At 33.0% G+C, this 115,343-nt stretch carries 101 protein-coding genes and 8 tRNA genes (1 of these 109 only partly in view); 88 read left to right on the top strand and 21 right to left on the bottom strand.

The window, feature by feature from the left end; genetic code table 11:
* The 8 genes from OH806_RS09015 to OH806_RS08980 all read left to right on the top strand — a co-directional run.
* Window positions 1-2,078 carry the 3' portion of a TonB-dependent receptor gene (locus OH806_RS09015; RefSeq protein ID WP_264743340.1) on the top strand. Its footprint begins 1,021 nt before the window's first position, so the window shows 2,078 of its 3,099 coding nt (coding positions 1,022-3,099); its start codon lies beyond the left edge, outside the window; its stop codon occupies window positions 2,076-2,078.
* A gap of 41 nt (window positions 2,079-2,119) precedes the next feature.
* Window positions 2,120-2,866, top strand: coding sequence for a glycerophosphodiester phosphodiesterase family protein (locus OH806_RS09010; RefSeq protein ID WP_264743339.1), 747 nt, complete (start codon window positions 2,120-2,122; stop codon window positions 2,864-2,866).
* Window positions 2,867-3,130: 264 nt separating this feature from the next.
* Entirely contained in the window at window positions 3,131-6,103 is a 2,973-nt protein-coding gene (locus OH806_RS09005; RefSeq protein WP_264743338.1) for a SusC/RagA family TonB-linked outer membrane protein, read from the top strand.
* A gap of 11 nt (window positions 6,104-6,114) precedes the next feature.
* Window positions 6,115-7,566, top strand: coding sequence for a SusD/RagB family nutrient-binding outer membrane lipoprotein (locus tag OH806_RS09000; RefSeq protein WP_264743337.1), 1,452 nt, complete (start codon window positions 6,115-6,117; stop codon window positions 7,564-7,566).
* A gap of 29 nt (window positions 7,567-7,595) precedes the next feature.
* Entirely contained in the window at window positions 7,596-9,179 is a 1,584-nt protein-coding gene (locus OH806_RS08995) for a calcineurin-like phosphoesterase family protein (protein ID WP_264743336.1), read from the top strand.
* Window positions 9,180-9,350: 171 nt separating this feature from the next.
* Window positions 9,351-10,064, top strand: coding sequence for a 3-ketoacyl-ACP reductase (locus OH806_RS08990; RefSeq protein ID WP_264743335.1), 714 nt, complete (start codon window positions 9,351-9,353; stop codon window positions 10,062-10,064).
* Between the two features lie 171 nt (window positions 10,065-10,235).
* Complete coding sequence (gene prmA / locus OH806_RS08985; protein WP_264743334.1) at window positions 10,236-11,063, top strand: 50S ribosomal protein L11 methyltransferase; 828 nt, start codon at window positions 10,236-10,238, stop codon at window positions 11,061-11,063.
* 17 nt (window positions 11,064-11,080) lie between these two features.
* Window positions 11,081-11,926 (top strand): SH3 domain-containing protein, encoded by an 846-nt coding sequence (locus OH806_RS08980; RefSeq protein ID WP_264743333.1) that lies wholly within the window; start codon window positions 11,081-11,083, stop codon window positions 11,924-11,926.
* A gap of 195 nt (window positions 11,927-12,121) precedes the next feature.
* On the opposite strand, the gene OH806_RS08975 is transcribed toward OH806_RS08980, so the two are convergent.
* A tRNA-Arg gene (locus OH806_RS08975) sits at window positions 12,122-12,195 on the bottom strand.
* A gap of 8 nt (window positions 12,196-12,203) precedes the next feature.
* Window positions 12,204-12,278 (bottom strand) — tRNA-Pro (locus OH806_RS08970).
* Window positions 12,279-12,431: 153 nt separating this feature from the next.
* Between OH806_RS08970 and OH806_RS08965 the strand changes: the two genes are divergently transcribed.
* The 18 genes from OH806_RS08965 to OH806_RS08875 all read left to right on the top strand — a co-directional run bounded on the left by OH806_RS08965 (window position 12,432) and on the right by OH806_RS08875 (window position 34,031).
* Window positions 12,432-12,800 (top strand): hypothetical protein, encoded by a 369-nt coding sequence (locus OH806_RS08965; protein WP_264743332.1) that lies wholly within the window; start codon window positions 12,432-12,434, stop codon window positions 12,798-12,800.
* 415 nt (window positions 12,801-13,215) lie between these two features.
* On the top strand, window positions 13,216-14,604 hold the full coding sequence (locus tag OH806_RS08960) for a T9SS type A sorting domain-containing protein (RefSeq protein WP_264743331.1): 1,389 nt from the start codon (window positions 13,216-13,218) through the stop codon (window positions 14,602-14,604).
* A 9-nt stretch (window positions 14,605-14,613) separates the two neighbouring features.
* Window positions 14,614-24,894, top strand: coding sequence for a SpvB/TcaC N-terminal domain-containing protein (locus OH806_RS08955; protein ID WP_264743330.1), 10,281 nt, complete (start codon window positions 14,614-14,616; stop codon window positions 24,892-24,894).
* A gap of 9 nt (window positions 24,895-24,903) precedes the next feature.
* The gene (locus tag OH806_RS08950; protein ID WP_264743329.1) at window positions 24,904-25,410 is read left to right on the top strand and encodes a hypothetical protein; all 507 of its coding nucleotides are present in this window, start codon (window positions 24,904-24,906) and stop codon (window positions 25,408-25,410) included.
* Between the two features lie 118 nt (window positions 25,411-25,528).
* Window positions 25,529-26,044 carry a hypothetical protein gene (locus OH806_RS08945; RefSeq protein ID WP_264743325.1) on the top strand — a complete coding sequence of 172 codons (516 nt, stop codon included), beginning with the start codon at window positions 25,529-25,531 and terminating at the stop codon, window positions 26,042-26,044.
* A 281-nt stretch (window positions 26,045-26,325) separates the two neighbouring features.
* A complete protein-coding gene (locus tag OH806_RS08940) occupies window positions 26,326-27,258 on the top strand; it encodes an RHS repeat-associated core domain-containing protein (RefSeq protein ID WP_264743328.1) in 933 nt (310 codons plus the stop codon).
* Between the two features lie 2 nt (window positions 27,259-27,260).
* A complete protein-coding gene (locus OH806_RS08935) occupies window positions 27,261-27,722 on the top strand; it encodes a hypothetical protein (protein WP_264743327.1) in 462 nt (153 codons plus the stop codon).
* A 43-nt stretch (window positions 27,723-27,765) separates the two neighbouring features.
* On the top strand, window positions 27,766-28,311 hold the full coding sequence (locus OH806_RS08930; RefSeq protein WP_264743326.1) for a hypothetical protein: 546 nt from the start codon (window positions 27,766-27,768) through the stop codon (window positions 28,309-28,311).
* A gap of 2 nt (window positions 28,312-28,313) precedes the next feature.
* On the top strand, window positions 28,314-28,829 hold the full coding sequence (locus OH806_RS08925; protein ID WP_264743325.1) for a hypothetical protein: 516 nt from the start codon (window positions 28,314-28,316) through the stop codon (window positions 28,827-28,829).
* A 282-nt stretch (window positions 28,830-29,111) separates the two neighbouring features.
* Window positions 29,112-29,366, top strand: a complete 255-nt coding sequence (locus tag OH806_RS08920; protein ID WP_264743324.1) for an RHS repeat domain-containing protein — start codon at window positions 29,112-29,114, stop codon at window positions 29,364-29,366.
* Window positions 29,356-29,715: a hypothetical protein gene (locus OH806_RS08915; protein WP_264743323.1), complete on the top strand. Its 360-nt coding sequence runs from the start codon at window positions 29,356-29,358 to the stop codon at window positions 29,713-29,715. The genes OH806_RS08920 and OH806_RS08915 overlap by 11 nt, the downstream gene beginning before the upstream one ends.
* Window positions 29,681-30,058 (top strand): hypothetical protein, encoded by a 378-nt coding sequence (locus OH806_RS08910; RefSeq protein ID WP_264743322.1) that lies wholly within the window; start codon window positions 29,681-29,683, stop codon window positions 30,056-30,058. Before OH806_RS08915 ends, OH806_RS08910 begins: the two co-directional genes overlap by 35 nt.
* 1 nt (window position 30,059) lies before the next feature.
* Window positions 30,060-30,563 carry a hypothetical protein gene (locus OH806_RS08905; RefSeq protein WP_264743321.1) on the top strand — a complete coding sequence of 168 codons (504 nt, stop codon included), beginning with the start codon at window positions 30,060-30,062 and terminating at the stop codon, window positions 30,561-30,563.
* A 195-nt stretch (window positions 30,564-30,758) separates the two neighbouring features.
* Entirely contained in the window at window positions 30,759-31,634 is an 876-nt protein-coding gene (locus OH806_RS16560; protein ID WP_406567609.1) for an RHS repeat-associated core domain-containing protein, read from the top strand.
* Window positions 31,606-32,103, top strand: a complete 498-nt coding sequence (locus OH806_RS08890; RefSeq protein ID WP_264743320.1) for a hypothetical protein — start codon at window positions 31,606-31,608, stop codon at window positions 32,101-32,103. Before OH806_RS16560 ends, OH806_RS08890 begins: the two co-directional genes overlap by 29 nt.
* A 283-nt stretch (window positions 32,104-32,386) precedes the next feature.
* On the top strand, window positions 32,387-33,211 hold the full coding sequence (locus OH806_RS08885; RefSeq protein WP_264743319.1) for an RHS repeat domain-containing protein: 825 nt from the start codon (window positions 32,387-32,389) through the stop codon (window positions 33,209-33,211).
* A gap of 2 nt (window positions 33,212-33,213) precedes the next feature.
* Entirely contained in the window at window positions 33,214-33,657 is a 444-nt protein-coding gene (locus OH806_RS08880; RefSeq protein ID WP_264743318.1) for a hypothetical protein, read from the top strand.
* Window positions 33,658-33,671: 14 nt separating this feature from the next.
* The gene (locus tag OH806_RS08875; RefSeq protein WP_264743317.1) at window positions 33,672-34,031 is read left to right on the top strand and encodes an RHS repeat-associated core domain-containing protein; all 360 of its coding nucleotides are present in this window, start codon (window positions 33,672-33,674) and stop codon (window positions 34,029-34,031) included.
* Between the two features lie 127 nt (window positions 34,032-34,158).
* On the opposite strand, the gene OH806_RS08870 is transcribed toward OH806_RS08875, so the two are convergent.
* The 3 genes from OH806_RS08870 to OH806_RS08860 all read right to left on the bottom strand — a co-directional run bounded on the left by OH806_RS08870 (window position 34,159) and on the right by OH806_RS08860 (window position 34,456).
* Window positions 34,159-34,232, bottom strand: a tRNA-Arg gene (locus tag OH806_RS08870).
* Between the two features lie 48 nt (window positions 34,233-34,280).
* Window positions 34,281-34,355: transfer RNA gene (locus OH806_RS08865), tRNA-Pro, on the bottom strand.
* Between the two features lie 16 nt (window positions 34,356-34,371).
* Window positions 34,372-34,456 (bottom strand) — tRNA-Ser (locus tag OH806_RS08860).
* Between the two features lie 136 nt (window positions 34,457-34,592).
* On the opposite strand from OH806_RS08860, the gene OH806_RS08855 reads away from it, so the two are divergent.
* From OH806_RS08855 to OH806_RS08835, 5 genes are all read left to right on the top strand, one after another.
* Entirely contained in the window at window positions 34,593-35,621 is a 1,029-nt protein-coding gene (locus tag OH806_RS08855; RefSeq protein WP_264743316.1) for an N-acetylmuramoyl-L-alanine amidase, read from the top strand.
* Window positions 35,622-35,695: 74 nt separating this feature from the next.
* Window positions 35,696-37,096 carry an aspartate ammonia-lyase gene (gene aspA / locus OH806_RS08850; protein WP_264743315.1) on the top strand — a complete coding sequence of 467 codons (1,401 nt, stop codon included), beginning with the start codon at window positions 35,696-35,698 and terminating at the stop codon, window positions 37,094-37,096.
* Between the two features lie 6 nt (window positions 37,097-37,102).
* The gene (locus tag OH806_RS08845; protein WP_264743314.1) at window positions 37,103-37,897 is read left to right on the top strand and encodes a class I SAM-dependent methyltransferase; all 795 of its coding nucleotides are present in this window, start codon (window positions 37,103-37,105) and stop codon (window positions 37,895-37,897) included.
* The gene (locus OH806_RS08840) at window positions 37,894-38,748 is read left to right on the top strand and encodes a glycosyltransferase family 2 protein (protein WP_264743313.1); all 855 of its coding nucleotides are present in this window, start codon (window positions 37,894-37,896) and stop codon (window positions 38,746-38,748) included. The genes OH806_RS08845 and OH806_RS08840 overlap by 4 nt, the downstream gene beginning before the upstream one ends.
* A gap of 12 nt (window positions 38,749-38,760) precedes the next feature.
* The gene (locus OH806_RS08835; RefSeq protein WP_264743312.1) at window positions 38,761-39,828 is read left to right on the top strand and encodes a glycosyltransferase family protein; all 1,068 of its coding nucleotides are present in this window, start codon (window positions 38,761-38,763) and stop codon (window positions 39,826-39,828) included.
* Here the strand turns inward: OH806_RS08835 and OH806_RS08830 are convergent.
* The 3 genes from OH806_RS08830 to OH806_RS08820 all read right to left on the bottom strand — a co-directional run bounded on the left by OH806_RS08830 (window position 39,821) and on the right by OH806_RS08820 (window position 42,911).
* Window positions 39,821-41,299, bottom strand: coding sequence for a lipopolysaccharide biosynthesis protein (locus OH806_RS08830; RefSeq protein WP_264743311.1), 1,479 nt, complete (start codon window positions 41,297-41,299; stop codon window positions 39,821-39,823). The two genes, OH806_RS08835 and OH806_RS08830, sit on opposite strands and share 8 nt — an antisense overlap.
* 12 nt (window positions 41,300-41,311) lie before the next feature.
* The gene (locus OH806_RS08825) at window positions 41,312-42,103 is read right to left on the bottom strand and encodes an FkbM family methyltransferase (protein ID WP_264743310.1); all 792 of its coding nucleotides are present in this window, start codon (window positions 42,101-42,103) and stop codon (window positions 41,312-41,314) included.
* A 142-nt stretch (window positions 42,104-42,245) separates the two neighbouring features.
* The gene (locus OH806_RS08820; protein ID WP_264743309.1) at window positions 42,246-42,911 is read right to left on the bottom strand and encodes a DUF2461 domain-containing protein; all 666 of its coding nucleotides are present in this window, start codon (window positions 42,909-42,911) and stop codon (window positions 42,246-42,248) included.
* Window positions 42,912-43,178: 267 nt separating this feature from the next.
* Between OH806_RS08820 and OH806_RS08815 the strand changes: the two genes are divergently transcribed.
* From OH806_RS08815 to OH806_RS08785, 7 genes are all read left to right on the top strand, one after another.
* Window positions 43,179-44,855 (top strand): DEAD/DEAH box helicase, encoded by a 1,677-nt coding sequence (locus OH806_RS08815; RefSeq protein WP_264743308.1) that lies wholly within the window; start codon window positions 43,179-43,181, stop codon window positions 44,853-44,855.
* 149 nt (window positions 44,856-45,004) lie between these two features.
* Entirely contained in the window at window positions 45,005-45,643 is a 639-nt protein-coding gene (locus tag OH806_RS08810; protein ID WP_264743307.1) for a DUF47 domain-containing protein, read from the top strand.
* 16 nt (window positions 45,644-45,659) lie between these two features.
* Complete coding sequence (locus OH806_RS08805; protein ID WP_264743306.1) at window positions 45,660-46,802, top strand: inorganic phosphate transporter; 1,143 nt, start codon at window positions 45,660-45,662, stop codon at window positions 46,800-46,802.
* A 101-nt stretch (window positions 46,803-46,903) separates the two neighbouring features.
* Window positions 46,904-47,875, top strand: coding sequence for a polyprenyl synthetase family protein (locus tag OH806_RS08800; protein ID WP_264743305.1), 972 nt, complete (start codon window positions 46,904-46,906; stop codon window positions 47,873-47,875).
* A 72-nt stretch (window positions 47,876-47,947) separates the two neighbouring features.
* On the top strand, window positions 47,948-48,907 hold the full coding sequence (locus tag OH806_RS08795) for a GSCFA domain-containing protein (RefSeq protein WP_264743304.1): 960 nt from the start codon (window positions 47,948-47,950) through the stop codon (window positions 48,905-48,907).
* A 57-nt stretch (window positions 48,908-48,964) separates the two neighbouring features.
* The gene (locus OH806_RS08790) at window positions 48,965-49,483 is read left to right on the top strand and encodes a ClbS/DfsB family four-helix bundle protein (protein WP_264743303.1); all 519 of its coding nucleotides are present in this window, start codon (window positions 48,965-48,967) and stop codon (window positions 49,481-49,483) included.
* A gap of 51 nt (window positions 49,484-49,534) precedes the next feature.
* Window positions 49,535-50,302, top strand: a complete 768-nt coding sequence (locus OH806_RS08785; protein ID WP_264743302.1) for a TatD family hydrolase — start codon at window positions 49,535-49,537, stop codon at window positions 50,300-50,302.
* A 37-nt stretch (window positions 50,303-50,339) separates the two neighbouring features.
* Here OH806_RS08785 and OH806_RS08780 read toward each other — a convergent pair whose 3' ends face one another.
* The 5 genes from OH806_RS08780 to OH806_RS08760 form a co-directional block, all read right to left on the bottom strand.
* A complete protein-coding gene (locus OH806_RS08780) occupies window positions 50,340-51,644 on the bottom strand; it encodes a DEAD/DEAH box helicase (RefSeq protein WP_264743301.1) in 1,305 nt (434 codons plus the stop codon).
* A 120-nt stretch (window positions 51,645-51,764) separates the two neighbouring features.
* A complete protein-coding gene (locus tag OH806_RS08775; protein WP_264743300.1) occupies window positions 51,765-52,400 on the bottom strand; it encodes a porin family protein in 636 nt (211 codons plus the stop codon).
* A 74-nt stretch (window positions 52,401-52,474) separates the two neighbouring features.
* Window positions 52,475-53,458, bottom strand: coding sequence for a GTPase ObgE (obgE, locus tag OH806_RS08770; RefSeq protein WP_264743299.1), 984 nt, complete (start codon window positions 53,456-53,458; stop codon window positions 52,475-52,477).
* Window positions 53,459-53,531: 73 nt separating this feature from the next.
* On the bottom strand, window positions 53,532-54,110 hold the full coding sequence (locus OH806_RS08765) for an adenylate kinase (protein ID WP_264743298.1): 579 nt from the start codon (window positions 54,108-54,110) through the stop codon (window positions 53,532-53,534).
* Between the two features lie 132 nt (window positions 54,111-54,242).
* Window positions 54,243-54,797: a phosphoribosyltransferase gene (locus OH806_RS08760; protein ID WP_264743297.1), complete on the bottom strand. Its 555-nt coding sequence runs from the start codon at window positions 54,795-54,797 to the stop codon at window positions 54,243-54,245.
* A 508-nt stretch (window positions 54,798-55,305) separates the two neighbouring features.
* Between OH806_RS08760 and OH806_RS08755 the strand changes: the two genes are divergently transcribed.
* Window positions 55,306-56,898 (top strand): ABC-F family ATP-binding cassette domain-containing protein, encoded by a 1,593-nt coding sequence (locus OH806_RS08755; RefSeq protein ID WP_264743296.1) that lies wholly within the window; start codon window positions 55,306-55,308, stop codon window positions 56,896-56,898.
* An 11-nt stretch (window positions 56,899-56,909) separates the two neighbouring features.
* Here the strand turns inward: OH806_RS08755 and OH806_RS08750 are convergent, their stop codons facing one another.
* Together OH806_RS08750 and OH806_RS08745 are read right to left on the bottom strand one after the other, a co-directional pair.
* Window positions 56,910-57,389 carry a hypothetical protein gene (locus tag OH806_RS08750; protein WP_264743295.1) on the bottom strand — a complete coding sequence of 160 codons (480 nt, stop codon included), beginning with the start codon at window positions 57,387-57,389 and terminating at the stop codon, window positions 56,910-56,912.
* A gap of 182 nt (window positions 57,390-57,571) precedes the next feature.
* Entirely contained in the window at window positions 57,572-59,563 is a 1,992-nt protein-coding gene (locus tag OH806_RS08745) for a DEAD/DEAH box helicase (protein ID WP_264743294.1), read from the bottom strand.
* Window positions 59,564-59,737: 174 nt separating this feature from the next.
* Here OH806_RS08745 and OH806_RS08740 point away from each other — a divergent pair, with 174 nt between their 5' ends.
* The 30 genes from OH806_RS08740 to OH806_RS08595 all read left to right on the top strand — a co-directional run bounded on the left by OH806_RS08740 (window position 59,738) and on the right by OH806_RS08595 (window position 93,913).
* Complete coding sequence (locus OH806_RS08740) at window positions 59,738-61,024, top strand: adenylosuccinate synthase (protein WP_264743293.1); 1,287 nt, start codon at window positions 59,738-59,740, stop codon at window positions 61,022-61,024.
* Window positions 61,025-61,547: 523 nt separating this feature from the next.
* Window positions 61,548-62,387 (top strand): energy transducer TonB, encoded by an 840-nt coding sequence (locus OH806_RS08735; protein WP_264743292.1) that lies wholly within the window; start codon window positions 61,548-61,550, stop codon window positions 62,385-62,387.
* Window positions 62,388-62,550: 163 nt separating this feature from the next.
* Entirely contained in the window at window positions 62,551-63,324 is a 774-nt protein-coding gene (locus tag OH806_RS08730) for a ParA family protein (protein WP_264743291.1), read from the top strand.
* 33 nt (window positions 63,325-63,357) lie between these two features.
* Window positions 63,358-64,248 (top strand): ParB/RepB/Spo0J family partition protein, encoded by an 891-nt coding sequence (locus tag OH806_RS08725; RefSeq protein ID WP_264743290.1) that lies wholly within the window; start codon window positions 63,358-63,360, stop codon window positions 64,246-64,248.
* Window positions 64,249-64,896, top strand: coding sequence for a DUF5683 domain-containing protein (locus tag OH806_RS08720; protein ID WP_264743289.1), 648 nt, complete (start codon window positions 64,249-64,251; stop codon window positions 64,894-64,896).
* 15 nt (window positions 64,897-64,911) lie between these two features.
* On the top strand, window positions 64,912-65,613 hold the full coding sequence (gene dapB, locus OH806_RS08715; RefSeq protein ID WP_264743288.1) for a 4-hydroxy-tetrahydrodipicolinate reductase: 702 nt from the start codon (window positions 64,912-64,914) through the stop codon (window positions 65,611-65,613).
* A 78-nt stretch (window positions 65,614-65,691) separates the two neighbouring features.
* A complete protein-coding gene (lepB, locus tag OH806_RS08710; RefSeq protein WP_264743287.1) occupies window positions 65,692-67,416 on the top strand; it encodes a signal peptidase I in 1,725 nt (574 codons plus the stop codon).
* Window positions 67,417-67,423: 7 nt separating this feature from the next.
* The gene (gene lepB, locus OH806_RS08705) at window positions 67,424-68,101 is read left to right on the top strand and encodes a signal peptidase I (RefSeq protein ID WP_264743286.1); all 678 of its coding nucleotides are present in this window, start codon (window positions 67,424-67,426) and stop codon (window positions 68,099-68,101) included.
* 7 nt (window positions 68,102-68,108) lie between these two features.
* Window positions 68,109-68,717 carry a WbqC family protein gene (locus OH806_RS08700; protein WP_264743285.1) on the top strand — a complete coding sequence of 203 codons (609 nt, stop codon included), beginning with the start codon at window positions 68,109-68,111 and terminating at the stop codon, window positions 68,715-68,717.
* 10 nt (window positions 68,718-68,727) lie between these two features.
* Window positions 68,728-70,410, top strand: a complete 1,683-nt coding sequence (locus OH806_RS08695; protein WP_264743284.1) for a S8 family serine peptidase — start codon at window positions 68,728-68,730, stop codon at window positions 70,408-70,410.
* Between the two features lie 128 nt (window positions 70,411-70,538).
* Entirely contained in the window at window positions 70,539-71,027 is a 489-nt protein-coding gene (locus tag OH806_RS08690) for a lipocalin family protein (RefSeq protein WP_264743283.1), read from the top strand.
* Between the two features lie 21 nt (window positions 71,028-71,048).
* Window positions 71,049-71,738: an OmpA family protein gene (locus tag OH806_RS08685; protein WP_264743282.1), complete on the top strand. Its 690-nt coding sequence runs from the start codon at window positions 71,049-71,051 to the stop codon at window positions 71,736-71,738.
* Between the two features lie 104 nt (window positions 71,739-71,842).
* Window positions 71,843-72,730, top strand: coding sequence for a decaprenyl-phosphate phosphoribosyltransferase (locus tag OH806_RS08680; RefSeq protein ID WP_264743281.1), 888 nt, complete (start codon window positions 71,843-71,845; stop codon window positions 72,728-72,730).
* A complete protein-coding gene (locus OH806_RS08675) occupies window positions 72,727-74,052 on the top strand; it encodes an FAD-binding oxidoreductase (RefSeq protein ID WP_264743280.1) in 1,326 nt (441 codons plus the stop codon). The genes OH806_RS08680 and OH806_RS08675 overlap by 4 nt, the downstream gene beginning before the upstream one ends.
* Entirely contained in the window at window positions 74,049-74,774 is a 726-nt protein-coding gene (locus tag OH806_RS08670; RefSeq protein WP_264743279.1) for an SDR family NAD(P)-dependent oxidoreductase, read from the top strand. Before OH806_RS08675 ends, OH806_RS08670 begins: the two co-directional genes overlap by 4 nt.
* 11 nt (window positions 74,775-74,785) lie before the next feature.
* Window positions 74,786-75,373 (top strand): HAD-IB family hydrolase, encoded by a 588-nt coding sequence (locus tag OH806_RS08665; RefSeq protein WP_264743278.1) that lies wholly within the window; start codon window positions 74,786-74,788, stop codon window positions 75,371-75,373.
* Window positions 75,374-75,396: 23 nt separating this feature from the next.
* Complete coding sequence (locus OH806_RS08660; protein ID WP_264743277.1) at window positions 75,397-75,873, top strand: hypothetical protein; 477 nt, start codon at window positions 75,397-75,399, stop codon at window positions 75,871-75,873.
* A 2-nt stretch (window positions 75,874-75,875) separates the two neighbouring features.
* Window positions 75,876-77,048 carry a cysteine desulfurase family protein gene (locus OH806_RS08655; protein ID WP_264743276.1) on the top strand — a complete coding sequence of 391 codons (1,173 nt, stop codon included), beginning with the start codon at window positions 75,876-75,878 and terminating at the stop codon, window positions 77,046-77,048.
* Between the two features lie 85 nt (window positions 77,049-77,133).
* Entirely contained in the window at window positions 77,134-77,451 is a 318-nt protein-coding gene (trxA, locus tag OH806_RS08650; protein WP_039364868.1) for a thioredoxin, read from the top strand.
* A 147-nt stretch (window positions 77,452-77,598) separates the two neighbouring features.
* Window positions 77,599-77,675 (top strand) — tRNA-Asp (locus OH806_RS08645).
* Window positions 77,676-77,917: 242 nt separating this feature from the next.
* Window positions 77,918-79,144 carry a site-specific integrase gene (locus OH806_RS08640; protein WP_264743275.1) on the top strand — a complete coding sequence of 409 codons (1,227 nt, stop codon included), beginning with the start codon at window positions 77,918-77,920 and terminating at the stop codon, window positions 79,142-79,144.
* A 228-nt stretch (window positions 79,145-79,372) separates the two neighbouring features.
* Complete coding sequence (locus OH806_RS08635) at window positions 79,373-81,868, top strand: hypothetical protein (protein WP_264743274.1); 2,496 nt, start codon at window positions 79,373-79,375, stop codon at window positions 81,866-81,868.
* Window positions 81,861-82,808, top strand: a complete 948-nt coding sequence (locus tag OH806_RS08630) for an HNH endonuclease (protein WP_264743273.1) — start codon at window positions 81,861-81,863, stop codon at window positions 82,806-82,808. The genes OH806_RS08635 and OH806_RS08630 overlap by 8 nt, the downstream gene beginning before the upstream one ends.
* 305 nt (window positions 82,809-83,113) lie before the next feature.
* On the top strand, window positions 83,114-83,731 hold the full coding sequence (locus OH806_RS08625; protein ID WP_264743272.1) for a hypothetical protein: 618 nt from the start codon (window positions 83,114-83,116) through the stop codon (window positions 83,729-83,731).
* A 151-nt stretch (window positions 83,732-83,882) separates the two neighbouring features.
* A complete protein-coding gene (locus tag OH806_RS08620; RefSeq protein ID WP_264743271.1) occupies window positions 83,883-85,469 on the top strand; it encodes a hypothetical protein in 1,587 nt (528 codons plus the stop codon).
* Window positions 85,470-85,484: 15 nt separating this feature from the next.
* The gene (locus tag OH806_RS08615; protein ID WP_264743270.1) at window positions 85,485-87,479 is read left to right on the top strand and encodes a hypothetical protein; all 1,995 of its coding nucleotides are present in this window, start codon (window positions 85,485-85,487) and stop codon (window positions 87,477-87,479) included.
* Window positions 87,480-87,668: 189 nt separating this feature from the next.
* Complete coding sequence (locus OH806_RS08610; protein ID WP_264743269.1) at window positions 87,669-88,229, top strand: hypothetical protein; 561 nt, start codon at window positions 87,669-87,671, stop codon at window positions 88,227-88,229.
* Window positions 88,230-88,439: 210 nt separating this feature from the next.
* Window positions 88,440-91,397 (top strand): hypothetical protein, encoded by a 2,958-nt coding sequence (locus tag OH806_RS08605; RefSeq protein WP_264743268.1) that lies wholly within the window; start codon window positions 88,440-88,442, stop codon window positions 91,395-91,397.
* A 399-nt stretch (window positions 91,398-91,796) separates the two neighbouring features.
* A complete protein-coding gene (locus OH806_RS08600; protein ID WP_264743267.1) occupies window positions 91,797-92,339 on the top strand; it encodes a hypothetical protein in 543 nt (180 codons plus the stop codon).
* A 128-nt stretch (window positions 92,340-92,467) separates the two neighbouring features.
* Window positions 92,468-93,913 (top strand): tetratricopeptide repeat protein, encoded by a 1,446-nt coding sequence (locus OH806_RS08595; protein WP_264743266.1) that lies wholly within the window; start codon window positions 92,468-92,470, stop codon window positions 93,911-93,913.
* Between the two features lie 41 nt (window positions 93,914-93,954).
* Here the strand turns inward: OH806_RS08595 and OH806_RS08590 are convergent, their stop codons facing one another.
* Window positions 93,955-94,878, bottom strand: coding sequence for a helix-turn-helix domain-containing protein (locus tag OH806_RS08590; RefSeq protein WP_264743265.1), 924 nt, complete (start codon window positions 94,876-94,878; stop codon window positions 93,955-93,957).
* Window positions 94,879-95,152: 274 nt separating this feature from the next.
* Here OH806_RS08590 and OH806_RS08585 point away from each other — a divergent pair, with 274 nt between their 5' ends.
* The 8 genes from OH806_RS08585 to OH806_RS08550 all read left to right on the top strand — a co-directional run bounded on the left by OH806_RS08585 (window position 95,153) and on the right by OH806_RS08550 (window position 101,925).
* Window positions 95,153-96,598, top strand: coding sequence for a hypothetical protein (locus OH806_RS08585; protein WP_264743264.1), 1,446 nt, complete (start codon window positions 95,153-95,155; stop codon window positions 96,596-96,598).
* A 188-nt stretch (window positions 96,599-96,786) separates the two neighbouring features.
* Complete coding sequence (locus OH806_RS08580; RefSeq protein ID WP_264743263.1) at window positions 96,787-98,277, top strand: tetratricopeptide repeat protein; 1,491 nt, start codon at window positions 96,787-96,789, stop codon at window positions 98,275-98,277.
* 159 nt (window positions 98,278-98,436) lie between these two features.
* A complete protein-coding gene (locus OH806_RS08575) occupies window positions 98,437-98,862 on the top strand; it encodes a transposase (protein WP_264743262.1) in 426 nt (141 codons plus the stop codon).
* Between the two features lie 16 nt (window positions 98,863-98,878).
* Window positions 98,879-99,187, top strand: a complete 309-nt coding sequence (locus tag OH806_RS08570; protein ID WP_264743261.1) for a helix-turn-helix domain-containing protein — start codon at window positions 98,879-98,881, stop codon at window positions 99,185-99,187.
* A gap of 42 nt (window positions 99,188-99,229) precedes the next feature.
* Window positions 99,230-100,075, top strand: coding sequence for an RteC domain-containing protein (locus tag OH806_RS08565; protein ID WP_264743260.1), 846 nt, complete (start codon window positions 99,230-99,232; stop codon window positions 100,073-100,075).
* A 113-nt stretch (window positions 100,076-100,188) separates the two neighbouring features.
* A complete protein-coding gene (locus tag OH806_RS08560; RefSeq protein WP_264743259.1) occupies window positions 100,189-100,446 on the top strand; it encodes a helix-turn-helix domain-containing protein in 258 nt (85 codons plus the stop codon).
* A 6-nt stretch (window positions 100,447-100,452) separates the two neighbouring features.
* On the top strand, window positions 100,453-101,268 hold the full coding sequence (locus tag OH806_RS08555; protein ID WP_264743258.1) for a transcriptional regulator: 816 nt from the start codon (window positions 100,453-100,455) through the stop codon (window positions 101,266-101,268).
* A gap of 15 nt (window positions 101,269-101,283) precedes the next feature.
* The gene (locus OH806_RS08550) at window positions 101,284-101,925 is read left to right on the top strand and encodes a P-loop NTPase family protein (protein WP_264743257.1); all 642 of its coding nucleotides are present in this window, start codon (window positions 101,284-101,286) and stop codon (window positions 101,923-101,925) included.
* Window positions 101,926-102,071: 146 nt separating this feature from the next.
* Here OH806_RS08550 and OH806_RS08545 read toward each other — a convergent pair whose 3' ends face one another.
* A complete protein-coding gene (locus tag OH806_RS08545; protein WP_264743256.1) occupies window positions 102,072-104,624 on the bottom strand; it encodes a KAP family P-loop NTPase fold protein in 2,553 nt (850 codons plus the stop codon).
* A gap of 458 nt (window positions 104,625-105,082) precedes the next feature.
* On the opposite strand from OH806_RS08545, the gene OH806_RS08540 reads away from it, so the two are divergent.
* The 6 genes from OH806_RS08540 to OH806_RS08515 all read left to right on the top strand — a co-directional run bounded on the left by OH806_RS08540 (window position 105,083) and on the right by OH806_RS08515 (window position 110,937).
* Window positions 105,083-106,246, top strand: coding sequence for an AAA family ATPase (locus tag OH806_RS08540; RefSeq protein WP_264743255.1), 1,164 nt, complete (start codon window positions 105,083-105,085; stop codon window positions 106,244-106,246).
* A gap of 1 nt (window position 106,247) precedes the next feature.
* The gene (locus tag OH806_RS08535; RefSeq protein ID WP_264743254.1) at window positions 106,248-108,737 is read left to right on the top strand and encodes a S8 family peptidase; all 2,490 of its coding nucleotides are present in this window, start codon (window positions 106,248-106,250) and stop codon (window positions 108,735-108,737) included.
* 236 nt (window positions 108,738-108,973) lie between these two features.
* Complete coding sequence (locus tag OH806_RS08530) at window positions 108,974-109,153, top strand: hypothetical protein (RefSeq protein WP_264743253.1); 180 nt, start codon at window positions 108,974-108,976, stop codon at window positions 109,151-109,153.
* 12 nt (window positions 109,154-109,165) lie between these two features.
* Entirely contained in the window at window positions 109,166-109,456 is a 291-nt protein-coding gene (locus OH806_RS08525) for a multiubiquitin domain-containing protein (protein ID WP_264743252.1), read from the top strand.
* Window positions 109,431-110,609, top strand: coding sequence for a ThiF family adenylyltransferase (locus tag OH806_RS08520; RefSeq protein ID WP_264743251.1), 1,179 nt, complete (start codon window positions 109,431-109,433; stop codon window positions 110,607-110,609). The genes OH806_RS08525 and OH806_RS08520 overlap by 26 nt, the downstream gene beginning before the upstream one ends.
* The gene (locus OH806_RS08515; RefSeq protein ID WP_264743250.1) at window positions 110,587-110,937 is read left to right on the top strand and encodes a DUF6527 family protein; all 351 of its coding nucleotides are present in this window, start codon (window positions 110,587-110,589) and stop codon (window positions 110,935-110,937) included. Before OH806_RS08520 ends, OH806_RS08515 begins: the two co-directional genes overlap by 23 nt.
* A 924-nt stretch (window positions 110,938-111,861) precedes the next feature.
* Here the strand turns inward: OH806_RS08515 and OH806_RS08510 are convergent.
* Window positions 111,862-112,245, bottom strand: a complete 384-nt coding sequence (locus tag OH806_RS08510; RefSeq protein ID WP_264743249.1) for a hypothetical protein — start codon at window positions 112,243-112,245, stop codon at window positions 111,862-111,864.
* Between OH806_RS08510 and OH806_RS16605 the strand changes: the two genes are divergently transcribed.
* Window positions 112,130-112,492 (top strand): DUF6943 family protein, encoded by a 363-nt coding sequence (locus OH806_RS16605; RefSeq protein ID WP_406567618.1) that lies wholly within the window; start codon window positions 112,130-112,132, stop codon window positions 112,490-112,492. The genes OH806_RS08510 and OH806_RS16605 overlap by 116 nt on opposite strands.
* Before the next feature lie 120 nt (window positions 112,493-112,612).
* Window positions 112,613-112,747 carry a hypothetical protein gene (locus OH806_RS08505; RefSeq protein ID WP_264743248.1) on the top strand — a complete coding sequence of 45 codons (135 nt, stop codon included), beginning with the start codon at window positions 112,613-112,615 and terminating at the stop codon, window positions 112,745-112,747.
* A 301-nt stretch (window positions 112,748-113,048) separates the two neighbouring features.
* Here OH806_RS08505 and OH806_RS08500 read toward each other — a convergent pair whose 3' ends face one another.
* The 3 genes from OH806_RS08500 to OH806_RS08490 are packed head-to-tail and all read right to left on the bottom strand — an operon-like array spanning window position 113,049 to window position 114,428.
* Window positions 113,049-113,261, bottom strand: coding sequence for a hypothetical protein (locus tag OH806_RS08500; protein ID WP_264743247.1), 213 nt, complete (start codon window positions 113,259-113,261; stop codon window positions 113,049-113,051).
* Entirely contained in the window at window positions 113,245-113,661 is a 417-nt protein-coding gene (locus tag OH806_RS08495) for a DUF5675 family protein (RefSeq protein ID WP_264743246.1), read from the bottom strand. Before OH806_RS08495 ends, OH806_RS08500 begins: the two co-directional genes overlap by 17 nt.
* An 11-nt stretch (window positions 113,662-113,672) precedes the next feature.
* Window positions 113,673-114,428: a hypothetical protein gene (locus OH806_RS08490; protein WP_264743245.1), complete on the bottom strand. Its 756-nt coding sequence runs from the start codon at window positions 114,426-114,428 to the stop codon at window positions 113,673-113,675.
* Window positions 114,429-114,666: 238 nt separating this feature from the next.
* On the opposite strand from OH806_RS08490, the gene OH806_RS08485 reads away from it, so the two are divergent.
* The 3 genes from OH806_RS08485 to OH806_RS08475 all read left to right on the top strand — a co-directional run bounded on the left by OH806_RS08485 (window position 114,667) and on the right by OH806_RS08475 (window position 115,324).
* Window positions 114,667-114,870 carry a hypothetical protein gene (locus tag OH806_RS08485; protein ID WP_264743244.1) on the top strand — a complete coding sequence of 68 codons (204 nt, stop codon included), beginning with the start codon at window positions 114,667-114,669 and terminating at the stop codon, window positions 114,868-114,870.
* Window positions 114,871-115,146: 276 nt separating this feature from the next.
* Window positions 115,147-115,220, top strand: a tRNA-Asp gene (locus tag OH806_RS08480).
* Between the two features lie 30 nt (window positions 115,221-115,250).
* Window positions 115,251-115,324, top strand: a tRNA-Asp gene (locus OH806_RS08475).
* Window positions 115,325-115,343 lie beyond the last annotated feature (19 nt).

Raw genomic sequence — 115,343 nt, 5'->3', positions numbered from 1 at the left:
GTTTTGATAAAGTAAGAAATTCTGATGCTGCATTTTTACGTTTAGATTGGCAGATTAATGAAAAGCATTTGTTGACTTTAAGAAATAATTTCACTTATGACATTAACAAAAACGGATTAAGCGATAATACAGCGATTAATTTCTTTGAATCTTATGGTAATGATAAAAATTTAGATAACAGTTTATTGCTTACGTTGAGGTCAAACCTAAAACCCAATTTAACCAATGAATTAAAAGCACAATATTTATATACTTTCCAGGATAGTTATCAAAATGATGAATTGGGGCATCCGGTTCCAAGAGCAATTGTAGAAGGTGTAGCATCGTCAATAGATGGTAAAACCCGTACAACGAGTATTCAGATTGGAGGGCATCGTTTTGCTCAGGAAAGTTTTAGAAATAATGTTTTCCAGATAGTTGACAATTTGTATTACAATACGGATAAGGTGAAATATACTTTTGGAGCAGATTTAATGTACACAAGAGCAAAATCTGTTTACGGAAGTGAAGTAAATGGTAGGTTTCATTTTCAGGGAATGGATGCTTTTAATAATCTGATTTCTAACAGATATTACAGGGAAGTTCCTTTAATGAGTGATCCTTCTGTGAAGTCAGGTATCTGGAATCTTGGTGTATACGGACAATTCCAGACTAAAATTGCGACAGGTCTCGATTTTATGGGAGGATTAAGATTGGATTATGGAGGTTATCCTAAGGCTGAATTTAACCAAAAATTGTACGATGAAATGGGAATCAGAACGGATTATAAAATTAAATCTTTTGTAATTCAGCCAAGATTTCAGTTTGACTGGAATATTAATGAGCAAAATAAAGATTTCGTGAAATTCGGGGCGGGAATTTTCTCTTCAGATATCAATAATTATATGCTTATTAATAATTTGGTGTTTGATGGAAAGCATTTGGCGACAGTAGATGTTAATCCTTCTCAGATTGGTCTTACACCTGATTTTGTAAGTTACAGAAATGATTATGGTTCTGTGCCTTCTTTATCTCAATATCAGCTTCCGACAATTAATTTTACAGGAAAAGATGCTAAAATTCCTATTGTTTATAAAGCAAATGTATCTTATACGCATTTCTTTAATGAAAAATTCAGAGCAGGAATTGCCGGTTATATGGCTTTGGGTAGAAACAATTATTACTATTATGACAGAAATATGGCTGTAAATCCGTTTATAACTTTGGCTAATGAAGGAGGAAGAGGAGTTTTTGTACCTGAAAGCGGAATTACAAACAATGCAAATAATACAGTAACTCTAAACTGGAAAGAAGGCAGAATTAATAAAAATTTCGGAAGAGTTCTGGAGTTGGTGAGTGACGGAAAGGTAAACCAGTTCTCATTTGTAGTCGATACAAGCTACCGTTATTGGAAAGATGGAGAAATCACAGCAAGTTATACTTGGTCAGATATTAAAGATAATACTTCATACAACGGAAATGTAGCCAATTCAGCGACTTTATCAACAATGGTTCAAAGTGATCCCAGAAATTTAAGAATGACTTATTCTGATAATCAATTCAGGAATAAAGTAGTTGTTTATGGTAATTCGCCTACTATTGCAGGATTTACGTTGGGTGTAAGATATTCAGGAATTGGCGGAACTCGTTTTTCTGTGACAGCAGGAGGGAATATTAACGGAGATTTTGTTGATTCTAATGACTTAGCATATATTTTTCCACAACTTACCCAATCTTTAATTGATGATCCTGAAGTGGGCTCAGCACTCAAAGACTATATTACCAAATACAATAACAATATTGCCGAAAGAAATGGTGGAAAGAATGGTTTTTATGGAATTTGGGATGTGCGTGTAGCAAAGAAAATAAAATTTGAGAAAATTGGAGCTTTTGAGCTTTCTGTAGATATCTTTAATGTTGCCAATTTGCTTAATAAAGAATGGGGAGTGAACAAATCTTATGGTACGATGGCGCTTTACAGAGCTACAAAATTTAATACAGCTACAAAACAGTTTGAATACGTGAGGAATACAAGTGGTTTAGAACCTTTGTCGGGGAATCCTTACCAAATTCAGATAGGCGCGAAGTATACTTTTTAAAAATTAAAACACTACTTTTATATTAATTATCAAATTGTATTATGAAAAATTTTATCTTAGGGTTGGCAGTTTTAAGCACAGTCGTAATGAAGGCACAAACCCAGATTATTGCACATAGAGGTTATTTTCAGACAGAACCTCCGACAACGGAAAATTCTCTTACATCATTGAAGAATGCTCAGAAATTAAAAATTTATGGGTCTGAATTTGATGTAAGAATGACAAAAGACGGAATTTTGGTGGTGAATCATGATGAGCATCACGCAAAAATGGAAATTTCGGAGGTTACATTCAAAGAGCTGGAAAAAATAAAGCTATCAAATGGTGAAAAATTTCCAACATTAAAAAATTACCTGAAACAAGGCAAAAAAGATGCTTCATTGAAGTTGATTGTGGAAATTAAACCTACAAAAACCCCTGAACTAGAGACTGAAATGGTAGAAAAGACTATCAAGATGATAAAAGATATGCAGCTTGATTCTCAAAGTGAATTTATTTCTTTTAGTTTGCATATTTGTAAAGAAATCAAAAGAATTGCGCCTAAGTTTAAAGTTCAATATTTGAATGGCGAATTGTCTCCGGAACAAATTAAAAGTGAAGGATTGGATGGTTTAGATTACCATTACAGTGTTTTTCAGAAAAATCCGACTTGGATTTCAGAATCAAAAAAACTAGGGCTTATCACCAATACTTGGACGGTAAATGATCCTGCAATTTATGACCAATTGAAAGCTCAGGGTATTGATTTTGTTACAACTAACATTCCTGATAAATTAAAAGGTAAATAAACATTTTGTATATTATTTTTTGAAAGTTTGTCTCATTTTGAGGCAAACTTTTTTGTTTTAAAAGTGGGAAAATAAAGTTATATAAATATTCTTAAGTTTTTGTATTAAGAATAGGTAATGGTTCTAAACGATTGTTGTATAGGTGATTATTTGTTTTTGTTAATAATAAATTAATATGTAATTAAATAATTGTTTAATAAATGTTAAAATGATGTTAAAGTCATAATGGTAATGCGGTTTTAATTTTGCGCAAACATTTTGGATATGCGAAAAGAGAAACAAAAGTTGCTGGTTTTGTCACTGTTAGGATTAGTCAGTGTCAATTTAATGGCTCAACAAAAAGCAAAAAGAGATACCATCAAAAATATTGATGAGGTTGTGGTCACGGCTTTGGGGATTAAAAGACAGGATAAATCCCTTGGCTATTCTACAGAAACCATAAAATCTGATGAAATTCTTAAAACTCAGAACAATAACTGGGCACAATCTTTAGAAGGTAAAGTTGCCGGACTGAAAATTCAGACGGCGGGTGCAGGATCTTTAGGAAGTTCAGTTATCAAATTACGTGGAGATATTTCCATGAATATGGATCAGAATAATGCTCTTATTGTGGTAGATGGTATTCCGTTGAATAATTCTACTACAGGAACAGGGTTTTCTGCATATGGAGCAGGTTCTAAGGCTGATTTGCCTATTGACTACGGAAACGGAATAAACAGCATTAATCCAGATGATATTGAATCGATTTCTATTTTGAAAGGTTCTTCAGCAGCTGCTTTGTATGGCTCAAGAGGGGCAGGAGGAGCTATCATGATTACCACGAAATCAGGTAAAGGTAAGAAGGGTAAGATTCAGGTGAGTTTAAACTCATATTCGAGTTATGATTCTGTTTTAAAATGGCCTGATTACCAGTATGAATATGGTCAGGGAACGATGCAGAAGGATACAAACGGAAATTATTTCTATTCTTACGGAGCTTCTGCGGACGGTGTAAATACAGGGGGAACAAGTAGTGCTTTTGGACCGAAATTTAACGGACAATATTTTTTCCAATATGATCCTACGGTAGAAGGTCAGAGTTTAACCAGACAATTGTGGAGACCCTACAAAGATAATATTAAAGGTTTTTGGCAAACGGGTACTACCTTTTCAAACAGTGTTTCTGTGGAATCTTCGAATGATAATACATCTTTCAGAACATCATTAACGTATTTGAAAAATGAATGGATGATGCCTAATACAGGCTTTGATAGATTCAATGCCGCTCTTTCGCTTGATCATAAAGTAAACGAAAGATTGAAGGTTGGGGTAAAATTCAATTACAGTAAAATGAAGAGTGATAATTTACCGGCAACAGGGTATAGCAATCAGTCTATTTCATATTTCATGATTTTCCAGAATCCGAATGTAGACTTAGTTTGGTATGAACCAATTTGGAAAAAAGATAAATATCAGACAGAGCAGATTCATCCTTTCAGTTCTTATATTGATAATCCTTATATGATTGCTTATGAAATGCTGAATGGGGTAGATAAGAATTTCATCACAGGTAATGTGAATGTGAATTATAAAATTGCAAAAAACTTCGAGGTAATGTTTAGGTCGGGGATGGAGCTTACTAATGAAGAACGTACTCAGAGAAGACCTTGGAATTCTGCAAATTATCTTCAAGGGATGTATAGAGAACAGCATGTTAAATTGATGGATTTGAATAATGATCTTTTGTTTTCTTACAAAAAGACATTCAATGATTTTGATTTCAGTGCATCTGTCGGTGGAAATATCCGTTATTCGGAATATACAATGTATGATTATTTAGCAGATGGGCTTCTTAAACCTGGAATTTACACGCTTCCCAATGGAATTTCAAACATTACAAAATTTGCCAAACCGGGAGATAAACAGGTGAATAGTACGTATGGATTGATGACTTTAGGGTACCAAAACAAAATGTTTTTAGATGTTACCGCAAGAAATGACTGGAGTAGTACGCTTCCAAAAAGTAACCGTTCTTATTTCTATCCATCGGCGAGTGTGTCTTTTATTCTTTCTGATATTTTCAAGCTGACCTCGAATAAATTTAATTATTGGAAATTAAGAGGTTCCTGGTCAAAAGTAGGAAATGATACAAATCCGTATAAACTTATTAAATATTATAACAATAGTGATTTTTCCGGTTCTGTGGAAGCTCCTTCACTGTATCCAAACCCAAACTTAAGACCTGAAATGCTTACCAATATCGAAGCCGGAATGGATTTTAGCTTCCTGAAAAACAGAGTTACCTACAATTTTACAGTTTATCAGAATAATTCTAAAGATCAGATTGTTGATATTCCTACTTTGCTGGAGACGGGTTATAGTAAAAGAACCATTAATGCAGGTGAAGTAAGAAACCGCGGAATTGAAATGACGTTAAATACATTTCCTGTTAAAAACAAAAACTTTTCATGGAGTATAAATGCAAACTGGTCAATGAACAGAAATAAAATTTTGTCTCTTCCAGAAGAGTTTCACGGTGAACCGTATACAATGGGTAGTGTAGGTGGAGTGGTTTATTACAATGCTGTGGTCGGAGGTTCGCTTGGTGATATGTATGGTTATGGATTAGAATATTCTCCTGACGGACAAGTTGTTTTCGGAACTGATGGATTGACGGCTAAACCTACTCAAATGAAGAAAATTGGTAATGCATATCCGAAATGGAGAGCAGGACTTCAGAATGAATTCAGGTATAAAAATTTTACGGTAAGTTTTTCATTTGACGGTCAGTATAAAGGTATGGCATATTCTCAGTCGCATCATAAGATGACAGAACAAGGGAAATTAACTCATACTTTGGTAGGAAGAGATAACCCTAATGGATTGATTATAGGAGAAGGAGTGGTTCAGAATCCTGATGGTTCTTATTCTCCTAACACAAAAGGAGTGGCTGTTCCTACATATTATGCTGATTACTATAGAAGAGCAAACGTTGAAACCAACTCATTCGATACTTCTTTTATTAAGTTAAGAGATGCCAGAATTTCTTATTCTTTTCCTAAAAGTGTAGCAGAACAATTGAAATTAACTGATTTGACTCTGGCATTATTCGGAAGAAATCTTTGGATGTGGACGAAGTTCCCGTTGTTTGATCCTGAAGCTGCAACTCTTAATGATAATCAGATTACGGCAGGTGTAGAAATGGGACAACTTCCGACTGCAAGAACGGTGGGTATTCAGCTTAATGTAAAATTCTAAAATTTAAAATCATGAAAAAATTACTCTTAAATATATTATTAATTTCAGGTATAAGTTTGATTCCTGTTTCTTGTAGCAGGAGTTTGGATGAGGTAAATACAGATGAAAGCAGAATAAGTGATCCTGTTGCGGCTAAATTATTAGTTCCTATTCAATACAATATGGCGTGTGTTAACTATATGAGAGCCGATGACTTTACTTTCGATGTTATGCAGGTTTCTCTTGGTTTTCCAAACGAAGGTAACTCTTTGAGTCGTTATTATGTTACTGAAAATACAGGCGCGGGTTTTTGGAATAACTCTTATAAATGGCTAAAACAAGTAGATGATCTTAAAAAAGCGGCAATAGAAGAAAACGATCCGAATTATCAGGCCATAGCAATGGTTCTTAATGCCTGGATATACTCTAACCTTACGGATACCTACGGAGATGTTCCGTTTTCGGAGGCTTCAAAATTAGATGAAGGTATCAGTCAGCCAAAATTTGATAAACAGAAAGATATTTATGTGAAATTATTGGATGATTTAAAAACGGCAAATTCTCTTTTTGTTACTACAAAATTACTTACAGGGGCTGACTTATTTTATAAGGCGGAATCTGATAAAAATGGAATTACAAACTGGAAAAAACTATGTAATTCTCTTTCTTTGAGATTGTTGACAAGAATTTTAAAAAGAAATGGAGAAGTAAATGTTCATGAGAGAATTCAGGAAATTATAAGTGATCCTGCATCTTATCCTATTTTCCAAAATAATAATGAAGGTGCAAAACTGAATATTACAGGTGTTTCTCCTTTGCTTCCGCCGATTGCGAGACCTCAGGATTTCACGACAAGCAGAGCGGCTTCAGAGTTTTTTGTTGAAACATTAAAGGCTAATAATGACCCTCGTATGGCTCTGTTTTTCTCTCAGGCGAAAAGTATCCCGGGAAATACAAATATCGGCTACAAAGGTGCTCCTTCAGGATATGCTTTCGGAACTACGTTCGATTATCAGCCATCAAATTTGAATCAGAATTTGGCAAAAGCTCCCTTAAATATTTTGATTTATCCTTATGCTGAATTGCAATTTACTTTAGCAGAGCTTGTTTTAAAGGGAATTATTCCCGGAAATGCACAAACTTATTATGAAAATGGGGTGAAAGCGGCTATTGAACAATGGGGTTCTGTTGTTCCTGCAAATTATTTTACTAATCAAAATGTAGCTTACAACGGAACTTTGGAAAGAGTTATGCTTCAAAAATATGTGGCTTTATTCTTTGTAGACCAGCAACAATGGTTTGAAAAGAGAAGAACAGGTTTTCCGGTGCTTCCCAACAATGGAGGGCTTTTAAATAATGGCAATTTACCTCAGAGATTGATGTATCCACCAAATCCGAAAGTTTTAAATACTACTAATTACAATGCTGCAGTACAATCTATGGGAGGGGATAATATCAACATCAAAATGTGGTGGAATCAATAATTTTTTAACGAATTAAATTATAAAGTAAAATGAAAATGAAATTTTTAATACCAAGTTTGCTGGTTTCTGCACTAGCGTTTTCTCAGACTTCGGTTTCGGGATATGTTTTTGAAGATTCAAATAAAAATCAGAAGAAAGAAAATAGAGAGAAGGGTATAGAAGGAGTAGCTGTATCAAACGGAGTTCAGGTCGTTTTGACAGATAAAAATGGTAGATATAGCCTTCCGATTCAGGAAAATCAAACTGTTTTTGTAATTAAACCTTCTGGTTATCAGGTTGCTTTGAGTAGTAATAATCTGCCTCAATATTATTATCATTATAAACCCAAAGGTTCTCCTGCTGATTTTAAATATAAAGGAACACAACCAACGGGTGAGTTGCCAAAAGAGCTGAACTTTGGACTTTATAAACAAAACGAAAACAAAAATTTCGATATTTTGGTTTTTGGAGATCCTCAACCTTATACAGAAAAAGATTTGGATTATTTCAAAAGAAGTATTGTAAATGAGGTTAAAAACAATAAGAAAAATGCTGTTTTCGGAATCAGTTTAGGGGATTTGGTTGGTGATGATTTGAGTCTGCATAAACCTTATGCTGATGTAATGAAAGAAATCGGTTTGCCTTGGTATAATGTGATGGGTAATCATGATATGAATTATGATGCTAAAGAAGATCAGTTTTCAGATGAAACTTTTGAGGCAAATTTTGGTCCTGCAAACTATTCTTTTAACTATGGAAATGTTCATTTCGTTGTTTTGGATGATATTTTATATCCCGATCCTAGAGATGGAAAAGGGTATTGGGGAGGTTTTCGAGAAGATCAGTTGAAGTTTATCGAAAATGATTTGAAATTGGTTGATAAAAATAAATTAATTGTTGTTTCTTTCCATATTCCATTAGAACATCATAATGAAGATAATTTTAGAAATTCAGATCGTCAAAAATTATTTGATTTTCTGAATCCGTTTCGTAACGTGTTGCTTCTGTCGGCACATACGCACGTTCAACAACAGATTTTTTACGGAAAAAAAGCCGGTTGGAACAGTTCAAAAGACTTGCATGAGTATAATGTGGGAACAACTTGCGGAGACTGGTATTCCGGAACTGCCGATGAAGCGGGATTGCCAACTTCTACTATGAGAGATGGTACTTCAAAAGGATATTCTTTTATTAGTTTTAATGATAATCAGTATAAAGTAAAATACAAAACGGCAGGGAAGCCTGAAGATTATCAAATTAGTTTGTATGTTCCGAAAGTGGTTCCTTTTCCGTCAAAAACATCAGCAAAAATATATGCAAATTTCTTTATGGGAAGTAAAAAAGATAAAGTAGAATATAGAATAGATGATGGAGATTGGAAGGAAATGGAATATGATGAAACTATAGACCCGAATTTTGCATTGTCAGTTTTCAAATGGGATACTACTCAAAATCTTTTCCCTGGTAGAAGACCATCAAACCCTGAAATTTCAAGACATATTTGGACAATAGGATTTCCTAAAAAATTATCATTGGGAAAACATAAAGTAGAGGTAAGGGCGACAGATATGTACGGAAATCAGTTTTCAGCGTCAGAAAATTTTGAGGTTCAAAACTCAATTATTATTCCTTAAGCCTTTTTTATTATTTACTATACTTTCAATTGTAAACCAACTTTTAGGAGTTGGTTTTTATGTTTTTATGAATTTTTTAATTTGAATTAAGATTAAGTTAAAATATCGAATTCATCGGGATTATGCAAATGTTCTTTCGTAAATTTGCATCAAAGAAAATTACTGTTAATTATGAATATAAGCGGAAAAAATGCCATTGTAACAGGTGGTGGAAGAGGTCTTGGTAAAGCGGTAGCTTTGGCTTTGGCGAATGAAGGAGTGAATGTAGGTATTACGGGGAGAAATGAAGAGAACCTTAAAATGACTGTTGAGGAAATCAAAAGTCTGGGTGTAAATTCAGGATATGCTGTTTTCACTGTTGATAATGAGATACATGTAAAGGCAGGAATTGAGTCTTTGGCTGAGCAATTGGGCGGAATTGATATTTTGATTAATAATGCTGGAATCGGTGATTTTGGTTCAATTGAAGAAATGCCTTCTGAAACTTGGGAACAAGTAATTAAAACCAATCTTTTCGGAGTATATTATGTAGCAAAAGCGGTGCAGCCTTTTATGAAAGCAAAAGGTGAAGGTGATATTGTGAATGTTGCGTCAACAGCAGGTTTAAAAGGAGGTCCTAATATGTCTGCATACGCGGCTTCAAAAGCGGCGGTTATTTCGTTGTCACAATCTATGATGGCAGAATGGAGAAAGCAAAATATCAGAGTGATTACTTTGACTCCAAGTACAATTGCTTCAGATATGTCTATTCAGGGAGGTTTAACGGATGGAAATCCTGAAAAAGTTCTTCAGCCTGAAGATTTTGCAGAATGGGTAAGAGATATTTTGAAAATGAACAGAAGAGCATTAATTGCTAATGGTTCAATTTTCTCTACAAATCCTTAATGTAGAAGTCAGAAACTTGATTTTGGAAATTAGTTTTTGAAACTATTGAATATATAATGAGCGGACTTTTGTTCGCTTTTTCTTTACAATCTTTTCTTCAAAAGGGATTTTCATGGTATTTAAAATCTATAAATCAAAAAAGTAGTTTTATTTTTGCAACAAATTAGTCACATGCAAAATTATTTAGAATTCAATTTCAAAATTTCTCCACTTCAACCTTGGAACGAAATATTAATGGCAGAGCTTATAGAGATAGGTTTTGATAGTTTTACGGAAGAATTGGAGGGGATTTTAGGATATATTCAGAAAGATTTGTTCAATGAAGATGAACTGAAGGCTTTATCAATTTTTGAAAACGAAAATGTAAAAATAGAATACACATTTCAGGAAATGCCGAATATTAACTGGAATGAGGAATGGGAAAAGAATTTTTCACCTATAAATATCGATGATAAGGTATTAATCAGAGCGGAATTTCATGAATCCGTTCCAGGAATGCACGAAATCATCATTCAGCCTAAAATGTCTTTCGGGACCGGGCATCATCCAACAACGCATTTGATGATTCAGCAAATGATGGATATTGATTTCAATGGTAAAAAAGTTCTTGATATGGGATGCGGAACTTCAGTTTTGGCAATTTATGCTAAACAAAATGGCGCAGGAGAAACCAAGGCTATTGATATTGATGAATGGTCTGTAGAAAATTCTAAGGAAAATGCAGCTAGAAACAATGTTGAATTGGATATCGAACAAGGAACTGCCGAAAATTTAGGAAAAGAAAATTATGATATTATTTTAGCAAATATCAACCGAAATATTTTGATTTCAGATATTCCGACCTATGTTTCAGTGCTTAATGAAGGAGGAAAATTGTTGCTTTCAGGACTGTGTTTCTTTGATGTAGATGACATTTTGGAAGTTTGTAAAGAAAACGGATTGGAGCTTAAAAAACAACTTCAACGTGAAGAATGGGTAAGTTTACTTCTTGAAAAATAACTCCTCAAAATATTAATATGAAATTCCTATTCACAGTTTTATTTTTATTGTTTCTTCAGTTTTTTTATGCTCAGGATGAAGAATATGTTTATGCAAACGGAGTTTTTCAATTTGAAGAAAATAAAACTCAAAAAATATTCACAGACTGGACGAGAGTAAGGCAGGAGCCTAATGTCAATTCTCAAATTCTGGATTCTTTACCCACGAATCAGCAGATTTTAATACTGAAAAAAGAAGAATCCATTTTGAAACTTGGTGAAAGAAGAGCAAACTGGTATAAAGTTTCTTATCAAAAAGGAGAAAAAGTTTCTGAAGGTTATGTGTGGGGAGGGAATCTGTGTGTTGGTTACAGAAATAAAAATGGATTCGATTTTCTTTTTGGATTGACAAAAACAGTCAATAAGAAAGATAGACAATTTCCGGATATTATTAGTTCACAAAATATAGCTTCAATAAAATTGGTTGAAGGAAATACTTTAGTTGATGAGGTATCTTTTGATACAGGTTCAGGAGAAAGTCTAAGTTATGCCACATTTACTATTGAAAGTAATCATAAACTTCAGAATGTAGAATTAACATTGAATGCTATGGTTTCTGGTGAAGCATGTGGTATTCCAAGCTATACGCAATATGTTTTGTTTAAAGATAAAAAACTGATTGCACTTCCTCAGTTGATGAATGTTGGTGATGCTGATGTTTTTTATCATAGCGAAGAATTTATTTTCCCCAATGATAAAGATGGAATTCCTAATTCTTTTATCTTTAAAATGGAAGAAATGGAAAAAGATGAAAGAGATAGAGAGAAGAAGAAAAAGGCTTCGAAAACTTACCTTTGGGATGGAAATTCTTATAAGTTGAAATAAAACTTAAACAATAAATCTGAAAACCACTGTATATATACGGTGTTTTTTAATTTATATTAGAATGAATTATTTCGTTTATTCTCTTGATTATATCTATATTACCGAAACCCACTGTGATTCTAAATTTTTAGGAAAATTGAAGTATAAAAGTTAAAAAATAAAAAAACCTCACAACTTTTGTTGTGAGGTTTTTCGTGAGCGCGAAAGGATTCGAACCTTTGACCGTCTGCTTAGAAGGCAGATGCTCTATCCAGCTGAGCTACGCACCCTAAAATTGTCGGGGCGGCAGGATTCGAACCTGCGACCTCCTGGTCCCAAACCAGGCGCGATGACCGGACTACGCTACGCCCCGATTGAGGTCATCTTGTAACAAGAATTACCTTGTTTTTTGTGGGTGCAAATATAGAGAATTTTTTTGAAAAATGAAAATAAAAGGATGATAATTTTTAATAATAATTTTAAATTTAATTTACTTAATTAATAACCATTGGTTTACAAAAAATAAATGAAAAAGATATTTTTATGTTCCTTCTCTTTGTTGTTTATAATTTCCGTTGTTTTTAACCTCTATATTGAACGGAGGCTTAATCTAATCTTTTCAAAAATAAAAACAGAAAATATTAAGAACTTAGAACATAGTTCTAACAATAATTTTTATAAAAATGGAATTGAAAATATTGGGAAGAAGTTACAAGAAGAATTAATAAAAATCAATATAGATGAGTGTGGATTTAATGTAAAAAAAGATTATTTTTTCTTTTTTCAAAATAAAGTCGTTTATATTAGTAATGGTCAGAGATGTTTAAGACTAAATATTAGTTATGATTTTTTTAAATCTATATTTAAAATTAAAGGATTTCAAAATTGGAATTAAACAATTAAAAGATAAAAAAGCTTCATAACTTAGTTGTGAGGTTTATTTATATGTGAGCGAGAAATGCTTTAAGCTTTATCTTGTGTCGTGTTTTGGGAATATTGATGTAGTGTTTTTTAGGCTGTTGGTTTTATGAAAAAAAGAAAATCGCGTATTTTAAAATATTTATTAAAAATATTTTATTTATGGTTTGTTTTTACTTATTGTTTACTTTGTTTTTGTTTTGTTTGATAATGTTGATGTTTTTTTTAAGATTAATATTCATTTGTTGGTGATTTTTTATTAAGTTTGCTCTAAACCAATAACTTCACTAAGTCATGAAAAAATATACTTTCTCTATAATATTCTCTATAAATAAGAGACTTATAAAAAAATAAGATTTCCTTTTACTGGTCATTACATAAATTCATTTATTATGTACAATACATCTACTCATTTCAAAATCATCATGATTTTATTTTTATTGTGCTCATTTTCTGCTTATTCTCAGTTGGTGGGTTCAGACACTCAGTTGTGGGAAAAAGCGAATCCTACTTCTCGGGAAGCTACTAAGTGTAAGGATGAAAATTTATTGAATTTTCATTGTGGTATCAAAGATAAGCTTCTTAAAAAGTATATTAAATACAGCAAAAATAAGAGTCATACGTTGAGTCTTGTTCATACTTCCAGAGAAGATGAATTGATTTGGGATAATGCAGACAAAAATGTTTCCCTAAGTAATAATATATATATTAAAGATAAACATCAAAAAGAAATAGGTAAACGACCGAGTATTTTTTCATTTACTGCATCAGCGGATTCTCGAAATAAAAAAGTTGACAGTTTAAAAATAAAACTTGAAGATAAGAACCTTTATGAACTGATTTTTTTGTCAAAAAAAGCCAAGGCAATGGATCTGAATAAAATTCATTCTTATCTTTCAATTAAGTACGGGATTTCTTTAGAAAAAGGGAAATACTACGGAAGTGATGGCAAAGAGATTTGGGATCCTGAAAAGCATAAAGAATATAAGTATCGACCAACGGGTTTAGGTAGAGATGATGGGAATGAACTCTATCAAAAACAATCATCAAATCAAGCAAATCCGTTTTTGACAATCGGGATGAATGATATTAAAAGAACTAACTCTGAAAATCTGGTGACTTTTGACAACAATAATTTTGTGATTTGGTCTGACGATAATAAAGAAATGTCTTTGAAAAATGAAAAAGATTTTGATGTTTTGGAAAGAAACTGGGAAATTAATTTCATTGGAAATAAAGTTCCAAAGACAGATTACAAGGTAAGAATTGTTAAAGAAATTATTAATCCACGTTCTTTACCGCTTTCCTATTGGTTGTTACTGAAAAAAGATAATGGAGAGGTAAAAAAAATTCAAGGTAATGAAAATGAGAATTATGTCACATTCAATAAAGTAGATTTCCTTGATGCATTTGATTCTGTTGAAAAAACCTATTTTACTTTCGCTGTAAGTCGTAAAGTTCAGGAAGGGAATGAGCTTGATCCGAGATCTCACTCCAATTCCGGAACTCAATATGATGAGAAAGATTTGTCGTCGGATTTAAGTAAAATAAGTCTTTATCCTAATCCTGTTAAAAAAGATCAAACTTTTACTGTGGTTTTTCCACCTATGGATAATCTGGAAATCTCCATATATGATGGAGGTGGAAGACTGGTGAAACTCGAAAAAATAGTTCGTAAGTCCAATCACTACATTGGGCAGGTATCAATCCAGGGTATATATATTATAAATCTTACACAAAACGGAAAAATTATAAAAACGTTCAAACTAATCGTCGACTAAAGCTATATCATGAAGATAAATATTAATAAATTTCCTCTTACAAAGAAATCATGCCTTCTAGTGTGCTTTTTTGTAAATCTGTTTGTATTTGCAAGTTTTACAAAGGAAGATCGTCAAAAAGTGCGGACTTTCAAACTTGAGATGATGGATAAATATGTGCATTCTTCTTCAAAAGTAAATGCAGATTCAATAATAGAGGCATCTGAGAAGAAAAGTTTTGACAATATTGTTCCTAATATTGATGAAAAGAAGAATGATTATAAAGTCAATACTAAACTTGAACCAAGTATTTTGGCTTCTGAATATAAGAATTCTGATAACGTTTTTGAGTCTGAAGAAAAGCAGGGGATGATTGGTGAGTTTTCTGATAGTGAGTATGATACACCATCAGATAACTTCTTTACGATTACTATTCCTGAAATAAAAAAACAAGATGTAAAAGCCTATTTAGTTTATGATTTATATGGATTAGAATCTTATCACTCAGTTTCAAGATCAATTAATAAGAATATTGCTTTTGGAGGGAATATTATTGTTCCAAGTGGTAAATGGAGCTCACAAAAAGAAGAAATTGGTTTGAGCTCTTTAGAAAAAGGAAAAAATACAATTCTTTTTACCTCTTCTGTAAATGGCATAAAATATAAGGTGAAAAATGTTAAAATTGTTTTTGAAAATAATTCCAAATCTTCAGATAACATCTCATCTTTATTGTCCGAAAATAACCTATATATTAAAGGCACTGAAGGAGGGGTTACCTTACAACCGTTAAAAATTAAAGATAAGTCTATATTCCCAATAAAAGGTGAGTTTGAAACTTTAATCGAGCTTACGGAGGCAGATAAGGCAAAAGGTTCTATAACTATTACCAATTCAACCGGAGTAAAAGAATATAAAATCCCTGTAAGTAAATCTTCATTTAAAACTATTAATGAAGAAAAATTTACACCTCTTATCATCAATATTTCTAAAGATATTGAAAAGGTTGAAGTATATGAAAATTCAACAATTACTATTGAAAAAAGTTCTGTAGAAGCAGCAGCTCAGATACAGGTTTTAAAACTTAGAAAAAAGGATTACCCTGCAATTTCTAGAGAAATAAAAAATTTGACTGTAAATTCTCATGCCTATCGCTTGGAAAACAATTTTGGAGAACTGACTAAAAAAATAACATTCTCTTTTCCATATGATGAAAAAAAGTTAGGAGCAAGGGCAGCAAAAGAAATAAAAGCTTTTTATTTTGATTATGCATCAAGAAAATGGAGAGTTGATCCTACCAGTAAAGTTGATGCAGAGAAAAAAGTTGTTACGGTAGAAACCAAAGGAGATACAGATTATATCAATGGTGTTATTTCGGTTCCTGAATCTTCACAATTGGAAGCATTTACACCTACAAGTATCAGCGGATTAAAAGCAGGAGATCCAACTGCTGGTCTGCAATTGATGGGAGTTCCTTCAGCGACACAAAAAGGTGATGCTAATGCAGATTATCCTATTCGTGTTCCAGGTGGTATTGGTGGGCTTCAACCATCATTATCGATTGGATATAATAGTGGAGGTGGTAATGGGTGGATGGGAGATGGCTGGAATATTAATGGCCTATCCTCAATAACGGTAGATTCTAGATGGGGAGTTCCTATTTTTGATGGAGGTAAAGAAACGGAGCTTTATTCTTTTGACGGAGAAATGCTTGTGTATCCTAATGGATATTTACCTCATAGACATAATGATGTAAGTGAATATAATACAGCTATTACTACAGAAAAACAGCTAAGAATAGCTTTTACTGCTCCTAATAATAGTGATATAAAGCAGTTTTATCTTAGAAAAAACCATGATTTCACACTTATTGAAAGAATAGGAAACAATCCTGGTAACTATAGCTGGAAAGTAACATCTACAGATGGAACTAAAAGATATTATGGAGGTTCTTCAGATTCCGTGCTTTATAGTTCAGGAGGAATTGCTCATTGGGGACTTAGATTAGTAGAAGATGCACATGGTAATACCATGGAGTATACTTATTATAATGAGTCTGCTGGTGGAGGACAATTTTTTCAGATTAAGAAAATAGCTTATGGAAAAAATAAAGATTATACTGTAAACTTTAATAGAGAAACAAGTATTACAAGACATGATGTAAATATTAATGCAAAACAAGGCTTCAAAAGAGCGGAGCCTTATTTACTAAAAGATATTGAAGTAAAATACAAAACGGAGCTTGTCAGAACATATAAAATGGATTATATGAACGGAGAGTTCTATAAAACACTCTTGAAAAGAATCTATATTGTACCTAATAATCCTTGTTCTACTACATTGGCAAGTAAAAGTAATAGTGTACTAAATAAAGAAAGAGGAGATATTGATGACGGATCGGGTGGAGGTGGCGGGACTAGTGGAGGTATTGACCCAACTTGTAATGAGATTTCGGATAGTTATACTTTTGAATATTATAATGATGTAAAAGATAGCCAAGGTAATGTTAAGTTATTTGGCCCAGATAAGTTTGTTAATCTTCAGAATGATAAACATGCATATTCGGGATTTGTAAGATCATTAATCACACCCTCTAAAATTAATGGAAACATCAGTTCAGAGAAAGGGTTTAATTTTAGACCAGCAGCAGGCTTAAACTTCTATTATCCATCAAGTGATGCATATGGACATTTAATGTTTGGTTTCCCTTTTGGGTATTCAAATGCTGAAGCGAGAAATGCACAGCAACTTGTAGATTTCAACGGTGACGGAATTCAGGATATGATATACAGGGTACCAGATGAAGGTTTATTTTTAAGAACCGGAAAGCTAGATAACGAAGGGAATTTGAGTTTTTCAGGATCTTTACAAATCGATAATTATCCAGGAGGTGATTTTTCTTTTATAGAAACAAAAACAACTAATTCAGGATGGGATATGGGGGCGATTGTTTACAGTCATTCTCAGATAGGTTCATCTTCTACCGGTACAACTAAAACATATTTGATTGATGCTAATTCAGATGGTCTAATGGATATTGTAAATAACAATGAAGTTTGGTTTAATAAATACAATGCGAGTTCTGGAAAATCTGAAATGACTAGGCATTCCGAGTATACAGAAAATATGGTGGTAAAAGCAAAAGCTATTCAAAATCAGATAAATAATTGTCCTGATCCGAAGAACTGTCCGATTGCGCCTGAACTTCCCCCAACTCCGATTACTGATGTGGTAAAGGTATGGGTAGCACCTAGAGATGGGTATATTAAGATTATAGATAATATTCAAATAACAGAATATGGAGTGATTCAAAGTCCTCCGCAAAAAATATATTATTCTGTTGAGATCAAAGATCCTACGCCTATTGGAAGTACAAATACATATAAAAATGGAAGAATTTATTTAACGGAACTTCATGCAGGAGATCCACACAAATATATTAACATAGAACGTTATAATGATTATTATAACGAAATGCAGACTGTCCCTCAGTCTGGAATCAATCAGAATTGGGCTATTAATAATTCGAATAGATTATATGTAAAAAGTGGTGAAAAAGTTTATGTGAGGTTACATAAAAATACAGAGAAAAACTATCCTGTTAATTCTAATCCAAGTATCCTTTATGTAGACTCTTCAGGTAATAATATACCTAATACTGTTGAACTTTCACAAGGGCAATTTCAATTGAATAATGGGAGTTATAGTGATAATTTCTTTTTAAATAATCTTTCTGCGCCTATTTATTTGGATGCACAAGGAATGGCAACTATTGATGTAGGAGGGATTATTTTGCCGAGTTTATCTGATAGCTTTACTTTTAGAATAGTGACTGAAAATGCGGTTACAGGAGCAATAACAGATCTAATAACTCCGGAAACTTATACACCAAATAGCGGATTATTCTTTACTAATTCACATTCTCTCACTTTGAATGTGAATGCTTCAGAGCCTGTTTATCTAAGATTTATTGTAGAATCTGATTCACAGACTGATTTTACTTCCAATTGGAATGGTAAAATCTCAGTTACGTATCAGGCTTCAACGGCAACAAATCCTAATGTGTTTGTTGGATTTTTTCCCGTTCCGGAATATCCATCTTTTGCTGTTACTCAATTTACTCAAAAACTGGATATCAAAAATGTACCAAGTTCTGGTGTTTCGGGGACACATAATTTTGGGATACAAATCAATAAAAATATTACCAGTTTTACTAGTTTGGGAACAGGAACATTCTATTATATCATTAAAAAAGGAAATCAGGTTCTCGGTAAAAGGATGGTTTTGGTTTCTCATACAAACGGTATTTTGGAGGAGAAAGATATGATTACAGGTCAGGTTATTTCCGGAAATTCAGCAATAGATTTTTATAGTGGTGATCCTGCATTAGCAATAGGTGATAGTCATTTAGTAACTGTTGAAGTATATTGTAAAACAGGAGGGGATTATGCTTTATTTAATAAATATTCTGAATATTTTCAAAATAAACCATTCGATATTTATTATGATAATACAAGTATTTATGCTAATACTTCTGCAACAGCGGTAAATACGGCAATGTACAATACAAAAACTCCATTGTTTAATAATTGGGGGCAGTTTTTGTATAAACCAGGAAGTTTTAATGATTATACTTATGGAAGTCCGATTGATATATTAGCATTTTCAGCAGATGTTGCTACACAGAATATTTATCAGCAATGTCAAACAATAACTAATGATAATGCCGCTTTGGCTGATTGTATTTTAAATACAACTAACAATCCGAATGCAGGAAACAATACTGTTTCTCAGAATATAGCATCTATGAAACCTAATATGGTAAGAGCTAGAAATTCTTTCAGGAATTATTGGGTGGGGATTGGTCCTGAACAATATTCTACGCAACAAGGGTTTAAGAATGATGAAACCGTGAATTATTTTTCAAACCCTGTGCCTGATTTACCTGCTGTAACACCACTTACATATACTTCCGGGCAATTGTCGGTAGATACTACCATGAAATCTATTAACAGAGTACAAAAGAGCAGTTCAAGGAACACAACTGATGGCTTAAGTTTTGGGATGGGAAGCGGTGGAAATTCAAAAACTGTATTAACAGGAATCGGGAGTGTTGAAACACAAACATTTTCTGATATGAACGGTGATGGTTACCCTGATATTGTATATCCTTTGTCTGTTCAGTTTACCAATTCAACAGGTAGTTTAGAAGACATGAAAGATTTTGATTCTGGTGATTTTCCAACAAACTCTGATAGCTATCAGAAAATGAATTCTCTAGGTTTTTCTTATAATGCATTTTCTATAACAGGAAGAATTGGAGCACAGGGAGATAATGGGACTTCATCTCAGGCAGATTCTGGATTGCCATGGTCAGGAGGAGCATCAATAAGTGCAGGTGTTAATGATTATTATGATTCTTATGATTCAGGAAAGAGCTTTTGGATGGATGTAAATGGAGATGGTCTCCCGGATAGAATAAAAAATGGAGGTTCTCCTGATATGGCGGTTGCCTTAAACTTGGGAACAACCTTGGGAGGATATGCTCCTTTTGCAAATATGATTACTTATAGATCACATCCAAAAGGAAGTATGAGCTTCGGAATAGGAGGAGGGCTTGGAGCCTCAGCAAATTTAGGCGCTTTAAGTAGTTTTGGTTTCGGGATTAGTGCAAATGTTGGAGCATCTGCTTCCATAGGAACGGCGGAAGTAGTATATGAAGATGTAAATGGTGATGGGCTGGTTGATATTCTTGAAGTTAATAATTCCAATAATTCTACAACTGTTCGATATAATCTTGGAAGTAAATTTAATACGGCGGTTCCTTTGATAAAAAGTGGAGGTAATATAGATTTTACGGACGAAACGAGATCGTTCAATGGTTCGTTTTCTTTTGGGGGAAATTATATGTTCAATATAGGTCCAATTACGCTTATTCCTCCTGTTGTAGCATTGATTCTTTGGATTAAAGCTGGTGCAGGCGCAACCGTTAACTTAGGATTAAATGTATCTGAAACCAGAAAAGCGTTTAGGGATATGAATGGTGACGGATTTACAGATTTAGTTCAGGATACTAACGATGGATTTATAGTTAATTATTCATTAGTAGGAAGAACTAATAAGCTTAAATCAATTACAAATACCTTCTCAAAAGGGAAATACCTTTTAGATTATCAGTTTGCAAGAGCCAACTATAGTAATCCACATGCTAAGCTGGTGGTGAAAAAAATAAGTATTGTAGAGCCTAATGTATTTTCAGCAAGTTATACAACTGAGCAAGGAACAAAAATGGAAACTAATTATGAGTTTCGCAATAGGAAGTATGATAGAAGAGAAAGAGAAGATTTTGGTTTTGACACAGTTGTTAAGCAGGAAATGAACAACGGTTCGGTAGAAAGAATTTCTACGGATCTATATTTTAATAATACATATTTATTAAATGGTTTAATTAAGCAAAGTACTATACAAAGCGGGAATGGAAATTTCTTATCTGATGTAAAGTATCAATATAAACTTAGAAAATTTACTAATAATGTTTCACAAATTGATTTAAACTCAGATTTACCTTTAGATTATGACAGTGGTGGTAGAGAAGGTAGAAAAATGGCAACTGCCATGTTGGTTGGAAAGCAGAAAACTATTTTTGAATCTGGTGGAAATATTATAACCAACGAAAAGTATTCACATACTATAAAAGGTCTTATTTCAAAATATGAGTATACTAGTCCTTCTGTATCATATAATTCAAATATAACTTATGAAGCTTTTAATAATAATATTATTGGGGTACCTGTACTTGTGGAAGTATATGAAGGAACTAGTCAATCTCAATTATTAAGGAAGAAAAAAGCTTATAATATCAATCTGAATAATGGCGATGTGGGAACTTATGCAATTTTTGATGGTTCCAACTATATTGTGACAGATGTAGAATATAATACAGCAGGAAATGTTAAGAAAATTACCTATCCACCGAATAATAATGGTCAGAGGTATGTTCTTGAGTATACTTATGATGATGCCGAAACAGGAAAATACGTCGTTAAGGTAAAAGATATTTTCAATATTCAATCAACGGCTATATATAATCCGCTTTTTGATGTTGTAACCAGAAAAGTAGATACAGGGGGGAATGCAATGGTGTTTTATTATGACGGTTTCGGAAGAACAAAATCGATTATGGGGCCTAATGAAATTGCTAGCGGTTCTACTGTTCCAACAGTTAAATATCAATATTGGATGGATCATGCAGGAATTCCAAATAGTGATACTTCTATAAAAATTTATAGAGCATCAACTTCAAATTTTGATCCTCAATATGCAAGTACAGGGAACACTATTAAGACAGATACTTACTCCGATTTTCTTGGAAGGATTGTACAAGTAAAAAAAGATATAGAGATGGATGGGTCTGAAAGAAGAACGGTATCTGGTAGAATTATATATGACGGATTAGGAAGGAGTGTTACAGAATATCACCCAACATATGAAGGCTTGGGTAGTCAGAATCTGAGTCTATCATTTGGTAGTTCTGCTACATCTAACGTGTATGATCCTCAGGATAGAGTAATTTCTTTTACAAATGAAGATGGGAATACCAAAAACACAACTTATACTATTGAAAATAACTTGCTTAAAACTAGAGAGGAGTTTTTAAATCAAAAAACAGAATCTTATTTTACGCCTGAAGGAAAGATTGTTAAGAAAAATGATTATTTATATTCACAACCGATTACTACATTATTTGAATATAGTACAGTTGGAGAACTTATGAGAGTTGTAGATCCTGAAGGAATTGAGACTCAATATGAATACAACTTAGCAGGAAAACGTACTCGCCAAATACATCCGGATAAAGGAACATCCACATATGAGTATGATCTGGCAGGAAATCTTGTACAGCTGGAGACAGATAATCTTATCAACGATCCTGCTATTAATACTCATTCTATAAGATACGAATATGATCATAATAGACTTGTAGGAGTGGTATTACCAGACTTACCTTCAGGCGATCCCAATCCAAATAATGTAGTATATCAATATGCTATTTCAGGGACAGGAAATAATTCTGGTAAACTTCTTGTAAAAGAAGATGGTTCTGGATTGACGAAATATTCGTATGGAAGAATGGGGGAAGTGCTTTCAGAATTAAAAGTTGTACAAGGGATTGGTATCCCTGTAATGTATTTTGAGACATTTTTCAATTATGATAGTTGGAACCGTATTACTAAGATCAAATATCCGGATGATGAGCTTGTTTCATATTACTATGACAGAGGTGGAAATCTTAAATCTGTTAGTAATAATTGGGGGGAAACTTATATAGAGAATATAAATTATGACCATTATGGGCAGCGTTCAAGCATTAAATATGGTAACGGAACTTCTCAAAATTATTGGTATAATTCTCAAAATCGAAGATTAGAGACTTATAATTTATATAATTCTGCAAATGTTTCAATGTTGCAAAATACATATCAATATGATGAGTTTTCGAATATAACTAAAATTAAAAATGAAGCCCTTCCTTTAGCAAATGGAATGGGAGGTGCATTTGAATTTGAATTCGGATATGATACACTGAACAGACTGATTGGAACAGGAACAAGAGAGGTGATGTATGATGGAGAAGAACAGCCTATATTATCTACTAATATGGCACATTCAACTTATAGCCTCGAAATGGATTATAATAATGTTGGAGGAATTATAAGAAAAAAACAACATCACGAAAGGGATCAGGTTGTTGTTCCGGAGAATACCTATAGTAATGAATATAATTATTTTCCGAATACTCATAAGTTGGATGTTGTCACAGATGTATCAACCGGAAATGCAGAAGGATTTGGGTACGATTATAATGGTAATGCAATAAGCCACCATGATAATAACGGAGTAAAAACAATGTATTGGGATGAGCAGGATCGTCTGAAAGCATTTTATAATGATAATACAGGTATTTATCAGTATTATACTTATGATGACAAAGGGGAAAGGGTTATTAAATATGGGCTTGAAATTCCTACTCAGCTATATCAGAACGGGGCTCCGGTTGTTGTTGATGAATTGAAAATGTTTGAATATAAAATCTATCCGAACCCATATCTTACCGTAAGCTCTACGGGACAATATACAAAACATTATTTTGAAGGAGCGAAAAGATTTGCAAGCAGATTGATGGATGATGCTACAAGATTTGAAGATTCTTCTGTTATATATTCTAAAACAGGAGAACAGAAAGCTCCTGAAAAAACTGCCGATGCAAAAGCAGACTTTAAGAAATATCTTGAAAAATCAGGTCTTGGCGATATTGTTTCTGTTGAGTTAAGAGAGGAGTATCAACATCCAGATTTATATTATCTGCATGGAGATCATTTGGGAACAGCAACATTTGTTACCAATTCTCAGTCTGAGGCAACACAATTTTTCTTAAATTTACCATTTGGGGAGACAATGCTAGAGCAGATGGATGGGTCATATAACAATCCGTTTAAATTTAATGCAAAAGAATTAGATGAAGATACAGGACTGTACTATTATGGAGCAAGGTATTATAACCCGAGGTTGAGTATTTGGTATGGTGTTGACCCGTTAGCGGTCTACAATCCTGTAATGGAAACTGAGTTTTACGGTGATGGGCAGCATAATGGTGGAGTTTATCATTGGGGAAATCTTAATCCCTATATTTATACCTACCAGAACCCAATAAATTATATTGATCCTAATGGAAAGCAAACAAAATCTAACGCTCATAGTCAAGGACGTATTAAAAACAGAGGGATTGGAATTCCAATTCCAGTGTATGAATATCAAGGTATGTATTTTCCATTTCCTGTCTATAGTCAAGAAGAGTTGCGAGAAGGGTTTAACACTTTAAAAGAGGATGCTAAAGCTGCAACGGTTTTGGGTTTCCATATATTTGCTATTGCTACTGCTGACGTATGGATACCATTAGTTGATAATTATAATAAAGCAAAAGATAAGGCTTTTAGGGTTTTAAATTCTGATAACCTTAGGCCAGAAGCAGGGTATCAGGGATCTGGAAAACACGGTATAAAATGGAAAGAAGGAGGAGCAGAAGCTAAAAAAACAGGTATTCCACAAGGTCAATGGGGAAGCCAAGAAGATTTGGATTTTGCAGGGCAAAAAGCATCTGAACTAAAACCAAGAGAAGGAGCAGAGTTTGAATTACCAGCAGATACAAAAAGTGTAGTGCATATGCCTGATGGAAGCACTAAAAAAGCCACTCACATATGGGTTAGAAATAATGGAAATGGGAAAACATTTCATGGTTATCCAAAAGTTAAATAATATTTAATTATGTTTAAAATAATTTTAAATCATCCACATATTGAAGAGGAAGAGTCGTTGAAAAAATATGAATCAGTAGGAGAATTAATTGAAAATATTTTTCCTTTAAGTGAAGATTGTTTTTGCATTGTTTGGAATAATATTAATATAAATCTTTCATATAAGTATGATTTATCTATAATATTTGATGATTTTGTATATGTGATTAAATTTTTGGAATCAAAAAATAATGTACTTCAGATTGCTTTTCCATCAAATACATTTGATGTTGTATGGGATATGAAAAAAGATGGTAGTAATATTAATATATTATCACAATGGAATACTGTTTTAAGTCATAATGAAAAAATATTAAATGAATATCCTTTTTTAAGCATTGATTCTAATTTATTTAAAGATGAATTGTCAAAAATCTTAGAATTTATTTATAAAAATATTATTAAAAGAAAAGAAAATATTAATGAAGAATTATTAAATGATATATTAGACAATAAACCTAATGGTTTGATTTTATAATATTTATAAATTTTACAAAGAAGTAAATAAAAAGAGGGATATTCACAGCTGGGTACCAAAAAAGAGTTTTGCAAATGAAACAAGAATCCAAAAAACCTAAACCTTCAGATTATTAAAAATGAAAAGAGCTTGTTTAATATTAATATTGCTTATAGGATGTAGTAAATCTGAGCAAAAATTAGATGGTAATAAAATAGAAATTGATTATTATGAACGTTGTCGATTACTTGTGTTAGAAGAAAATATAATTAGCCAAGATTTTGAGTTTTCGAAAGTAGGAAAAGAAATTGATGAGCAGGTGGTAAAATATTTAGGAAATATTATTACAAATAAAAAGGATACTCTTAAAATAGTAAATTCTGTTCACTATACAGGTACTTATGAAGATTCTAAACGAGGTAATGGTCAATTATATATTTATAATAGTCATAATAAATTAAAGGGATATTACAATTTAGGTTCCGCTTTAGCTGTTCCTACGGATATAGAAAATAACGAAAATGTAGTTTTCAATTATAATAATGATATTTGTAATCAGTTAACAAAAATTAGTCTAAAAGATAGTATTCCAAATAAAATATTTATTCAATGTACGAAAGAAGGAGGAGATCTTTATAATCTTCAAAAAGAATAAGACAAAACATCCGCTACGCAAAGTCTGTGACTTTGAGTTGATAAGTAATGTATAAAGTTTTTAAACGCTACAATACTGTAGCGTTTTTTTACATTTATAACAAAAAGAAAAAAGGAAGCCGTATAATTAAGAGAATGGGAACACAAGGCTCCTGAAAAAACTGCCGATACAAAAGCAGACTTTAAGAAATATCTTGAAAATCAGGTCTTGGCGATAATGTTTCTGTTGAGCTAAGAGAGGAGTATCAACATCCGGATTTATATTATCTTCATGGAGATCATTTGGGAACAGCAACATTTGTTACCAATTCTCAGTCTGAGGCAACACAATTTTTCTTAAATTTACCATTCGGGGAGACGATGCTGGAGCAGATGGACGGCTCGTATAACAATCCGTTTAAATTTAATGCTAAAGAATTAGATGAAGACACAGGATTGTACTATTATGGGGCAAGGTATTATAACCCGAGGTTGAGTATTTGGTATGGGGTTGATCCGCTAGCGGAGAAGTATCCTTCCCTTTCTCCTTACATTTATGCTGCTGATAATCCAATTTTTTATACCGACCCTGATGGAAGAGATATAGTTCCATATTTTGTTAACAACATAAAAGTAAGACGTGATAGTCATGGAAAATGGAGTAGAGAAAGCGTGAAGCTGTTTACTACAAAAGGTTATTTTTCTAAAGATATGGATGTAGCAATGAAAAAATTTGTTAAAAGCGAAACTGCTCAAGCTTTTCTCCGTCAATATATGAAAAAGGGACAATCCTTTTATGGAATCAAAGCTACCGAAGATGGGAAACTAAGCGACCAAAATCTTAATATTTATGATATCAGGAATAACAATAAAGTAAATACTGAATATGCTTGGGCTATGAATGGCGGAGGCGTTATTGCAGAAGGAACAACAGGTTTTGATACAAAAACAGGAGATTTAAATGTAAATATTGGTACTGCTGAAGCTGGAACTCCAAATACCACTGATGGACTTATAGAAACTATAGCTCATGAATTTGGGAAACATGGAACTAAGCACGAAAGATATTTGGATCTTTTAAAATCTGGTAATATTCAACAGTTACGTAAAGAGCAAGATAGAGACTATGATGGCGACCATAGTAAATCTACAAATCCTAAAGGAGCAAAAGTCTATGATGGGATAATGAATGATTTAGGACTAAAACCTCAATGGCCAAAAGAATCTAAAAAATAATTATGAAATTAGTTTATTATATCTTTTTATTAATTATACTTTCTTGCTCGGATAAGGATTATAATTATATTTTGAAAAGTTCAGTGGATCCAGACAATTCTTATAATATTGTTATGGAGAATAATGGAAATAACCTATCTGTTTTAAGTCTTTACAAAGAAAAAATAGGAGGTACAGAATTTTATTTTTTAAAGAGAAATGGTGAGTTTTATAGTTGTGACAAATCATTTTCAAAAGATAGTATTGGTAAAGATGTTTTGCTGTCTACAATAAAAAATTATAAAACCTACGAAGGAGATAAATATAAAGGAGATAGTCTAATTATCAAGAAAACCCAAGATGATTATATAACGATGTATAAATCGATTGATTATGGAAGGGTTTTAAAAATGGAATATCATTATGATAAAGATTACAAAGTCAATAAGATTATTTTTAATAATATCGTTTACAAAGTAAAATAATAATTCTCCCGCTCAAAGTACAGCTGGATGGAAACAAGTTCCAATGCCTAATATTATCCAAAATAAAGGAGCCGAAAATGTTTCAGGACCAGCTTACCAAGAAAACGATTATCAAATTGCTGCAAGGACAGGATATTTTAATCAAGCAAAAAATTCAGGGCAATTAAATTTAGTGACTGAGGGAGGGAATCCTATTCCACAAGATGCTATAAAAGGAATTCCTGATTTAGATCCTACTTTGGTGAAAACTATTACAGTTCAAGAATCTAATGCTGGAACAACGGGTATAACAGATATAATGCAAGCAAATGTACCAGGAGATTGGTCTAAAATGAAAAGTGAATATCAATTATCTAAAGGTGCTAAAACGGATGAATCTACATCATTATTTTCTGGTACGAGGATTTTAGCAACCAAAGGCTTTAAAGGTGGTGTTACTTATGACTCAAAAACACGACAGTCAACATATAAATTCCAAGGTTGGTCAAAAGCTGTAGAAGGATATAATGGAGGTGGTACAGCTGGGTATCAAAAAAGAGTTTTGCAAATGCAACAAGAATCCAAAAAAACTAAACCTTCAGATTATTAAAAATGAAAAGAGCTTGTTTAATATTAATATTGCTTATAGGATGTAGTAAATCTGAGCAAAAATTAGATGGTAATAAAATAGAAATTGACTATTATGAACGTTGTCGATTACTTGTGTTAGAAGAAAATATAATTAGCCAAGATTTTGAGTTTTCGAAAGTAGGAAAAGAAATTGATGAGCAGGTGGTAAAATATTTAGGAAATATTATTACAAATAAAAAGGATACTCTTAAAATAGTAAATTCTGTTCACTATACAGGTACTTATGAAGATTCTAAACGAGGTAATGGTCAATTATATATTTATAATAGTCATAATAAATTAAAGGGATATTACAATTTAGGTTCCGCTTTAGCTGTTCCTACGGATATAGAAAATAACGAAAATGTAGTTTTCAATTATAATAATGATATTTGTAATCAGTTAACAAAAATTAGTCTAAAAGATAGTATTCCAAATAAAATATTTATTCAATGTACGAAAGAAGGAGGAGATCTTTATAATCTTCAAAAAGAATAAGACAAAACCTCCGCTACGCAAAGCCTTTGACTTAGAGTTGATAAGTAATGTATAAAGTTTTTAAACGCTACAATACTGTAGCGTTTTTTACATTTATGACAAAAAGAAAAAAGTAAGCCGTATAATTAAGAGAATGAGGAACATAAGGCTCATGAAAAAACTGCCGATGCAAAAGCAGACTTTAAGAAGTATCTTGAAAAATCAGGTCTTGGCGATAATGTTTCTGTTGAGCTAAGAGAGGAGTATCAACATCCGGATTTATATTATCTGCATGGCGATCATTTGGGAACAGCAACATTTGTTACCAATTCTCAGTCTGAGGCAACACAATTTTTCTTAAATTTACCATTCGGGGAAACAATGCTAGAGCAGATGGATGGCTCGTATAACAATCCGTTTAAATTTAATGCTAAAGAATTAGATGAAGATACAGGATTGTACTATTATGGAGCTAGGTATTATAACCCTAGATTGAGTATTTGGTATGGTGTCGACCCACTAGCAGTCTACAATCCAGTAATGGAGAGTGAGTTCTAATGGAGACGGGCAGCACAATGGTGGAGTCTACTTCTGGGGAAATCTTAACCCATATATTTATACCTATCAAAATCCTATTAAATATATTGATCCTAATGGTAAACAGACTGAATCAACTGCTTCAAGAGGCTATAGATCTGGTATACCAATTCCAATGTTTAAAAGAGGAGACTATTATACACCGTTTCCTCGTATTGAACCTGTAGAGAGTAAAGTTAGAGAAGGTGTTGATATAACTATAAGAAGAGAGGCTTGGATTACGGCTATAAAATTAACACTGGCTACATTGGCGTATCAGAAACTGAAACAACTTTTTGCTGATAAGTTTAAAGCCAGAAAATGGCTATAAAAGAAGAAAGGAACATGGAATACAATGGCAAGAAGGAGATGCAAAAAGAAGGGCTCGAGAAACAGGAAACCCTCAAGGAAAATGGGGGAGTACAGAAGATTTGGATTATGCCGGTAAAAAGGCAGGAACTTTGGAACCTGGACCAGAAAAAAATGGAAAACCTACTCCTGGAGATTTTGAAGATTTCCCAATAAATGAAGGTAGTACAAGTACAGTTTATAACCCAGATGGTACACAATCAAAACCGGACAAAATCCGAGTAAGAAATAATGGAAATGGAACCTTTCATGGATTTCCAATAGATTCTAAGACAGCTGGAACAATTCATAAAAAAGCTAAATAGTATGTTTAAGATTATAATAAAGAGAAAAGACTTAATTGGGAAAAAAAGAGATATAGAAGATTTAACGGTTTGCGAGGCTATTAGTACTATCTATAATTATAGTGAAGATCTTTTCATATTTATTTGTTGGAATGGCTTTAAGATACCTTTAGATGGGATTAGTTTTTCTCAAATATATAGTGATGTAATAGTAATGTTAGAAGAGCTTGAGCATGATGATGATTTTTATGTAAGTTTTTTAGATGCTGGTTTTACTGCAATTTGGAATTTTTCAATCAATAATGATATTGTTATAATTGAGGCGGAATGGACAAGTATTGCTCCATATCATTATAAAAATACTACAATAGAAGATTTAAGAAAAGTTTCTAATATTATTAAGGTAAATAAAAAAGAATTTATATGTGAGTGGAATAATCTTCTCAAAATAATAAAATATGATCTCTTAAGTGTAGGCTATACCAATGAATTGGAAGGGTTTGATTATTTAAATAATTTAGATTAAGAAATCCTCCCCCGCTCTCCGACGTTTTAAACTTTTTATTGGTAAGATTTTTTTACGAGTCTAAAAATAATTTATTTATTTTCATGTTTTACTATTTGTTTAAAACGCAAGAAAGTAAAATTTTGTGACTAGGTAACAGGAGGTGCAACACAATTTTTCTTAAATTTACCATTTGGGGAGACAATACTAGAGCAGATGGATGGTTCGTATAACAATCCGTTTAAATTTAATGCAAAAGAATTAGATGAAGATACAGATACAGGATTGTATTATTATGGAGCAAGGTATTATAACCCTAGATTGAGTATTTGGTATGGTGTGGATCCGCTTGCTGAGAAAACTCCTTCTTGGTCTCCATACGCTTATGCAATGAATAATCCTATTCGCTTCATCGACCCGACGGGAATGATTGCGGAAGACACAAAAGTGAAACCTCCTAATGATTATATTTTCGATGAGAAAGGTAATTATGTTAGAACCGAGAAAAATAATCAACCTCATAGACTTGTCATAGAAAACTCTAAAACAAAAGACAGAACTAACTATTCATTTGCAGATCCAAAAGAAGATGCAAAACAAATAGATAGAGGAATTATAAATAAGGTTGTGTTTGTAAGTGAAAAAGATATACAGGGAATGCTTAAAAAACAAGGAGCGTTTGAATCTGGAAAATTTAATTTTGCTTGGGAAAGTCAAGGAGGAGGAGACTTTGATTATTCATATTCTGTTCTTCCAAGTAAATATGCAGAAGCAAGTTCAGATCCTTTAAATAGTTATTCTAATGCTCTTTTCTTACCAGAGGGAGATACAACAGCTCATAATCAAATGAATTTTGGTAATTATTTATGGGGAGCTACAGGATATACAGTTGGGTTTGATTATGCAGGTCTTCAAATGGGAGCACACGCAAACAGCAAATTTAACTCAAGAAGAAATGGATATGAATCTCAGTGGGATTCTAAAGATGACCAAAGATCGATAATATTAGGAGCTACTCACGCTAAACGGGGTGGCTATAGATCAATACCAAATATAATATCATATGGAAAAACTCACAAGAATTCTTATTAGCTTATTCTTATTTTTCATTCTTACCGAATGTAATTCAACTAAGTATAGCGATAAATTTTCCAAACTTGAAAATGAAAATTTCACTTATTTTAAGGGATATTCCATAACATATAGAAATGGAGTGTATTTAGTAAGTAATGCTAATGTAGAAAAAGATGATGAAAGAATTTTTGTTAAAAAAGGAATTACTGGAAAAATTAAGAATATCAAAAACAGAAATAATAATTTTATTACTAAGTCTGAGACAGAAATTAAATCATTAGAAAAGCTCTTAGATAAATTTGATAAATTAGATATTGCAAATTTATCTGTTGATAATTTTCAAAATATTCAGTTTGCTTTTTTCTTGGATAAATGTTCATATACATTTTTACGATTGTCAGATACAAACAGTTTGAAAGATGTGAACAAAACATATTTTGAAAAATATAAAAAAGATTGGTATTTATATAAGCAATGTTCTGAATAACTAAAATTCCTCCGCTACGCAAAGTCTGTGACTTTGAGTTGATAAGTAATGTATAAAGTTTTTAAACGCTACAATACTGTAGCGTTTTTTACATTTATGACAAAAAGAAAAAGGGTAAGCCATATAATTAAGAGAATGAGGAACATGAGGCTCCTGAAAAAACTGCCGATGCAAAAGCAGACTTTAAGAAATATCTTGAAAATCAGGTCTTGGCGATAATGTTTCTGTTGGGCTAAGAGAGGAGTATCAACATCCGGATTTATATTATCTGCATGGAGATCATTTGGGAACAGCAACATTTGTTACCAATTCTCAGTCTGAGGCAACACAATTTTTCTTAAATTTACCATTCGGGGAGACAATGCTAGAGCAGATGGATGGCTCGTATAACAATCCGTTTAAATTTAATGCTAAAGAATTAGATGAAGACACAGGATTGTATTATTATGGAGCAAGGTATTATAACCCGAGGTTGAGTATTTGGTATGGGGTGGATCCTCTGACAGAGAAAATGCCAAGTTGGAGTCCATATAATTATACTTTTGATAATCCTGTGAAGTACGTTGATCCCGATGGAAAAGCTCCAATAGAAATTAATGATGATTCTAATGAAAATTGTTGTTGGGGAATGTTTAGGCCTTTAATGCCTTTATTTGAAAACTCTTCTGTGAAGCCTACGGTTATAGAAACTATTACAAAAACTGGAGAAACAACAGAATCTTTGTCAAAGACGGCAGAAGGTACTCGAAATTCTAGTGAAAGGATTAAATATAATAATCAAGTTGAAAGAGCTAAAGACAAAATGGATGGAATAAGCAGAGCTCAAGAAAAATTGAAAAAAAATGCTCCCCAAGGATCAAAACAAAATGCAATACAATCAATAAATAAATCAAAACAAAATTTAAAAAATGCCTTAAGAAGAATTGATATTAATAATATTGATGAATTTGATGTTAAAGTATTACTCCATCCAGAAGTTAAAAAAGACAATATTAATTTGCAAAAAACTGTTTCTCCAAATTCTAAGACGGAAGAAGAAGTACGAGAAAAGCAGAAAAAGCAAGAACAAAAACAACATCTTATCAATCAGTATAATTTATCTGCATAAATATGACTAACGAACTACAAAAGAGCAAAGATTTGATGGATAATGAACAGTATGAATTAGCCATCAACATTTTGAATAATTTAAGAAACTTGCCTTCAAAATATGAAAACTTGAGACTTTTATTTTTATCAAACTGCTTATATAATATAGAAGATTATTATTTAGCTATTGACATTGCTGATAAGTTGTTGCAAAGAGATAATAAAAATGAATATGCTTCTCAAATAAAATATCTATCATATTACGAATTGAAAGATTATGATAATGCTTTAACTGAAGTAATAAGTTTTCTGTCTGATAATGAAGCTAATCTTTATAAAGTAACATTGGAAGAATTACTTATTGATATAAAAAATGGATATATCAACAAAGAAGAAACAATTTATAGAATCAAAGAATTAGCATTAAAAAATAATATCAATATCAATATCAATGGAAAGAATTAGATGAAGATACAGGATTGTACTATTATGGAGCAAGGTATTATAATCCTAGATTGAGTATTTGGTATGGTGTGGATCCACTGGCAGTGTATAATCCTGTAATGGAAACCGAGTTTTACGGCGATGGGCAGCATAATGGAGGGGTATCTTATTGGGGGAATTTAAATCCATATATATATTGTTATCAAAATCCTATTATTTATGTGGATCCTAATGGAAAACAGACTTTTGGAGAGCAAATTAAAATTGCAATTAAAAATCCATCTAAAATAGGATTGATGAATAGAGCTGGAAATATCTTGGCGGATAGGGCAGGAGAGTTTTCTAGAAGGGGAGCAACAGCATCATCCTCCGCTGCGCAAAGTCTACGACTTTGAGCTGATAAGACTCTAAATGAAAAAAGTAAAATTTTTGTACTAATTTTAATCAGTAATGATTAATGGGGAAATCTATAAGAAAAATACGATAAACAAAAAAACCTCTCAACTTTGTTGAAAGGTTTCGTGAGCGCGAAAGGATTCGAACCTTTGACCGTCTGCTTAGAAGGCAGATGCTCTATCCAGCTGAGCTACGCACCCATTAAAATTTTGATTCTCGCTTAGTATTTATAATAAAAAGCTTTTAAGTCGGGGCGGCAGGATTCGAACCTGCGACCTCCTGGTCCCAAACCAGGCGCGATGACCGGACTACGCTACGCCCCGAAAGATATATAGAAAGCGGAGGGTAAGGGATTCGAACCCTTGCGACACTTTCGCGTCGACAGTTTAGCAAACTGCTCCGTTAACCACTCCGGCAACCCTCCTTTTATCTTTGTATTTTAATGAACTTTGTTCCGTTATTGCGAGTGCAAATATAGAGCAGATTTCTTTATTTACCAAATATTTTTCAAGAAAATTTTGCGTATTTTTGGGCTAATAAACGATTAAAAAGCGGAACTAATGCGTAAAACATTATATATCATCGGATTAAGTGCTTTTGTTTTTTCATGCACCTCTCAGCAAAATGTGAAGAAAAATACTTACAAGCCAAAAACTCCCGTGACACAGCCTAAAGTGGTAGCAAAACCACAGGTTCAAGAGAAGCCAAAACCTCAGATTACAAACGATCATGGTGTCGAGTTTTTTACAACTAATATTGCTGATCCTGCCAAAAATGACAATACAGTTAGCTATGGTTCTATAGTTTCAGCAAAACCAGCAGGGTATAAAGTGGTAAAAACATATTTCCCAGCAATTGCACAAAACTTTAGACAGAAGTATTTAATATTACATTATACGGCATTGCCGGATGATAAATCTATTACTGTACTTACTCAACAGGCTGTAAGTGCACATTATCTTGTAAATAATACAGGTGATAATGAAATCTACCAATTGGTAGATGAGAATAAACGCTCTTATCACGCAGGAGTTAGTGCTTGGAGAAACGATAAAAATCTTAATGATACATCAATAGGAATTGAAATTGTTAATTCAGGGTATACTGCTGATGCATCTGGTAAGAGATTATTTGTACCATTTAATGATGATCAGATTAAAAAAGTAGCAGCTTTAGCAAAAGATATTATTACAAGATATCAAATTCCGGCTACAAACGTTTTGGCTCATTCAGATATTGCTCCTACAAGAAAGCAGGATCCTGGTCCATTATTTCCATGGAAAAAATTATATGATCAATACCAGATAGGAATGTGGTATGATGATGCCATGAAACAAAGCTACTATGATATGGCTGTTTCTACAGATTTTACTTCAAAATATAATGATTCTGCATTTATTTTTAGTGTTCAGACTCAACTGCAAAAATTTGGATACGGAATAGAACTTAGCGGTAAGTGGGATGATGCTACTAAAAAAACAATTGAGGCATTTCAGTATCACTTCCGTCCGGAAAATTATGATGGAATAATGGATGCGGAAACGTGGGCAATCCTACAAGCTTTAATTCAAAAATATCCTGTAAAATAAATAATTTTAAAGCACATTCGGAGGAATGTGTTTTTAATATATTTTAAATATAAAACACTTAAAAACAATCTGTAATGGAAAATTTCAGAAGAGAGAGTGATTTACTCGGAGAACTAGAGGTTCCGGTAAACGCTTATTATGGAGTTCAAACACAAAGAGCAATTAATAATTTCAAGATTTCGGGGCAGCTTTTGTCTTCGTATCCTGATTTTATTAAAGGATTGGCGTTCGTAAAAAAAGCTGCGGCAAAAACTAATTATGAGCTAGGATTGCTTAATGAAGAATTATACTTCAAAATTGCTGAAACGTGTGATGAAATTATTGAGGGACAATTCCATGATCAATTTCCTGTTGATATGATTCAGGGAGGGGCAGGAACTTCAATCAATATGAATGCAAATGAGGTAATTGCTAACAGGGTTTTAGAAAAATTAGGAAAAAATAAAGGTGAATACGAATTTTGTTCACCAAATGATCATATCAATTTGTCTCAGTCTACTAATGATGCGTATCCTACAGCTATTAAGATGGGGTTATTGCACATGAATATAGGATTGGTGCAAAGATTAGAGAAAATTGTTGAAGCATTCCGTGCAAAAGGGAAGGAGTTTCAGGATGTAATTAAAATGGGCAGAACTCAGCTTCAGGATGCAGTTCCTATGACGTTAGGTCAGGAGTTTGAGGCTTTCGCTGCTACTTTGGAAGAAGATATTTCTAAGTTAAATAATAATGCCAGCCTTTTTGTAGAAGTAAATATGGGAGCAACTGCTATCGGAACAGGGTTGAATGCTCCGGTTGGGTATGCTACGCTTTGTGCAAAAAATCTGGCTCAGCTTACAGGTTTTCCTGTAGTTTCAGCCCCGGATTTAGTTGAAGCGACACCAGATACAGGCTCTTATGTGATTTATTCATCAGCAATGAAACGTCTTGCTGTGAAATTATCAAAAATCTGTAATGATTTAAGATTACTTTCTTCAGGACCAAGAGCCGGACTTTTTGAAATTAATTTGCCTCCAATGCAACCGGGTTCATCTATTATGCCTGGTAAAGTGAATCCTGTGATTCCGGAGGTGGTAAATCAGGTTTGCTTTAAAGTAATTGGAAATGATTTAACGGTAACTTTTGCAGCAGAAGCAGGACAATTACAGTTGAATGTAATGGAACCAGTGCTTTCTCATGCGATAATGGAAAATATTAATTTCCTTTGCAATGCTCTAGATACGCTTCGTGACAAATGTGTGGTGGGTATTACGGCAAATAAAGAAGTTTGTCTGAATATGGTAAAACATAGCATCGGAATTGTTACAGCGCTTAATCCTTATATTGGTTATAAACAATCAACAGCAATTGCAAAAGAAGCTCTTGAAACGGGAAAAAGTGTTTACAATTTAGTACTTGAAAAAGGGGTTCTTTCTCAGGAGAAACTGGATGAAATTCTTGATCCTAAAAATATGTTGAAACCACAAAATAAATAATATTCTGTGAGTAAACTCAAAAAAACAATTCAGGCACTTCAAAATATTGCAGATGAACCAAGTTTGCTGAATTTGGTGCTGAATGATAAGGAAGTAAGACGAAAAAACTTTCTTAAAAAATATTCTCATTTAGAAACTCTTCCTCAGATCAATTTGCTTGATCTGAGTGAAGATTTCGATGAATCTATTGATATTTGCTTCTTGGATGGTGCTTCTCTTCCTACAGATTTGGCATTGTTGAAAACATTGGCAAAAGGTAAAAAAAGCTATTTTGAAATCGGAACATGGAGAGGAGAAAGTGTTTGGAATGTCGCTAAAGTGATAGATGATTGTTCTACGCTTAACCTTTCTAAAGATGAAATTTTAGCACTGGGAATTGACAAGAAATATGCAGAATTACACGGAATTGTTTCCCAAAAAAATCCGAAGATTTTACATTTGGAAGGAAATTCTAAAACTTTTGATTTTGCAGGTCTGAATAAAAAGTATGACCTTATTTTTATTGATGGAGACCATTCTTATGAAATGGTAAAAAATGATACGGAAAAGGTTTTTAAAAATCTTATTCATGAAGATTCTGTGGTGGTTTGGCACGACTACGCTTACAATCCTGAAAAGGTAAGATATGAAGTTTTTCAGGGGATTTTAGACGGAATGCCGGAAGTTTTTCATAAGAACCTTTATCATGTTCAGAATACCTTATGTGCTGTTTTTATGAAAGGTGATTTTAAAACAAAAACTTTTCAGAGTCTGAACGAACCAGAGTTTTTATTTGAAGTAAATTTGAAAATAAAAAAGTGAGATTTTTAATCATTATTCCTGCTCACAACGAAGAAGAGAATTTGCCTTTTACTTTGAAGTCATTAGAAAATCAAAATTTTAAGGATTTTAAAGTGGTGGTTGTAAATGATGGTTCTACAGATAATACTTCCGAAATTATTAAAAGGTTTACTGAAAAAGATTCTCGTTTTGAAACCATAAATCTTCAAAAATCGGCTCATCAGCCAGGTTCAAAAGTGGTAAATGCTTTTAAAAATGGCTTAAATACTCAGAATCTTGATGAGTTTGATATTATCTGTAAGTTTGATGCAGATATAATTCTCTCTGAAAATTATATTGAAGAAGTAGAAAAAGCGTTTCGAAATAACCCTAAATATGGTTTGGTTGGCGGATTATTGTACGTTGAAAAAAATGGGGAATGGGTTTATGAAGGAAATTCTAATAAACATCATGTGAGAGGTCCAATGAAAGCATACAGAAAGGAGTGTTTTCAGGAAATTGGAGGATTGAGAGAAACGTTGGGTTGGGATAATATCGATTCTATTTTGCTTGAAGATTTAGGTTGGAAAGAAGTTGTTTTACGGGAATTGCATGTGAAGCTCATTAAAGTAAAAGGTAAAGATTATACTGTGAAAGCCTCTGATTATTATGGAAGATATTTCTATTTTCTGGGTTTGAAAAGGCTTCTTGCCTATATTGCAGCATCAAAAGAGGCGATGAAAAACAAATCTGTTTCGTTTTTCTTTCAGATTGTAAAATCTTATGAAAGCTGCAGGGCTAAAAAATTAGAATTAAAGATTACAAAAGATGAACAAAAAGTAATCAATAATCAACGCTGGAATGCTCTGAAAAAAAAATGGTTGAAAATGTAAATGAAAATCTGTTTGAAAAAAATAGCCTACATAGAAATCGATACTCATGCTGAAATTGCTCAAAGTTTCATAGAAATTATGCAAGGTTCGGGAGAGTTCGCTGTTGATTATTATTTTTCTGAAAAAATAAAAAATCAGATTGAAACTCATGACGAATCTGTTTTTCTTTCTGATAGTTCGATGATTTTAGAGCAATTGAAAATCAAAAAATATGATGTGATAATTGTAGGAACTGTTCATCGCTATTTCAATACATTTCAGGCAATTGCTGAAAAATACAATACAGCATTTATAATTCATAATATCAATTTTACCAAAATATCAAGATTAGATTTACTTAAAAATATTTTCAAAGAAGATATTGTTTATAGATTGAAACTTTGGTGGAAAGAAGGACTTTTTTATACTTCAAAGACTTATGAAAAGGCAAAAAATCTTTTGGTTTTAGATGAAGAATTATGCTCTGGAAAATTTAAATTTCTTCCTCTTTTTTATACTAAATACTTTGAAAAGCCTAAAAATAAAGTTTTTACGGTTGTAATTCCTGGAGGAGTATCTCAAAAAAGACGAGATTACAGAAAAGTATTTTCTACCATAAAAGAACTTGAAAATTTAAGTAAAAATTCAAACATTGAAAATAAGATGATTGAATTTGTTTTTTTAGGAAAGGCTAAAAATCAAGAATTAAAGCAAGTTATTGATTTGGAACGCTGTTTAAATTATATCAATGTTCAATATTTTACAGAAAGAGTTTCTCCTAAAGATTTTGAATATTGGATGCAGAAAGCAGATGTTTTGTGGTGTCCGATTCAGCAGGAAACAACATTTTTCAGTCAAAAAGAAACTTATGGTGTTACTAAAATGACAGGTAATCTGGGAGATGCAATAAAATATGGGAAATTAGCTGTCTTTCCACAAAATTATTCTTCAAAGCTAGAATTTATTGTCTCTGAAAAACAAGATGTTATCCGTCAACTTCAGGAGCTGAAAAATTCAGATTTTGATTTTCAGACTAAGTATAATAAAGAATTAGTTCAAAAAAATATCGAAAATGTTTTAAACGAATTAATTTCTATTTAAACTTAAAAATGCTCTTAATGAAATCTTTGTTCAGATAATTCTCAATCGGGAATACCTTCGTAAAATAATTTCCAATATAAATCAGAATAAGAACAACGGCAGGTTTGTAAATCAAATTGATAAAATTGTTGTTGAAAGTAGGCAAAACAATGGCAACAGTAATAGCCAATGTACAAATAATTGATACAAAAATCATTTCAATAGTCAAAGGAGAAACCTTGAACATAATATAATTGAAAATAACTTTAATAACGTTGTAGGTTGTTAAAGAAATAGCTGTAGATAAAGCAATTCCGATTAATTTCAAATCTGTATTTTGAAGAAAATAAAGGTTTAAAGCAATAGTTAATCCAGCTAATAACAGCATGACTATGATATTAAATTTGTAATATTTGGACAACGAAATAATATTACCATTGAAACCTGTTGCTAAATCTAATAAAACTGCAGAACCCCAAATCCATACAACTGGTTCGTATTCTCTCAGCATAACCCCATTTTTAGGCATAAATTGGGTGAGATAAGGGAATCCAACCATAATGCAAGAGAATAATACGGCTCCTAAAAAATATAACGTAAGAGAAGTTTTTTTATGAAATCTGTCGAGTTCTTCCATATCTCCATCTGCGAGATTTTTGCTGATAATTGGCGCAGAAATATTGAATAAACCTAACTGTGGAATAGAAATTAATGAAATTAATGCGTAAAGAGTAGAGTAGATTCCATTTTCTTCCATTCCTAAGAATTCACCAATCATAAAATTATTGATAGCTAAATAATTCCCGAATGTTCCCAGAAATCCGAAAAAACTGTATGCAGCAAATTCTTTATAGAAATTATCTTTTTTGAAATAATCTGTACTGAAATCCAGATTGATTTTTTCCAGTTTATTGGTGTAGTAGATGTATCCGAAAAACATTAGAGCAAACATCCCGAAAAAGAAAGCAAACGCAATTTTCTGGGATAATGCAAAATAGAAGAATAAACAAAATGCACCCAGATTGGCTATTTTAGGGAAAAGATTGTCGAAAACATTAGAAACTACAATTCTTTTGTAATTGGAGGTGTATTTGTTGAAAATAGCACAAAATGACAAGAGCAAAACCAAAGGAAGAATAATTTCTTTGATTTTCCAGGCTTCCAATTCTTTAAATCCTGGATAAAAGAATGGTATAATGAAGAAAATGATGCTGAATATGAGGAAATTAACTAAAATAGCAAGTAAGGATAATGAAAGCATATTCTGCTTTTTACCGTCTTTATCTACTTTGTGGAAAAACTTCACGTTAGAATAAGAGATTCCCAATACTACAAAAGGGACCAGCATTTCGGCTGTAGGAAGTATATATCTTAGTTTACCGTAAAATTCAAAATCATTCGGGAAGATAAAAATGGCCGAAACAGTACCCAACAAAAAACCAATATAGCCAATAATGGAATATTTGAATCCTTGTCTTGCAACTACACTCATATTTTTGGGTTTTTAAATTTTAGGTATGAAAATGATATTGTTGATGTATTCGGTTTTGTTTTTTTCGTCGGTTATGTTTTTTATTAAAATTTCTTCAGTTAATTTTTCCAGTTCAAAAGTATGTCTGTTTAGATATTTTGCGTCGTATCCCCAAGATTCAACTTCAGATATTTCATTCCAGATTGGTGTGGAATGGTGTCTTTGTTCCATTTCTACCATTAATGTGGGATGAAATTGTTTAATGATTTTTTTTGCACCATTCAATGTTTTCATTTCGTTGCCTTCGACATCGATTTTTATAAAATCAATTTTTTTAAAATGTTCAATGGCTGCCCAATCATCAAGTTTTAAAACTTTTACTTTTTCGGTGTAGCTTTTCTCTTCGCCCTTTTCTTTGTAAGAAGTATTTAAAGTACCTCTGGATGCTATTATTTTTCCGTTAATAACAGGAACCTTAAATTCTGCTGTCGTATTTTCGTCAGAAAGAGCTAAAGGTAAAACTCTCATTGTCGGAAAAAGTCTTTTTAATCTTCTGAATAATTTTTTATTAGGTTCAAAAGCGTAGATGTTGTCGTTAATAAGTTTGTTCTCAAGTTGATATAAAAATGTTCCTACATTTGCACCAATATCCAGAATTACAGCATTTTTGGGTAAATATTCTTTAATCCAAACTAATTCCGGTTCTACATTTCGTTTTGAGAAATTTTCTCGGGTAAGATTTTTTAAACTTTTAAAATATCTTTTTTTATAAAAATCTGGGCTAATGTATTGTAGTTTTTCTGCAATTCTTTGATATAAAGACATTCTTACACTTTTTGGCAAGAGACAAAGATACGTAAAAATGTTAAACTAATGTTAAAGTTTGATAATTATAATGTTTTGATTATCAGTGATGTTGTTTTGTGTTGCGATTTTATTGTTTTGGATTACAATTAGTTAAAAAATTTCATATAAATGGTGTATTTAGGAAATCATTTAAAGGTTTCATTAATTTGAAAATCTTTGAAAGATTTTTTACCGAATTCTTGTCCAGAATTTCTTCATCAGTTAAATTATAAACAACGATAAAGCTTTTCAGTTTTAAATACTCAGCCATTGGATTTTCTTTTTCGAAACCTTGAGGTACTTTTTTTAGTTTATCATCTTGGTCTAATTCTGGAAAATGTTTTTTGAAATCTTTATTGTTTAAAATTGTAAGAAAATCATCTCCATACAAAGAAATTTCTTTTCTCAATTCTTTTAAAACAGAAGAGTCCGGCATATAAATTCCTCCGGCTATAAAAGATTTTCCAGGTTCTATGTGAAGATAATATCCTGCTTTCTGGCTTCCTTTTCCCATTCCCAATGATGCTCCGAAATTAGTTTTATAAGGAGATTTGTCTTTTGAAAATCTAGTGTCCCTATAAATCCTGAACAGAGATTTTTTAGCATCAATTTTACCTAGCTCTTCATCAAATTCAGACATATTTTGAATTAAATCTTCAATAAAGAGAATGAGGTTTTGCTGTGCTTCTGTATAAAGACTTTTGTTCTCATTAAACCATTCACGGTTATTATTTAGGATAAGTTTCTGTAAAAAATCAAAGGTATTGGGAGATAATGTGGCCGACATGTTTTTTTATTTTATATCAAAATTAGTCAAAAGTATTTCAATTTTTAAAGTGTTTTGAAGACTAATGAATAAAATGCAGTTATTTAAACTATTCAATAATAATTCAAGGTTAAATAATTATTAAAATAAAAACAAAAAAAGTGTAATTTTTCTGCGGAAACTATAAAAGGTTTAAAGGTTTCGAATGTTAAATTATTGTTTTTGTAATAATACTTAAAATGATATTCAAATAATAATTGTATCTTTGCAAAAATTTTAAAATATTTAATGAATTTATTTACGGAGACCAATTTAAGTCCTGACATTCTAAAGGCAATTGGCGAATTGGGTTACGAAAGCCCGACAGAAATCCAAAAACAGACTATCCCTTTTATTCTTTCAGATATTCGCGATCTAATCGCACTTGCGCAGACAGGGACAGGCAAAACAGCAGCGTTTTCGCTTCCGATTTTGGATATGATTGACGAAACGAGTCGCAAAATCCAACTTTTGGTGCTTTGTCCGACACGAGAATTATGTCTTCAAATTGCTAAAGACATAAAAAATTATTCTAAATACATGCAAAACATCAAAACTACCGCAGTATATGGTGGAAGCAGTATTATGGAACAAATTCGTTCTTTAAAGGATAAACCACAGATTATTGTGGGAACTCCAGGGAGAGTAATTGATTTGATTAACAGAAAAGCTCTTGACTTTTCGGCAATTCATTGGTTGGTTTTAGACGAAGCTGATGAAATGCTTTCAATGGGTTTCAAAGATGAATTGGAAACAATTTTAAGTGAAACACCTGAAACTAAACAGACTTTCTTATTCTCTGCAACGATGAATAAAGAAGTAGAGAGAATTTCTAAAAACTATTTGACAAAACCTCACAGAATTTCGGTTGGTTCTATCAATGAAGTTAAGAAAAATATCAAGCATGAATATTATGTAGCTGGATATCGTCAGAAAAAAGAAGCATTGAAGCGTCTTATTGACTCAAATCCTAATCAATATTCTATTATTTTCTGTAGAACAAGAATGGAAACTCAGGAAGTTGCCGATTTCTTAATGCAAAATGGATATGCTGCAGATGCTCTTCATGGAGATTTATCTCAGGCTCAGAGAGATACGGTGATGAAAAAATTCAGATTGAAAAACATCGATATTCTTGTAGCAACAGATGTGGCAGCAAGAGGATTGGATGTAAACTCTCTGACTCACGTTATTCACTATTCTTTACCTGATGATCCTGAAGTTTTTGTTCATAGAAGCGGAAGAACGGGTAGAGCAGGAAAAGACGGTATTTCAATGGCTTTGATTAAACCTGAGGAAAGCAGAAAGCTAAAACAAATTAAGTTTGCTACTAAAATTGAAATCAACGAAGGAAAAATTCCTACGGGGGAAGATATTGTAAAAGCTCAGGTTGGAGGTGTTTTTGAAAGTCTTTTCGAAGTTCATGAAGACTTCTTTGAGTTTGATGATGCATTGATTCCTGATTTATCAGCATTTACAAAAGAAGAATTAGTTCACAAATTGCTTCAGTTTCAATTAAAAGATCTTGCTTTATATTACAAAGACAGACACGATCTTATTGAGCAGAAACTAAGCAGTAGAGATGATGATTCTAGAAGAGACAGAGGTCGTGACAGAGGAAGAGATCGTGATAGAGGAGATAGAGGTAGAGAACGCGGAGGTAAGCCGAGAAGAAAAAATGAAAACATGGTAAGGTTCTTCTTTAATCTTGGTAAAAAAGATCAATTGAAAAAACTAGATGTTTTAGATATTATCAATAAAGCGACTGCCGGAAAGAGCAAAAAAAGAGCTGAAATTGGAGATATTGAAATTTTAGAGAAATTCTCTTTCTTTGAAGTTGAAAAATCTTTCAAAGGAGATCTTCTGAGTAATATTTCTACAATGAAATTTAGAGGTAAAGATATGAGAGCTGAAGAAGCTAATTAAACTCATTTTACATAATACAAACCGGCTTTTTAGCCGGTTTTTTTATTGGTAATCAATACTTAATATAATGTTAACAAAACTTAATATTAGATTGTTTCAGGTAAGGCTCTTTTTTAAGAAATTTGCACTCAAATTATAAATACTTAAAAATGGGAATTGGTAATATTTTCCACGCTTTCCAACCGAAAGATAAAATCTTCTTTGTGCTTTTTGAAAAAGTAACAGAAAATCTAGTTGCAATGTCTGAAGAGTTTAACTCTGGAATTAAAGACTTTGATCTTAACGATGATACTATGTTGAAAAAGATGAGTGATTATGAGCATAAAAATGATGAGCTTACTCACGAAATTTTTGTAGAACTGGGTAAAAACTTCATCACTCCTTTTGATAGAGAAGATATTCACACATTAGCAACAGGGTTGGACGATATTGCTGACTATATCTATGCTTCCGCAAAATATATTTTCTTATACAAGTCTCCACAGGTAAAAGCCTATGCAGATTTTTCTTTATTGATTCATAAGGCTTGTCTGGAAATCCAAAATGCCATGAAAAATCTTAAAGGGTTTAAGAATATGGAACAAGTGAAAGAAGCTTGTATTAAAGTAAACTCTATTGAAAATATTGCAGATGATTTGCTTTCAAACTCTATGGTAGAGCTATTTGAAACAAGTGATGCGATTAACATTATCAAAGTTTCATCTGTACTTAATTATCTTGAAGTAGTAACTGACAAAGCAGAGGATGTTGCCAATACTATTGAGAACATCATGATTAAATACGCTTAAATAATAATTAACAAAAATGGAATTTCCTATTTTACTTATAGTTATTATTGCGTTGGCTCTAATATTTGATTACATTAACGGTTTTCATGATGCAGCAAATTCAATTGCAACTATAGTTTCTACAAAAGTTTTAACTCCTTTCCAGGCTGTACTATGGGCTGCACTTTGGAACTTTGCAGCGTTTTTCTTGGCCGCTTACGTTATTGGAGAATTTAAAATCGGTAATACAATTGCCAAAACTGTAAATGAAAATTTTATAAATCTTGAAGTTATTTTTTCAGGTCTTGTTGCGGCAATAGCCTGGAACCTTTTAACATGGTGGTTCGGAATTCCGTCATCTTCTTCTCATACTTTGATTGGAGGCTTTTTAGGAGCAGCATTAATGCATGCTTTTATGATGGATTATAATGCTGTAGCTTCAGCTCAACCGGATTTAGGTATTTGGGGAACACTCAAAGAAGCTTTTGACCAGGTTGTGCATCAGGATGTTGTTAAATTCAACAAAGTAATTCCTATCTTTTTGTTTATTTTCATGGCTCCGATCATCGGGATGGTTATTTCAATTATCATTACACTGATTATCGTTCATCTTTACAAAAAATCAAACCCTCATAAGGCAGATCAGTCATTTAAAAGATTGCAGTTGGCTTCTTCGGCTTTATTTAGCTTAGGACACGGTTTGAATGATGCTCAGAAAGTAATGGGTATTATCGGCGCAGCATTGATTTTTTATCATGTTAATACATTACAGGATCCTGTTTATTTAAATATCCCTTCTGCGGAACGTTTCGATTATTTTGCAGAGCATTACCTTTGGGTACCTTTGGTATCGTTTTTAGCAATTGGTTTAGGAACCATGAGTGGTGGTTGGAAGATAATCAAAACAATGGGAACTAAAATTACAAAAGTAACTTCTTTGGAAGGTGTAAGTGCTGAAACAGCAGGTGCAATTACTTTATTTATTACCGACCACTTTGGTATTCCTGTTTCTACAACACATACCATTACAGGTTCTATTATTGGTGTTGGTTTAACGAAAAGAATTTCTGCCGTAAGATGGGGGATTACTGTAAGTCTTCTTTGGGCTTGGGTGCTTACGATTCCTATTTCAGCTATTGTTGCAGGAACTGCATACCTTTTGGTTACATTTTTTACCTAAAATAAAAATTAACTTAAAATATAAACTTTGCTCAATCGGGCAAAGTTTTTTGTTTTATAAAGCCTTGAAAAATCGTATTTTTGCTTAAATTATTAGAATTTATGGAATTTTTAGATAGATACCAACAGATTGTTGCTGATGCCGTTACAAAGTATACTTTTAAAGATAAACCTACGGAATTATATGACCCGATGAATTACATTATTTCTCATGGAGGGAAACGTCTTCGTCCGATTATGGTTTTAATGGCGTGCGATTTATTTGGAGGTGATTTAAAACAGGCGATAAAACCGGCATTAGCAATCGAGTTTTTCCATAATTTCACACTTATCCATGATGATATTATGGATGAAGCTCCTTTGAGAAGAAATAAACCGACTATTCATACTTTACATGGAATAAATGTAGGGATTCTTTCCGGAGACGGATTGATGTTGAAGGCTTACAAGTTTTTTGAAGATTTAGAACCTGAAATTTTCAAAGCATGTATCAGAATTTTTACACATACAGGTTTGCTTTTATGCGAAGGTCAGCAATATGATATCAACTTTGAAACACAGGAAAATGTAACTTTTGATGATTACATCAGAATGATTACTTATAAAACAGGGGTTTTGAGTGCTTCTTCATTTGAAATTGGAGCTTTAATTGCAAAGGCAAACTTCAAAGACGCAAAAGCTATTTTTAATTTCGGAAAACATATCGGGATAGCATTCCAGATTATGGATGATTATTTAGATGTTTTCGGAGATCAGGCGCAGTTTGGCAAAAAACATGCAGGAGATATTTATGAAAATAAAAAGACTGTTCTTTATTTGATGGCAAGAGAGTATGCAACAGAAGAAGAAAGAAAAGAGCTGGACTATTGGTATTCTAAAAAGACAGATAATATCGATAAAGTTTATGGAGTTGAGAAAATCTTCAGAAGAACAAAGGTTGACGAAAAAGCTTTGCGCTTAATTGAAAAACATAACGAAATCGGGCAGAGTTATCTTCAAAAAATTGATGCTCCGGAAGAAAAGAAAAAACCGTTTATTGAATTAGCGAATTACCTTCTAAGACGTGAAAGCTAAAAATAAGGAGGGCTATTAGGTTGCAAGTAAATTTTGTCTGGAACCTAGAAGCTATAGCCTAATATCTATACAATGAAATTCAGGACAGAGGTTGACATCAAAGATTCGAAGAAAAAGATTGAGATTGAAGATAAAATATTTTCGATAGGTTCTTGTTTTGCTTCCGAGATGTCAGATTTGTTTTCGCAAGGTCAGATTCAGTCTGTAAATAATCCTTTTGGGACTATTTTTAACCCATTTTCGATTAATAATGCTGTAAAAAGACTTCATGATTCTGAGTTTTATGATGAGGAAGATTTAATTACATTTAATGATGAATTTATTTCTCTGGATCATCATACAAGTTTTGATACAAGGTATATTCACCAGACTTTAGAAAAGATTAATTCTAAAATAGTTGAAGGAAATCAGTTTCTTCAAGAAACAAATTGGGTAATTATAACATACGGAACTTCATTTATATATGAATTTGTTCCAAAGCAAAAATTGGTCGCAAATTGCCATAAAATTCCGCAAAAATTCTTTACAAAAAGATTGTTAACCAATCAGGAACTTACAGATTCTATCTATACTACGATTTTAAATATAAAAGATATCTGTAAGGATGATGTTCAGATTTTGTTTACGGTTTCGCCTGTTCGTCATACAAAAGACGGAATGGTTGAAAATCAATTAAGTAAGTCTAAATTAATTACAGCTATTCATGAAACCATTTGCCAGTTTGAAGACAGTCATTACCTTCCGATTTATGAAATTTTGATGGATGATTTGCGAGATTACCGTTTTTATAAAGAAGATATGATTCATCCTAACTCTCAGGCGATTAATTATATTTTTGAAAAGTTTGGAAATGCTTTTTTTGCGGATGAAACTCAAGATTTTATTAAAGAAAATTTTAAAATTAATAAAGCCTTAGAACATAAAACGGACGATGAGAAAAATCCGAAATATGTAGAATTTCGAGAAAAATTAAATCAAAGGATTGAAATTCAGCGAAAAAAGGTAAAACATAAGATATTTCCAAATAATTGATTCTTCTCTTATATGTTAATTAATAGTTGTCAGCTTTAAAAAAGTTAAAAAAATATTATGGCAAGAGCAGTTACGAAAGAGCAATTGATCAATAGTAGTGAAGAAAATTTTCAAAAATTATTCAGCCTTATTGGTTCAATGACAAGAAAGGAGCAGGAAAGCTTATTTTCCTTTGAAGACAGAGACCGTAATATTCGAGATGTTCTTATTCATCTCTATGAATGGCATCAGTTATTACTTAAATGGGTGGTATCAAACCGGTCAGGAGAATTTTCAAGCTTTCTTCCATCTCCATACAACTGGAAGACATATCCAGAGATGAATATCGAGTTCTGGAAAAAACATCAGAAAACAACCTTGGATAAATCTATGGAACTTTTAATGGAATCCCATTCTTCAGTGATGAAATTGATAGATACATTTTCAGATGAGGAATTATTTACAAAAAAATATTTTTCATGGACAGGGTCTACAAGTTTAGGGAGTTATTGTGTTTCTTCAGGTTCAAGTCATTATGATTGGGCGATAAAAAAAATAAAAAAACATAAGAAAAATATGGAGGAAACAGGTGGTTGAAGCTATGCCTGATTAAAATATTTACCTCATTTAAGATAATTGAATAAAAAAATGATTGATACACATACACATTTATATTCGGAAGAATTTGATGAAGACAGAAAAGAAACTATTCAAAGAGCTTTAAATAAAGGTGTTACAGAATTTTATCTTCCTGCAATAGATTCTGAATCTCACGAGAAAATGCTTGAATTAGAAGCTCAATATCCTAACCAAATTTTTTCGATGATGGGTTTACATCCTTGTTATGTAAAACCTGAAACTTGGGAAAAGGAGCTTGAAATTGTAAAAAACTATCTTGAACAAAGAGCCTTTCCTGCAATTGGTGAAATAGGTATTGATTTGTATTGGGATAAAACGACATTAGATATTCAAGTCAAAGCTTTTGAGCAACAGATTGATTGGGCAATTGAAAGAGATTTACCCATTGTGATTCATACAAGAGAAAGTTTTGATGAGACTTTTGAAGTTCTAGAGCGAAAAAAACACCCGAAACTTCGTGGAATTTTCCATTGTTTTTCTGGTAATTTGGAACAGGCAAAACATGCTATTGAGCTAAACTTTATTTTAGGAATTGGTGGAGTAGTGACATTCAAAAACGGGAAAATAGACCAGTTTTTACACGAAATACCATTAGATAAAATAGTTTTGGAAACAGATTCACCTTATTTGGCTCCGGTTCCGCACAGAGGAAAAAGAAATGAAAGTTCATATCTTGATTTAGTTGCCGGAAAATTAGTTGATATCTATAAAGTAGATTTTTCTGAGATTGACAGAATAACAACTGAAAATGCAAAGAAATTATTTGTTCAAATTTAATACAGATAAAATCCTTCCAATTTGGAAGGATTTTATATTATTTTTTCCTTGTGAAATTTTTGTTTTTAGGTTTTTTAAAACTAATGGAAATATTTTCAGAAGGCTTCTTCTTGTTATTCTTGGGTCTTGAAGAACCTGTTCTTGGTAATTTAGGCTTTTCTGAACCAGCAGGAACTGGCTTGTTATTAGAATCACGCTTTTGTGCAACCAAATTATCCGTATGGAAAGGGTGATTTTTTATTACCGGAATTTTCTTTCCGATTAGTTTCTCTGTATTTTTTAGATTTAGTAAATCTAATCCGTCAACAAAAGAGATAGAATTTCCCTCTGCTCCAGCTCTTCCTGTTCTTCCAATTCTGTGTACATATGTTTCAGAAACATCAGATAATTCAAAATTAATTACAAACTTCAGTTCATCAATATCAATTCCTCTTGCTGCAATATCGGTTGCGACCAAAACCCTTGTTTTCCCTGACTTGAAATTGTTTAAGGCGTTTTGACGGGCATTTTGAGATTTATTTCCATGAATAGCTTCCGTTGAAATATTATCTTTTTGAAGCTTTCTGGCTATTTTATCTGCTCCGTGTTTTGTTCTTGCAAACACTAGAACAGAATCAGCAATATCATTTTTAAGAATATGAGTAAGAAGGTTTAGCTTATTCTCTTTTTCCACAAAATACACAGACTGATTGATAGTATCTGCTGTTGAAGAAACTGGCGTAACCTCTACTTTTACGGGATTATTTAATATCGAATTTGCTAATTTTTGAATCTCCGAAGGCATTGTTGCTGAGAAAAACAGAGTTTGTCTCTTTTGAGGTAAAAGTTTAATAATTCTTTTTACATCGTGTACAAAACCCATATCAAGCATTCTGTCAGCCTCATCGAGAACAAAAATTTCAAGATTTTTTAAACTGATAATTCCCTGTGCTATAAAATCTAACAATCTACCCGGAGTTGCAACCAAAATATCAACTCCTTTTTTCAAAGCAGCTTCCTGATTGCCTTGCTTTACGCCTCCGAAAATAACCAGTTGTTTTAAAGGTAAATATTTACCATAATTATTGATGTTTTCTTCAATCTGTATTGCCAGTTCTCTTGTAGGAGTTAGTATTAAGGCTTTAATATGTCTGTTTGACGTTTTATTTTTAGAAAGATTCTGTAAAATAGGAATTGAAAAAGCGGCCGTTTTTCCTGTACCTGTTTGTGCACAACCCAAAAAATCTTTTCCGTTTAAAATTTCCGGAATTGATCTTTCCTGAATGGGGGTCGGGTTGGTATATCCTTGTTCCTGAATTGCTTTTGCAATAGGCTCTATTAAGTTAAGTTCTGTAAAATTCAAATAAAATGTTTTTAATGTAAAGAAAAAAATTCCTTCATTTTGAAGGAATTATATTTTGCAAAGGTAGTTTAAATATTTTTAATGGATTATTTCCTTAAATGATGTTTAAAGTTTTATATATTATTGAAACTTATAACCAACACCAGCTTGTAAAAAACCAATTTTGGTGTCAGAACTGCCTTTATTTATTCCGATGAAATTAAAATGATATCTTGCGTCCACAAAGAAATTATTATCAATTTTATATTCCAAGCCTAAGAAAGGAAATAAATTTATTGATTTTATATTTTCATAATCATGAGAAGTCGATCCGTTTACAATCTGCTCTGTTTTTACCTTTTTTGAAACATTTATTCCGAAATTCATACCTGCGGAAGCTGAAAGGTTGGGTATGAAATAATACTTTGCAGAAATAGGAATTTGAATTTGAGTTAATTGATAATCAAATTTAATATCACCCATTTCCACTATTTCATTTCCCACTAATTGAACTAATGGGTAGGAGTCTTTTCCTCCAACTTGTGTATACAGCACCTCTGCCTGTAAACCCACTTTTGAAGATATGGGTTGCTCGCCAATAATTCCTATATAAAAGTAAGATTTTGAATTTAATTTGTTATCAAAAAACTTCATGTTTGATAAAGAATAGCCTCCTTTTACTCCAAAACTCATTTTTGAGTCTGGTTGATTTGTATTTTGTGCACTTATGCCTGTAGAAGTTGCAAATAGAAGGGTTAATAAAAAGTATTTTTTCATAGTTTTTAATTGATTTTAATTTCCTAATAATAAAAAAGTACACTTTTTTGTGTACTTTATATGTTTTTTATCTCCTATCCATGCAATCTCTTCCAAATCGCATCTTTCAATTCTGTAAGACCTTCTCCTGTAACGCCTGAGAAAAACAGAGGCTGTCTGTTTTCAGGGAATTCGGCTGATATTTCCTTTTTAAGTTCATCATCCAATAGGTCAGATTTAGAAACAGAAATAATAAAATCTTTATCTAAAAGCTCAGGATTATATTCTTTTAATTCATTTTCCAGAATTTTAAACTCTTGGAAATGATCCTCAGAATCAGCAGGAATTAAGAATAATAAAATCGAATTTCTCTCAATATGTCTTAAGAATCTGTGTCCTAATCCTTTCCCTTCTGCAGCACCTTCAATAATTCCGGGAATGTCGGCCATCACAAAAGATTTGTAATTTCTGTAGTCAACAATTCCTAAATTAGGAGTAAGTGTTGTAAAGGCGTAGTCTGCAATTTTCGGTTTTGCAGCAGAAACAGATGATAATAGAGTAGACTTTCCTGCATTTGGAAAACCAACGAGTCCTACATCTGCCAAAATTTTAAGTTCGAAAATTACGTAACCTTCCTGACCTTCCATTCCGGGTTGTGCATAACGAGGAGTTTGGTTGGTTGAGGATTTAAAATGTTCGTTTCCGAGACCTCCTTTTCCTCCTTCCATCAGGATGATTTCCTGTCCGTCTTCTAGAATTTCACCTATAATCTCACCATCTTCATTTTTTGCAATCGTTCCGATAGGTACGTTGATGTAAACATCGGCACCAAAAGCACCAGTTAATTGATTTTTTCCTCCGTTTTCTCCACGTTCTGCTTTTACGTGACGGGTGTATCGAAGAGGGAGTAAAGTCCATTCGTGAGCATTTCCCTTCATGATAACGTGACCTCCACGACCTCCGTCTCCTCCATCAGGACCTCCTTTCGGGATATATTTTTCACGGCGAAGATGGGCAGAACCTGCACCTCCGTGTCCGCTTTTACAATGAATCTTTACGTAATCTACAAAATTTGACATTCTTTATAATTATGAGTTATGAGTTATGAATTATGAGTTATGAATTCTTATAACTCACACTCACAACTTTTAACTATTTTACTTTTTCTACTTCAGCAAAAAGCTTTTCGGAAATTTCATTGATTTCACCAACGCCATTAATCTCTACATACTTCCCTTGTTGCTTGTAAAGTTCGGCTACTTCTGCTGTTTTTGCGTAGTATTCTTTAATTCTGTTTTCAATGATTTCTACATTGCTATCGTCTGATCTTCCGCTTACTTCACCTCTTTTTAGCAATCTTTCAACCAAAATTTTATCTTCAACCACTAATGAAAGACAAATGTCGATTTCATCATTCAGCTCTTCTTTTACGATTTTTTCTAAAGCTGCTGTCTGAACTGCAGTTCTTGGATATCCGTCGAAAATAAATCCTGCTGCATCAGTAGGTTTTCTGATTTCGTCAATCAGCATATCTGTTGTTACCTGATCCGGAACCAATTCTCCTTTATCGATATAAGATTTAGCTAATTTCCCAAGTTCAGTATCATTTTTCATGTTAAACCTGAAAAGATCACCTGTTGAGATTTGTTTTAAGTTAAATTTTTCAATTAAATTCTGAGCTTGAGTTCCTTTTCCACTTCCTGGAGGGCCGAACAGAACAATGTTTATCATAATGTTGAGTTGCTTCCTGCAATTAGCACAATATTTAGGCTTCTTACTTTTAGCTTTTTTAGTTAATATTTTACTTTTATTTCGATTTAATATTTAAAAGCTAAAAGCAAATTGCTAATAGCTTATAACAATTTACTCGTTTATTTTTCCGTCTTCCAGTTGATATAAATTGGGTAAGTTTCTACCTAATTCATCATAGTCTAAACCATACCCCAAAACAAATTTATTTGGAATTTCTTTTCCGATATAATCCAGCTTGAAATCTTTTTTATAAACTTCTGGTTTTAATAAGAAAGAAGCCAGTTTTACAGATTTTGGACGCTGAGTTTCTTTAAAATATTTGAAAAGACTTTCAACTGTATTTCCTGTATCTACGATGTCTTCTACAAGGATGATATGACGATCTTTTACGTCTTTCGTTAATTCCATTTTTTGGTAAACGATTCCTGTAGATTCAGTTCCTACATAAGAACTCATTTGGATGAAAGCAATTTCACACTCTCCCGGATAATGCTTCAAAAGATCTGAGAAAAACATGATAACTCCGTTCAAAACTCCAATAAAAACAGGAATTTCGTCCTTATAATCTTCATAAATTTTTAAAGCGGTAGCTTTTACGATTTCCTGAATCTCGGCGTCCTCCAAATAAGGAACGAAAGTTTTGTCGTGAACTTTAATACTTTCCATAAAAATTTTTAGTAGATGGCAAAGTTACGGATTTTTGATGAAAGTTTTTTGAGGGGCTTATCAGTTTAATAAAAACAATTGCCAGAGAAAGTTTTATTAAAATGAAACAGATGCTTCGACTTCGCTCAGCATAACACAGTTAAAATATATTGTTCCGTAAAAACAGTCAGTATTAGAGATTGTCATGCTGAGCGAAGTCGAAGCATCTTTAATAAGTTAAATAAATTTCAGGTTACAATTTTCCTTCTTTGGAGGTGCAAAAATTCAAAGAAATTTTGATGGGGTGGTTTTATATACAATTATTTCTTAGTTTAAATCCAAGACTTGACCTGAAATAAAGAGTAAGAGTAGAATGACAATCTTATTAATTTTGAAATATTTAGAAATCACTATCTTTGTTGTTCACAAAACCCAAAATAACAGACATGTAGAATATAGTTTCTTTCAGATATAAATAACAGTAACAGAAAAGTTATTGCAGTTTTAACCTTAATTAAAGAAAGAAATCATGCTTTTTCTACATAATTTATCTTTTGGATTTCCAGCGGGAAATCTGCTTTTTAATTCTATAAATTTAATGATACCGTCACATACCAAATCTGCTTTGGTAGGAAGTAATGGTATGGGAAAATCTACCTTACTGAAATTGATAACCAATGAAATTGAACCTTTGGCCGGAAATATTACTATTCAGGGTGATATTTTTTATGTTCCGCAGATGTTCGGGAATTTTAATAATTTGACGGTAGCAGAATGCCTTAAAATAGATAAAAAACTTGATGCGCTTCAAAAAATTACGAACGGGCAAGTGGATGAAACCTATTTTGAAATGCTGAATGATGATTGGGATATTAAAGAACGTTGTCAAACAGCTTTACAATACTGGAAAATGGATGATTTAGGATTAAATCAAAAATTGGAAAGCCTGAGCGGCGGACAAAAAACAAAGGTTTTTCTCGCAGGAATTCAAATCAATCAACCTGAGATTGTTCTATTGGACGAGCCAACCAATCATCTTGACTTGGAAGGGAAAAATTTATTGTATGATTTTATTAAGAAAACAACTTCAACGGTTGTAGTTGTCAGTCATGATCGTACTTTACTGAATTTAGTTGATACAATTTTTGAATTGAGTAATCAGGGAATTTCAACATACGGTGGAAATTATGATTTTTATGCCGAACAAAAAGAAATTGAAAATGAAGCATTGCAAAATGATATTCATTCTAAAGAACGAGCACTGAAAAAAGCAAAGGAAAAGGAGCGTGAAACGTTGGAACGAAAACAAAAGCTAGATGCAAGAGGAAAAGGAAAACAGGAAAAATCCGGAGTTGCAAAAATTATGATGAACACGCTTCGGAATAATGCAGAGAAAAATGCTTCGAAATTAAAGTCAGCCCATGCAGAGAAAATCCATGATATTTCTGGTGATTTGAGAGATTTGCGTTCGTCTGTCAGAAATTATGAACAGATGAAAGTCAGTTTTAATGATTCGGACCTTCATTTTGGGAAAATTTTGATTTCGGCTGAGGAAATTAATTTCAAATACATTGAAGAAAATCTTTGGAAAGAAAACCTAAATCTTGAAATCCGAAGTGGTGACAGAATTTCGATTAAAGGTTTGAACGGTTCGGGGAAAACAACATTGATAAAACTTTTGTTAGGAGACTTGCAGCCGTCTGTCGGAAAAATTTCGAGGGCTGATTTTCAAACAATTTACGTTGATCAAGAATATTCTTTACTTGATAAAAATGCAACAATTTATGATTTTGTCCAACAGTTCAATGATAATGCGTTGCAGGAATCTGAAGTGAAAACTTTATTGTCAAGATTTTTATTCGGAAAGGAAACCTGGGATAAGAAATGTGATGTTTTGAGTGGTGGAGAACGTCTGCGATTGCTACTGTGCGGACTTTCCATCAGTAATAAAGCTCCCGATATGATAATACTCGATGAACCGACCAATAATTTAGACCTTCAAAATGTGGAAATTCTTACGAATTCTATTAAGGATTACCATGGAACTTTGGTGGTGATTTCGCATGATGAGGTGTTTTTGGAGGAGATTGGGGTGAGTAGTGAAATAAATTTACTTATTTAAAAAATGATTAATTAGCGAAAATTTTTTAAATACTTACAATCGGTTTTTAAATCAAAAAAATCTATAAACTCATCATATCTGGAAATACTTTCAAGACCAATTTTGAAAGTATTTCCATTAGTATAAAATATATCTAAATGATTTTCTGGATGAGTATGTTCTTTATTTTCTTCTTTTGCTTTCATGTATAATTCCTTATCATTGTCAAATCTTACATATCCATCTTCAAGCATTAGAAGTTCTTTTAGAAGAAACCATAGTTTGTTTTCATATTCTGATTCTATTTCAGAAATGGGTTCAATGAAATCTAAACTATATTCGCTATCAAATCTTGTGTCATTTAGTATTTCGATCAACTGTGAAATTATTTTTGAATTAATTTCTACAATGTTTTTGTAACTTATACTTGGTTTATTATTATCTATAATGTATGTGAATGGAAAATTTATACTATAATATTTTTTTTCATTAAAAAAAAATAAACGACTCATTTTGTCAATTATAACTTTAAAATGAAAGCAATCACTCACATCTTCGATTGGTTGACTAATTAACATTGTTCTTGTAGCTTCAAATAGAATTTTTAGGATTTGTTTTTTTGTTTTGATTCTATTATGAGGGAAAAATATATTAATATTAACAGTATTAATACTATAACAGAAGTTTTTCATTGCTAGTAAAAATCTTTAATAGTATTAATGAATTGAGTAGTTGTTTCTTCGTCGAATTTTTCAATTGAGGCATTTGCTAATGCATCTTTAATCTTATCCTTCTTTTCATCTTCAAAAATATTTAATTTTTCAAAAATTCCGTTTAAAAATTCGCTATAAGAGATTTGAGGTTTTTTCAAAAAACCGATTAATTTACTTTTAATTTCATTTTTTTCAGTTTCTGTAGGCTCAATTGTTTTTATATATTTTTGTTCGTTTATTATTTTTAAACCTTGCTCTAATACTGTTATATCTTGCTTGTCGTTTAATAAAAGATAAGATTTAATAAAGGATCTGGTTAACATTGTATAAAGGATGTTCCTATATTTGTATGTTTTTTTTATGGCTGCTGTGATACATATTACAAAAGGAAACTCTAGCCCCTTTACATTGTTTGGATTGGAAATATATAATGCATTATCAATTTTAATTTTATTTTCATGACCTCTATTTATGAACCAACCAAATTCAGAATTTATTTTACTTGCCAGTGTATCAATATAGGCGTAAATTGAATTATCATCATCTAATAGTATTATTGATATGTCATTTGGTCCTATATTTTCGTCTTTTTTGATTAATTCTTTGATAATATCAATAACAGTATCAACATGGGTAGACCTAATAATGTCAACACTTGTAAATTCCCCCAAATCTACATCTTCAAACCTTCTTAAAGGTTCTCTTGTTAAATGTAGTTCTCTTTCATTGGTTCTTTCTAAAATATATCCAAATGCTTTCCATTCTTCATCATCAAACCAATTTAATTTTTTTGATTCGAAAAGACCTAAGCCTACAGAATGTGCAAACATTAGAGTTCTTGGATCTGTACGGTAGCATTTATTTAATACTACGTCAACATCTAAAACTTTTCCACTTAGAGATTCAAAAATATCTTGAAAGATATCACCAGCAACAAAAACTTTTTTCTTTGTAATTTTTTCGCAAACTTTAAAAAAGACATCTGGAAAATCTTGACGTTCATCTATTAGTAAATAATCAAATGCATATTCAAAATTATCATCTGCAATAACCTCCAAATGTTTTAATGCTTCGGAAAAAATTCTTGTATAATTTGTTACAGGACTATACCTTAGAAAGGGGATATTGTAAAAATTGCAAATATAGCTATATAAGCCAGAGTTTATATCTCCTTTTGATCCCCAAGCTCTATTAACCCATAGTCTTTTATTCCATTCAATTTGCTTTTCAACTTTCATAAAATTAAAGAATGCTGGAATGCGCTCTCTTAGTGTATTTGCTAATGCTATATTATGGCAGGTAAAGAAAATTTTACTGTCTTCATCATTAGAATACAGATCTTTTAGTTTATGTAAAAGTAATTCTGTTTTTCCTGTACCAGAAAGTCCTTGGATGGTAACTATTTTATTTGAAAAATCTTGATAAATGAAGCGTGTTTGATCTCCATCAAAAAGAATTATATTTTTTTTAACTTTCTCTAGTAAACTTTGGGGAACATCTGCGCCTATTTTACTTATATCATTTATACTTCCTATTAAAAGTGATATTAAAAAATCGCTTACTCTTTGTTGTTTTTTATCTTCAATCCTACATAAATTAAAAAAGTCATCAATAGTATTAAATTCATTTATGTTTACTCTAATTGTATTTTTTTCTTTCCAATCACGAGGCCTTCCAATATATTCTTTATAATTATATTTATCTGAAATTGAATTTAAATCTTCAACGAAGTCATCACAGTAATAATCAAATTCAGTATTATTATCTGTTAAATTTAAAAAGACAATTTTATGTTTAGGAATTAAAACTACTATAGCGTTATCTTCGAAATCATAGTTGTATTTTTCTCCAAGAGGAGAAGTTATCATGTATACCTGAGATTTTTTGTCTTCACTTAAATATGACTCAAACATATTTATAATGTCTTCACTTTTTTCTGTATTATTTGTATGTATAAATAATCTATTGTTCATTTTACTAGAAGTTGATTTTAATAACTGTCTCCAATATCAAATATACATATTAATTGTAATGAAAAAAATTTAGCGAAGTTAATTTCCATCCCACCCAAAATAAAATCTCCCTCAAATTTGCTCACCCAATTTTTTAAAAGTAATTTTGCATGAATCTAAAAATAAAAGTAAAATATGTCAACTTACGTAGTTGTAGGTCTTCAGTATGGAGATGAAGGTAAAGGAAAAATCACGGATGTTTTATCGGCAAAATCAGATTACGTTGTACGTTTCCAAGGAGGGGACAACGCTGGTCACACGGTTTATGTAGGTGAAGAAAAATTCGTTTTACACCTTCTTCCATCAGGAGTTCTTCAGTGCAAAGGGAAATGTATCATTGCGAACGGAGTAGTGGTAAACCCGAAATCTTTCATCAAAGAAGTAAGCCAAATTGAAAGCAAAGGACTAAGAACAGACCACATTTTTATCAGCAGAAGAGCGCATGTTATCATGCCTTACCACATTCTTTTGGATACTTATCGTGAAGAAGAACACGGAGGAACTCAAATCGGTACAACGAAAAAAGGTATCGGACCTTGCTATGAAGATAAAATCGCAAGAGTGGGTATCAGAATGGTAGATCTTCTGAATCCTGAAATTTTAAGAGAAAAAATTGAGAAAAACTTAAAAGTTAAAAACTCTCTTTTTGAAAAATATTACGGAAAACCAACGTTAGACGTAGAAGAAATTTACAACGAATTTTTAGAAATCGGTCAGCAATTGAAAGACAGAATTGTTGATACGGAATTAGAACTAAACGAGGCAATTCACGAAGGAAAGAATGTTTTATTTGAAGGAGCTCAGGCTTTGATGTTGGATATCGATTTCGGAACATATCCTTACGTTACTTCATCTTCTCCGTCTACGGGAGGGGTTTGTACAGGAGCTGGTGTTCCGCCGACTGCGCTTCAAAACCTTATTGGTGTTGCTAAAGCATATTGTACAAGAGTTGGAAACGGACCTTTTCCTTCAGAATTAGATAACGAATTAGGTGAGAAAATCAGACAGGTTGGCCACGAATTCGGAGCAACTACAGGTAGACCAAGAAGAACAGGTTGGCTAGATCTTGTTTCTTTGAAACACGCTTGTATGATTAACGGTATCAATAATTTGGTAATTACAAAATTAGACGTTCTTACAGGAATTGATACATTGAAAATCGCTACAAAATATAAAACTGAAGACGGAAAAATTATCGATTATTTCACTTCTTCAACGACAAAATTGTACGATTACGAAGCTATTTACGAAGAACTTCCGGGTTGGAATGAAGATATTACAAAAGCCAGAAGTTATGACGAACTACCTGCTAATGCGCAAAAATATATTGAGTTCATTGAAAATTATTTAGGAATCAATGTTTACTTAGTATCTGTAGGTCCTGAAAGAAGTCAGAATATTATAAGAAAAGAGTTATTTTAATAACTAATTAATATAAAAATTCAAAGCGATTATCTATTGAGATGGTCGCTTTTTTTTATGGCATATTATTTTTTTTAGGTTGATTTTTTTTTATGCCAAAAATTAGATTAAATAAAATTTGACAATAGAATTTTATGTTGTTAAAATCTACTTCAATAGAATTTTCTATCCTCTCACGATTGTCATTCCTTAATTTTGTTATAAATCTGACGATATTTTTTAATTTTCATCAATTTTTTTAAATATATAGATTGGTTGAAATTGTTTTGTATTGTAAATCAGTGGTTTATTGTTTTTGGGGATACTTTTTACTTATTTGCTGAAAAACATATGGATTTATAAATTCATATATAATTTAAAAATTTATAGAATTTTTGGATTTATAAATTGATGTATTTGTTTCTTTATTTTTGAGTTTTTGATTGAAAATTGGCAAATATTTTGAATTTGTTATGGTGCTTGTCGATGAGTATTGTGAAAATTAATAATTGTATTTTTTTAACAGATTAAAATATTTATAGTGATGAAACACCTACAATCAAATCAAGAATTTCGCTTTAATGAAGTTCTTTTCGAGCACCGAAACAAAGAATACGGAGCTTATGTTTTAAGAACAGAATCGGATAGAATTTTAACCAAATCCTTTTTTATAGGAATGGGAGTATTGGCAGTTTTTATTAGCGGATTTGTTATTTCTTCTTTTAAATCTAGTGAAAAAGTAATAAAAGATGATATATTTTATAGACCAATTGATATTATCCCTAATGATCCTCCTGAAGAGGTTCTTCCTCCAAAACCTGAAATTGTAAAACCTACCACAGCTCCAAATGTGAAAACGGTTGATGAAAGATTGCCTGAACCAAAAGCTGAAGTTATTCATGAAAAAGTGGTTGAAAAAATCGAGGGTGCAGTTGCTGGTACTAAGAATAATTCTGATGGAGAAATAGCTCCACCAAATGTGTATGTGCCTACGGCTCCTACAGTTGGTCCTGCGACTGTTACGCCGCCTGTTCAGCCTCCTGTTGTTGAAAAAGTTGCAGATCCTAATGCTATTGTAACATCTGTAGATGTAGAAGCAAGTTTTCCCGGAGGGATAAATGCATTCAGAGATAAGGTGACTAATAATTTTGATAGTTCATCTTTTGACGGAACTGGTGAAATGGCAAAAACAATAATAACGTTTGTTGTAGAAAAAGACGGAACAATTTCCGGAATTAAAGCGAATGGAGCAGATGCTGATTTTAATAATGAAGCCATAAGAACAATTAAAACAGTTAGAGGGAAATGGGTTCCTGCCAAATTGAAAGGTCAGGCTGTGAGAAGTTATTTCAAATTTCCAATATCGATGAAGTTTGATAATTAGTTATTAAACTAATCCTGAACAGTTATCCACAAAGTGTAATTTTTTGTGGATAATTTTTTTTATAGTTAAATTGCTTATTAACAATATTTTAACTCTATTTAGGTTTTATCGATTCATTTAGAGCAAGGAAAAATGTGTATTTTTGAGGCTTAAAGTTCTAATAATGGCAAAAATCATAGGTATCGCTAATCAAAAAGGAGGAGTAGGTAAAACTACTACAGCTGTAAATCTTGCAGCAGCATTAGGAGTATTGGAAAAGAAAATACTAATCATAGATGCTGATCCTCAGGCAAATGCAACATCAGGCTTAGGAGTAGATGATGTTCAGTATTCTACTTATAATTTGCTAGAACACAGTGTAGATACAAGAAGCTGTATAAAGCAGACCGCTACACCAAATTTAGACATTGTACCTTCTCATATCGATCTAGTTGCTGCCGAAATTGAGTTGGTAGACAAAGAAGATCGTGAATATATGCTGAAAAAAGCATTGAAAAGCGTGAGAGATGATTATGATTATATTATTATCGACTGTGCTCCGAGTTTAGGTTTGATTACTGTAAATGCTCTTACAGCAGCAGATTCTGTGATTATTCCGATTCAGTGCGAATATTTTGCCTTAGAAGGATTAGGAAAACTTTTGAACACCATCAAAAATGTTCAGAAAATTCATAATAAAGATTTAGATATCGAAGGATTACTTCTTACAATGTATGATAGTAGATTAAGATTATCAAATCAGGTGGTAGAAGAGGTAAATGCTCACTTCCCGGAAATGGTTTTCGAGACTATTATCAGTAGAAATGTAAGATTAAGTGAAGCTCCGAGTTTCGGTGAAAGCATCCTGAATTATGATGCTGAAAGTAAAGGAGCAATTCAGTATATTCAATTAGCGGAAGAAGTTCTGTTAAAAAACGAAAAATTAGTAAAAAATTAAAATAACTTGCAGCTATAAGCTCACAATATACATATGAAGGATAAGAAAAGAGCAATGGGACGTGGTTTAGGCGCAATTTTAAGTGCTGAATCCAAAGCTACGATCAACTCTGCAACTGATGAAGGAGCGGATAAGTTTGTAGGAAATATCGTTGAAGTATCAATAGAAGATATTTATCCCAACCCGACTCAGCCAAGAACTTATTTTGACGAAAAAGCATTAAACGAACTCGCTAAATCTATCGAAAGTTTAGGTGTAATTCAACCTATTACTTTAAGAAAAGATGGCGAGAGATTCGAAATTATATCGGGAGAAAGACGTTACAGAGCAAGTAAAATTGCAGGTCTTACTTCTATTCCTGCTTATATTCGTTTGGTAAATGATCAGGAGCTTCTTGAGATGGCTCTTGTTGAAAATATCCAAAGAGAAGATTTAGATGCAATTGAGATCGCATTGACTTATCAAAGATTAATGGATGAGGTTGGGTTGACACAGGAAAACCTTAGTCAAAGAGTAGGAAAGGATAGAAGTACGATTACAAACTCTATAAGATTATTAAGGTTGAATCCTGATATTCAGAATGCTATTCGTAGCGGAGAAATCTCAGCAGGACATGGTAGAGCTATTATCAGTCTTGAAAATGAAGAACATCAACAGATTTTGTTTGATTTAATTATCAAAGAGAAACTGAATGTTCGCCAGTCTGAACAAGCGGCAACAGCATTAAAAAATCCAAAATCGACGGCTGCAAAAAGAGCAAAAGCTGAGCTTTCTAATAATTATAAAAGAGCACAGAAAACTATTGCTGATATTTTAGATGTAAAAGTCGAAATTAAGACATCTGCAAACGGTAAAAAAGGAAAAATAGTTCTGGACTTCAAAAATGAAGATGAGCTGGAATATATTTTATCTCACATTAAATAAATGAAGAAATTACTTTTCACTTTTTTCTTGTGTCTTTTCGCACTTGCTTATTCACAAGTTAATCCTAATGATACTATTCGGGTAGAACACCTTCCGAAAGATAGTATTTCTGTGGAAAAACCCGTAAAATCTGAGGCTTCTATTGTTCAGGATATTGAAAAGGTAAATGCAAAGACTTTGAAGAAGGTCCAAATCACAAAACTTAATCCTACGAAAGCAGGGTTGTATTCTGCTGTTTTACCCGGATTAGGGCAATATTATAACAAAAAATACTGGAAAATTCCTATCGTATGGGGTGCTGTAGGTGTAGGAGCAGGAATTGCCATTTGGAATGATAAACAGTACAAGAAATACCGTGGTTATTACGTTGCCAAGCTAAACGGGACTCCCGATGAGTTTGTAGATACTCATCCTTGGCTGGATAAAGTTGCTTTAGGAAATGCTCAGGACAGGGCAAAAAGGCAAAGAGATTACGCCATAGCTATCACAGGGCTGATTTATATTCTTAATATTGTAGATGCAGTGGTAGATGCCCATCTTTACGAAGGGCGAAAGGATCCGGATCTTACGTTTAGTCCTGCTGTAATTCAGGATAATTTCGGGATAGTCCCTCCCAAATCGGGGTTAAGTTTAAGTTACAGATTTTAAATAATAATACAATTTATGAAAATAGCATTAGTAGGATATGGGAAAATGGGCAAAATTATTGATGAAATTGCCACAACAAGAGGTCATGAAGTGGTTGCCCGATTAAAAGAAACTCCTACTGCTGAAAATCTTAATAATCCGGATGTGGTTATTGAGTTTTCATTGCCAGAAGTGGCTTATGAAAATATCAAAACATGTTTGGAAAATAAAATTCCTGTAATCTGTGGAACTACAGGTTGGCTTGATAAAAAAGCCGAAATTGAGAAAATTGCTGTTGAAAACGGAACGGCATTTTTATATGGTTCAAATTTTAGTTTAGGAGTAAATTTATTTTTTGCTTTAAACGAAAAATTAGCTGATCTAATGAAAAATGTTGATGAATATTCTTGCCAGTTGGAAGAGATTCATCATATTCATAAAAAAGATGCCCCAAGTGGAACGGCTATTTCTATTGCTGAAGGGATTTTTAAACATAATCCTAAATTTGAAGCTTGGAAATTGGAGGAGACTCAAGGTAATCAGTTGGGGATTTTTGCTGTCCGAGAAGATGAAGTTCCGGGAACTCATAGCGTTTTTTATAGAAGTGAGGTCGATGAGATTGAAATAAAGCATACTGCATTTAACAGAAATGGGTTTGCTTTAGGAGCAGTTGTTGCAGCAGAATGGATTAAAGACAAAAAAGGTAATTTCGGGATGAAAGACGTTTTAGGTCTTTAATTTTGTAACAAATTCCTTATATTAAGAACTAATAAATCGTTGCGAAACACAAATTAAATAAAGTAAGTACAAAAATTTATGAATTACTTTTTAACTTATACAATATACGTTCTCATTTTATCTGTATTAATGGGGATTTCGACTTGGAAGTTGTTCAAGAAAATGGGGTATAGTCCGCTATTTGCCTTTATACCTTTTTACAATTATTTCATTATTTTAAAAGAAACCAAACATCCGAAATGGTGGGCGATTTTATCTTATTTGCCAATCGTTGGGCCAATAATGATGTCTGTTTTTCATATTTATTTAATGAAAAAGTTTGGAAAAAGTCTTTTCCAGCATCAGCTTCTTACTGCACTTCTTCCATTTGTCTACATGGCAACAGTGAATTATTCTAAAAATGTTGAAATAGAGGATGAAAATGCCAACGAGCTTTTCATAACAGATGAAGAGAAGAAAGAAAAAAAGAAAGACACTTTTGTAGGTTCTATTACTTTTGCCGTGGTTTTTGCAACAATCATACATGTTTTTGTTACGCAGCCATTCGGGATTCCTACGGGTTCAATGGAGAGAACTTTATTGGTAGGAGATTTCCTTTTTGTAAATAAATGGAGCTATGGGTACAGATTACCGATGCGTCCTGTTGCTATTCCTTTCCTACAAGGAACCATCATGGATATAGGAGAAAAAGGTAACCCGAAAGATGATCCAAAATCTTATGTTGAGGGAATAAAGCTTCCTTATGAAAGAATTTTCCAATTCAATAAACCTCAAAAGAATGATATAGTTGTTTTCAATTATCCTCAAGATTCTGTTCATACAGCAATTGATAGAAGAGACCCTTATGTAAAAAGATGTGTTGCTGTAGCTGGTGATACGTTTGAAATGAGAGCAGGAAGACTTTTCGTAAATGGTAAACCTGAAACGGTTTTAGGTGATCAGGAAGTTCAGCATAAATATATTGCCACTACAGGAAGTCAACTTGATATTATAGCTCTTTATAAAATTTATGGTTTCTTACCTGTTCAAGAGGCACCAATTTATGAAGAGAATCCCATTACAAAAGAAAAAGTATTAAAAGGATTTAATTACTATTTTCAAGGACTTACTGATAAAACAGCATCTGAAATTAAAGCATTACCTCAAGTCGTAAAACTTGAAGAGGATATTTTAAAACCTAATGAATCAGATATAATGCACTATTTTAAAAAGGATAAAAATGGTGATTATATTAGAAATGAAGATGGGAGTGCAATACAAACAAATAAAATAGATACATCTAATTGTATATTTCCTATTAATAAACCTTGGAATCAAGATTGGTACGGGCCATTAAGAATTCCTAAAAAAGGAGATGTTGTTACACTTAATCAGGAGTCTCTTCCAATGTATCAGTGGATTATTTCTGAATACGAACATAATAGTTTAGAAAACAAAAACGGGAAGATATTCATTAATGGAATAGAAACTAATCAGTATACCATCAAACAAGATTATTATATGATGGTTGGTGATAACCGAGATGCTTCTTTAGATGCTAGGTTCTTTGGTTTTGTTCCGGAAGAAAATATTGTAGGAAAACCAATGTTTACTTGGATGAGTGTGCAAGGTGTTTTCCCGGATGCGAGTTCAACGTATCAGGCTCCGAAAAAAATCCGTTGGGAAAGAATGTTTAAAGTAACTAATACAGGAGAAGCTAATAAAACATCTTATTGGTGGGTTGCAGCAATTATTCTTGTATTATTCTTTGGATGGGATTATTTTGCGAAATTTTTCAAAAAGAAAAAAACAGAAGACGATTAAATATTAAATGTTTAAAAATAAGATATTCAATAGAGTTCTTCTTACGGGAAGCTTTATTATAACACTTTTAATTATTGCAAAACTCTTTGGGGTTTTGCAATATGCTTATGTACCTCAGGGAGGAGGAGAACCAAATATTAAAAGAAAATCTTTTGTTTTTATTACAAATATTCTTCCCTACGAAAAGTATAAGTTACTCACATATAATCAAAATACCAAAGAGTTTGGGAAAGGCGTTTATGTACAAAGACTTGTTGGGGTTGAAGGTGATAAAATTCAAATTAAAAATGGAGATTTGATTGTCAATGGTGAATTTGTGGATTCAAAATTCAAACTCAGTCGTTCTTATAAAATAGACAGAGCTTTTGTTAATGAATTAATGCTAAATGGTGTTTCAGAAAATGAATGTTATCAGATAGAAGAAGACTACTTCATTGCTCAATTAAGTAAAGATAAACTTAATGATAATTTTTTCTATGAAAAGTTTATTAATTCAAATCCTGATCCTGAAATAGTGAAAATTTATCATAAAAACTGGAATGCTGATAATTTTGGTCCAATAACGGTTCCACCTGGAAAAGTTTTTTTTCTTGGTGATAATCGTAACGCAAGTTTGGATTCAAGATATACTGGATTTGTTGATGTAGAAGAAATTACAGGAAGAGTCATTTATCCTAAAAACTAAAAAGAATATGCAAAATATATTATTACCGGTATTTTATCTACCACCGATTTCATGGTTTTCAGTATTTTTAGATCCTGAAAATGAGATAGTTTTTGAACAATTTGAAAATTTTCCTAAGCAGACATACAGAAACAGAGCTAATATTTATGGTGCAAACGGAAAACTTTCATTAATTATTCCAATCAATCATAACGGAAAAAGAGAGATGAAAGATATCGAAATCTCTTATCGTGAAGATTGGAGAACTCTCCATTGGAAATCAATCAAAACAGCATATCAAAGTTCTCCTTATTTTGAATATTATGAAGATAAATTCAGGAAATTATTTGATTTGAATGAAAAATATCTTCTGGATTTTAATCTTAAAGGATTGGAAATTATTCAACAGATTTTAAAAACAGAAAAGGCACACTCTTTGAATGGAGAATATATCAAAGAACCTAATGAAATAAACTTTCGTGAGAAGTTTTCTGCCAAGCAACCGTCAGAATTTCAAATGGAGGAATATTATCAGACGTTTACAGACAAATTAGGATTTTTGAAAGATTTGTCGATTTTGGATTTAATTTGTAACAAAGGGCCAGAATCTTTGACATATATTAAAAATATTAAATAATTATACTACAATGAAAAAGGTATTATTAGCTGCTGTTTTTTTGACAGGTTTCAACTTGGCGTTTGCACAAGAAGCCATGGGGAAGAGTGTTGATCCGAAGGAGGATAAGGATTTAATGACTTGGTATCATAAAGATTTTGCCACTTCTAAAGTATATGGTGTAAATACTGAAAACGCATACAAATATTTAGAATCTAAAGGACTTAAGCCAACTACAGTTGTGGTTGGGGTACTAGATAGTGGTGTTCAGGTTGATCATCCGGGTTTAATTAAAAATATTTGGTCAAATCCTAATGAAGTGCCTAATAATGGGAAAGATGATGATGGAAACGGATACATTGATGACGTTCATGGTTGGAATTTTATAGGTGGAAAAAATGGAGACATCGATGTTGATAATATGGAAGTAACAAGAGTTGTTGCCAAATATAAGCCAATTTTCGAAGGAGACGATTCTACTAAAAACAAAGCAAATCAAGCAAGTATGCCTGAAGAATTTGCTATGTATATGAAGTCTAAAGAAATGTTTTCTAAAAAAAGTGTTGAAGGGAGGCAGGGATTAAAAACATTTACAATGATTAAAGAAGTTATTCCTAATATGGTAAAACTGTTAGCCGGTAAATCATTAACACCAGAAAATGTTTCAGCTATTAAGAATGGGAAAGAGCAAAAAGATGCTTTTGCTTTAACTGTTTTGCAGCAAATTAGTCAGAGTCCTGATTATCAAGGAATGTCAAGTGCAGACTTCGAGAAAAAAATATCAAAAGATATGAAAGATGCTTTGGAAGATTACATTCCAAAAGCTAAACAATATGATTTAAATTTTGATCCAAGAGCGGAAATTGTTGGTGATAATTATGAAGATTACTCTCAAAGAAACTATGGGAATAATCATTATGAAGGTCCGGATGCAAAACACGGGACACACGTTGCGGGTATTATTGCAGGGCTTCCTCAAGGGAAGGAAGTTCAATATGGAGTAGCTTCTAAAGTAGCAAAGATTATGGCTGTAAGAACAGTTCCAAATGGAGATGAAAGAGATAAAGATGTTGCAAATGCCATAAGATATGCGGTTGATAATGGGGCTAAAATTTTGAATATGAGCTTTGGTAAGCCTGTATCACCAGGTAAAAATGTTGTTTGGGATGCATTCAAATATGCTGAAGATAAAGGCGTTCTTTTAGTGAAAGCTGCAGGAAATGAAAATGAAGATGTTGCAGAGCACCTAGCTTACCCTACAAACTTTAAGAATGTTACCGATGAAAAGCCATTTGTAAATAATGTTTTAGTTGTGGGAGCAAGTACCAATCAAAATAATGAGTTGAGAGCAAGCTTTTCAAACTTTAATAAAAAAATGGTAAATGTATTTGCGCCAGGGCAGGAAATTTATTCTACAGTTCCCCATAATAAATATGAATACTTACAGGGAACTTCAATGGCGTCACCTGTTGCAGCCGGAGCTGCTGCGATATTACTATCTTATATGCCAAATTTGAAGCCTCATCAGATTATTGAAGCGTTGGTAAAATCAAGTAACTCTAATACAGAAAATCAGTTTAGTGATTTTTCACAAGCTGGAGGAGTTATTGATGTTAAAAAAGCTGCAGAATATGCTTATCAAAATTTTTATAATGGAAAATCAAATTCCTCTGTAAAGCCTAGTAAATCTGTAAAAAAGACTGTTAAAAAATAAGATATCTGCCTGTAATTAAGGTTGAAACGTAAAAAGTCCGAAAAAATCGGACTTTTTTTATTGCTATTTTTCAATTTTGGCACAATTTTTTGTAACTTTAAGGATATAGATAAATAATAAACAACAATATGAAAAAGTTACTACTTGCAGGAGTATTGGGAACTTCACTTTTTGCAGTGTCTTGTTCTACAGTAAAGAATGCACAGAATTCTCAAAATGAGAGATCAGAATTCCTTAAATTAAAAGGAGATTGGCAGATTGTAAGTATTGATTATGATAAGCAATACAAAATCAAACCTTTTGATGAAGGTATGAATGCACAATGTTTCGTAGGAAGTCATTGGAGATTAATTCCAAATAACTGGACGGGAGCTTATACTATAAACGGAGGGGGAAATTGTACGGCAGTTACACAACCTATCAAGTTCGAAATTAAAAATAATACATTCACATTTAAGAAAATTGTTGATGGTACAAAAGCAAAACAGAATACAATGGGATATTCTTTGAATGTGATAAATCAAACTACAGACCAGTTTTCACTTGAACAAAATGTTCCTTTTGATGGAAGTACTGTAAGAGTTGTTTACAACTTTGAAAGAACTGGAATGAAATAATTAACTGAAAAAAATAAAAAAATGAAATTTACTAAAACATATATTGGAGCTCTTTTCTTATCATCAGCATTATTATTGACAAGTTGTGAAGCTGTTCAAAATTCAAATCACCAACAGAGAGGTACAGCAGTAGGTGCTGCATCAGGAGCCGTTCTTGGTGGTATCTTAGGGAATAATGTGGGTAAAGGAAAGAATGCGGCTTTAGGGGCTGTTCTTGGAGGAATTATTGGTGGTGTTGCTGGTAATGTTATTGGTAATAAGATGGATAAGCAGGCAAGAGAGATTAAAGAAACTTTGCCTGGAGCTGAAGTAGAAAGAGTAGGAGACGGTATTAAAATTACTATGAATGAGAGTATTGTAAACTTCGCTTTTGATTCTTCTAATCTTACATCTGTTGCTACAGCAAACTTAGATAAATTGGCTCAGGTTCTTATTAATAACCCTGATACAAATATTAATATCTACGGTCATACAGATAGTAAAGGTTCAGACTCTTATAACCAGAGCCTTTCTGAAAGAAGAGCAAATGCTGTAAAAGCATACTTAGCAAGTAAAGGAATTGCTTCAAGTAGATTATTTGCTTTAGGTGAAGGAGAAAGTAAGCCTGTTGCAACTAACGATACAGATGAAGGAAGAGCTAAAAACAGAAGAGTAGAATTTGCAATTACAGCAAATGAAAAAATGATTAATGATGCTCAACAGGGGCAGTAATTAATTTAATGTGTAAATATTTTCGTAAAGAACCGCTTCGGCGGTTTTTTTGTATTTTTATATAGTCATTTAAATTTATTATTTTTGCATTTGAATTCGCATAAATGAAGAAATATCTCAAACTGCTACGTGTAGAGCAATGGGTGAAAAACCTGTTTGTATTTGTCCCTCTATTTTTTTCAGGCAGTATCAAAAATTTAGATTTACTCAATAAAAGTATTTTTGCTTTTATCATTTTTTCTTTGGCTGCAAGTGTCGTTTATATTTTAAATGACTACAATGATATTGAAGCAGACAGAAAACATCCCGAAAAAAGAAGGAGACCTTTGGCAAGTGGAGCTATTTCCAAATCTAAAGCGATAGGTATTCTTGCGGGTATTATAGTTTTAGATATAGCTCTTATCTGTTTTGCTCAGGTATATTTTAATGAAAATCTTTGGAAGTTTACAGCCATCATTTCTAGTTATTTTATAATGAATTTAGCTTACACTTTCAGGCTAAAACACGTTCCGATTATTGATATATGTATCATTGCGACAGGTTTTGTTTTAAGGGTTTTAGCAGGAGGTTATATTACAGGAATTAATATTTCTCAATGGGCAATTTTATTAACTTTCGTTTTAGCTTTGGTTTTGGCAATTGGTAAAAGAAGGGGAGAGCTTATTAATGCACAGGTTTCGGGAAAGACAAGAAAGGCTTTAGATGGATATAATGTTCAGTTTGCGGATATTGCTTTGTCAATTTCAGTAACTTTGGCAATTGTCTGTTACTTGATGTTTACGTTATCTCCGGAAGTTCAGGCAAGATTTCATGAGAGAGTTTTCTATACAGTATTTTTTGTTGTTTTTGCATTTTTAAGGTACCTGCAACAGACTTTGGTGTACAACAGAACAGAATCACCTACGAAAATAGTTTACAGAGACAGATATATTCAGGTTACCTTAATCTTATGGGTTGCTGCATTTTTAATCCAAATTTATTTTAAGAAATGAAGCCGAATTTTATACAGAAAGTTACAAACTGGGGTAATTTTCCCGTAGTGGAAAAAGAAATGAAGTCTGAGGACAGCTTCAAAAAAATAAAAGAATTTGTTTTAAATCATAACGAGGTTATTGCTCGTGGAAACGGAAGATGCTATGGAGATGCTTCATTGGGTGAACATATATTTTCGACGAAAAGATTAAATAAATTTATCAGCTTTGACCGTTTAAACGGAATCATAGAATGTGAGTCAGGTGTTTTACTTTCGGATGTTTTGGAAGTTTGTGTACCGCAAGGTTACTTTTTATATGTAACTCCGGGTACGAAATTTGTCTCAATTGGCGGTGCAATTGCTTCTGATGTTCATGGTAAAAATCATCATGCTGAAGGTTGTTTTTCGGAATATGTAATTGAGTTTAAGCTGATGATTGAAAACGGTGAAATCATCACTTGTTCCAGAGAAGAAAATTCAGAGAAATTTTGGGCGACAATTGGAGGAATGGGGCTTACAGGAATCATTCTTTCTGCTAAATTTAAACTTAAAAATATAGAATCAGCCTATATTCGTCAGGAAAGCATTAAAGCTGAAAACTTAGATGAAATTTTTAAACTTTTTGACGAAAGTGAAAGCTGGACGTATACCGTTGCCTGGATTGATTGTCTTCAAAAAGGTAAAAATATAGGAAGAAGTATTTTGATGAGGGGAGAACATGCTTTTCAACATGAATTGCCTCAAAAACTAGCTCAAAAACCGTTAAGACTAAAGAAAAAGCCACAGCCAACAATTCCGTTTTATTTTCCTGGATTTGTTTTGAATTCTCTTTCTGTGAAAATTTTTAATTTTTTATATTACAAAAAACAGTCAAAAAAAGAAGTTAAAGGTTTTATAGATTATGAAACATTTTTCTATCCTTTGGATGTTATCAACGAATGGAATAAAATCTATGGAAAGTCTGGTTTTATCCAATATCAGATGGTAATTCCTAAAGAAAATGGAAAAGAAGGAATGAAAAAGATTCTTGAAACTATTGCAAATAGTGGAAATGGTTCATTCTTAGCTGTTTTAAAGCTGTTTGGAAAGAATAATCCTCAAGCTTATAATTCTTTTCCTCAGGAAGGTTATACATTGGCTCTTGATTTTAAAGTAAATTCAAAACTTAAAAAATTGGTAGAGCAATTAGATACCATTGTGGAGAATTTTGGAGGAAGAATCTATCTTACAAAAGATAGTATGAGTAGATCTTCTTTGACGAACTATCTTAAAAATACCCAAAACCCTAAGTTTGTGTCTTTACAGCACAAAAGAATTATAAATAATAATCAAAGCAAATGATCGTTTTAGGAAGTACATCTGAAGTAGCACAAGCTTTTGTAGAAAAGGCTTTGCAGGAAGGAGAAAAATTTGAAAAGATTTATCTTTTTACATCAAACAAAGAGACGACTGAAAGATTTGCAAGACATATTGATGTGAAGTTTCTTCAGCAATCTGAAGTTATTGAACTAGATTTGATGAAAGACATTGATTATAATCAATTTGAAAATATCAATTCAAATCTTTTATTTTGTGCAACCGGATATTTGGGTGAAGGAACGGAAGAAGGATTGTATGATAATAAAAATACTGAAAGAATAATTGATATTAATTATTCAAAACTGGTTCCTGTGATCAATTATTTTGCTCAAAAATTTGAAAACAGAAGGTCAGGAACTATTATTGGGCTGTCATCTGTAGCAGGAGAGAGAGGTAGACAAAGCAATTTCATTTATGGAAGTGCAAAAGCTGCCTTTACAGCGTATTTGAGTGGGTTGAGAAATTATCTTTTTGATAAAAAAGTTCATGTTCTTACCATAAAACCAGGATTTATGGCAACTAAAATGACGGAAGGTTTACCATTGAATCCTAAGTTGACAGCTTCTCCAAAACAGGCTGCAGATTGCATTTTTAAAGCATATAAAAAACAAAAAAATGTGGCTTATGTTTTGCCGATTTGGGGAATTATAATGATGATTATAAGGAATATTCCGGAATTTATATTTAAAAAATTAAAATTATAACAAAAAAGGAAATGAAAAAATTGTATTGCTTCGATTTTGATGGTACATTAACTTATAAAGATACAATGTTTATGTATTTGAAGTTTTATAATTCTACCAAATTTCGTGTACAATTTTTAAAACATATTCCTCTTTTTATATTGCTGAAATTGAAATTGGCGGATGCCGAAAAAGTAAAGAAAAGTTTTGTCGGTTCTATTTTAAAAGGACAAACTCAGGAGAAAATAGAGAAAAAATCTCAACAGTTTTTTGAGCGTTACTATCCTAAAATCATAAGAGAAAACGCGCTGGATTTTATTAATAATATTGATAGAAATAATACACAGAGCTTATTGGTAACCGCTTCATTGGATATTTGGACAAAACCTTTTGCAGAAGCATTGAAAATGCAATTGGTTGCAACGGAAGCTGAATTTAAAAACGGAATTTTTACGGGGAATTTTGTAGGTAAAAACTGCAATGGGAAAGAAAAGCTTATACGCATAAAAAAAGTTATCACAGACTATAAATTTGATAAAACGATTGCTTTTGGAGATACTTCCGGAGATAAAGTGATGCTTCAATGGGCAAATGAAGGTCATTACCAATTTTTTCATTAATTTTGAATGGTAAAAATGAAAAAATGAAAAGTTTGTTTATTCTATGTTTTGCAATCATGATGAGTTGTACTACTGCACCATCCCAAAAATCATCTGAGATGCAACAAAAAACAGAAATATTGGCTTCTGAATCACAAGGAGGAACAGGAAAGGTTGGCTTTACTATACTCAGTAATGAACAGGATTTTCAAAAAGCTTTGAAAGGTAACGGTCTTAATAATCTTATTGTTGAAGTTGGTGCAAGGGCAGATTCTAAACCAGCTTTAAAGTTTCCAAAAGACAAAAAAGTTGTTTTGTATAATTTAGGAACATTTAGATCTGGAGATCATACAATTAGAGAAATTAAAAATACTTATGTAAAAGACAACATTTTGTATGTTGAAATCCCTTATGTGGAGCGTAGTGAGATGGAAATACAAGTAATTTCCAATCCGTATGTAATTTTTACAGTTCCTTCAACCTACAACTTTACTTCAATAGAATTTAAATCTTTAAAATAAAAATGAATAAAATATATTTAGATAACGCTGCAACTACACCTCTTTCCGAAGAAGTTATTGATGCAATGGTTGCAACCATGAAAATAAACTTTGGAAATCCTTCTTCCACCCATAGTTTTGGACAGGAAGCGAAGATTCTTATTGAAAATGTAAGAAGGCAGGTTGCGGATTATCTTCATGTAACTCCTGCTGAAATTATTTTTACATCTTGCGGAACAGAATCAAACAATATGATTATTAAATCAAGTGTTGAGCATCTTGGTGTAGAAAGAATTATCAGTTCTCCTTTAGAGCACAAATGTGTTTCTGAGAGTATCTTGGATATGAAAAACAGAAAAGGAGTAGAGGTAAGCTATATTCGTCCGAATGAAAAAGGAGATATCGATCTGAATAAGTTAGAAGAGCTTTTAAAAGCTTCAGATAAAAAGACTTTGGTAAGTTTAATGCATGCTAATAATGAAATAGGAAATATTTCTGATATTAAGAAAATAGCGGAGTTGTGTAAAGCAAATAATGCTCTCTTTCATTCTGATACTGTTCAGACAATGGCTCATATGAATTTAGATTTTTCTGATATTCAGGTTGATTTTGCGTCTTGCAGTGCCCATAAATTTCATGGCCCCAAAGGTGTAGGTTTTGCTTTTATCAGAAAATCCACTGGTTTGAAAGGTATTATCACCGGAGGACCACAAGAAAGAAGTTTGAGAGCCGGAACTGAGAATGTTGCAGGTATAGTAGGTTTGGGTAAAGCTTTAGAAATTTCTCTGAAAAATATGGAAGCTTATACCAATCACATGCAGGGAATTAAAGACTATGCTATAGAAAAATTATCAGCGGAAATTCCTGGGATTAAATTCAATGGAAGAAGTTCAGAAAAGGAAAGTCTTTATACTGTTTTAAACGCTTTATTACCATATAAAAACCCTTTAATTGGTCTTCAGTTAGATATGAAAGGAATTGCAATTTCTCAAGGAAGTGCATGCTCTTCAGGGGCTGCAAAACCTTCTATGGTTATGATGATGGTTTTATCTGAAGATGAAATGGATACTTGTACGCCTTTACGTATCTCATTCAGCCATTTAACAAGCAAAGAAGATATTGATGCTTTAGTAAGCGCATTGAAAGAAATTTCGAAAGATTTCGTTATAGAAAATACAAATGTTGAGCATAGATAATTCTATTACTTTAAAATCGTAATTTTGAATGTTCAATTAAGAATTAAGGATAAAAAATAATATTAATTTAAATAAAAGAAATAAAATGGCTTTAGAAATTACAGATAGCTCATTTCAGGACACGGTTTTAAAATCAGATAAACCGGTATTAGTAGACTTTTGGGCAGTATGGTGCGGACCTTGTAGAACATTGGGACCAATCATCGAAGAAGTAGCGACAGATTTTGAAGGAAAGGCTGTTGTTGGAAAAGTAGATGTTGACAATAATCAGGAAATTTCAATGCAATATGGTATCAGAAATATTCCTACAGTTCTAATTTTTAAGAACGGAGAGGTTGTTGATAAGTTGGTAGGTGTAGCTCCAAAAGAGGTAATCGCTGAAAAATTAAGCGCTCACTTGTAAAAAAATAACTTTGATAATGAATGTCTTCCATTTTTGGAAGATATTTTTTTTGTAAATAATTTGCAGGAAAGGAAAAAAGTTGTAGTTTTGCAATCACAAAAAAGAAACGAAGTTCTTTAAAACTAAAGAAATAATAAATAAAAATTTGATCCGGTAGTTCAGCTGGTTAGAATGCCGCCCTGTCACGGCGGAGGTCGCGGGTTCGAGTCCCGTCCGGATCGCCACAAAAGAGGTAAAACCTCACAAAAGCCTTTAAATCGTATGATTTAAAGGCTTTTTGTTTTTATGGCATCTCAAAAAATATAGTTTTTTACAAAACGTAGGGGATAAATTCGGGTACCCGGCTTGGTGTCCGATTTGGGTAACCGAATTTATCAAAAACCACCTGTTTATAGGCTGTTCAGTAAATGAATGTCTTGTGAATAGGAGTCTTTAAAAATAAATTTAACCCTATGAAGTCACCACTATGAATGCCAAAATTTCCATTCTCTTTTATGCTAAAAGAGCCAAAACCAGTGTCGCAGGTTTAGTTCCCATTTATTTACGAATCACAATTGACGGAGTACGCTTGGAGATTAGCTCCAAACGTTTTGTAACGCCTGAAAAATGGAGTCAAGAGCAAAGTCGTATGAAAGGAAGTTCCGAGGAAGCAAGGTCGCTAAATGCCTATTTGGATATTTTGAAAGCAAAAGTACACGATGCACAAAAAGAAATAGTGCAGGAAGGCGATTTAGTGTCAGTAGATACTCTCAAGAACAAGCTACTCGGAACCCTACAAAAAAGCAGAATGCTCATCCCGATTTTCCAGGATCATAATAACCGAATGGAAGCTTTGATAGATAAAGAATTCGCACAGGGAACTTTGACGAGATATAAGACCTGTATCAGTCACACCAAAGAGTTTCTGAAGTGGAAGTTTAACCTCAGCGATATTGATGTCCGTAAGATAGATTATGCTTTTCTTAATGACTTTGAGTTTTATCTGAGAACCGAAAAATCCTGCAACAATAATTCTGCAGTAAAGTACATCAAGAACTTTGGAAAGATCATTCGCATCTGTCTTGCAAATGGGTGGATAGAAAGAGATCCTTTCGTCAATTATCATTCTAAATTTAATGAGGTTACGCGTCAGTTTCTTAACGAGCAGGAAATAGAAAAGCTCTTTACCAAGGATTTACGAAATGAAAGATTATCTCAGGTTCGGGATGTTTTCCTGTTCAGTTGTTTTACTGGATTGGCTTATATCGATACGCAAAAATTGACACAACAGAATATCAATTTAGGATTAGATGGTAACAAATGGATTTTCACAACACGTCAAAAGACCAAAACCACTTCAAACATCCCACTATTACCACAAGCAGAAAAAATTATTGAACAATACCAAACTCATCCTATTTGTATTAATTCTGGTAAGTTACTTCCCGTTCTTAGCAATCAAAAGATGAATGCCTATCTCAAAGAAATAGCAGATTTATGCGGAATCGATAAGGAGCTTACGTATCACATTGCGCGACATACTTTTGCAACGACCGTTACTTTATCCAATGGTGTTTCTATTGAATCTGTCAGTAAAATGCTTGGTCATAAAAGCATTAAGACAACCCAACATTACGCAAAAATTCTAGATAAGAAAGTAAGTGAAGATATGGTTATACTAAGAGAAAAATTAGAGTACAGAAAGGTGCAATAAATAATCAGGAAAATAAAACATAGAAAGTAGCAGTAAAAATGAATATCTTTTTATGCAATTAACAATCTGTAGGCTTATATTTGTTTTAATGAAGCAAATAACACGGTTATTGATCTGCAACAATTACTGTTTATAGGAAAATTTGAAATTAGCAAATCGGTTTGCAATAAATGAATTAATCAAATCCGATGCTATCTGCTTTAATATTCTGTTATATATTTAAGAAATATGAGTTTTAAAATTATTGGTGTTCAGCCTTTAAGTGGATGTGGGGATACAGTGCTAAAAAACTTGTCAAAAGATTTGTTTTACTCTTTTGACAACAATTATTCATTTAATAGTAAAGCAAATAGAGTAATAAAAAATGAAGTCGAAGCAGTTCCTCCTAATTTCTTTTTAGATCGTAGCAGAAGGCAATCCACCTTGGAAAGTATTAATATTCAAGCTGTCGTAGGGAAAAACGGAAAAGGAAAAAGTTCAATAGTCGAGTTGATTATTAGGATATTAAATAATTTTTACAAACAATACAAAATTGGAGAGGTTACGGATAGTTTGTATTTTGCGGAGAATGTACATGCTCGTTTGTATTTCGAAATCAATGGAAAAATTAGTCAGATCTATATTGATTCACGCAATGTAAAAATTAGAAAAGACAAACCTTCAATTATTGCAAAGTTTTATCAGGAAGACAAACTACTATTTAATTCAATAGGTAAAACTACAGATACTTATAGGGATGAGCTTATAGATTTAGAAGATCTATTTTTTACGATGTATATTAACTATTCTATATATGGACTGGATGATGGGGACTACTGCGACGAGAGTAAATATATTGAAAAAATAGATATTGCTGAATCGCCCACTAAAAAGGAATCATGGTTAACTCAGATTTTTCATAAAAATGATGGATATCAAACACCAATAGTCTTACATCCCTTTCGGGAAGCAGGGCAAGTGTACATTCGAAACGAAAAATATTTAGTTTCGCAGAGATTACTTAGTTTAATTCTAGATGAGATTAATAATGAATTTCACATCACTGATGATTTAATAGCAGACAAGGTTCAATTGACGTTTAAAGATAAAGACCCTTTGGAAGAGTATTTAGATAAGGTAATAGACTTACATAATCTTGAGAGAAATGATTACCATACTATTGAAAATCAATTCGCAACAACTTCACGTAGAAGTGATAACAAATGGTCGGTTGATGTTATTACCCAATACTACGATTTTTTACAAGAAAATGTAATACTACTCGACCGCTTTAAGCAAGTTATTAAAAGAAAAAAAATAAAGTTGTTTGCGCCTAAAAAGAATGAAACATATTCTGATGTGGCAAGCGCAGTAGTATTGTATTTTGCAAAAAATTTAATAAAAGATTTTAACCCTGGAAGTGTCACTTTTGCAATGGCTTATGAAAAATTAATAAATCAGGTAGAAGATCTGGGGATCAAAGAGAAGATCAAATATATTATTTCAGAAATAGGTAATTTTAATTTTTACGCCTACAATTTATTTCAAACATTAACAATCTACTTCAATTTTTGGAAGACTTATTTTGGTATCACTAGTAACGAAATGTTCAGTAGTAAAAAGTTTAGTTTTGAGAATTCACTTTTTTATTATTGTGTAATAAAAAGTTATAAATCTATTAGTTACCCAAAATATAGGGATTATAATAGATATGATACAATTGTATATTTCTCAGCAAACCTACATTTAAATCCTAAAATTACAACCATTGCGCATAAGGAGTTTTTAGACAAGATATCAAAAGGAGATAACTCGCATATATCACTTAAGCTGCGCCAGTCAAAAAGAATGCTTGAGCTAGCATTAAAAGATCCCAAAGCAAAGCTTGTCAACTTATATCGCAAATTTGTAGATCAGGGAGGCATGGTAGATATTAAAGAGTTAAATGACAGTATTAATGAAGTGATTCAGAAACAAAAGCTGAGAGAAAGAATATTGTATCTACCCCCAAGAGTTTTCGAAACAGATATATTTTTAAAATCTGTTTCTTCTGGGGATGCTGATATCAATATTAATAAACTAAGCTCTGGTGAGTATCAAAAGAATTCAATTATCAGTTCCATAGTATACCACCTCAAAAATATTGATTCTGTAACATCTGAGGCAACAAGTAAGATGCGAGCTATTAAGGCGATTAATATAAAGCCAACTTACAATTTTAAGAATATAAATGTGATTTTGGATGAAATAGAATTGTATTTTCATCCAGAATACCAACGCTTATTTATCAATGATTTAATCAAAGTATTATCTACGATCAAGTTTAAAATGATTAAAAGTGTAAATTTTTTATTTGTTACACATTCGCCGTTCATCCTTTCAGATATTCCTCAACAAAATATTCTGTTTCTAAATGATAGCGCTAGACCTGAAATACTCAATAATTCATATAATACATTTGGTGCCAATATTCATGACTTGTTAGCGCACAATTTTTTTCTTAGGAAAGGTGTAATTGGAGAATTCGCTCTAGAAAAAATCAATGATTTGATTAAGCAACTTAATAAGTCTAAACAAGCAATAGATCACAGAGAAAATAAAACAGATTTACTTCAGAATATTAATCTTATAGGGGAACCATTTTTAAGGAATAAATTATTAGATATGTATTATTCCATGTTTGATAAAGAAAAGCGAATTGAAGAACTAGAAGCAGAACTGAAAAAACTGAAGGAAAATGATTAAATTAAAAGAAAATTCAGCCGCTGCTGAGGCACATTTTATCAAAATAGAAAAACCTCTTAAACAACGTATTAAAAACGTATTAAAAAATGGAATAAAAAAGGATGGTAATCCTATTGCTCCAGATACGATATTGCGAGGCTACCTGAAGCATCTTTTAACAGGGGATAATCTTAAACAATTGATATTACTGAAACCTGAGAGTATTCACAGTACAATTGCTAGTATGAAGAAATATTTTCCGGACTTTTTTAATTCAGATAGCGATTCTTCAAAGATTTTGTATAATATTTTTGTGGCCAGTTGTTATGATAAAACAGATGTGTTTAGTAAATATGATTTTATCTCGGGCATTAATATAGATACATGTCCATATTGTAACAGAAACTATATTTACTACCTATCTAAAAAGAATAACGTCAAGCCTCAGATTGATCATTTCTACCCGAAAGCCAAGTATCCGTTTTTGGCAATGACTTTTTATAACTTAATTCCAAGTTGTCAGACATGCAATGGCCTTGAGGTAAAAGGTGAGCTAGATCCAGTACGCAAAGGGTTAATAAACCCCTATTTAATAGAAAATGACCAATTCCTATTTTCTTATAAACCAACGTCTAGTGGTATTTTAGGATCATTATTAGACAAGCATTCAGTTGAGGTTCATCTTAAAGCGCCTCAGGGCAATATTGATGTGTTTAAACTCCAAGAACTGTATAATCTTCATACAGATCATGTTGTGGAGCTTGTAATTAAAAGTAAAATTAAGTATTCAACTACATATAGAGATTACTTAGAGAAATATAAAGAACATGGACTTGTATTTTCCGAAAATGAAATAGACCGTATGATACTAGGTAATTATACCAATGTAGACGAAATTCATAAAAGACCTTTTTCCAAACTTTACGTAGATATTGGATTGGACTTAGGTTTAATCAAATAAACAAATTGCAATATTTTTAATGACAATTTTTAGCAGGATGTATATAGAAGAGTTCAATAATTTATAGCAAATAAGATTAATAATTATTGTATGTAATTATACTTTTTTAATAATACCTCTTGGAATCTTACATAGTAAAACATAAGATATTATATCAATTATAAGTCTGTGTTGTTTTTTTATTTGATTGATTTTCAACCTTATAAAGGACGGTAATACCTCAATAATACCCCCTTTTTTTGTTGGGAACGCATATTTTATATCTCTTTGTGTCGATGAAAAAGAGGCACAAATGTCCATATATTATGCACTCTTTCCTTATTACGAAGGAAAGAGTTTTCGGTATATTGCTCTCATTTTTGTTTTCCCTTCCCTTATACTCTCAAACCATAACCGGTGCTTCTCAAATCCATATTGAAAAAGAAGCAAACCTCCATATAAACGGAGAAAAAATTGTAAATGCAGAACAGCTTCCGCCGGAATCTTCTGAGAAAACCAAAATTTACGTAAGTTCCGGCACTTTGGTCTCCAACTTCAATTCGGAAAGCATTCAAATTATTGAAACTAAACAAAAATCTAATAAAAAAACAAGCAATTATGCAGCTTCAAAATCTGGATTAAAATCTAAAGTAGCTGCAAGAAAAGTAATACCACAACAGGCGGCAAATGTTGTACAGAAAATTAGTATAAAATCGGCTAATTCAGAAGGCTTGTTTTTTAGCCAAATAAGTAGAAATATCGCAATTGCTTTGCCTATTTCTTATTCCCAATTCCAGATTAAAGCTTTTATTGAAAGTAGTTCTTATTTTACAAAACCTCATCCAATCGTTTTATATTACGATTATTCTCTTTATGACAATGCGGTAGCTATTTCTTCCCGAAATTTGTCTTTTTTTTCTGTAAGACCACCTCCTGTGGGGTAAACCTTTTTTTTCTTTTATATCTCTTATCACGATTTTTAATTATGGTAAGGCTTTTCTCGGTTTCTGGTGATCAATGTTTAATGAACATTTAAATCCATTCTCTTTTAATTATAAACTTTTAATAATGAATTTTAAAACCTTTTTGAGCATAATGCTGGCATTATTTTCTGCCTGCATCTTTGCGCAGCTGCCTAAGCCTACATTGATTGGTTCGGCAAAATATTCTGCTGTGGGTAAAAATACAGTAGGTACTATTACTTATGCAATCCCAGCAGGAACTACCAACAAGAATCGAGTATTGGTAATTTCCGAAGCAATTGAAAGAGTGCAAAATCCCTATAATACCAATTGGCCAAGTAATATTGACGGCTATGTTGCGAACAACAGTATTGGTAATAATCTTAATTATACCCATGTAAAAGTAAATGGAATTGCAATAGCCGAATCATCTTTTTTAGGAGGATATTGGTATAGTGAATTTGAGTCAAATCCAAGAAGAAATTATTTAATGAATGATCATCAAGATTGGTATTATATGATTCCTGATACCGCAACGGGTAATTTAGAAATAAGCTTTACAGACCTTAATAATCCTAAAACGGATGGTGACGAAATGTCGGTAATTGTTTCTGTATATGAAAATGTGAAATCGGTCAAAAATGATTCTGGTGAGAATATGTATTCAGGAACTTCCAATACGTCCTATACTTTTACAGGGACTAAATCTGCCTCTCCGTTGGGTAGAACAGATGCAGACATACTTTATCTTACTGCAAATATTGTTAGCCAAGATACAGATTACACATTATCATCAGGATGGATTGCCGTTCAGAATGCTCGCATTACAAATAACACAAATGTTACACTGCCAAATGGATCAACGTATCCGTCAAATGAACCAGATGGTATAACACACATTATTGGAAACAGATACGGTACGGGGTCTAATCCCTCTATTACTTATACCCGTAGCAATTCTACAAAGTTTTCTGGTGGTGATATGAATTTTTATGCTCTTTTGCCTTTTGCTTCGCCTGCAATTTCAGGAAAAGTAGTAACTCCTGCACTTAACAGTACTACGGGTACACAAGGCGGAGGTTTGTGGATGAACGTGGTGGATACCTCCAACAATATGGTAGTAGATGTAGTCGCAGTAGATGCAAGTGGTAATTTTACCATACTTGCAGGAAAATTGCTGGAAGGTAATAACTATAATTTTATCCTAAGTAAAAATGCTGGTTTCGTAGGAACAACGACGATTACCAATCCAATAATAATAGAGCTCAATACGGGGTGGGGCATTGTTGCCGAGGGTTTAAATAGTACTACCTCTGATGGTACTCCTAATGGTGTTTTTAATTACACTGCTGGTGCTACAAACGTTAATACTCTGCGCTTTGCTATCAAATCTTGTGCTGCAGGTATTATTGCGCCGCCTGTTAAAAGCAGCATCAGTAATGCATGTCCATCAACTACAGTTAACCTTACCACAGCCTTTACAGGGACATTACCTTCAGGGAGTACATCACTAGTATGGTTTACCAACAATACACATACTGGTACGGCTTTATCAGGCACAGCGGTAACGCAGGCTGGTGCTGGTACATATTATGTGTTTTATTATGATAGTGTGGGACTCTGCTACAGCCCCGCATCTGCAGTAACGGTAACAATTGGCACTTGTTGTCAGGCGGGTACGGCACAAGTTCCTTTAACCGGTAATACTCTGTCTAACTAATTTTAATACAGGAAAATGAAAAATAAAAATATTTTCACTCAGTTTAAAAGGTGTATTCTACTGACACTCTTGTTTGTAGGATATATGGGTTTTGCACAGACTCCATCTTGCGATAATCTTTATCTGATAAGCGAATCAAGAAATGCAATCTATGACATATCATCTTTATCCGGAGGTAGTTTGACGAGTACTTCTACTAACAAAGTGATGAATGTTTCAACTGGAGCCAATGCTTCTCTTGCTGTAGGGATAGACCCTAATGGTTCCGGACAAAATATTTGGGTTACTACTAAAAACTCAAGCTCCGGCTATGTTTATGTCAATAATACTGCTACTTCTGTAACCTCACCGGGTTATGGAGGTTTAACCGCTAATCCTGTGGACGGAAAAGTATATTCGGTAAAAGGAGGAGCTACTAACGCAAGGAAGTTATATCAGGTTTATCCGTCTTATCAAGATTTGGGAACTATTACAGGAGATACTTTTTTCCATAGTTCAAGCACTTATATTTCTACCGATAGCTTCTTTGATACCAACGGAAAATACTATCTGATTGCTTATTCCGCAGTTTTGGATACCTCCACTAACACATATATTTCAACTACAAAAAGACTGTATTCTATTGATCTGAATACGAGAAAAGCTACTTTTGTCAGAGCTATTACCGGTATTCCGAGCTCTGTGAATGCTATTCAAGGTCTTGCTTTTTATAATGATAAAATATACTTGTTATATCAGAGCTCAACCTCGACTAACGCGAGGCTTTATGAAATAAACCCTGATACGGGAGCTGGTTCTTTAAAAACAACCTATGTGTATCCAACAGGAGGTGATATGGATTTGGCATCTTGTCAGGTATATAATCCTCCTCATACCGTTGGAGCACCGCCTGTACAAAATTTAGCAAATGACTGCCCTTTAACAACTGTTAATCTGGAAGATGCTCATACGGGTACAACTCCTTCAGGATCAGAATTAAGATGGTTTACCAACAACACTCATACAGGAACAGCACTTACTGCGGCTCAGATTGCAACGGCAGGTGCAGGAACTTATTATGCGTTCTATTATGATTCAAATGGTGTATATAGTCCAGCTTCTGTGGCTGTAACGGTAACGATTGATGATTGCCCAGATTGCACCAACTCAGGAGAAACTTCCGTAAACCTAAACAGTATGTACACAGGAACATTTCCAACAGGTGTAGAACTACAATGGTGGACAACACCAGACAGACAAGCCGGAACACAGGTAGCAGATCCAACCAATGTAACGGTTTCAGGAACATACTACGCTTTCTTCCACGATACGGTGAACAATTGTTATAATACCGATAATTCTACAGCATTTGTGAATGTTACTATTTTACCTCCTTGCGATACCACTTGTACCCAGCCTGGAGATTTTACAGCAAATGGTATCCCTACCAAAGTTGGAATCACGGTTCAGCAAAAACAAGATAACTGGCCAGCCAATATTCCCAATGGCTTTATCGCATTAGAATCTAAAGAAAAAGGATTCGTTATCACAAGAGTACCTCACGTGGGTGGTACAACCGGGTCTCCTGATTTTGATGATGCGATAGAAGAGCCTAGAGAAGGGATGCTGGTCTATGATATTCAGGATAAATGTGTAAAGCTCTTCAACGGAGAAAAGTGGAAATGTATTGAGAAAAGCTGTAATACCGCTGAATTCACGCTTAATTGCTCCGATTTAGTAATATCGGGTGATACACAGGGTCCAGACATAAACTTTACGATTACCCTTCCTTATTCCAACGGAGACGGAGCTACTTATGCACAACAGATTATGAATTCAATAGATTCACTTGGATTATCAGGACTTACAGCTTCTTTATCAGCAGGAACTCTTGCTAATGGAAGCGGAGAATTCATAATAACCGTTTCAGGTACTGTCGACAACGGTGGTGCTGCGTATTTTCAATTTGAATTAAATGGACATTCGTGCTTAATTGTATCTCAGATAACAATGGATGCTCAAGGAGTATAATTTAAATAAAACTTAAATTTTTTGACATTACTAAAATTTTAATGAAACGAAATTTAGTTTTCTACAATGAAATAATGACAAAACGCTGAGCCTCAACCTCAGCCTAAAAAATTAAAACATAATCTAACCACACTCCTCAATTCCCCCTCCTTTGGAGGGGGTTAGGGGGGAGGCTAATTAATAAAAAAAATGACAAAATATATTACAACATTATTTGTAGTATTCGCTGCTATTACAGCGAACGCACAAGTTTCCATCGGCGGAAAACAAAGCGTAGAAGGAACATCAACAATTTTGGATTTCAACAGTGATACCAATGGAAATAAAGTAGAAGGAACAGGAGCAAACAGCCAGGGCATTATTTTACCGGCTGTTACCGATAATACAAAAGCATTAGCCGCAACAGCAACCCACAACAACGGAACTTTCCTTTTCGATAAATCGGATAGTAAAGTTAAAATGTACGAAAACGATAAATGGGTGGAACTTTCTGATGCAGGCATTACCACACAGATAACAGATAATACATCTGCTGAAAGTACACAGAATCAGGGTGTAATTATTGGCTCTCCCACAAGCGACGCTAAAGGCGTTCTGGTATTGGAATCAGCAGACAAAGCAGTAATTCTGCCGAGAATCGCCAATCCGCACACAACAGTAAAATCCCCGTATCCGGGAATGATGTGTTATGATACAGTAAGTAAATCCCTTGCGGTATTCAACGGAGAGGTGTGGAATTACTGGAAGTAAACAAATCTTTTCCAAAGAGGGACAGCTTTGCTGAATTCAAAAACAGGAAACGCTGTTTTCCCTCTTTCGGAAAGGGGATAAAAAAAATCGTTAATGATTAATCATTAATAAAGTTTTCAAAGAAAACTTTATTAAAAAAATTTGATAAACAATTAAAACAAATTGAGATTAACATTAACGCTTAAGTTATTAAACACAATGAAACAAAAAATGAGATGGGTATTCACTACCCTGCTCCTGCTGTTAGCCGTAGGACTGAATGCCCAGTTTACAATCACAGCCACCACCACACCCGAGTTTTGTGCTGGGACGGGAGCAGCAGCTTTTACTGTTAATAATACAGTACCCGGAGCTACCGTAGATTTTTTACTCTATAAACTTCCAGATACAACTACTCCTTACCGAACCGCATCAGAAGATGCAACAGCCACAACAACATCACATACCGAAAGTAACCTTCCGCAAGGAAATTACCGACTACAGGTGGTACATAGTTTAGGAGGTGTTCCTACCAATCTTACTCCGTACAATTTTAGTATTGGAAACAATTTTACTGCGATTACTGCTCAAAACATAAGCATTACGCCTACTACCGTTTGTGGCGACAAAGCAACGTTTGTTGTAAATGTAGCAGGGAGTGGTCAGCCGGCACGCTACGAGCTTCGGAATCTCAGTAATTCGGTTATTTTTCCGTTCCAGACCTCTCCCAATTTTACCTCTCCGATTGCGGCAGGAACTTACCGCTTAGCAGTAGAGGATATTTGTGGGAATACAACCGTGAAAGATGTAAATGTAGTCGTAAGTACCAGTATTGTAAGACCTAATACTAGCATACAATTAAGTTTAACTTCTTGTAATACCATTTCATACAAACAAGGAGTAACCGCAACCCAAAATAATGCTTCAAGTCCAAGTTATATTAAAGTTTTTCAGTATCCTGTACAACTGAATGTAGAAGTAAAAAATGCCGTTACGGGAGTAGTAGTCTTACAGTCGAATATGATGATAACTAATTCAGCAGAAGCCTCTGCTGGTATTCCGATAACGATTACCAATTTCAATCCGGGTGATCAGCTAACTCATACTGCAACAACAACGGATGCTTGCGGAGTAACTGCAACCTATACAAGAACCATTAACTACAATCCGAATTTCAATTTTAGTTCTTCTTTTGGAGAATGCAACGCCAGATACCTTAGAATATTAAATTTCTCTGATTATTTCATCGATGCAGAAACCACCGTGGAATTTATCAGCTATCCTGCAGGGTTTAAACCTTGGGAATACAATCCGGATTTTGTAAACGGAGCATACAGCCATACCTATAATACACTGCCAGAAGCATACACAGGCGGTTCCGAGATAGCATTTGGCGGTCAGTACCAGCCCGTTCCAGCAGGAAGCTATACCATAAAAGTTACTAATGAATGTGGTGCTTCTGTAACAAAAATCTATACGTTTACTCAACCAGCTCCACAGTCTCCTTCTGCCTATAATGATCCAGACTGTGAAGAAGGATGGCACAATATAGGATTCTATTATGACAATGGTAATACTATTGGAATTGCCCAAGCAATCATTACCCAAGCTCCACAAGAATTTATCGATACCTATGGACCGCTACCCTTTGACGCATCGGCTTATATTGTAACAAATCCCTCTACAGGAAAAAAGGAATTGAGGATGCGAGTACCAACAGGAATATACACATTTCAAGTAACCAACACCTGCGGACAGGAATTTACACGGAATATTGACGCTACTAAAAAAGTAGAAGTTCTTTCTCACAACGTAACCTATACCCGTTTTTGTGGTGGCTATTTTACGTTGAATGTATCTGCTACCGTTTCGGGCATTGGAGCCAGTAATAACGTAAATTACTATCTTCAAAAATGGTATCCGGCTCAGAATACTTGGGGACACCCTACTACGGGTGTAACGGGTGATGTTGCAAATGCAAATACACGTCAAGAATATAATAGTAGCACCCAATACTATGCACACGGTGATCTTCGTGTAATTGCGATTCCGAGATTGTCCAAATTTGGAGGTACAGCAATGGCTTGTCCTGCCCGATATCTTGTAGTGGAGGAATTTAATATTCCGGATGGTGCTATCAAACTAAATGACTACTACACCACTTCCTGTCCTAATGGTACTTTTAATCTACTGTTAGATGCCACAGGTATTGGAACGCTTACCTATAAAATTATAGAAAAAGACGGTCAGTCATTTATAATAGATAACGGAACCGATCCTGTATTTACAAACTTGGCAGAAGGAAGCTACAAAGTAGAGATTACCGACTCCCAATGTCTGGATGTAATCACAGTAACCTTAAGAGTAATTACCACCAAAATGCCGATTATCCGAGCCAGCAACCTTTGTGAAGGCGAAAACGGTAAGCTATACGTAAGCGGAGCGTCTTATCTTACCGTAGAATGGTATAAAAACGGAGTAAGCACAGGTGTTTTCGGGCATAGTTTCCCTTTCACACCCTACACTTCCGCAACGGATATTGGTCTTTATGAAGCACATCTGACCTATAATCCAAATCCTAATTCTTGTATTAATAATGTGCTGTCTTTCAACCTTACGGCAGGAATGGAAAACACACCGAACGCCGGAACCGGACAATCCGTAACCATTCAGCAGAATACATTGACGGGACCAATCAATCTTTTCGATTATCTTACTCCGCCTTACGATGCACACGGCTATTGGACTGATGAAAATAATACAGGATTATTAATGGGTAACAACTGGTACGGACAATTTGCCAACGGAGGAACTTATGAGTTCAAATATATTGTAGACGGAACTTGTACCAACAGTGCCGAAGCAACCGTAACCATAAAGCTGGAAGGCTATTGCCTGAACGACCCTGCATCACCGGGAATCGGCGGCACCGATACCAAAGTTGGTATCACTTTACTGAAAAGAGCCGGAGCCGACGATGCAGACAACTGGCCAATGGTAAGAAAATCCGGACATATTGCACTGGAATCCAACACCAAAGGGTTTGTAGTCACCAGAATTGCCAAAGCCAATCTCGGAAATATTACCAAGCCACAAGAAGGAATGATGGTGTATGATACAACGGATAAATGCCTGAAAATTTATTCCGATGGAGCTTGGAGATGTTTTAATGAACCTACGTGTCCGTAAAATTCCCCTCTAATAAGAGGGGTGCCCGTAGGGCGGGGTGTGTAAATTCCCTTCTAAAAAGAGAGGTGGCAAAAATGAAGGGGTGTGTACAATAACACCCACAAAACAATAACAAACCTAACAGGTTTTGGAAACCTGTTAGGTTAAAAAAAAACAAGCAAAACGCTGAGCTTCAACCTCAGCCTTAGAGCCTGTTTAAATTTTATTGCTATAAATTTTTATAGGTATTTTGAGATGGATTTTTTGCTTCATGTTTGCAGATTTAGCGGGCTAAATCAAAAATGGGAAGTAGAAAATACGCTCAAAAGAGCATTAAAATTGAGCAAAGATGATTGCTGAGGCTACATAAAAAAAACGGTAAAATTTTAAACAGGTTCTTAACCTTTAATAAATAATAAAATGACAAAATACATCACAACATTACTTGTAATAGTTGTCGCTTATACGGCGAACGCACAGGTTATCATCGGGAACGATACAGGAACTGCAACCGACAAAACTTCCGTGTTACTGGATTTTGCAGCAGGCGAAAACAAAGGAATTATATTACCTGCCGTACGCACCATTCCCACAGGAACAGGATTGGTGGAAGGTACTATTATTCTGGATGCTTCCGATGAAACCAAAGCCAAAGTAAAATATTACAACGGCAGCTGGAAAGACCTGAGCAATGGAAATGAAGCGAACATCTCAACCATTATGGCTAACCAGCCAAATATAACGGAAGACACTGCCAAAGGAGCCATTATTGGAGCGAACACTTCAACAGCCGACGGAGTTCTGATTCTTGAATCAACCGACAAGGCAATGGTTCTGCCACAGGTAAACAATACAGATGATGTCATCAATCCTGCTCCGGGAATGATGGTGTACATCAACAAGCCCGGTGCAAAAAGATTAGCGGTTTTCAACGGAGCCAAATGGTCTTACTGGAAGCCTTGACCAATTTAACCTTAATAAAATTCTAACCAAACGGGTTTCGGAAACCCGTTTGGTTTAAAAAAAATACCGGAATGCCGATTCCGATATTTTTTGACCACTATAAGGTAAAGTAGAGATAGGGAAAATTTATGAAAAAAATACTAACATTTATAATAATATGGGTGAGTTCTTTTTTGCTGTCGCAAACAAGCAGAAAAGAAATTGATGATGAATACCGGATTGTTATTCAAAAATTGAGGAATGAAGGCAAATATGAAGAAATAATTAAGCATTGTGACCGCTTAATTATTTCTTCCCAAAAGATAGGCTATCTGGATGGTGAAATTGAAGGATATGCCAAAAAAGGAGATTATTATATTGGACTCGGAAAATTTAAAGAAAGTCTTGCAAATCTTAAAATTGCGGAAAAATTATCTGCAAAAAGTAATAATTATAGACTAAAAGCACTTATTGCAATTGCTATTGGGCGAAACTATAACGAGCAATATATTTCACAGGATCTTGCCATAAAAAAATTCCGTCAAGGCGAAGTATTCGCTGCCAAAATAAATAACAAAAAAGAGAGGGATGCATATAGTGTTTATGCGTACGATCAACTGATTCCTACTTATTTTAACAGCAAAAAAAACGATTCTGCTTTGTACTATATAAGGAAAAGCCTCCATTATGATGGAGATCATTTTCCGTATCTGTATAATGAGCTTGCCCATTATCATATAGAGCACACCAAAAATTCGGATTCCGCTCTGTATTACCTTAAAAAATCCGAACAACATCAAATGACGGCATTCAACCGTTCGATTTATTTGCTGGAGTACGGCAACTACTTCCGAATGTTGAAAGATTATGACAACGCTTCAAAAAAATACAGAGAATCCCTTGAAGTCAGCAAAAACTCACAAGATGTACAGGGAATATTAGATGCTCTGCAAGCACTGAAAGACATCTATCACCAGTCAGGAGACAAACAGGAAGAAATAAGATACAGCCGGCAATACATACAAATATCAGATAGTCTGAAAAATGCTTCTCAGGAAAGTACAAAAGAAATCGTGAGCTATACGGTAAACTCCAAAGAAGAGCAATTAAAAAAGGAAAAAACCAAGAATAATACAATTATCATTACGCTTATTGTTTTAGGATGTGTAACCACAATCTCGGGATTACTGGTTTTCTACAATCTCAGAAAGAAAAACAGAATACTTTCCCAGAAGAAGAAAGAAATATTAGAAAATAAAGAACAGGAAATTAATAAACTGAAAACTATTGTAAATGAAGCTTTCGAAGAAGTAATAATACTTGCCAAATCTAATAGTCCGCAATTTTTCACCCGTTTCCGTGAAGTTTATCCTGAAGTGGTTGCAAAACTTTTGGAAATTAATCCTAAACTCAGTATTTCAGAACTTACCCTTAGTGCCTATATTTTCCTCGGATTTACCACAAAAGATATTATGAGCATCACTTTTACTTCCATTAATACTGTGAAATCCAGAAAATATCATCTGCGAAAAAAACTCTATATTTCGGCAGAAGAAAGTACTGAAATGTGGTTTAAAAATATAGGAAATAAATAGAAATCCGCTTTGTTAAGGTTCTGAATTTTGACAAGGCGGATTCACAATTCATCTTTTATAAACTGAGATGGCGTAACACCATTGTATTTTTTAAAGAAATTCGTAAAATGTGCTGGCTCTTTGAAGGCTAAAAAGTAACTAATTTCCTTAACTGACATATTGGTTTGTGTTAACAATTTCTTTGAAGTTAAAAGGAGTTGTTCATTAATATATTCCTTGGCAGTTTTTGCCGTTTTATTTTTAAGTAGATTACTTAGATAATTAGGGTGAACGTGAATTTTATCCGCAAAATATTGCACGGAATGGTCAGTTTTCGGTTTTTCCAAATCAGAGATTTCGTTATTGATTAGAGAATAAAATTCTGCAATAATCCGGTCGTTGTTTTGTATAATCACTTCATTCAGTTTCGGAAGCTTAGCAATATTTTCCTCATAGTAATCCTTTATATGCAAAAGCAGAATTTTCAGGTATAAGGAAAGCATTTTCAAACGTTCCTTACTGTTTCCGTGATATACCTTTTCGATGTTATTATAAATTTCTATCAGTTCATTAATTTGTTTTTCTTCTACCCTGAAAGGTACAGCCTTATCCAGCTGAAAAAACGGAAAATCATAAATAATATTGAATAATGCAGGATTTTTATGGGCAAACTCTTCTGTAAAAACCACTAAATATTTTTTGGTGATATTAGGATTTATATTCCAGCTTACCACTTGATTTGGAGATTTAAAATAAATTGCAGGAGTAATAATATGAGGATTCCAAAATCCGGATTTCAAATCGCCACTACCATCCATTATCAGTGTAATGCCATAGAACTTATGACGAAACTGAGGTGCTAATTCCAACTGAAACTCATCGGCGGTTTCATACTTTTTATAGTAAATATCCTTATCATCAGGGCGTGGAAGATTGAAATAATCTGTAAAATCATTGAAATTATTAATTACTACGACATCATTCATTGCTTTTTTATTTGGTGAGTTTGTTAATTATATCTGAATTTCTGTTTCTAATTTTAATGAAAAAATAAATATTCTATGTTTAACATTAGTTATTTACATTGTATGGTCAAATTTAAGCACTTTATTCAAAAACATTTTTAAGGTTGATACTAATAAATTGTTATCAGAAAATTTTGAAATGTAATTTTTGCAAGTTTTCATTTATTTTTTACAAGTTCGCTCTGGAACATAGTATATAGTTTTGTCACTACAAAAATATCAATTAAATACTATGATGAAGAAAATATTATTTTTCAGTCTTATTCTTAATTCTCTGCACATTTACAGCCAAGTAGGCATTAATACCGAAAGCCCGAAAGCAACACTCGATGTAGTAGGGAAACCAACGCAACCCGATGTATTGGACGGCATCATTATACCAAGAATTACAGGGAATCAGCTGTCAGCAAAAACATATACAACAGAACAGACAGGAACTATTTTATATGTAAGAAATGCTGCTTCGTCTCTTGCAGGTCAGGTAATTAATGTAGATGCCGCAGGATTCTATTATTTTGACGGAAACAAATGGATGAAAACAGGAAACTCATCCTCTGGTGTAAATATTTATAATTCAAACGGAGCACTAACGGGAAACAGAGAAGCTAACCTCAATGGCTATAATCTGAATTTTTCAGGAAATGGAAATGTCGGAATCGGAGGTATAGATGATTTGGCAAAACTAAATGTAAAAGGATTTATACAGTTCGCAGGTAATTCCGATTATGGTGTCGGTAAAATATTTGATAATGATAATGGTGAAAAATACGGTCTTACCCAAATAACCTATTTCCCTTCAACCGGAGATGGACGTTCTCCAGGAACTAGAATTTATACTTCAGGTAGAACGAGTGTTCCAGGGCATATCGCATTTGGAAAATATACAAGTGCTTCAGATTTTACAGAATGGGCTCGCTTTGCAAAAAATACAGGATATTTTGGGATAAATACTTATAATCCTGTTACGACAATGGATGTGACAGCTTATGCCTCTGATGCTACCAAAGCTGACGGAATTACAGCTCCACGCTTAACTGGTAACCAACTGAAAGCTAAAGATGCTCTGTATGGGACAAATCAGCAAGGTGCTATTATTTACGCAACGGCAGCAGCAAATCCTACAACTACTAAAACTGCCAATGTAACCAAAGAAGGATATTATTATTTTAATGGTTCCGTATGGGTTGCTTTTCAGGCTCAAAGCAGCACTTCTTCCGATGCAACAAGATTCCTGGGAGGCACTGTTTATTCACGATTTGGTAATAAAAACAACGGAACGCTGGATGACAGCAAGATAATCGGAGGCGGAGAAAGTGTATCGTATTCGGTGGGTGGAATTAGCCATACTTCTACCAAAGGAGGAATAAACAGCCTGAAAGGCAATGGATATACTATTTCTAATCCCAAAAATGGAATTTTCGATATTCAATTTGATACTCCAATGTCAGAAATTTACGGAATCTCTGTAAATATCGTAGATTCTTATGGGTATAATAGTGGCAATCAGGGAGGAGCAGGTAACAATACTACGGTAAATCCTTCGGAACCTGGTTCCAGATTATTCACGAATGACAATTCGCAAGTTTCGTTCATTTCCGATTCCATAATCAGAATAAAAACTGGCGATAGTAATGGTGGTTTGTCCAACCGATCTTTCACTTTCCTTGTGACAGGCAAATAACTTTTATCAAAATTTTTCATCAACCCTTTTCTCTTTGTAGAAAAGGGTTGATGCTTCCTATATATTTATTTTTGATTATTAATATAAACTAAAATGAATAGGATAAAAATCATAAAAATAATTATTTTCAGCATAAACATATAAATCGTAATTTTATATTCTTGTTTTCCCAAATTGGGATTGAAGCTATGCGTAACAAACTGTTTTTCATATTATCCATATTTTTATTTTTTGCAGTAGATGCACAAAAACCTACGAAATCTGATATTCAAAAAGTAGAATCTCTTATTGATTCCGCATATCAGAAAACCACTGTTGTGGATATGAAAAATAGTGCTTTATTTGCCCAAAAAGCACTGCAACTCAGCAAAGAAACGAATTATACAAAAGGCGAAGCGTGGAGTAATTTTTATATAGGACAAGCTCTCTTTGAATTAGGAACTTATAAGGAAGCGTTGCATTATTTACAAAAAGGCGAAAGCATTAACAAAACCTTAAAAGATAATTATCTCACATTTGAAATTTATAGAGTAAGAAGCCGAATATTTGGGTCAATGGAACTTTTGGATGAAGCTATTGATGAGCAAAAGAAAGGTCTTGACATCATTCCTCAAATTCCGAGACCGCAAAGTGATAAAGATTTCCTGACCGGTTTAGCGTATGAAAACCTTGCAGTCAGCTACAGCAAAACAAAAAACCAGGATTCTTTTTACTATTACCTCCGTAAAAATGAAGAGCTTCTCAGTAAGCAGGATTCATCTGCTGTATATCTGAATCTAATTACACTATACACGATGTTTGGTGCTTATTATACAGATGAAAATCAGTTTGATAAGGCGGAGTCTTATTTCGTAAAGTCAAAAAATATATCTGAAAAACACAACTATCCTTATATTTCATTTACTTATCAGGTATGGGGAGATATGGAATTGGCAAGGAAAAATCCAAAATCGGCACTCCACTATTTTGAAAAATCTTTGGACATACTGAATAAAACCGATTTCCGAAACGAAATTCCTGATGTTTATAATAAAATTGCATTGGCGTATGAAGATTTAGGAAACCACGAGAGTGCAAAAGACTTCAAATTTAAAGCATTGAAACTTCAGGATGAGCTGAATAAAGAAAAAATACAAGCCTCCTCTTCAGCTTTAGATGAAATTCTGAACTCCAAAATTGCAAAAGAAAACAAAAAATCTTCTAAGCATAACCTTATTCTTTTAGGAATTATTTCTATGATGGTGATGCTTCTTTCCGTTCTTTTTATAAAATATTACAGAGCCAGAAAAGTAAAAAATTATCGAAAACAATTGATTGAAACAAAGGAAAAAGAGCTGGAAAATAGGGAAAAAGAAATCGTTGAACTGCATCAAAAAGTAAACGAATCTTTCGAAGAAGTAGCCAATCTCGCAAAAACCAACAGTCCAGAATTTTTTACCCGCTTTTGTGAAGTCTATCCTGAAGTTGTTTCAAAAATTCGGGCAATAAATCCTGAGCTCCGTATCTCGGAACTTACGCTTTGTGCTTATATTTTTCTCGGACTCAACACAAAAGACATTGTGAACTTTACTTTTACCTCCATCAATACTGTGAAATCCAGAAAATATCATTTGAGGAAAAAACTGAATATTCCGGAGGAAATAAGTACGGATATGTGGTTTAAAAATTTGACCGTTTAAATATCTGATAAAACATCGATATTTGTTTTTTGCTTCAAGATTCTATTTCGATCTCTCTTTTTCATACCACTTTATGAGGAATAATACCTTAATAATACCCCTTTTATTCTTAATCTACTCCGATATTTCTTTTCTTTGGAGTATTGAAATACAAAAGAGATGAACTTCAAAAATATCCATATCGGACAGATGATTGAAAATGCAGTGATAGAAAAAAAAATCGAAATATTGCGTATCTGTAACTTTATGAAATGTAGTGAAGTAGAAATTTTGAAAATGTACCAACAAAAAAATTTTCCTACAGATATTCTCCTAAAATGGAGTAAGCTGCTGGAGTACGATTTTTTCAGGCTGTATTCCCAACATCTGATATTGTATGCACCAGTTGCCGCAAAGGAAAAGGAACAAAGAATCAAAAAGACTACACTCCCACAGTTCCGTAAAAACATCTATACCAAAGAGGTCATTGATTTTATCCTCGAACAAATGAAAACAGGGGAAATGACTAAAAGCGAGGTGATGGAACGTTACAAAATTCCCAAAACAACCCTATACAAATGGATAGAAAAATACGGAAATAATTAAATAAGATAAAAAACAGATGATAAAGCCAGATTACCACACCATTTATACAGATATATTACACAAAAAATTCCCACACAAAGTAGAAGAAAACCTGTACCTTCTCCAAAAAAGATCTTTGTCCGTAATTGACATTCTTTTCCTTAACGATAGAATCTTTGGTAAATCCAATAATGAAAATCAGAAATACCGTTCCTATCAAAAATCCGACATACTGAAAATCTTGGAGTACCAGAAGAAAAACAGGCTAAATGATACTCAGTTGGCAAATCATTTCAAACTAAGCAGGAATACGGTGGCGAAATGGAAAAAAATATTTTTAGTGTAATGAAGGAGGCTTTTGCCTCTTTTTTTATTTAAGAAATCAGCTATGTATAAAATCGAAATACTTTTATTAAACCTTGCAGAGCAACTCAATTTCATTGACATAGAAGTCGATGATATCCTTCTGAAATGTGAGAAGTCAGTTGAAATAACTGTAAAAGCTATACAGGTTGCAAAAAGAGAAATTTTAAGGACGACCTTCAAATCGGATGCTGAAGAAATTAACTTCTTTAAAGAAATAAAACCTCAGTTTACATCAAAAAGAATTTATTACAACTCCGTTTATCGTATAGAAACTAAAAAACCTTCGGGGAGTATCCGTGTATTAAAGAAATATTATAATAACGAGCTCGAAAAACTCAAAAGATATTTCGATGATAACCTTGATTTTTACAAATACTACCGTACAAAAAGTACCTACCTAGATTACAAGTATTTTGTAAGAGGTACATTTGACGTGAAGCAAAATCTTGATAATTTTTACTACGAAGCAGACCTCAAGTTTACAACCTCGCACGATTTCAAAGTCGCGAAAATTATGGCAAATGACCTTATTCAGGTATACTTAGAAGATCAGTTGTCCAATTTGGATAGGAAAGAAAACAGAAGTTCGTCAGAAGTTCTGCCAAAGTCCGCAGTTTATTGGACAAGCACAAAAGTATCCCTAATTGAATTGATATATGCAATTAATGCCGCAGGAGTGCTCAATCATGGACAGCTGGAACTAAACGCAACTGCAGACTTTTTCGAAAAAGTATTCAATATAGACCTCGGGCAATACCATCGCAGCTTCCTCGAATTGCGTGAAAGGAAAAATGCAAGAACAAAATTTCTGGATTTTCTAAAAGAAGTCCTTACAAGAAAAATGGATGATGCGGATGAACTGCTATGAGTAATAGATTTTATACTTTTTTCAACAAAAATCTTTCAGAACTTCGGTAAACCTTCTGAAAAGTTCCCGATAAAAACCCACAATTTTGAAACCATAATCTTAAAACTAAAATTATGGCAGTCAACATTATTACCAAAGAAGACCTTCAGGAATTTAAGGAAGAATTACTAGAAGAAATCAAAAAATTGTTTTCATTTAAAAGTACAGAGCAAAAATTGTGGCTCCGTTCCGCTGAGGTTAAAGAACTATTAAAAATCTCCTCTGGAACATTGCAAAACCTACGTGTAAACGGAACACTCCGATATTCACGCGTCGGCGGAACACTCTACTACAACTATCAGGATATCGAGAAAATGTTGAATCAAAAATAATTTGTCATGAATTACATTCGGCATTTAACAGGCTTCTACAACAAAATCCAGCAAGACGAGCGCCTGAATCCAACACATATCAGCTTATATCTGGCGTTATTTCAATTCTGGAATATTAATCATTTTCAAAACCCAATCAGTATTTCCAGAAACGAAATGATGAGGTTAAGCAAAATCTCAGCTTTGGGGACATACCACAAATGTATCAAGGAATTGCAGACATTCGGCTATATCGAATATATTCCATCTTTCAACCCATACAAAGGTAGTTTGGTAAATCTTTACAATTTCGACAACTCAGAAGTTCAGAATTTAAACAGGAAGCATACTAAAAAACGTACAACTATTGAACAAGAATTGAACAAGCCTCGTATCAAAATCGATACAGGTAGTAGACAGGCGCTGATACCTTCTATAAACAATACAAACATTATAAACAATAAACAGAATGTAAACACACCCAAAAGTCATTCACTTTTTGAACAACCCTCTGTCATTCCGAATGAAGCGAAGCGTAATGAGGAATCTCTGTCGAATAAATTTCACCCACCACACCTTTCCGAGATTCAAATGTATTTCGAAGAAAAAGATGTACCAGCTGAAGAAGCAGAAAAATTCTTCAACCACTACGAAAGCAACGGCTGGCTGGTCGGCGGAAAATCCAAAATGAAAAACTGGCAGGCAGCCGCAAGAAACTGGCTTTTAAATGCCAAAAAATTCAATAGTAGCCAAAATTTACCATCAACTAGCAACCATCAACTAACAACTAAAAGCAACCACCTCAGCGCATCTACCAACAAATCTTATCAGGAAAAATTATAAAAATTACCACAACCAATGAAACTCCCAACTGAAGCAATAGAAATGTCTTACGATTACCAAAAAGTAGTTTCCCAGCTTATTCAAAAAGGCGAAATCCTTTTAGGTAAAAGATTTTATATTCCAATGAGTGAGCGCGGAATTATCTTCGGAATCCTCGCTTGGTTTTTGGAAGACGAGCTTGTTGCAGAAAAAATGAATATTGATCTCAGCAAAGGAATCCTTTTAAGCGGTCCTATTGGTTGCGGAAAAACCACACTTTTCAAACTGATGCAAAATTTTCCGACAAAAAGAAAAGGCTTTGGCATCATTTCCACAAGGCAGATCGTTTCAGAATTTATGCAGTCCGGCTACGAAGTTTTGGAGAAATATTCCCGCGGCAATTTCAGCCACGACATAAGAACTCCGAAAACCTATTGCTTCGACGACCTTGGTACAGAAACCACCTCTAAATATTTCGGCAACGATTGCAATGTTATGGCAGAAATCCTTTTAACCCGCTACGACCTCTTCAAGGAAAAAGGCATCATTACCCACATCACAACCAACCTTTCCGCCGCCGAAATTGAATCTCAATACGGAAATCGTTTACGTTCCAGGATGAGAGAAATGTTCAATTTGTTTGGATATGAGCAAAGTTCGGGGGATAAAAGAATCTAAAGAATATTTTGCTCGAAATAAAATATGCGATGAAATATGTTGTAGTATTATGCAAATGAAATATTATTAAAACAATAGCTTTTACTTGCGTTAATAATTTTTTTATTAATTTTAATGTCTCTATTTCACCAGTTTTACGCTTGAAATTATTGATAAACAAAGGGTATATTTTGGAATTTATAATTAATACCTAACCAATTATTTCCTTTGATTTTGTAATAAATATCCTTAAATTCTTGTGTCAATCCTGGCAAGCCCATCTTATCAAGATAAAGTTCAAAATTTTCGATTGATCCAAATAATTGCTCAATAAACTCTTTTCTTATTATAATAAGCTTTTCAAAAGGAATTTGCTCTATCAAAGCTAATGCAAATTCCTTACGATTAGAATCATTTGTAATATAGTCACGTAAAGTAGTCTGATATTTTTCAGTTGAATTAAGATGTTTTGTGCTGTGATAAAAACCCCAAAAATCCCAGTCCATTGGTCGTTTGCTTTCAATATGTTCATAAAACCGTTGTTCTAATCTACTTTGCATTTCTTGTTTAGTAAGAGGAAATTCCATTCCATATTTGGGATCGTAAGGACCTTTTAAAGCAGAAATCAATAGCTCTCTTTCCAATCTGTGTGGCGGGAATGAAGAATTTAGAAGGTAATTTATAAAATCCCTATACTCATTAGGAGTACTGTAAAATCTTAGCTGTGTATCTTCAGGCTGTCCGTTAATTTCTATTTTATCCCTTAAGCTCCTTATATCAAAACCGATAAGAAAATCCCCTTTATTAGATTTTGATTGAGCAAGTGCTAAAATTGACTTCAGTGTATTTTCAAATTCTTCTTTGTTACTAAAATTTTTCAAATTCTCTAATCGATATTTAAGATCATCTTCTTTTCCTTCCGCAATCCATTTGTTTATAGTAGCCTCTCTTATCATATTTTCTGAAGTTTGGAGAAACGATTTGAAATCATTTTCAGAAATATTGTTTTCGAAAATAACATTAGCAAAATATCTTTCAAATTTATTAGCCTGATCTACAGAAAGCAATTTATCCGGATCACTTGAATACCCAGAATCAAAAACACTCCTTGTTGTCTCAGAGTAATCAAATAAGTAATTTATAATTGCAATTGCCATTTGTTTGTCCTCATATCCGATTTTTTCTTTAAGACATATATTTGCAATTACTTCTTCAACGATTTTTATTTCTTTATCATTTCCATCTTTATCTTTTTCATTTCGGGCTTTTAAAAATAAATATCCTTTACTTTCGATTAGAATTTTTTCTTTTTGTGTATAGAGTAGTCGGTATATTGAGGGATATTTTAATTTTAGAATTTCAAGATAGATCATGTCACTGAAATTAATATCAGATAAAATATTTTTATAGTTAGTGATAATTGAATTAACCAGTTTTTTCACTTCTCTCATATTACTTATAGCCTGTGTAAAGTTACTTTGCGATTTCCTAAATTTAAAAAGATCTTCAATATCTATAAATCCATTATTTAACGCATAAGATACTTTATCGTTATATTCTGATCCAATTTTCTCAAGTAATAAATTTTTAAACGTATTTTTAAGTAAAGTCGGATCGAAATAGGGAAGTGAAAGTTCTATGTTTATGATTTTGTCGAGATAATTTCTTTCGTGAAAATGATTAATATTATCGATGCTGTTATTAACATAAGATCTGTCATAAGCAACAATGAAAAATATATTTGTAAAATTGGCAGAATTTCTGATCAATTTCAGTATTTCGAATATTTCTTTATTATCTAATCTGTCAACATCGTCAATAATGATAATGATTTTTTGATTTAATAATTTTAATTTTTTATTTATTAGTTTAAATAGTTTTTCTAAAGAAGGTGTTTTGTTATTAAGGAAAGGAATATAGGAGGTAATATCTTTTAAAAGTGGACTCGGCGTGGTAAGCAATCGATTAGAGTATTCGTCTAAATCCTTATTTAAACTGTCCTGTTCAATGTGTTCAGATAAAGTGTTAAAAAAATCTTCAATAAGAACTTTTTTGTCAAATCCCATCCACGGATTATATTCGATGATAATATGCTCCGTTTTTTCAAGCTCTTTTTTTAATAAATTGAGTGTAGATGTCTTGCCTGTTCCCCATTCACTATTTATCCCTATGGTGAAAGCTTTTTGAAAATTATTCTGGTCTACAATATTGTTTAATTTTTCTACTAAAGGTTTTAGAGAATTACCTAAAAGATCCTGATCAAAATCCTCAATTGCATCATCTTCGAGTAAAATTTTACTTTTTGCGTTAGAGTTATTAGACGAAAAAAACTTTATATAGTTTCCAAGATTTAAAAATAGCACAACGTAGATTATGTCGGCATAAAATAGGCGACTGTTAAAGTGTTTTGCCGTTTCTAACTGCAGCGGTTGAAAATCTGAAAAAAACCTTATATGACTATAATATAGTACGATTAAAAATAAGTAGAATGTTTTCTTCTCATCTGGATAAGTCGTTTTACAGTTGTTTATCTGTAAAGCGGAATAAACCAAAAGTATAATTAAGAATATAAAATCAAGAAGATAGCTTGATCTTATTTTCGATAGATACAGAATAAATTTTGTTTCAATGAGGTAATCGACTATACCAAAAGATAATAATGCCAAAAAAGTAAGAACAAAAAATTTAATGAATTTATCTAATTTAATTTCGTTTTTCATGGTATGAAAAAAGTATATTTTTATTGATCTAAATATAAGTAAATTAATTTGCTTTCTTTATTTCCATATCTCAACAAAAACGTATTTAGAAAGCGAATATATTGGGATATTTAATTGAATACTATTATAATATGAGAAAGAAAGTAGTAATTAAAAGAAATACTTATTTGGATTTTTAAAAAAATTAAGTGATAACATGTGTGATTATATGAGATGGTGCTACGATTGATCTTAAATCCATGGAAAAGATATTACTAAACATACTGCAGTAATTTTTTCCTCACCAAATTAAAATCTAAAAGCGAAATTGTTTTAGTCCTACTATGAGGAATTTTTTATTTGTTTGACATTAAGAATGGTTGTGCTTGAATTTTATTTTTTAGAAATATTAGTTGCTAAAATGGAAATTAATTTTAATTATTGGAAATTTATTGTATATTTGTGGAAATAATTCTACAATGAAAAACTTTAATATAATTCAATCTCTGTGTAGAGCATCAATTTCTGTTGCAACTCCAGCAATAGAAAAACAAATAGATCGTCTTGCGTCTTATTATGAAAAAGAAGGTATGGTGAGTGAAGCTGAAAAAATTAGAGATATTCTTGAGAATGGAAAAAAATCGGTTGAAATGTCTCCTAGTAATTTTAAAAAATCTTTTTTACCTGCGGGGGAAATTTTGACAAAACACACACAAATTCCTGTTGATAAAGAGACATCGACCCCTTTAGCAGAAGTGTTTTTTAGTGAAGATTTGCCTGATGCTATGCCTTTGTTTGATGATGATATTAAAAGAGCGGTATTTTCTGTTGTGAATGAGTGGAAAAAATTCGACAAGTTGTCTGAGATTAACGCACAACCTTCAAAGTCATGCTTGATTTTTGGAAAGCCAGGGACAGGTAAAACTCATCTTGCAAAATGGCTTGCCAAACAAACGGGTTTGCCTGTGGTTTTGGCTAGATTGGACGGCTTGGTGTCGTCGTTTTTAGGAACAAGTTCAAGGAATATAGGTAATCTTTTTGCTTTTGCTAATAAGTATCAATGCATTTTATTATTGGATGAGTTTGATGCGATTGCTAAATTAAGGAATGATTCTCAAGAAGTGGGCGAAGTTAAAAGGGTAGTGAATACATTGCTTCAATGCTTAGATACGCGAAAGGATACTGGCTTTACAATAGGGGTTACAAATCATGAAGGTTTACTAGATCCGGCAATATGGAGAAGATTTGATATTCAAATTGAAATTCCATTACCATCTCTTGTGGTTTTGAAAAAGCTTATTGAGTCATTTTTAAAACCACTTACGTACTCGGAAAATGAAATGAATTTTTTAGCATGGTGTATGGACGGTGCTTCTGGTGCGGATATTAAAAGTCTCTCAAATTGGTTGAAGAGGGTTTATATACTTGAAAAAAATAAACCAATTTTAGATACGTTGAAAGAGTTTTCAGTTCTCAATTCTGGTAGGATGTCTAAAGAGAAAAAAGAATTATTAAATAATAGAAATGAATTACTTTCTTCATTGTTGGAGGACCGAAGTCTAAATTTCAAGCAAAAAGATGTAGCCGAAATATTTAATATTGCGCCATCTTCAGTGAGTAAACATTTATCAAAATTAGGTTAAAATGGAATCAGGTAAATCTCCAGTTCAAGTTGTTTTAAATGCAGATAATTTTATTCAAAATCATGATCGACCACCAGGTGGGACGAATAAAGATTTCTTTGCTGAAAATAATGCAATGTTTAAAGCTCATAAAAACAACATACTTTCTCAATTAGATAGTATTGAAAATTTTCAAGAGAAAAATAAATTTTCAAGGTTTGTGTTTGCTAAAGTAACGCTAAGACCGTCTGCATTGGCTAAAAGTCATCGTCCAACAGCCCGAATGTTCAAAAATTCTGTGGCGCCAGTTGTGGGAGGTGGTGAATTAGGAGAGATTTATGTGGGGCTAAATTCAACAGCAATTACAGAATTAAAAAATACTGTTGAAAAAGCTGAAGAAAATATAAGAACAAAATTTGATAAAGATGGTAATGAAGTGCCCAACCCTTCTGCGATTAGAAGTGAAGTAGGCTCCATAGATTCTATTTCTGTTTATGGAAGGGAAGAAAGACGAAAATTTTCATCTAAAGATGCCGTAGAATGGCTGGCAGATAAGAGAACTGGCGGATTATACCTGATAACGTTATTTGAATCCATTCCCGCAAAAAAGGATTGGAACGTTTTTGAGGTCGATAAGGTGCAATTATTTGAGAGTTTTCTAAAAGGATTAGAGAGTTTACCTTTCGGTACTCTGGTGTTTAAAATTTCAGACAGAACTAATTTCGAAGATATTATTGGCGTTAAGATATTAAATAAGGATGAGAGATCATATATTTTAACAGATAATGAGTTACCGCCTAATTCAAAAGTATTCAAAAAAGAAACAAATCTTTCTGTAGACAATCATGAAGAATTTCTCAATTTTATTGATCAACATCCTTTGGTTAAATCTATTGGATTACCTTCCAAGATTAATAAGGGGTCAGCTTTAAAAAAAGGAGGGACAGGTAAAACACCGAGCATTAAAAAACGAAGTGCTTCAAAATATCCGAAGGTTGGCATTGTTGACGGCGGAGTTTCTACAGTTTTTAATGACTGGATCAGTGCTAAACATGATTTTTTGCATGCTGATGATGCCGATGTTGACCATGGGACATTTATTGCAGGTTTGCTCATTTCTGGAAGATCTTTAAACGGTGATGTAATTTGTAGAGAAGATGATGGTTGTGAGATAATTGATTTAGATATTTTACCGTTGAATACAAGTTTTGATGATTACTTTTTAAATCCAATAGACTTTTACAACGAATTAGAAGAGGCAATACAAATTTTAAAAGCAGAAACTGGAGTACGAATATTTAATTTTAGTTTAAATATTGATGAGCATGTTTCTTCTTCAGGATATAGTTTTGCAGCTAGGAAATTAGATGCGATTGCGGAAGAAAACGATATTGTTTTTGTTATTTCTGCGGGAAATATTACTAATAATTTAGATATTAGAAAAGAATGGTCGCTAGATGCTAATGATACACTTAGTAATTTAATTTCCTCTCGAAATGATAGACTAAAAGTTCCCGCAGAGAGTTGTAGAAATATAAGTGTAACTGCAATTAATCCGTTAGGGCTTGACAATGTTGTTCCATACGCGTTATCAAATTATAGCTGTAGAGGCCCTGTTTCAAGAGTTGGTGTAAAACCAGATTTTTGTCACTTTGGAGGTAGTGGGACCGCAAATTCTACACATGGTACCGGTTTAAAATCAATAAATAAAGATGGGGAAATTGAAACAGGATGTGGAACTAGTTACTCAGCACCTTTGGTTGCTAAAACCTTAGCGGCTATAGATAATTCTATTGAAGGAGATATGTCAAAAGAAACTTTGCTTGCACTTTGCTATCACAATTCTGAAATTCCAGAATTATATAAATCGAAAGAGTATGAAAAGATCGCGAAGCACCTTATTGGTTTTGGCATACCTATAGGTTCTGACCAAGTTCTACAAGGTGATTCCAGTTCTATTACTTTAGTTTTTTCTTCAAGAATTTTAGAAAGAAAAAAAATGAAGTTCGATTTTTCTTGGCCCTCAAGTCTTGTAGCTGAGAATAAATGTCAAGGAAAGGCTAAGCTTACATTAGTTTCTACGCCACACCTCAATTACAGCTTCGGAGCAGAATATGTTAGAGCAAACATTACTGCTCATCTTAGACAATATCAACAAAATGGCAGTAAAAAGGGACGTTTAGAGCCTTTGTATTCAATTGATACTTCAGATGCCTCATTAAAAGAAAAAAAGCTCATTGAAGATTCTTATAAATGGAGCCCAATTAAAATTTATGAAAAAAGTTTCAAAAAGGGTGTAGGCAATACTACCGATTGGGTGTTAGAAGTTGAATATTTGTTGAGAGATGGTGAAGAATTTCCAGAAGAAGGTATTCCATTTACAGCCATACTGACTATTTCAGATTTAAATAGGGAAAAACCTATTTTTAACGAAGTTAAACAAAATTTAGGCGCTATTGGTGTCAATGTAGTAGATATTCAAAATGCAACTAGAATTGTGTCAAGAGTTTAAATAAATAAATTAATCAGACAGTAGAAATAAAAATAGCAAAACCGATAAGTTGGCGCTTATCGGTCTATGTTTAGAGGTTTTTTTTTCATTGCGTGAATATTTTAGCAGGGCTTGTCACCCGAGCTACCTCTCTTATTGTTGTACAAATGTAATAATTTTTACATAAATCACAACCCTGCCCAGGGAAAGGAGTACATCCTGTTCTAATTGTACTTCAGTTAAATAATATTTAAGCAATGGCAGTAAACAAGCCTATTGGTGATAATAGCAGAAAAGGAGCTGTTCGCCAAAGAAGTCAGGTTCTTAATCCAAAAAATAATTTATGGATAAAAAGAGATACGCTGACAGGAAAGTTTTTGGATGTAAATCAAAATGGAAAACCTCACAAAGGAGTGAGAAAAGAAAAAAACAATTAAAAATTTAAAGTAATGGAATTAGATATAAATTCAGTAAATAGCCAAAATAATGGCAATGGAAAAAAGCCTGACGTAGTTATATATGTTAATGGGCGTGAAAACGTTTGGAATGAAAAGGAAATTAACTTTGTGCAGATTATAAAGATAGCTTTTGGGAATTTTGAAAATTCTGAAAGTGCTGCATATACAGTTGCTTTTAAAAGAGGTCAAGGTAATAAACCGGAAGGTGTATTAAACCTTGGGGAATCAGTTAAAGTTAAAGATAAAATGATTTTTAATGCTACAAGAACTGATAAATCATAGTCCAGATATTCATCAGTTGATGAATGAAGGTTTTAGTTTGGAATTTAAAGGTGGATATTTGCTTATCCACCACATTCCTTATGTAAATACGCTTCGAGAAGTTAAATATGGTACGTTGGTGAGTTCCTTAACATTAAATGGATTTACCACGGTAAGACCTGACAATCATGTTATTCAATTTATTGGTGATCAGCCATGTGATATTAAAGGGATAAGAATTAATGCAATTTTCCATACGGATACTTCACAAGATCTAGGAAATGGTATTGTAATAAATCGTGCATTTTCAAATAAACCTCCTGAAGGGTACGAAAATTATTACGAAAAATTTAAACGTTATGCGGAAATTATTTCTGCACCAGCGAAATCTTTAAATGATAGTGTTACGGAAGTACCTTGTTTTCCACACAGAAATCTGTCGGAAAATAATGTGTTTCAGTATGTGGATACGAATTCCAGCCGTGCAAATATTGGCTTTGTAAATGAAAAGCTATCTCATTTAAAAGTAGGAATTGTTGGATTAGGAGGAACTGGCGCATATATCCTGGATTTTGTGGCTAAAACAGGTGTTTCGGAAATTCATTTAATTGATAATGATGTTTTCTCAACTCATAATGCATTTCGTTCACCAGGAGCGGCATCTTTTGAGGAACTATGCTCAGAAATTTCAAAAGTGGAATACTATAAAGAAAAGTACTCTAACATGCATAGAAATATAAGGTCATCCAAAACCTTTCTAAATGAAGAAAATCTTGAAATTTTATCAACTTTAGATTTTGTCTTTTTATGTATTGATCGAAATTCTGCTAGAAAAAATATTGCTGAATATCTTTGTGCAAATGGTATTGCTTTTATTGATGTAGGCTTGGGAGCAGATCTTGTTCTGGATAAAATTACTGCCATGATTCGAGTAAGTTCATTTCCAGTAGATTTTAAAGGTAATCTTAATAAGTTTCTTCCTTTTGATGAAACTACAGATAATGCTTATAATTCCAATATCCAAATAGCTGAGCTTAATGCTTTAAATGCAGGTTTAGCGGTTATTAAATGGAAAAAAATGTATGGTTTTTATCAGGATTTGATTAATGAAAATCATTCGATTTATTGTTTAAACTCTAATCAATTAACAGATGAATGCGATTTTAACACATAAATTTGTTGAGTCTATTCCAAAAAAATTGGAACAAGGAGTACTTTATATTTCGCTGGAATTTGGAACGGCTATACATTTATGTATTTGCGGCTGTAAGTCTGAAGTTGTTACACCATTTTCACCTTTGGATTGGAAATTAATTTTTGAAGGAGATTATGTTTCGCTTTCACCATCTATAGGTAATTGGAGTTTTGACTGTAAATCGCATTATTGGATTTATAGAAATAAAATTATACAATGCCGTAGGTGGTCAGAAAAGGAAATTAAAGAAAATCGTAAAAAAGACAAACGTAAAAAATATTTGTTTTTTAAGAAGAAGCACCGTTGAGGTGCTTTTTTGTTTAGTTGTATCTACTATCTTAGCCTTCCCCCAGCAAATAACATAATCGAAATTATACTCATACACAGCCGCTACGGGGGTTGCTTCCACTTCGTTACTGCAACTGCCAACAAGGTATGCCTATAATTTGAGATTATGTTAAATGCTTCCCTAGCAACGGGCATAGCCCTTTTGCGCCTACGCTTTGCCAACGCTTTTCTCCCAACCCACCCATTTTATAGGATGCACAAAAAAGATGCAGATGGAGTAGACCTTTGCCAATCGTTACAGTAGCTTCTTGCGTGAACTATTTTATAGAAAATAAAAAAAATAGTTCACGCAATCAGCCACTTTCACTCACGCGCATAGCAGTATTCCTTCAATCCTCCAGGAGCTTATGCCAACGCTTTGTTTAAATCCCAATTCAAAATACAATAGTTTTATAGGCAAATAGTTTCAGTGTATTTCTTCATCGGTCTTTAAAACATCCAACAAAGCTCCTTACGTCAATCAGTCATACAGCTATCTTTCCCAACGCGCAGAACGCTTAGTTTCCAAATAAAATATTTCCATAATTGAACGGGAAAGGCAAGCATCTTTTTTGTGCGAACTTATCTACCCATTTTTGCCGAATCTTCCCATAGCTAAATCCAAGCTTCTCCAGTTCCTTCACAATAGGTATATGCAAGCATATTCCTACTGTTTCGTCACCGCACGCAGGAGTATATTGCCACACTGAATGCCAACTGCCATATACACCTGCCTTTTCCACCCCTCACCATCCTTTGCCAAGCAACTTCCCACACCTATTAATTAGCGTTTACACTAGAATATTAGTCATTTTTTAGCATAAACATAAGAAGAAATGGAAGCCGAAATTCGGCCAAAAAATAAAAAAAGAAAGCAAAGGTAGGGGGCTTCCTAAGCCAGCCGCTATATTGTGTAAAGGTCAAGCCCTACGGGTTTTTGCAAAAAGATTTTTGCATCTAAAATATATGCAAAAACTTTTCCCAAAAAACCTTGACACAATTCCTCGCCCCCTAAAAAGAGGGCTTTCTTTTTTCTTTTTTTTTCGGTTTTTTTCTTCGTTTTCTTTTGAAAAATTTTCGGCGCAGCATCAATTTTTAAATCCCACGCCATGACAAATTTTAAAGTACGTACGTACAATTCTGAAAAAGAAACGCCCGAAAATGCACTATTTATCCTTTCAAGAGGACACAACGCAGGAAAGCCACTTTTCGAACCTTGCCCGAACTGTTTTATCCTGTATTGCAACGACCAAGAAGAACGCGAAAATCTGTACTGGATATTTTTCACACTTTGGAAAAACGGCTTTTTTCATCCGTATTTGTGTGGCAGCGTTATCGAGATGCTTCGCTTGTTTGAATTCAAGAAAATTCTGCAAAATTTCATCATCCCAAGCCTTTCCAAGATGCAAGAAAACGGAAAAATACTTTCCGACATCAAAGCCGTTTGTCAGTTGGAGCAGAAGTTTACTCAGCAACTTAAGCAGCTGAACGATCTTCGTAATGCCCTTGTACAGAAGTACTATTACAAAATTTGAAAAACATATACCAATTGAGTTTTTTTTCAGATATTGTAATTTTTGTTGGTACAATATATTATTCATGCTAGATTAATTTTGTAAATTTATATAATGAATAACCATTAAAAATTTGACATTATGGCGCTTAAACCTGGACCTAAAAGAATTGCTGAGTCAACTGGAAAACCAGACAGAAGACAAAGGGATAATAAAGAAACTCCTGGCAATACAGCTTTACTAAAACCACCTAAAAAGCAGGAAGGTAAAAAATAATTTAAAACCAACATCTAAAAAAGCCTCTCAAAAATTTGAGAGGCTCATTTTGTTCCGCAGTCACCACAACTTTATTTTCGGAACTTATTTTTAATACTATTGATAAGAAATTTGACTAACAATGTTGCTATAAAGCTGGATATTCCTCCAACTGCAGCCAACAGAATTGTTTTAATCAGATCTTCGGTCTGTATATTGACAAAGATAGTCAGAATAGTGCCGAATGCAGTGCTGACTTTTGTTGAGTTATCCACGTAATTCATAGCAAATCAGTTTAAAATTTAATCTATTGAGATAAATATTAATCCTCTCGATAAATTGCAGTTTGACTAATTGCTGAGGCAATTCCGCCTGCAACTGCAAGATATCCCGAAATTGTCACTACTAATGCAGGGAGTGAAATTGGTGCCGTAGCAATCACACCACTGACTGCAGTCAGCAACAAACCTATATTTCTTATCGTTTTAAAGAATTTTGGAGTAGGTTCCTGCATTCTTTCAATTACTTTTTTCATTAAACTTGTTTTTAATGATTAATTCAATTACAAAGCCTTTTTCTAAATACGGAAAAACGCTTTCTTTCAATCGTTCAAAGGCAATCTGCGAACGGATTCCTTTTCCTTCCCCTGATAGTTCGGAAATTGGGGCAATACACCCATTCAGTTCTTTCAATGCATCATTGGCAGGATGAAACAAAATCAAATCTCTGTTTTTTACATTCATCACTTCCAAATGCCATCTGAATTTAGAACTGAACCGTTTTCTGATGCGGTAAATTCCTTCAGGAATGCAGGAAATTCTTCTTTGGTTGTTTTTCCAAGGCAATTCAATTGTTTTACAAATTTCCTTGCCGTTAAAAGATAAAATTCCATTAGTTCCAGAAGGAAAGTACTGTCTTTGCAATACTAATTTCATGATGAAGTAGATTACAATCCAACAACATCAATAAGCTTTAGCGCATTAAAAGCTCCGTTTTTAAGGGAATACTTTTCACCATTAACTTCCTGGAAGAATTCTACACCTAATGCCAAAAATAATGGCTTTGTTGAATCCGCCGTTAATTGCAATGGAATATCAATGGCTGCAGTCAGGGTATTATCCCATGGATAAATAATGGTTTCACCAGTTGGAGCAATGTAACTTTCATTTTCAAAATCAATTTCCATTGCTGCAGCTGTAAGTTTAAAATGAGTAGTTCCCCCTGGAGCAGCAACCATGTTGGATGGCACAAATGGATCAAAACTTACACCCGCTTCGCCTGTAGCCCTGTCTAATGTTTTTACCCACGGAGCATAAATGGTATTTCCTAATTTCCCATTTGCATTAAAATCAAAGCCAATTAAAAGCTCCGCTTCACCATCAATTACATTTCTTTGACCTCTTGGATTGGTAGCATCCATTTGAATGACTTTCACCATTTCTTTGGTTAGTCTGCTGACCATCCTGCTATCATTTACGTTTTGCAATAGCTGTCTGATAGAATTTCTCAAAACCTTTCCTGCTTTACCTGCGCGCCCAAACTCGGCACCGTTTTCTCTGGTTCTCTGAAAAGCGGGATCATTCTTGATTCTATCTGCTGGTATTCCGCCTTTCTCTCTAGCTAAATAACCTTCTTTGGACTTATAGAAAGTGATACCTCCTATAGTCCCGGCTAGCTTAATTATACTTTTCTGTCTTGCCATGATTATAAAAATTTAGGATTAATAATTAATTTATTGACTTATCAATCTTGAATTGTTGCAACACTTTTGACTGATTTGAATACAAAATTTGGATATTAAAATGTACTGTGAAAAGAGAGTAGCGACCAGATGTCACAATTGAGCATAAGTGTCTTATTGGAACATAAAAGACATGCATGAAATTTTGTACATTGCATGTTAGTTAACGTATAACGCGAATCAAAGGTATATTTAAAGTATGGAAAAGAATATTATCAGGGTTTGCATCTATCCGAAGGATATACAACGTATAACAGGAAAAAGTTATCGTCAAAGCACAAGATTGATGCATAAGATTAGACAATATCTTAGAAAACAACCCAACGAATTTCTGACAATCGATGAGTTTTGTATGTATTCAGGAATAAAATATGAGCAATTAGCTCACCTTATTATTGGATGAAATGCATAAATCACATAAGGTTTAGAAAAAATACCTGATGATATTCTGTAAGTTATCAAAACCTGTTCAAAAAATAGATAAGTTTGTTTGGAGAAAAGGGAAAAATATCTATCTTTGCACCCATACGATTTGCAATTAATTATTACAATATAGGAGGGGGCAAATTCGGTTACCTTAATTTTTGTACTTTTTATAAGTACGATGAATAAACAAAAAATTAAGATAGTACAAGTCCCGTCCGGATCGCAGAAGTTTTCTCAATTTCTTTAAAAAATTGATCCGGTAGTTCAGCTGGTTAGAATGCCGCCCTGTCACGGCGGAGGTCGCGGGTTCGAGTCCCGTCCGGATCGCGGAAGTTTTCTCAATTTCTTTAAAAAATTGATCCGGTAGTTCAGCTGGTTAGAATGCCGCCCTGTCACGGCGGAGGTCGCGGGTTCGAGTCCCGTCCGGATCGCAACTGATAAATCAGAATA

This window comes from Chryseobacterium oryctis (assembly GCF_025971925.1).
GTDB lineage: Bacteria > Bacteroidota > Bacteroidia > Flavobacteriales > Weeksellaceae > Chryseobacterium > Chryseobacterium oryctis.
Note: the sequence above shows the minus strand (reverse complement) of the source record. Positions and strands in the feature narration are given on the sequence as shown.

Bases quoted from the DNA above. Each gene is read 5' to 3' on its own strand.
- OH806_RS09010 (WP_264743339.1), top strand. From the start codon at position 2,120: ATGAAAAATTTTATCTTAGGGTTGGCAGTTTTAAGCACAGTCGTAATG.
- OH806_RS09005 (WP_264743338.1), top strand. From the start codon at position 3,131: ATGCGAAAAGAGAAACAAAAGTTGCTGGTTTTGTCACTGTTAGGATTA.
- OH806_RS09000 (WP_264743337.1), top strand. From the start codon at position 6,115: ATGAAAAAATTACTCTTAAATATATTATTAATTTCAGGTATAAGTTTG.
- OH806_RS08995 (WP_264743336.1), top strand. From the start codon at position 7,596: ATGAAAATGAAATTTTTAATACCAAGTTTGCTGGTTTCTGCACTAGCG.
- OH806_RS08990 (WP_264743335.1), top strand. From the start codon at position 9,351: ATGAATATAAGCGGAAAAAATGCCATTGTAACAGGTGGTGGAAGAGGT.
- prmA (WP_264743334.1), top strand. From the start codon at position 10,236: ATGCAAAATTATTTAGAATTCAATTTCAAAATTTCTCCACTTCAACCT.
- OH806_RS08980 (WP_264743333.1), top strand. From the start codon at position 11,081: ATGAAATTCCTATTCACAGTTTTATTTTTATTGTTTCTTCAGTTTTTT.
- OH806_RS08965 (WP_264743332.1), top strand. From the start codon at position 12,432: ATGAAAAAGATATTTTTATGTTCCTTCTCTTTGTTGTTTATAATTTCC.
- OH806_RS08960 (WP_264743331.1), top strand. From the start codon at position 13,216: ATGTACAATACATCTACTCATTTCAAAATCATCATGATTTTATTTTTA.
- OH806_RS08955 (WP_264743330.1), top strand. From the start codon at position 14,614: ATGAAGATAAATATTAATAAATTTCCTCTTACAAAGAAATCATGCCTT.
- OH806_RS08950 (WP_264743329.1), top strand. From the start codon at position 24,904: ATGTTTAAAATAATTTTAAATCATCCACATATTGAAGAGGAAGAGTCG.
- OH806_RS08945 (WP_264743325.1), top strand. From the start codon at position 25,529: ATGAAAAGAGCTTGTTTAATATTAATATTGCTTATAGGATGTAGTAAA.
- OH806_RS08935 (WP_264743327.1), top strand. From the start codon at position 27,261: ATGAAATTAGTTTATTATATCTTTTTATTAATTATACTTTCTTGCTCG.
- OH806_RS08930 (WP_264743326.1), top strand. From the start codon at position 27,766: ATGCCTAATATTATCCAAAATAAAGGAGCCGAAAATGTTTCAGGACCA.
- OH806_RS08925 (WP_264743325.1), top strand. From the start codon at position 28,314: ATGAAAAGAGCTTGTTTAATATTAATATTGCTTATAGGATGTAGTAAA.
- OH806_RS08905 (WP_264743321.1), top strand. From the start codon at position 30,060: ATGTTTAAGATTATAATAAAGAGAAAAGACTTAATTGGGAAAAAAAGA.
- OH806_RS16560 (WP_406567609.1), top strand. From the start codon at position 30,759: ATGGATGGTTCGTATAACAATCCGTTTAAATTTAATGCAAAAGAATTA.
- OH806_RS08890 (WP_264743320.1), top strand. From the start codon at position 31,606: ATGGAAAAACTCACAAGAATTCTTATTAGCTTATTCTTATTTTTCATT.
- OH806_RS08880 (WP_264743318.1), top strand. From the start codon at position 33,214: ATGACTAACGAACTACAAAAGAGCAAAGATTTGATGGATAATGAACAG.
- OH806_RS08855 (WP_264743316.1), top strand. From the start codon at position 34,593: ATGCGTAAAACATTATATATCATCGGATTAAGTGCTTTTGTTTTTTCA.
- aspA (WP_264743315.1), top strand. From the start codon at position 35,696: ATGGAAAATTTCAGAAGAGAGAGTGATTTACTCGGAGAACTAGAGGTT.
- OH806_RS08830 (WP_264743311.1), bottom strand. From the start codon at position 41,299: ATGAGTGTAGTTGCAAGACAAGGATTCAAATATTCCATTATTGGCTAT.
- OH806_RS08825 (WP_264743310.1), bottom strand. From the start codon at position 42,103: ATGTCTTTATATCAAAGAATTGCAGAAAAACTACAATACATTAGCCCA.
- OH806_RS08820 (WP_264743309.1), bottom strand. From the start codon at position 42,911: ATGTCGGCCACATTATCTCCCAATACCTTTGATTTTTTACAGAAACTT.
- OH806_RS08815 (WP_264743308.1), top strand. From the start codon at position 43,179: ATGAATTTATTTACGGAGACCAATTTAAGTCCTGACATTCTAAAGGCA.
- OH806_RS08810 (WP_264743307.1), top strand. From the start codon at position 45,005: ATGGGAATTGGTAATATTTTCCACGCTTTCCAACCGAAAGATAAAATC.
- OH806_RS08805 (WP_264743306.1), top strand. From the start codon at position 45,660: ATGGAATTTCCTATTTTACTTATAGTTATTATTGCGTTGGCTCTAATA.
- OH806_RS08800 (WP_264743305.1), top strand. From the start codon at position 46,904: ATGGAATTTTTAGATAGATACCAACAGATTGTTGCTGATGCCGTTACA.
- OH806_RS08795 (WP_264743304.1), top strand. From the start codon at position 47,948: ATGAAATTCAGGACAGAGGTTGACATCAAAGATTCGAAGAAAAAGATT.
- OH806_RS08790 (WP_264743303.1), top strand. From the start codon at position 48,965: ATGGCAAGAGCAGTTACGAAAGAGCAATTGATCAATAGTAGTGAAGAA.
- OH806_RS08785 (WP_264743302.1), top strand. From the start codon at position 49,535: ATGATTGATACACATACACATTTATATTCGGAAGAATTTGATGAAGAC.
- OH806_RS08775 (WP_264743300.1), bottom strand. From the start codon at position 52,400: ATGAAAAAATACTTTTTATTAACCCTTCTATTTGCAACTTCTACAGGC.
- obgE (WP_264743299.1), bottom strand. From the start codon at position 53,458: ATGTCAAATTTTGTAGATTACGTAAAGATTCATTGTAAAAGCGGACAC.
- OH806_RS08765 (WP_264743298.1), bottom strand. From the start codon at position 54,110: ATGATAAACATTGTTCTGTTCGGCCCTCCAGGAAGTGGAAAAGGAACT.
- OH806_RS08760 (WP_264743297.1), bottom strand. From the start codon at position 54,797: ATGGAAAGTATTAAAGTTCACGACAAAACTTTCGTTCCTTATTTGGAG.
- OH806_RS08755 (WP_264743296.1), top strand. From the start codon at position 55,306: ATGCTTTTTCTACATAATTTATCTTTTGGATTTCCAGCGGGAAATCTG.
- OH806_RS08750 (WP_264743295.1), bottom strand. From the start codon at position 57,389: ATGAGTCGTTTATTTTTTTTTAATGAAAAAAAATATTATAGTATAAAT.
- OH806_RS08745 (WP_264743294.1), bottom strand. From the start codon at position 59,563: ATGAACAATAGATTATTTATACATACAAATAATACAGAAAAAAGTGAA.
- OH806_RS08740 (WP_264743293.1), top strand. From the start codon at position 59,738: ATGTCAACTTACGTAGTTGTAGGTCTTCAGTATGGAGATGAAGGTAAA.
- OH806_RS08735 (WP_264743292.1), top strand. From the start codon at position 61,548: ATGAAACACCTACAATCAAATCAAGAATTTCGCTTTAATGAAGTTCTT.
- OH806_RS08730 (WP_264743291.1), top strand. From the start codon at position 62,551: ATGGCAAAAATCATAGGTATCGCTAATCAAAAAGGAGGAGTAGGTAAA.
- OH806_RS08725 (WP_264743290.1), top strand. From the start codon at position 63,358: ATGAAGGATAAGAAAAGAGCAATGGGACGTGGTTTAGGCGCAATTTTA.
- OH806_RS08720 (WP_264743289.1), top strand. From the start codon at position 64,249: ATGAAGAAATTACTTTTCACTTTTTTCTTGTGTCTTTTCGCACTTGCT.
- dapB (WP_264743288.1), top strand. From the start codon at position 64,912: ATGAAAATAGCATTAGTAGGATATGGGAAAATGGGCAAAATTATTGAT.
- lepB (WP_264743287.1), top strand. From the start codon at position 65,692: ATGAATTACTTTTTAACTTATACAATATACGTTCTCATTTTATCTGTA.
- lepB (WP_264743286.1), top strand. From the start codon at position 67,424: ATGTTTAAAAATAAGATATTCAATAGAGTTCTTCTTACGGGAAGCTTT.
- OH806_RS08700 (WP_264743285.1), top strand. From the start codon at position 68,109: ATGCAAAATATATTATTACCGGTATTTTATCTACCACCGATTTCATGG.
- OH806_RS08695 (WP_264743284.1), top strand. From the start codon at position 68,728: ATGAAAAAGGTATTATTAGCTGCTGTTTTTTTGACAGGTTTCAACTTG.
- OH806_RS08690 (WP_264743283.1), top strand. From the start codon at position 70,539: ATGAAAAAGTTACTACTTGCAGGAGTATTGGGAACTTCACTTTTTGCA.
- OH806_RS08685 (WP_264743282.1), top strand. From the start codon at position 71,049: ATGAAATTTACTAAAACATATATTGGAGCTCTTTTCTTATCATCAGCA.
- OH806_RS08680 (WP_264743281.1), top strand. From the start codon at position 71,843: ATGAAGAAATATCTCAAACTGCTACGTGTAGAGCAATGGGTGAAAAAC.
- OH806_RS08675 (WP_264743280.1), top strand. From the start codon at position 72,727: ATGAAGCCGAATTTTATACAGAAAGTTACAAACTGGGGTAATTTTCCC.
- OH806_RS08670 (WP_264743279.1), top strand. From the start codon at position 74,049: ATGATCGTTTTAGGAAGTACATCTGAAGTAGCACAAGCTTTTGTAGAA.
- OH806_RS08665 (WP_264743278.1), top strand. From the start codon at position 74,786: ATGAAAAAATTGTATTGCTTCGATTTTGATGGTACATTAACTTATAAA.
- OH806_RS08660 (WP_264743277.1), top strand. From the start codon at position 75,397: ATGAAAAGTTTGTTTATTCTATGTTTTGCAATCATGATGAGTTGTACT.
- OH806_RS08655 (WP_264743276.1), top strand. From the start codon at position 75,876: ATGAATAAAATATATTTAGATAACGCTGCAACTACACCTCTTTCCGAA.
- trxA (WP_039364868.1), top strand. From the start codon at position 77,134: ATGGCTTTAGAAATTACAGATAGCTCATTTCAGGACACGGTTTTAAAA.
- OH806_RS08640 (WP_264743275.1), top strand. From the start codon at position 77,918: ATGAATGCCAAAATTTCCATTCTCTTTTATGCTAAAAGAGCCAAAACC.
- OH806_RS08635 (WP_264743274.1), top strand. From the start codon at position 79,373: ATGAGTTTTAAAATTATTGGTGTTCAGCCTTTAAGTGGATGTGGGGAT.
- OH806_RS08630 (WP_264743273.1), top strand. From the start codon at position 81,861: ATGATTAAATTAAAAGAAAATTCAGCCGCTGCTGAGGCACATTTTATC.
- OH806_RS08625 (WP_264743272.1), top strand. From the start codon at position 83,114: ATGCACTCTTTCCTTATTACGAAGGAAAGAGTTTTCGGTATATTGCTC.
- OH806_RS08620 (WP_264743271.1), top strand. From the start codon at position 83,883: ATGCTGGCATTATTTTCTGCCTGCATCTTTGCGCAGCTGCCTAAGCCT.
- OH806_RS08615 (WP_264743270.1), top strand. From the start codon at position 85,485: ATGAAAAATAAAAATATTTTCACTCAGTTTAAAAGGTGTATTCTACTG.
- OH806_RS08610 (WP_264743269.1), top strand. From the start codon at position 87,669: ATGACAAAATATATTACAACATTATTTGTAGTATTCGCTGCTATTACA.
- OH806_RS08605 (WP_264743268.1), top strand. From the start codon at position 88,440: ATGAGATGGGTATTCACTACCCTGCTCCTGCTGTTAGCCGTAGGACTG.
- OH806_RS08600 (WP_264743267.1), top strand. From the start codon at position 91,797: ATGACAAAATACATCACAACATTACTTGTAATAGTTGTCGCTTATACG.
- OH806_RS08595 (WP_264743266.1), top strand. From the start codon at position 92,468: ATGAAAAAAATACTAACATTTATAATAATATGGGTGAGTTCTTTTTTG.
- OH806_RS08590 (WP_264743265.1), bottom strand. From the start codon at position 94,878: ATGAATGATGTCGTAGTAATTAATAATTTCAATGATTTTACAGATTAT.
- OH806_RS08585 (WP_264743264.1), top strand. From the start codon at position 95,153: ATGAAGAAAATATTATTTTTCAGTCTTATTCTTAATTCTCTGCACATT.
- OH806_RS08580 (WP_264743263.1), top strand. From the start codon at position 96,787: ATGCGTAACAAACTGTTTTTCATATTATCCATATTTTTATTTTTTGCA.
- OH806_RS08575 (WP_264743262.1), top strand. From the start codon at position 98,437: ATGAACTTCAAAAATATCCATATCGGACAGATGATTGAAAATGCAGTG.
- OH806_RS08570 (WP_264743261.1), top strand. From the start codon at position 98,879: ATGATAAAGCCAGATTACCACACCATTTATACAGATATATTACACAAA.
- OH806_RS08565 (WP_264743260.1), top strand. From the start codon at position 99,230: ATGTATAAAATCGAAATACTTTTATTAAACCTTGCAGAGCAACTCAAT.
- OH806_RS08560 (WP_264743259.1), top strand. From the start codon at position 100,189: ATGGCAGTCAACATTATTACCAAAGAAGACCTTCAGGAATTTAAGGAA.
- OH806_RS08555 (WP_264743258.1), top strand. From the start codon at position 100,453: ATGAATTACATTCGGCATTTAACAGGCTTCTACAACAAAATCCAGCAA.
- OH806_RS08550 (WP_264743257.1), top strand. From the start codon at position 101,284: ATGAAACTCCCAACTGAAGCAATAGAAATGTCTTACGATTACCAAAAA.
- OH806_RS08545 (WP_264743256.1), bottom strand. From the start codon at position 104,624: ATGAAAAACGAAATTAAATTAGATAAATTCATTAAATTTTTTGTTCTT.
- OH806_RS08540 (WP_264743255.1), top strand. From the start codon at position 105,083: ATGAAAAACTTTAATATAATTCAATCTCTGTGTAGAGCATCAATTTCT.
- OH806_RS08535 (WP_264743254.1), top strand. From the start codon at position 106,248: ATGGAATCAGGTAAATCTCCAGTTCAAGTTGTTTTAAATGCAGATAAT.
- OH806_RS08530 (WP_264743253.1), top strand. From the start codon at position 108,974: ATGGCAGTAAACAAGCCTATTGGTGATAATAGCAGAAAAGGAGCTGTT.
- OH806_RS08525 (WP_264743252.1), top strand. From the start codon at position 109,166: ATGGAATTAGATATAAATTCAGTAAATAGCCAAAATAATGGCAATGGA.
- OH806_RS08520 (WP_264743251.1), top strand. From the start codon at position 109,431: ATGCTACAAGAACTGATAAATCATAGTCCAGATATTCATCAGTTGATG.
- OH806_RS08515 (WP_264743250.1), top strand. From the start codon at position 110,587: ATGAATGCGATTTTAACACATAAATTTGTTGAGTCTATTCCAAAAAAA.
- OH806_RS08505 (WP_264743248.1), top strand. From the start codon at position 112,613: ATGGCGCTTAAACCTGGACCTAAAAGAATTGCTGAGTCAACTGGAAAA.
- OH806_RS08500 (WP_264743247.1), bottom strand. From the start codon at position 113,261: ATGAAAAAAGTAATTGAAAGAATGCAGGAACCTACTCCAAAATTCTTT.
- OH806_RS08495 (WP_264743246.1), bottom strand. From the start codon at position 113,661: ATGAAATTAGTATTGCAAAGACAGTACTTTCCTTCTGGAACTAATGGA.
- OH806_RS08490 (WP_264743245.1), bottom strand. From the start codon at position 114,428: ATGGCAAGACAGAAAAGTATAATTAAGCTAGCCGGGACTATAGGAGGT.
- OH806_RS08485 (WP_264743244.1), top strand. From the start codon at position 114,667: ATGGAAAAGAATATTATCAGGGTTTGCATCTATCCGAAGGATATACAA.